A 115,343-nucleotide genomic window follows, 5' to 3' on the forward strand; every position below is an offset into this window, starting at 1 on the left:
ACTCCCCGCGCTGCCACCGGTCCCAAATCTCGGATCGCTGTGCCGCCGAGTAGTAAATCCGCTGACGCTGCTTCATCCCCACACTCCTCCTCCTCCTCAAAGAATGAAGTGTTGCGACCACCCGTTGAACCCACCGCGGTTCCCAGTCAGGAAGTTGCAGAAGCGCCCTACGGTGTCTTGCTGGCGTAAGCGCTGATCTAAGCTGGCGGTTCATGCTCTAGCCGATAGTCAACTTTCACCCGTCGCTCACGAGCCCATCGGTACGCCAATATGGGGCCGAACTTCGTCGCGACCGCAGGCATGGCCGAATAGGCCACGTCGGCTTGTGCCCGTGCGAGTGAAACGAACCCGTAGCCTGCTAACGGGAATAGGCTGATTAGCGGTCCGATCGTCGTGGCGTTCAATCGGTTGGCGTGAAGAAGGATGATCGCGGGCATCTCGCCGTCGAGAACCTTGCGGCCCAGCTCTCCATAATAGGAGATCTGAACGCGAGTATGGTCTAGATAGGCCCGCTCGATCCGCTCCGTCATGGCGCGCATCGCGTTTAGCGAGGGCGCGTTCATAGGCGCTTTTGAACAGTAATCGGATGTGTCGATTGTCAATGCGGCCAGTCTGTAGCCATGACTGGCGAGAAGCGTTTTGATCGCGAGCCGCTTGGCTTGGGTGTCGCCGACATGGTTGTAGGGAAAGCTGAACAACGGGATGGGACGGTCGCTCGATGCCGCCAGTGATCGCATGGTTGCTTCACCCTTCAACACCTAGCGATCGTGATCGAGGGGAAAGCTTTTCTGATTTCCCGCTTTGGGAAAGATAGCATCTGCCCATGTCGGCTATCGCCACCTACCTGGCCGAATGCGGACCGACCGTTTTTCTCTCCCTTTAAGCCGCCTAGCCAATGGATCAGCCGTCGAGCTCTGCCGTCCAGCCCGATAAACAAATGTAGAAGTCGGGTGGCTGGCAAGGGCAGCTAAATGTCCACTTGTGGCTCGCCTCACGAAGGCCGCTAGAGTTTTAAACAGCGTTTTCTGGTTGGCTACCGTGCTGCCCGTGACCGGTATCGTGCACTGCGTATCACGCGATAATTGCGGCTTCGAATGTCTCGTTGTGCAGCGCGGGACAGGGGCGTTCGCGTTGGACCCATTCGAGCGTATGTGCGCGCACGGATCAGCCCATTGTGGAGATCAGGTGCTTCATGCTTGGCAGTGTCCTGGACCAAACGGTCTTGGCTACATAGCGTATCGCGAACAGCAATGTTGCGTCGGCCTGAGGGAACAGCTGGGCTCCAGCCCCAGCGCATCATGCTGAGGCAAATTCCGCCTCGTCGTCCGGTCGCGCTGAACTGTTATGTCTATGCCCGCACTCTGGAGCTCTGATCCGGCCAGTTCGAGGTGCACCCATCGACACGCAGAGGTCTGGTTTTCATCGAACATCGCGTCGCATTACGGCCAGCGTGGCACGAAAGGGATCTGAACACGCTAGTCGTCGGGAAATACCTCGCGCAAACAGTTCGATTAAATTATCTTATAATAAACTAGGGAGAATGTGATGCTAGGATTTACCCGCCGCTCGGTGTTAGGCCAAAGCGCGCTCGCATTGACCGCAGTTGCCAGCCCGGCACTCGGCGCAACCGCAAGGAAATCCTCTGTGGATCCGCGACGCCCGCGATTACGCGAGCGGCTTGCGGACTGGCGTTTCGCTCTTGGTCATGCCGCGGATCTCGAGCGCGATTTCGGGTTCGGTCGTAACCAGCGGACCTTTGCAAAGGCGGGGGCGGCCACCTCGGATGCCGCCGTGGCAGCGTTCGACGACAGTAGTTGGCAACGGGTCCGCATCCCGCATGATTGGGCCGTCGCACTGCCATTCGCACCGCCCGCCGCGCCTGCCTCCAAGGATACCGAGGACGCGGTCGCTGCCCACGGGTTCAAGGCGATCGGTCGTCAGCATCCGGGGAACAGCGTCGGCTGGTATCGCTGCCCGATCGCCGTCACCGCTGCTGACCGCGGTCGACGACTATGGCTCGAGTTCGATGGCGTGTTCCGGAATTGTCTGGTGTTCGTGAACGGCCACATCGTCGGTCGCAACGACAGCGGCTACGCACCGTTTCGTGTCGAGATCGACGATTTTCTCAACTTTGACGCCCGTGAAGGAGACAGCAAAAACGTCATCACCGTGCGGGTCGATGCGACTCTTGGCGAAGGCTGGTTCTACGAAGGCGCGGGGATCTACCGCCATGTCGATCTGGTACGCGCCGATCCGGTGCACATCCCGCAATGGGGTACTGTCGTCCGCAGCGACGTTCAGGAGGACGGCGCGCAGGTCAGAGTCGCGACCGAGATCGTCAATACCGGTGACACGCCGGTCAACGGCATCCTGCGACAGCGCGTGATCGGCCCCGACCGCCGGCCGGTCGGGCAAGTGCGGGACAGCGCGTTCACGCTGGCTGCCGGCGCCCGCGTCACGCTCAACCAGCAAGCGCAAGTGGCCACGCCTGCCTTGTGGTCGGTCGAAGCCCCCAAGCTCTACACCGTCGAGGCCGAGATCGTCGTCGGCGATCATATTGTCGACCGCTACGACACGGCGTTCGGGATTCGCACGATCCACTTCGACGGCGCGCGCGGATTCCTGCTGAACGGCAAGCCCGTCAAGCTGCTTGGCAGTTGCAACCATCAGGATCACGCCGGCGTCGGCACGGGCATTCCCGATGCGTTGCACGCATGGCGTGTCGCACAGCTGAAGGACATGGGATCGAACGCCTGGCGGAGCGCGCACAACCCGCCCGCGTCCGCGCTGCTCGACGTGTGCGACGCGGCGGGCATGCTGATGATCGTCGAGGCGCGCCTCAATAGCAGCGACGACGAGGCGATGGCGCAGCTCGACCGGATCATCCGCCGCGATCGCAACCGGCCCAGCGTCATCGCCTGGTCGCTCGGCAACGAGGAGCCGCAACAGGGTTCGACCAAGGGCGCTCGCATCACCGCCGAGATGCAGGCGGTCGTGCGGACGCTGGACCCGACGCGCCCGACGACGTTCGCGTTCGACAATAGCTGGGATACCGGTGCGGCGAAGATCGTCGACGTCGTGGGCTTCAACTATCGTACCGACAAGATCGAGGCGTTCCACGAGCGCTTCCCCGACGTGCCGACGATGGGCACCGAAACCGGCAGTACCGTTTCGACGCGCGGCGCGTACGTCAACGATGCCGCGGCGCACGTCGTCCGCGCCTATGATAACGAACATCCGTGGTGGGCTTCGACCGCGGAAGCGTGGTGGTCGATCGCGGCGACTCGGCCCTACATCGCCGGCGGCTTCATCTGGACCGGTTTCGATTATCGCGGCGAGCCGACGCCGTTCGCGCAATTCCCGAGTATCTCAAGCTATTTCGGCGTGCTCGACACCTGTGGGTTCCCTAAGGACAATTATCACTACTACCGCGCGTGGTGGCGGCCGGACCTGCCGCAGGTCCATCTGCTCCCGCACTGGACCTGGCCGGGTCGCGAGGGGCAGCCGATCGAGGTCTGGGCGCACGGTAATTGCGATGAGGTCGAGCTGTTGCTGAACGGCCGCTCGCTCGGTCGCAAGCCGATGCCCCGCAACGGCCACCTTGCCTGGAGCGTGCCCTATGCACCCGGCCGGATCGAAGCGCGTGGCCTCAACAAGGGGCGGCGCGTGGCGACGTCGGTGCGCGAGACGGCGGGCGCGGCGGCAGCGGTGCACCTCACCGCGGATCGCCGGATCGTGACGGCGGATGGCGATGACGTGGTCATGCTACGGGCCGAAATCGTCGACGCGCGCGGACGTCCGGTGCCCGATGCCGATACGCAACTCACGTTCGAATGCAGCGGTGACGCAACAGTGATCGGCGTCGGCAACGGCAATCCGACCAGCCTCGAACCCGATGTCGCAAGCCGACGACGCGCATTCCACGGGTTGGCCCAGGCGATCGTTCGCGTGGGTAGCCGCGCCGGACCGTTCGATGTCGTGGTGACGGGTGAGGGGGCTAAGGGCGCATCGCTCCGGATTACGGCGATGCCGCCGGCCTAGGTCGGATGGCATTCAGTCTAAGCTGACGAACCTCGCCAATTTGGTTTGTGTCGTACGTGTTCGGGCTTCAACGGTGCCGCAAATTTGGTAAATTTGGGTTGCCCAACCGGGGAGCCTGAACCCGTTTGTCGGTTACCCCTCTTCGACACGTAGAGTCTGGTCATTCCCGCACAGACGGGACCCAGAGACTCCAACGGTCGCGATAACGTTCGGGAAGTTTGCGAGTATGGGGCCCGCCTGTGCGGCAATGACGGGCCCGCGTCATAAAGGGATGGTCGCCGAACCAAACCGGGGTGACGGAGCCGTCTTGGGAGCTGTCGCGGGACAGACGTAACGATCGATTCGGCATAGGCCGGCCGATATTTTACGGCCGGCCAGGTGATCTTTTCGGCATCACGACACCCTCTGACCGCACCCCGAATATTCCCTGTTGCGAAATGTGTCATATATATCATACAAATAATATCTGGCTCCAATGAGGGTCGATGTAGGGGAGTGATGATGCGCAACAGGTTCATGTTGCTGACTGCGGTCAGCCTTTTGTCTCTGGAAGGGGCCGCAACGGCACAGTCAAATCAAGGCGGATCGACCAGCGCATCTCCCACTGTGGACGCGGCGTCGCCGGTTCCCGCAGAGGCTGCATCGACCGATATCGTGCCGGCCATGGGCTCGGCTCCGACAAGTGTTGTTCCGCAAGCGACGACCGACGAGATAGTCGTCACCGGCTATCGCCAATCGCTGCGTACCGCGATCGCGGGTAAGCGCAACGCTGACCGTGTCCAGGAGGTGCTGTCGTCGGAGGATATCGGCAAGCTGCCCGAAGCCAGCATCGCGGAGTCGCTCGCGCGCCTGCCGGGCCTGACCACGAACCGCGATCGCGGCAACGGCACCCAGATCGGCATTCGCGGGCTCGGCCCCAATCTGGTGAGCACGCTGCTCAACGGCCGCGAGATCGTCTCCGCCGAGGGCAGCCGCAACGTCCGCTACGAGCAATATCCGGCCGAACTGATCAACGGCGCGTCGGTGTTCAAATCGCCGACCGCAGCGCAGGTCGAAGGCGCGATCGCCGGCCAGATCGATCTCCGCACGATCCGCCCGCTCGATGTCAGCGGCACTAAGATCGTCCTGAACGCGCGTGCGATCTACAGCGACCTTGCAGGCGACGTGCAGGATTCCAAGCCGTGGGGCTATATCGCCAGCGCGTCGTATATCGGACAGTTTCTCGACAATACGCTAGGCGTCGCGGTCGGCTATTCGGGACGGCGTCAGTCCGTTGCGACGGTTCGGACCAACGTGTTCCGCTACACCAACAGCTTCGCGGACCTTAACGGCGATGGCCAGGGCGACGACCAGATTCCGTTCGGTTTTGAGGCCCTCTCGCGCGGTGGCGACGACATTCGTCATGGCGCGCTGGCAGCACTGCAATGGCGGCCGAGCAGCCAGTTCGAGGTGAATGGCGACTTCTTCTACAGTCGCGTGAAGTTCGACGAGACTCAGCGCGGCCTGCGCGTCGAGAACCTGCCGTTCGGCAACACGCTGACCAATGCGACCGTCCAGAACGGCTATGTCACCGGCATCACCACCACCAATGCAAACACCAACTTCGGCCAGGTCGTGCGCGGCGTGAACGAACTGTTCTTCTTCAAGGACGATCTCTACGCGGGCGGCCTGAACGCCAAGTGGAGTCCGGAGGGGTGGGAGATCACCGGCGATGTTGGTTATTCAAAGACACATCGCGACCAGCAGTTTCTGACGCTGCGGACCGAACCGTTCGGCGTCAACGCGACTACCTCGTTCCTGACGAGCCCTGGCAAGGTGCCCACGATCGGGGTCAATGTCGATTTGACTGATCCGACGCTCAACCGGATTGCCGATTTCCAAATCCCGGCGAACGGCGGCGGCGCACCACTAATCAATGACGAGCTCTACAGCGGCAGCTTCGACGCGCGCCGCGAGATCGGCCAGGGGCCACTCGCCGCGCTGCGTTTCGGTGGCCGTTTTACCGACCGCTCGAAGGACTATACGCAGCGCACGCAGTTCGGCTTCATTGATCTCGCGGCGCGCACGACGGTTCCCGCCAGCCTGCTGAATGCGCCGTATAGCTTCTCGGGTGCCTATGCGGGCCTGCCATCGGTGCAGTCGATTGACATACTCGGCGCGGTCAACCAGCTGTTCGGGCCAATCAACCCGACCACGTCGGTGTTCGATCAGCAATCGAGCTGGAAGGTCGGCGAGAAGACCTATGCGGGCTACGCGCAGGTCGATCTCGCCGGAGATATCTTCGGGCTGCCGTTCACCGGCAATTTGGGCCTGCGCGTCATCCGTACCGAGACGCTGTCGCAGAGCACGCGCGTCGACCAGACGCAGTTGCCCGATGGCTCCGCGCCGGTGACCGTCACGCCGGTTTCAGTCGCGAACGAATTCACCGACTGGCTGCCGAACCTCAATCTAACGTTCAAGGCGACCGACAAGCTCCAGTTCCGCCTCGGTGCAAGCCAGGCTGTATCGCGGCCGCCGCTCGACGATCTGAGCGCAGGGTTCGGCGTGTTCACGTTCGGTGCGCCGGCGGCGTTCGGCGGCAACCCGCTGCTCGAACCGTTCCGAGCTAAACAGCTTGATGCCACCGTCGAATGGTATTTCGACCGCGACAGCGCGCTGACCGTCTCAGGGTTCTATAAGAAGCTCGGCACCTATATCGTTCCGCAGGTCACCAGCATCTTCGTACCCAACCCCGCCGGCGGTCCCGATCTGGAGGGTACGTTCCGCCAGCCGGTCAATGGCCAGGGCGGCGAGATCAAGGGCGTCGAAGTGTTGTTCCAGAAGGCCTTCACCTTCCTGCCGGGCGCACTCAGCGGCTTCGGCGTGTATCTCAACTACAGCTATACCGACAGCAACATCACGGTGGACGAGAGCGACAACGCGATCGGTACGATCCAGCTGCCGGGGCTGTCGAAGCATGTCGGTAACGCCACGCTCTACTACAGCAAGGCGGGCTTCGAGGCGCGGGTCGCGTACCGCTATCGCAGCAGCTATGCGACGGAACTCGGCGATACCGACCGCATCCTCTACACCGCTCCCGAAGGCGTGATGGATTTCCAGACGAGCTATGACTTCGGCAAGGATTCGAAGCTGGCGGGGCTCAAGCTGTTGTTCCAGGCGAACAACCTGACCGACGAGCCGTTCGAGACCTATTATGGCGATCGTAGCTTGCAGGGGCGGTACGAGAAGTTCGGACGACGGTTCCTGATCGGTGCGGGGTTCGAATTCTGATGCGCAACGCTCTTTTCACGCTCGCCCTGCTTTCGTCCGCCGCGAGTGCGCAGACCGCGCCGAGGCTTGTCGCGAAACCGGCAAGCGGGCTCTACCTCGGCGCCGACCTGTCCTACGTCAACGAGATGGAGGATTGCGGCGCTGTCTTTCGCGCGAAGGGCAAGCCGGTCGATCCGTTCACGCTGATGAAGGCGAAGGGCGGGAATATCGTCCGCGTTCGGATCTGGAACGATGCGAAGTGGACGAAGTACAGCGACCTCGCCGACGTGACGAAGACGATCCGGCGCGCGAAGGCGGCGGGGATGCAGGTGCTGCTCGACTTCCATTATTCGGACGATTGGGCAGACGGGGAGAAGCAGATCGTCCCCGCTGCCTGGGCGACGCTCGATACCGCGGCGCAGGCCAAGGCGCTCTATGCCTATACGCGCGACGTGTTGGGCAAGCTCGATGCGGATGGGCTGATGCCGGAGATGGTGCAGGTCGGGAACGAGACCAACCCCGAGGTTATGGGGCCGCTGCCGAAGGGCAACCTCAAGGACCACAAGATCGACTGGACGCGTAACGCGACGTTGCTCAACGCCGGGATCAAGGCGGTGCGCGACGCGGGCAAGGTGGCCAAGATCAATCCGCGGATCATGCTGCACATTGCGCAGCCCGAGCATGTCGCGGCGTGGTTCGACGATGCGACGGTGGCGGGGGTGCTCGATTACGACGTGATCGGAATCAGCTATTACCGCAAATGGTCGACGCGAACGCCTGCGCAGTTGGGCGAAACGATCGCGTATGCCAAGGATAGATACAAGGCCGACGTGATCGTGGTCGAGACGGCATACCCATTCAGCCCGGTCGGCGAGGATGCGTCGCCCGACCTGCTCGGATCGGATTCGCTGCTGCCGGAGTATCCCGCGACGCCGAAAGGGCAGCTGAAATACCTTGTCGACCTGACGCAGACCGTCGTGGACGCAGGCGGGATCGGCATAGTGTATTGGGAGCCGGCTTGGGTCTCGACGAAGTGCGGGACGCGCTGGGGCAAGGGCTCGAACTGGGAAAATGCGGCGTGGTTCGGCCTTGGGCGGCACGAAGCGTTGCCGGCGTTCGACTTCCTCGGGCGGCAATATGTGAAGCGACCGAAGTAGGGGCGGCAGTCTTCGACGTGAGTCCAATTTAACCTTTCATTGGTGCCATGAACGCGGTTGGCTTCGCGCCATATGTGCAGGCAATGACCGCGGCGGACCGAGCCTCAGCCGATGGCGGTCATCATCTGATTATGCTCTCTGCACGATACCGCCGAATGGCAAGATGCACGTATCTACGGCCCATATCGCGACCGCTTGCCCTTTCTTCTATTGCGGTGCCAATGCCCTGCGTTCCGCGCGCGGCCAGCAGGATCGAGAGCGTCGGCCCAGCGCGCAGTCGATCGACGCGAGTGCCAACAGGACTGTGCCGGACACCGGCATTCGCCTGCGGCCGTAATGGTCGCCCGCTACGCAATCCAGCAGAGGCCGCGCCTAAAGCGGCGGCAGATACGCGTTGATGATCCAGGAAAGGTCCGAAGCATGACCGCCAAGATTTTTGCCCATCGCGGGAAGCTCGACGTTGGTCACCGAGCCGTCGATAATGGCAAGGCACGAGGCCAGCATCGCCGCGGCCATCATCCAGACGGGATAGCGAACAGCTGTCGTCCGTGTGGCGTCTGCATGGGGGCGCCTGAAGCCGTGGGCGCGCACTACTTAGCGCGCCCAGGATGATCGTCACCGGCAACGGCACCGAACTGACTTCGAACGCAGTGCTCGCGTGGTCAGGCGGTACCGGCGTTGATTGGCATTACATCGTACCGAGCAAGCCGACGCAGAATGGGTTCGTCGAGAGCTTCAACGGTCGTATGCGGGACGAACTGATCAACGAGACGCTGTTTTTCACGGTCCGGCGTTCTTCACGGTCCGGCAGGCGCTCTCGATCCTCGCGCGCTGGGTCGACGATTACCGAGCGGTCGCACCCTTCGCCCCGCTACGCCTACGCCACGCCGGCAGCCTTTGCCGCCGCGCTCGAAAAGCAACGAACAGGTATAAACCCGACCGTTACTTCACCTGCACTCCCGCGCGACAACAAAGGCCGGTCTCCGCTTGCCGCTGGATGAACGGCGGGGGGCACGTCCAGGACGACGTCATGTTCGACAGCAATCTTATGCAGATAGGAACGGATCACCCCGTGCGAGGCGGACATATAAGATCACATTGTTACAAAGGATGAAATGTTACGACAGTAACAGTGCCATATTTACGACAGGCTTCTGAAAATTGCTGCAGCCGCGAGCATTCGCTTTACAGTCTAAAATGACTTGTCAATCTTACCCCATGCACGGGGCCCCTTGCTGAACGAACCGGTCTCGCCAGAGCAACATCGCTCGGCGGCAGTGAGGAATTATGCATGACGATAACGCGTGTTCGGTCCAGGTTTAATTGTAGCACAGCTTTGAAGGCCATTGCTCTAATCAGCACCGGTGTAATTGGTTTTTCATTCACCGCTAGTTCGGTAATGGCGCAGGATTTCCAGACGGTCGCGGCATCGGGGCGGATACAAGGCGCCGATGGAAAGGTCATCTCGGGCGCGACGGTAACTGTCACGTCGAATGTCCAAGGCTTTTCTCGTACAATTACTACTGGGCGCGATGGTAGTTACAGAATTCCGCAACTGCCGAGCGGGACCTATACGTTCACGATAACGGCGGCTGGGTTTGATACGTTTACCGATCCGACGGTATCGCTTTCCCAAAATTCATCTGGCAACGCGTTCACGCTTGTACCGGTTGGCGCCGCGAGCTCCGGCGATATCGTGATTGTGGCCAAACGCGTTGCAGTGGCGGACTTCGAAGGGACCACGACCGGTGCGGTCATCAATGTCGCGGACATTGCAAACCGCGTTCCGGTCGGCCGCGATCTCAACTCGATCATCCAATTAACGCCGGGCGTGTCTCAAGGCGATAGTGCGTTCGGAGCATTGCCATCGATCGGTGGCGCCTCCGTCGGTGAGAACCAGTATTTCGTGAATGGATTGAACGTCACCAATTTCCGTACTTTCCTAGGTGCGAACACGGTGCCATTCGAATTCTACGACTCGGTGGAAGTGAAAGATGGTGGATATCAAGCAGAATATGGCCGATCAACCGGTGGTTTCATCAGCGCGACGACCAGATCGGGAAGTAACGATTTTCACGCAGGCTTGGTTACTACCTATTCACCCAACGGTCTGCGCAGTAAATCACCCAACACGTTGACGGCTGACAACGATAAGGATTATTCTTCCGATCTGCGGTCGGACTTTTACATTTCAGGGCCGATCATCAAGAATCACCTGTTCTTCTACGGGCTGTATGAGGCCCGCGACGTCAAGACGGGCAATGGTGGCACGATCGACCGCAACGCGACGTACGTGACGTCGTCGACCAAGAGTCCGTTCTTCGCCGGGAAGGTCGATGCGGTCATCACCGATGGCCAGCGCCTCGAATTCACTTATTTCCGGACGAAGGGCGTCACCACCGACGTTGCCAACGTCTATGATTCCACGACCAATCGGATCGGAGATTACCTCAGCACGCAAGACAACGAGACAGGGGGGGACAATTACGTTGCCCGCTATACGGGACAGTTCACGAAGTGGTTCACCTTTTCAGCAGCGTACGGTAAAAGCCAGGATCGAACCAACGCGATCTCGGCAATCCCCGACATTTCCTATGTCGAGGACGATCGCGGCGACCCGTCGCAGGTGCCGGGGTCGAACCCGGATACGACGATCGAGACGCACAAGGATACGCGCGAGTTCTATCGCGCCGATGCCGATGTTTACGTGAATCTACTCGGCACCCATCATTTCCGTTTTGGTTATGACAGGGAAAATCTCACCACATCGGGCGAGACAAGCTACACCGGCGGCGCCTATTATCAGCTTTTTTCAACGACCAGCGCAGCAATTTGCGGAACGGCAGCGTCTTGCGATTACGTTCGCGGGCGCACTTTCGAAAGCGGCGGGACGTTCCATACCAAGAACGAAGCTTTCTACATTCAGGACAGCTGGTCGACGCTCAACGACCGGCTGACGCTGCAGGCAGGGCTTCGGAACGATCGTTTTGCCAACAACAACATCGATGACGTGACCTATTACAAATCGGGCAACCAGTGGGGCCCCCGTCTAGCGATGATCTTGGATCCGTTCGGTAACAAGCGGACGAAGGTCTACGCGTCTTTCGGACGATATTTTCTTCCGATCGCGGCAAACACCAACATCCGCCTCGGCGGTGCCGAATACGACGTCTATTCCTATTACAAGCTCGACGGGATCGGTGCGAACGGACAACCTATCCTCGGGACACCAATAACGCGTTCGGGATCGTGCATCCGTCCCGACACCACTTATGGCGTGACGAACAATTGCACGGTCGTATCGGACGGAACGACTGCAGAGACGGCGGCTACGGTGGCGCAGAACCTCAAGCCGCAGTCGGCCGACGAGTATATCCTCGGCTTCGAACAGAAGCTGGGCTCGCGCTGGACGCTTGGTCTCTACGGCACTTACCGGAAGCTTAACCGGGCGCTCGAGGACTCGGCCGTCGACGCCGCAGCACGTAGCTATTGCGTGGCGCAGGGCTTCGATATCGATGCGTGTTCCGCCATCTATGCCGGGTTCAGCCAGTATGTCCTGAACAATCCGGGCGCCGACATAACCACGCAGCTCACGCTGCCAGATGGCACGACGCCTACGGTGACGCTATCGAATATCGGCTATCCAAAGGCGAAGCGCGTATACAAGGCAGTAACCTTCAAGTTCGATCGCGCCTTCGACGGCGTTTGGAGCATCGGTGGATCTTACACATGGTCGAAGACCAAGGGAAACTACGAGGGTTCCGTGACATCCGATAACGGTCAAACCGATGCCGGCCTAACCCAGGACTTCGATCAGCCCGAACTCACCTATGGGTCGTACGGATATCTACCGAACGACCGGCGCCATAACTTCAAGGTCTACGGCAGCTACAAGATTGGCGATTGGTTGGTTTTGGGAGCGAACGGGAACATATCCTCCCCCCGTCACTTTGGCTGTTTCGGCGTTTTGCCTTCCGACCTGACGGACTTTGCGCAGACGATCAACGACGCTTACGGTGCTGCGTCACGGTACTGCCCGCTTGCGAACGGTGAAATCAGCGATGCGAACCCCATCGTGGAAGTGAGCCGCGGTACCGGCTTTCACACCGACTGGATCACGTCGCTCGATCTCACGGCCGGCTTCACGCTGCCTACCGATGCCTTTAACGCCGTGTTGCGCTTCGACGTCTTCAACGTATTCAATTCGAAGGGTGTGACCGACGCTAACGAGTTCGGCACGAACGCTGACGGTTCGGTTCGCTCTGACTATCAAGCTGCTACCGGCTATCAATCACCACGTTCGGCCAGAGTCCAGCTTCAGCTCCGCTTCTAGGAGCTATCAATCTTTGGGGAGGCATAGCTTCCCCAAAGATTAGAATAGATATAAAACGAAGCTGTCTTGTCGGGCATCGGTGCGTAAGTGGATAAGATATTGCTATCATTTCTTTCGCTAGAGACGATGTATTCACCGGCTGATGAGCCAATTTCCGCGTATGATTTGGCAATGTTCGATAAAGCGCGCCTGCTATTACGTTGAGTTGATGAGGTCTTGCCGACAACATCGCGCTTTTCGACGCACCGGTCGACATGGAGCGGACGTTCGCGGCGGCGACCGCGGCATCGATACACGACGACATCCCGCGAGTGCCGATCGCGTACGAAACGCTGGTGGGCGACGTGGGGCAGGCGTTGTCGGGGAGCTAGAAGCAACGCGTGCTGCTTGCCCGTGAGTCAAACCGCCAACCCGAATACTGGTGATGGGCGAGGGCACGGCGCATCTCGACAGCGCGTACGAGCGGGCGGTGAACGCGGCGATCTGGACGATGGGAATCACGCGGATTATCGTCCACCGCGGGGAAGCTCTCAAGGCGTTCGACCGAGTACCGATGATAGCCCATAGTAGACTACGATAAATCTGGCGAAAGTTCCCAGCGCGCTGATCAATGAGCCGATCGATCGGGATTGGGCTAACCATTAGTCTTTCGCCGAAATGTGAAATTATAATCTCTGTCGAACTTTCCCAGTATAAGATCCGCTGTTGGGCTTTAGGTCTCTTGCAGGCGGGTAGCATGAAGTGTGAGCAGACTAACGCTCTCGAAAGCTGTCCTCGCTCACCGGCCGGCGGGTTTCCACCTACACGGTCGCCTCAATTATTGGCTCCAGGACGAGTAGCTGTCTCTTAAGCCCAGGTGTTGCGGAGGCGGCGGCTTAACCCCCACCTCCGCCGCACCGCCGTCAGAACCCTACGTTCAGTGTTGCCGACACAGCACGCGGTGCGCCGATCTGGGCGTAGGTCAGCGAGTTGGTCGCGCTCGTGCCGCTGAAGCCGCCGACATAGAGCTTGTCGAACAGGTTGCTGATGTTCAGCTGCAGATACGTCTGGTCGTCGAGTCCCAGTGGCTTGAGCGAAATGCGCGCGTCGAGATTGACCAGCGTATAGGCCGGCGCCTTGGCCCCATAGACGTGGACGCCCGAGATCGTAACGGGCAGGTTCTGGTCGTTGACGTACCGCTCGCCCGTACGCTTGGCCTCTAGGCCGACCCGGATCGGTCCGGCATTGCCCTCGACACGGCCGCCGAAGGTGTAGGTGGGAGCGCCTGCCTCACGCTTGCCAGCGGTGTAGTAGGTAATCGTGGCGGACGCCGGGATGTCGTCGAGAATCTTCGACTTCAGATATGACCCGAAGGCGTAGAGCGTTACTAGGTCGATCGGACGATAGCTGATGCTGCCGTCGATCCCGTATTTGTGGACGGTGCCGAGATTGCGGTAGATCGTCGTGTTGGTCTCGAGATCGTAGGACGAGGCGAGCCGGTCATGGAACACGGTGTACCAGCCTGAAACCTGCGCCTGCATGCGGCCCATCTGGTACCGCAGCCCGGCATCGAAATTGTCGGTCGTCTCGGGCTTGGCACCCTCGGCGCCGGAAGTCCCGTCGGCATAATAGAAGCTGTTGTAAAGGTTGTCCGTGCCCGGAACCTGCATGCCCTTCGAATAATTCGCGAAGACGGCAAGTGGCGCTACGAGCTGGTACACGAGGCCCGCACTTGGCAGCACGCGGTTATACGTGAACTTGCGCTGCTGAGGCCCCTGATAGTTCGGATAGGCAGCGGCGATGATCGCATCGGTCGCCGCACTCTGACCCGAACAGATCAGCGCGCCGGTCGCACTGGTGGTGAAACAATAGTTGTGCAGGTCGCGCGTGAAGAACGGTGCGCGGATGCCGGCGTTCAAGGTCAGCTTGCTGTCGAAGAACCGCCCGCGATATTCGCCGAACGCCTGGTTCAGGATCGCCTTCGAGAATCGATCCCGCTTCTGGAGCGCGGTACCGGTCGAATCGAGCAGTGGGCTCTCGGTCGGGAACGGCGTGGTCGCCAAGCCGTAGCCATTGATCGTGGTCAACTCGCCGGTCTGGCGATGGCGGCCGTAATCGAGGCTGTAGCCGACGCGTACCGTCTGCGCGTCGTTGAAATCGTACCGCAGGCCGAGGTTGAGCAGGTAGCGGTTGGTCTCCGTGGCGCTCGGCGCGCTGACGAGCACGCTATCCTTGGTGTCGCCGTCGCCGTTCAAATCGATGCCGCCGAAATACGGCGTGCTGCCGACATAGCCTGCGACCGCTTGGCCGCCGATCGTCGCAAAGCCCTCCGAGGCGGTCGCGGTGCCGCCACCGTTCGCCAGCGTGTACGAATAGGCGGCATCGGCGGTGAAGGTCAGCTTGTCGGTCAGCGTGAAGCGCGAATTGACGCGGATGTTGGCGGTCTTCGACGGATTGTAGCGATAGTCGTAGGCGCCGAACCCGCAGGCGACCCCTGCGCTGCTGACGCAATTCGCGACGTCGTAGAACCGCTCGTCACGCGTCTGCGGGAAGCGATTGCCCGAGCCCGTACCGACGCTGGCGCCGACATTGCTCAGCGGCACCGAGCCGAAGAAGTTGTTGATGTTGCGATTGTAATGACCTGCAACGGAGATGAAATCGCCGTTGTTGCCGATCGGCTGGTAGATCTTGGCATTTATCTGCGTCTTGTCGATCTTGCCTGCGTCGGTGAACACGACGTTGTTGGTCGACTTGCTGGCGGAGAAGAACGCACGCGTCCCGAACGGCGTGAAGACGCCGGTGTCGACCGCGCCGAACACGCGGAAGAAGTCGTACTGGCCGACTGAACCCGCCATCCGAACGTGGAAATCCTCGGACGGATTGCGCGTCGTGTAGTTGATCGTCGAACCGGTCGCCGACGCGCTCGGGCTGTCGACATCGGTCGAACCGAGGCTGACCGCGACCTGGCCGATCAGTTCGGGATCGAGTTGCTGGTTCGAATAGATTGCATAGCTGCCGGTGTCGTTGAGCGGAAAGCCGTCCCACATCTCCGACACGCGGCTGGCGTCGAAGCCGCGGATGCTCAGCGTGCCGCCCGACGAGCCATAGGGATCGTTGTTCTGGAAGCTGACGCCGGGCAGCATGTTGATCGTGTCGTTGATCGACTGGCCGGGTGTCTCGTGCTGGATGAACTCCGCGTTCAGTCCGACCTTGGCCTTGGATGTCGCGGGAAGGACGACGCCGCCGATGGCTTGATCGCCCTTCTTGCCGGTGATGACGATCTCCTCGAAATCCTTGGTGCCGGTCGACTGCGCGAACGCAGGAGTCGCGATCAGACACAAGGAGCAGCCGAACAGGCCGCGCGTCAGATTGGTTTTGCCCACTTTTATACCCCGAGATGATGGCGACATGCCGTGCGCCACTCGGACAGATGCGGTATGCGCCCCGCATTTCTGAGGGATTTCCGGTTTGTTACACACCGCTCATAATTGCCGGTGCTGAGCCGGCCTCACGAACTCGACGATGGTACGGAAAGAACGCGATATGCGGCCCCATACGGGAGCGATCGCCGCGAAAGTACCGGAACGGGAGCGCTGCGCGACCATGCTCCGCCCAATGGCCAAATCTGCGCCGGGCGCCGCTTTGTCGGTCGACCGCGGTCTGCAACACATTACGGCGCGCGTTGCGCGCGGTCGCCTGCGCCGTGACCATGTCGGTATCGGTGATCAGCCGAGCCTCGTACTGGTTCGGCGGGTTCGCCTCCGCGCGGTTCGGCTCGGTTACCGCTTCGCGCGGCAAAGCCCCCTGAGGCGTTAGGATCCGCGGCGCCACGAGCTGGTCCTCGACATCCTGGAACACCGCCAGCACGGTCTGGCGATAGACGGCGACCGTGCCGTCGTACGCAGCACGTGCCTGGGCATCGCGAGCACGCCGGGCGGGAGCTGTCGGTGGCAAGATTAATACGCGAGCAGGCGCAGTCCGAGGGGCGGCCTGCTCGACCTGCATGAGCATAGCGGTCGGCGGGCGCTGCATGCGCGCGCGTTGGTCGACCATCGCGGCGATGACGAAAGCACCCTAGCCATCTACGAACATGGGCTGTTCGCGGGCAGCCAAACGGTTGCACAGCTCAGCGCCAGAAACCTGTCTCGCTTCTTCGGACCGGACACGCCAACGAGCGTGATGGATCCGTTAGAGATCAGATGGACGAATGGCCGGTTGAAGCAGGAAGTTAGGGGGCGTGAATGTCCAGAATTGGGCGTTGTCGACCCAGCGCTCCGAATGGGATCGCGTTCCGGCACTTATCGGTTGTCGATGCCAATGAAATTCACGGCGGGCAGCGAGGTGGTACTACCGCCGCCGACGAACGCTGATCCCAAAATCGCTCGAGCACCTTGGGAACGCCATGATCGAAATACGGCGACCGGAGGCTATCGTAAGTATTTGATAGCGCGCAACCTATGCGTTCTGACCTTCCGCCACAGACGGCTCTCGATCGATTTGGCCGCTACGAATGGACTATTTCGGTGGTTGAAATTGATCGAGGTTGGGTTCAGCGGGTGGCCTTCGTGCAAAGGAAACGCTTGATTTCGACAATCCTTCAGGTCGTTTGCGGGGGCTTTTTCGCCGCGGTGATGAGGCTCGGCCGGCGTTGGTACATGTACGTGGCGCATGCAGGGAGACCGTACGACGCGGTCGACATCGCACTAACTGGCTGCCGCCATCCCGGTGCCGGGCTGGAGGGACGTCATTGGCGCTCAGCCATCTGAGTATTCCGTAAAAATTCGCGCGCCGAGACAGAACCGACGGATCGCGTTCTGATCGGGCGTAATCGTTCGTCAAAGGGGAGAACGCGATGCGACGCCTGCCGCAACCATACGCCATGCTGATCAGCATCCTGCTGGTACCGCTGCTGCTTGGCGTACTCGGCGATTGGGAGCGCGTGCGGGCGCAGGGCTCGGTCGCCGAATACACCGCCATGCAGTCCTCCCTTCCGCAGCAGGTGCGCGCGATGCGCGAACTCGGCGCGCGCGACAGCACTGCCTCGGTCGACCTCGGCAATCCGGAGACCGTCTACGCCCCCGCACTCGCGGCCGACATGGTCGAGGAGCGCCTGCCGTCGGTCCGGCGCAGCCTGATCCTTGCCCGCGTGCAGGGGCCGCTCGCCTGGAGCGTGATCGGGGGCGCGCTGCTGGCGTTGATCTGCGGCGCGATCGGGCTGGCCGCAGCGCAGATTGCCGCGCGCCGGGCGATGGTGTCGCGCGATGCGCTCGTGACGAGCTTTGCCGCGCTCCAGCGCGCGCTGCCGCTGGTGCTGGGCGGCATGGTGATCGGGCTCGCGCTCGCCGTGGTCTGTGGGGTGCTGTTCGAACTGATCAGCCTGTGGTCGTCGGTGACGCTGTCGGGCGGCGGCGTGAAGCTGATGTTCGCGGGCGTGGTGCTGGCCCTGGTAGCGTTGGGGACCGCCTGGTCCGCGATCCGCGCGCTGCGCGAGGTGGTGGCGCTCTATACGCCGCAACCGGGCGAGGTCACCGGACGGGCGGTGAGCGTGGACGAAGCGCCTGCGCTATGGCGTTTCGTGCAGGACATCGCCGGCCGGCAGAAGGCGATCGCCCCCGATACGCTGGTGCTGGGGTTGGCGCAGGGTTTCTACGTCACCGAGCAGGACCTGCTGCTGTCGCCGGGCGAGCGACGTGTTTCGGGGCGTACGCTCTACCTGCCGGCGCCGTACCTGCAGTTCCTCGACGAAGGCGAGGTGGCGGCGATCGTCGGCCACGAACTGGCGCACTTCATCGGCGAGGACACTGCGTACAGCCGGCGCTTCGCACCTCTTTACGCGGGGATGGGACGCGCGCTGGCGGCAATGCATTCGGACGCCAACGGTCTGCTGCTGCTCAAGGGACCGCTGCAACTGGCCGATCACGCGATGGAGCGGTTCGATCTCGCGGTGCGCCACTGGAGCCGTCTGCGCGAGTTCGAGGCGGATCGGCTGGGCTCGCTGGTGTCCGGCGGCCGGCCAGCCGCCTCCGCGCTGATCCGGACGGCGGTGGTCGCACCGCCGGTCGACGCCGTGCTCGAGGACGCCTTCGCGAACCCACCCGAAGACGATCCGGATCTCGTCGCCATGGCGGCGCAGATGGTCGAGGAGAAGGGGTGGCCGGACATCCGCGCCTATCTGGAAGACGTGCAGTCGCACCCGACCGATACCCATCCGCGCACGCCCGAACGCATCCAGCGGCTGGACGTCGCGCTCGACGATGCCTTGCTGGAAACCGCGCTGCGTGCGCCACGCGACGGACCGCGACCCGCAGGCGAGCGCCTGATCGCCGACTGGCAGGACTGGTGCCGACGCCTGAGCACGGATTATCTTGCCGAAGCCCGCGATGCCCATGCGCGCCACCGCCAATTTCTGGAGCAAACCGCCGCGGCGGTGCCGCAGGAGGCGGTGACGCTGTACAACAATGTCGGTCCGGCGAGCTGGGTGCAGTTTGGTGCGGCGATGCTGTTCCTCGCCGCAGGCGCGGCGATCTGGATATTCCGGCAGCCGATCGGCCTCGGGCACGACACGTTCGAGCTGCGGCTGGTTATCGGTGCCTTCGTGGGTGCGGCAGTGATCTTCGTGATGGGCGGCGCCTTGATCCGCCGTGGCGCGCGGACGCCCTATCTGATCCTGCTGCCCGAAACGTTGAGTTCCCCGCAGCTTGATGCGCCGATCGCGTGGCGCGACGTAGAGGCCTGGGGGGTCGCCTTCGGCACTCGCTTCGGCCTTGATCTGGTACTGGAGGACGGCGTGGCTCTGCCCCGCGCACGGCGGTTCGCGCGAGGGACCGCGGTGCGGAAGGCCAAGCGCCTGGTCACGATCGGCGCTTACGGCGTTCGCGGCATGGTCGTCGAGGATTTCCGGCAGTTGATCGAAAGCTACTTCCAGGCGGAGCAAGCCCGGCGCGCTCTGGCGGAGCGCTGACGCGCGCGGCATGCGCTCGCGCTTTGCCGCTGCGCTGACGGTCGCGGACGTGGTTAGTCAGCGCCCCGGATCAGCCGGCCTCGTCGCCGACCTTTCCGTCAAACGAGACTATCGTCCGTCCTCGTCAGCCTTGGACGAGCGTGTCGATAAGATGGTCGTCGGCGGGCAATTGCCCATCGAGCATCAGCATCGCGAGGCCGTGGACGAGCGACCAGGAGCGTAGCGCGCCAGTCTCGACCTGGTCCGAACCGGCGTCATTCGGCGATGCCGCGGCGGCATTGGCGCGTAACATCCGCAGTGCCTCGATCTCTCCCGTCGCCTGCAACTGTGCGGACGACGTGAAGATGAGGCGGAAAATAGCCGGATTGGCGAGCGCGAACCGCACATAGGCCCGGCCGGTTGCCGCAAACGCAGCAGCGCCGTCCTTGCCGCTCGCCGCGTCGCGCTGCGCAGTGGCGAGCCGGTCCAACCCCTCGCGGGCGAGCGCGCGCATCAGCGCCGCCTTGTCGGGAAAATGCCGGTACACCGAGGTCGCACTGACCCCGACTTCGCGCGCCATTTCGCGCAGCGAGACGCCTTCCACGGCGCGTTCCGCCAGCAGCCGAAGCCCAACCTCGATCAACGCCGCGTGCAGATCGCCGTGATGATAGCGTTTTTCCATGTTGACACTGTTACCTTTGTATTTATGCTCACGGTGTAAACATTGGAGGCGGGCATGGCTAGCGTTCTGGCAAGGGTAGATGCTGACGGGGTCGGGGAGGGGACGCAGATGGCACGGCATTTTCTGTCCGGCATCCATCGGCCGATGCAGGAGGAGTTGACGCTGACCTCGCTTGAGGTTCGCGGCGCCATTCCGCCGGGACTGCGCGGTCGCTATCTGCGAACCGGGCCGAACCCCGTCGCAGCCGATCCCGCATCGTACAATTGGTTCACCGGTGACGGCATGGTGCACGGCTTGGCGATCCGGGACGGCAAGGCGATCTGGTACCGCAATCGCTGGATCGGATCGCGCAGCAACGCGGCTGCCCGTGGAACGACCCCGGCACCGGGGCCGCGCCACGGTTCCAGCGACACCGTGAACACCAACGTCGTCGATCTGGGCGGGCGCGTCTTCGCGGTTGTCGAAGGCGGTAGCTATCCCGTCGCACTGTCCGAGACGCTGGACGAGCAGCGCTACGACAATTTCGGCGGATCGCTCGCCGGTTCGTTCACCGCGCATCCTCACCGTGATCCGCCGACCGGCGAGTATCATGGCATCTGCTACGAGGGAACGAACCCCAACGAGATCCGCCACGTCGTCCTCGATCCCACGGGCAGGGTGGTACGCGAGGAGCCGATCGCGGTGGAACACGGCCCGATGATTCACGATTGCGCGATCACCGCACGCTACGTCGTCGTCCTCGATCTTCCGGTGACGTTTTCGCTGGCAACCCATCTGGCCGGTCAGTCGCTGCCTTATGCCTGGAACCCCGCGCATCGGGCCCGCGTCGGCCTGATGCCCCGCGGTGGCGATCACCATGCGATCATCTGGTGCGATGTCGATCCGGTTTATGTCTTCCACGTCGCCAACGCCTTCGACCTGCCCGATGGCCGGGTTGAGCTCGACGTGTGTGCGTATCCGACGATGTTCGCCGGCGCGCCCGGTGGGCCCGACGCGACCTCGCGCGGGCTGGAGCGCTGGACGCTCGATCCGGCTGCCCGCACCACCGTGATCCGGACCATCGATGCCGCGCCGCAGGAGTTTCCGCGCATCGACGAGCGCCGGTTCGGCCAGACCTACCGCTATGCCTATGTCGTGGCCACGCAATCGGACCGTCGGTTCCAGAGCGCGAGCCGGCTCTACAAGCATGATCTCGTCGACGCCGGGCGGGAGGTGCACGAGTTCGGGACCGGCCGTCACCCCGGCGAATTCGTGTTCGTGCCCGCGCAGGAGGGTGCGGATGAAGACGAGGGATGGCTGATCGGTCTCGTCATTGACGAACCAAGCGATACCACCGAGCTGGTAATCCTCGATGCGCGCGACTTCGAGGGCGCTCCGGTCGCCACGGTGCGCCTGCCGCACCGCATTCCGCCGGGCTTTCACGGCAACTGGATCAGCGGGGGAGATGCACAATGAACACGATCGTCACGACCATGAAGGACAGCCCTGTAATGAACCGTCGGACCGGCAGTCGCATCGGCCTCATCGCCATCGAAGCGGGCATTAATTTCGGGTTGCCGCTGCTGATCTACGATCGCGTGGCGCCGCAGTCGGGTGACGTGGTCGCGCTGATGGCGTCCTCGCTGCCACCCTTGCTCTGGTCGCTCGTCGAGTTCGCCCGCCGTCGTCGCGTCGATGCGCTGTCGATCCTGGTCCTGGCAGGCATCGCACTGTCGTTGCTCGCCATGCTCGGGGGCGGGTCCGTCCGCTTTCTCCAGTTGCGCGAGAACCTCGTCTCGGCACTGATCGGCCTGGTGTTCCTCGGCTCGGCGGCGATCGGCCGCCCGCTTATCTATCAGCTTGCCCGTGCCGGCCTGGCGCGGAAATCGCCGGACGAGGTCGCCGCGTTCGAGGCCAAGCGCGACACGCCCCGCTTCCGCCGCGTCATGACGGTCATGACGCTGGTCTGGGGCATCGGCCTGCTCATCTCGTCGGCGCTCGCCTGCGTGCTCGTCTTCACGCTCAGCATCCACGATTACATGCTGGTCAGTCCGTTCGTCGGCTACGGCTCGATGGGCGCGCTCGCGCTATGGACGGTGTGGTACCGACGTCTTGCCCAACGCCGCGCCGCACGCTGACGGTCTCGAAAGCGATCCAAGGTTGGCAAACGCCGGGCCTCCCCGCTTACTGGCGCCCCAAAGGCATCTGGCACCCGGGGCGCCTTTCGATGCCGCCGGCCCAGTCGATCCGGTAGGTCACCAGGAAGCCGTCGTGATCGGACAACGCCGGCGCAGACGGGCCTCCGTCGAACATCGCCTCGACGCGGATCGGGCGAATGGTCACCGCCTTGCCGCTCTCGAAGAATTGCAGATCCTGGGTATCGATCCACGGCTCGTCGCCGTCCCATGACATCCGCACCTCGCACCCCGAGGATCGATCGATGCAAACCCAGTGGACCAGGGTCATCGGCTGATGCCGTGTAAAATTATCCCAGCGATCCTGAGCCCTGCGCATGTTGAAATCACCGCCGAAGATCATCGGCAGGCTATCGTCGTGCGTCCTATCGATGAACTGGGATGCCTCCAGGGCCTGTCGCTCGTGCGCGGCAAGGTTGCGCGCGTGAGGCGCTTTCGAGGCACCGCGCGAGTTCATGTGGGTGTTGTACAAGTCGATCGGCACCGGGACGCCGGGGATGCTGATCCTCGCTAGCATGACGCCCTTGTTCGACAGGCAATCGATACCGGCGCAGGACTTGCGCCCATAGGGCTGGCTGCGCGAGGCGATGATCGGGTAGCGCGACGCGATGGCAAGGCCGCTGCCGGTTAGGTGGAATCCTGTCTCGCCGCGCTTGAGGCTCGCGCGGCCAGGCAGTTTTCGCGACACGGCATTAGCGGTCCTGGCCGTGCGTGCGGGCCCTGAAACGATCGCTGGATAGCCGGTTGCGAGCACGGCCTTCTTCGCGGCACCGCTGAACATCTCCTGGACCATCACGATGTCGGGGGCGGTCCCGGATGCGCGGGCGGTGGCCAGATAGCGGGCTATCTCGGCAAGGCGCGGCGCGCGCCCTTGCCGGGCAGGCCAGCCCAGGCCTTCGATATTGTACGTCAGCACCGAGAGCGTGGCAGTGCCCGATCCGCGTTCCGCCAGGTTCGGGCGCGCGGTTGCGACGGTGCAGGCGAGATGCCGGGTCGGGGGAAGGGTTCCGCACCCGGTAACTCCGAGCAACAGGCTGGCGATGACGACCGGACGCTTCATGCTTCCGCTATTCCCCCAGAACGCGCGAGCCTGCAACGATGGCATCCATCAGCGCACGACGGCGCCGGGGTAACGGACGTCCTGCGCGATACACGATGTGCAACGTGAGCCGGCGGGACGTGACGTACCTCGCCGCGGCTGACTGGAACGACGCGCGGAGCGTCGGATCGCACTGTGGTGAACCAATCACGGTTATGGACGCAGTCCTGCCGCGACCGTAAAATGTGTGCGTGCCGCCGGACAACGGAGCGGGACGAACAGGGGGAACTCACGTGCCGGCCATCAAAAGCTCGACTGCGCTCACCGTGTCGCTTCTGCTCTCGACCTTCGCGCCGGCGATCGCCGCGGCGCAGTCCACCGGCCTTGAGGACATGGTGGGGGCGCGTGCCGGTCAGGCGGAGGCGGAGCTTCAGCGTCGTGGCTACACCAGCATCCGGGCCGAGAAGGGCGACGATCGCAGCTACGCCTATTGGTGGAACGCCAGTCGTCGCCAGTGCGTGACGATCGCGACGATGGAAGGGCGCTACGACTCGATCCAGGCGACGACCCCGCCCGACTGCCGCAAGCCTGCTACGCTCAAGCCGGCGACGGGCTCTTCGCGTCCACCGTATCGGCCTGACGACAACCAACCGGGCTCTCCCGCTGGCGGCCCCGTGGTCGACGGTCGCGAGGTCGGGCTCGGCTTGGTCTGCTTCGGTGACGGATCGAAAAGCGGCATCGCGAGCGGTACCACATGGACCTGGAACCGCGACCGCGACCGTTACGAATACGGCACCTATAATCAGACCACCCGCGAAGTCTTCGACGCGTCGCTGATGGTGCAGACCTGGGACGGCGGCGGCCGCATTCGTCTGCCACGGTCGCTGATCCCGCCGATCAATTCGCGCGGCAACAGTGGCTGGTGGGACCTCTACGACGTCGTCGCCGGTCCCGATGTCATCCGCGCTCGCTACCGCCTGAATGGCCTCAACAAGCCGCGTATAGTGATCGACCGGCGCACCGGCCGGATCACCGTGCAGGGAACCGCCAGCTATGGCTTTCGCGGTTCGTGCGACGTGATCGGTCACGAGCCGCGCAAATTCTAGGCACCGTGCTCGCCGTGACCAGGGCCATCGTCCATGGTCTCGGAATGCTCACGTGACGGTGTCGGAAGGCTGTCGGTCGTTGATACCCCGAGGAACGACGTCGTTCCTCGGGGTGCGGTCAGGGCAAACGAAGGTCACCCAAGCGATCGGATGGCCGCGTTACATCCGGTACGAGAGGCGCAGATAGCCGAACTGCCCCGGCACGTCGTAGGTCGTCGGATCATAGTTCGGACCGGTGCAGGTCGTGCACGCCGGCGGATCCTGGTTGAAGACGTTGCGCACGCCTGCCGTGAAATCGAACTTCCTGTCCAGGAAGGCCGGCGAGAAGGTCAGCTGCACGTCACCGTAGAAGGTGTTGTCCAGACGGGCGCCCGTATTCTCGCGGACATGGTTGATGTAGCGGCCGGTGAACGATGCTTCGACATCGGCGATGCTCCAGCTGACGACGCCCGTTCCCTTGAACTTGGGGTAGGACTGGTCGGGTGAGCCGCGGGTCGTGCCGCGATAGCTGATCGCGCTGAACCCGGTCGAGGTCGGCGTCGTCTCGCTGTACTTCATGAGATGATTGCCGTTCAACGACAGGCCGAAGATGCCCACGCCGGTCTGCGGCGAGCGATAGTTGAGCGTCAGGTCGATGCCGCGCGTGCGGATCTCCCCGATGTTCTGCAGCAAGCCGACGATGCTCGAAATGCGGCCGCTGCTGCTGCGCACCACGTTCGAGCAGCTCAGCGCGTCACCCGCCTCGGAGCACCGCGCCAACGTCACCTGCGGGTTGGTCGAGGCGATCGCGCCCGATACCTTGATGTCGTAATAATTGGCTTCCAGCGTGAACTGGCTGGCAAGGCCGCTTGTCCGCATGAACGCCGGGCTGAGCACGCCGCCGAACAGCCAGGTCTTCGAGGTTTCCGGCGCCAGCGCCTGGTTGCCGCCCGTCGTCACGCCGAGCTGGCCGATCGGCTCCTGATAGCTGCCGTTCGTCGGAACGCCGTTGGCCGCGCAGTTGGCCCGCACCGTGGCGGACGCCTGATAGCGGGAGCCGGCAATGTTGCTGCAGGGATCGGGGATGCCGATATCGGACCGCGACTGCGCGCCGAACAGCTCGCCGATGCTGGGTGCACGGAACCCTTCGGCATAGGATGCACGGAGCAGCAGGTCCGGGATCGGCTTCCAGAGACCCGTGCCGGTATAGGTCGTGTTACTGCCGCTGATCGAATAGTTCACATGGCGGACCGCGCCCGAGGCTTCGAGCGAACTGAAGAACGGCACGTCCTTCAGCAGCGGAACGCGGATTTCGCCGTAGACCTCGTCCGAGTTGAACGCGCCGCTGGCCGCCTGCGCGGGAATGTCGGCGCCGAAACCGGCCTGGATCAACGCGTCCGGGGTGAACGATCCCTTCTGGTAGCGATGTTCGTAGCCGACCGCGAAGCCGACCGGACCGGCGGGGAGGTCGAACAGTTCACCCGTGAGGTTGGCGGTGTAGTCGCGCAGTTCCTGGCTGCTCTTGGCGCGCTCGGTAAAGCCGACAAAGGCCAGCATCTGCGGCGTGATCGAGCCTGCGCCGCCGAAGATGTTGAACGGCACGCACTCACCCGTGCACTGCGCGAGAGGACCAAGCGCCTGCGCGAGCCGCTGCGTGTTGATGTTGCCCGTGAACACCTGCTTGGCGTCGTTGAAGCCCTGGACCGCGTTCACGTCCCAGTAGAACGTCTTCCCGCCGACCTGGAACTTGCCGTCCAGCGTCGCGGTGACCGACATCGTATCGACGCTCTGGTTATAGGTGCGCTGCCCGCCCTCGACGAGGCGGCGTCCGACCAACGCATAGTTCGCCGGGGGCTGGCCCGGGCCACCAGCCGACAAGGTAACGCCAAAGGGGTTGAACGGGTTGGTCGCGTCGATCGAGATCCGATCGGTGAGCGTACCGGTCCCCGCATCGGGGCCGACGTTCAGGGGCAGGAAGGCGGCCTGGTTCTGCGAATTGCGGTGATTGTACACTGTCTTGACCCGCAGGTTGATACCCGAGCCGAGGTCACCCTTGAAGCTGACGAACGCACCGTAGCGTTCGGACGGCGTCAGGTAATAGTTGAACGGTGCGAAGTTGAACCGGTCCGCGGCGGTGAACGCGCGAAAATCGCCGCCAGCGAGCGTGGGATCGTAGACTCCGCGGCTGGTCAGGCCGTTCTGGCGAACCGTGAGCGTGCCGCCTTGCGGACGGATGGCGTTGCCGGCGTTGAAGACGATGCGACCGCCCAGGGCCGCGCCCGAGCAACCACCGCGAGGATCGAGGCAGGTCGTCTGCCCGGGATTGGGGAATTGCGACCCGGCCCGATCACTCGTGCGCACGCTGCCTTCCTTTACATAGCTGCCGCCGAAGACGAGCGATGTGTTGGGGCCCTTCACGCCGTAGCTGATGTCGCCGTTGTAGGAATGGCCATCGCCTGCGCGGTACGTACCGAACTGGCCGGACATGCGCAGCCCCTTCTGGCTGGCCTTGGTGATGATGTTGACGACGCCGGCAATGGCATCTGAACCGTACAGCGGCGACTGGCCCGATTGCAGAACCTCGATCCGCTCGATCGAACTGTTGGGAATGGTGTTCAGATCGACCGTGCCGGGAATCCCGCTCGCCGACGCACCATTGACGTAGCGAAGCCCGTCGACCAGCACGAGCGTCCGCTTGGCCAGCAGGTAGCGCAGGTCGATCTCGGCCGAGCCAGCACCGACACCGCCGCCATCCTGCGGGTTGCCGATGTTACCCGAATTGTTCGCCTTGGTGTTCAACCCACCGGCAGCGCTGGGGAGGCGCTGAAGGATATCCGCCACCGAGGTCAGGCCGGTCTGCGCAAGCGCTGCGGAATCGAGCGTGACGACAGGGGAGCGCTGTTCGAGCGGGCTCTGACGGATGCGCGACCCGGTGACGATGATGTCGTCGGGCGTGTCCGCGGCCTCGTTACTCGCAGCGCTCGCGGCCGCGGTGGGACCAACGTCGACTGCCTGCGCATGGGCGGAGGCCGCGGCGAAAAGCATCGCCGGCAGGCATATGCCCGCACGCAGCAAGGTTCGGTTCATCATGGTCGTAAGCCCCCTTATTAACCAGTCGGTACCTCCCGGAAAAAGCGGTGGGCTGCAATAGAAAGACAGTTCCGGCACCCGGATTTGTTGCGAAGTTCCAACCTAAGTTGCAAATCTGCAACATACTGTAATTTGTGCTCCTCGTGGTTGTGCGGCGGCAGCGCCGAACAACGTGCAAAAGGCTACGGTTTGGCGGGCCGTCGAAATTTGCACGGGCGATGTGACATCGAGGGCCATCCTATGGCCCGGCGGTGAGCGCCACATGGCTGCCCGAAGCCAAGCTTGTGTGTGCGGCCGCGGCGTGGGGAGTCGCGTAAGGAATTGAATGAACACGACAATCTTGTTCGTGGTTCGATGCCGCAGCGCGCCAAGCACGGCTTTCCCAGCTCATCGCGAAATCCTAGGCGGATCTTTCCGGCAATCTGCCGACGCAACGATATGAGCGGTCTCAGGGAGCTACCAACGGGTCGCTAAAAGCGCCACGCCGGCGAAGAGCAATAAGCGCTCAACCGCAATTTTCCCCCAACGTGGAACACTGGTGGATGCCGGCCTGTCGCTTACGGACAGCAATCGACGGTCAGTTGCCGTTCTTTCCGCGAGGATCCGTTCACCAGTGGCCTATCATCCAATGCGTCAAAATAGGTGGTGACCGAGGAAATCAGCATCGCTGGGGCTAACGGCCATCACGTCTAAGCAACGGCTTCAATCGGAGAGGTTCCGGCTCGGGCTGCAGCACGGTGCGGTGGAGTCGCGGATCGTCATCGACGCGGATACCGTCACCGGGGTCGTGATCGTGGAGCCGTTGACGTGATCGGCGATGACGAGCTTGACGGCCTGCGCGGTGACTTCGGCGATCGGCTGGACGATGGCGGTCAGCGGCGGATGCGCCAGGCGGATGATCGGGGTGTCGTCGAAGCTGATCAGCGAGAGATCGGCCGGAACCGCCAAACCCCGTTCGCGCGTCAGTTCGAGCGTTGCCAGCGTCATCTGATCGTTGCTCGCGATGATCGCAGTCGGCGGCTCGGATAGCGCCAGCAGCGCCTGCGCCGCGGCGCGGCCGGAGGCATGGCTGAAGTCGCCTTGCGTCATCAGTCCATCGGTCGGGAGGCCCGCCGCGAGCATCCCCGCGCGCCAGCCGTCGACGCGCCATCCGCTCAGTTCATACTCGTCGGGGCCGGCGATGAAGCCGATCCGGCGATGGCCGAGTTCGACCAGATGCTCGGTCGCGATCCGGGCGGCGCGCGTGTCGTCCATGATCAGCCGGATGCCGGGCCCTTCGGTCAGTGAGCCAATCCGCGCGAAGCTGATACCCTGCGTCTCGAGCAGGTCGATGATCAGCGGATTGCCCGAATGCGGCGGCGTCAGGATCACGCCGTCGGGTTGCAGTGCGGCGATCGCGGCCATCAATTCGCGCTCGATATGATCGCTATGCGTGTCGACCAGTTCGACGATCAGGCGATAGCCGTGCTCGGCGCAGGTCAGCATCCCGCCGAGCATCATCTGGTCGAACCAGTCGGTGCCCTGCCGCGCGCGCCAGTCCGCGATCGTCCGCTCGCGATCGTTCAGCGCGAGGATCAGGTACGAACGCGATCCGCCCATGCGTTGCGCGGCGATCGACGGGACGTAGCCGAGCTTGTCAATCGATGCCTGGACGCGTTGCATCATCTCGGGCCGGACACCCGATTCCTTGTTTACCACGCGGCTGACGGTCTGCAGCGAAACGCCTGCATCCGCCGCGACGTGCTTGATCGTTACTGCCTGACGTCGCCGTGCCATCGTCGTTGGTTCAGGCAGCGACGGCAGGGGCGGGTGCGGTGCCGCAGTAGCGCGCGACGTACTCGGCATGCTCGGGCAACCCCGCGACGGTCGCGTTGGTGCCGTCGCGCAAGCCGCCGAGCAGCCGCGCCAGTTCGTCGTCGCGCAGCTTGGTCGCGATCGGGTGATAGCTCCGCGGGACGATACCCTGGCCGAGCATCACCTGCACCCAGCTGTTCTCCGCGAACAGTTCTTCGTTCTTGCGGAACACGCGGCCCGTCTCGCGGAACAGTTCGATCTTCTGTTCGAGCGAGGCGGGGATCGGCATCGCCGCGCATTGCCGCCAGAACGCGCTGTCGCGACGGTTGGTCGCCTTGTAATGCAGGATCAGGAAATCGCGGATCTGCAGCATGTCGGTATGCTGCTGGTCGTTAAATTCGGCGACGTCGCGGGGGCTCACCGCTCCCGACGGGAACAGCCGCAGCAACCGCAGTACCGCACGCTGGATCAGGTGGATGCTGGTCGATTCCAGCGGCTCCATGAACCCGCCCGACAGGCCGATCGCGATGCAGTTGCGGTGCCATTGCTGCCGCCGCGCGCCGGTCACGAAACGGATCACGTTCGGCTCGGTCAGCGTCTTGCCTTCGATATTGCCGAGCAGCCGGTCGAGCGCGGCGTCGCGGTCGAGATAGCGGCTGCAATAGACGATGCCATTGCCGGTGCGATGCTGGAGCGGGATGCGCCACTGCCAGCCCGCATCATGCGCCATCGCCCGCGTATAGGGCAAGGCAGGCCGCACGCTCTCGGTCTGGATCGCGATCGCGGATTCGCACGGCAGGTAATGCGTCCAGTCGTCGAACCCGGCGTGCAGCGCGCCCTCGATCAGCAACGCGCGAAACCCCGTGCAGTCGAGGAACAGGTCGCCCTCGATCCGCGCGCCGGACTCGAGCACCAGCGCGGCGATGTCGCCGCTCTCGCCGTTCAGCTCGACCTGCGCGATCCTGCCTTCGAGGCGGCGCGTGCCGTCGGCCTCTGCCATCTTTCGGAGGAACTTGGCGTAGCGCGTCGAATCGAGCTGGTACGCATAGTTCATCCGGTCGTCGGGCAGATGCGCGAACTTGCCCTGCAACGCCGCGCGCAACTCAAGGCAGTAATCATCGTAGGGTTGCGCGTGACCCTTGGTCAGGCCGTGCAGCCAGAAATGCTGGAAGCCCGCTGACCAGTGATCCTTGCCGGTGATCCCGAACGAGTGGAAATAGCGCTCGCCGCGATCCTTCCAGTCGTCGAACAGGATGCCGAGTTTGAACGTCGCCTGCGTCTCGCGCATGAACTCGGCTTCGTTGATCCCGAGCAGGCGGTTGAAGGTGATCATCGGCGGGATCGTCGATTCCCCCACGCCGATCGTCCCGATCGCATCGGATTCGATCAGGGTAAGCTCGATCGTGCTGCCCATCGTGCGCGCGATCGCGGCGGCTGCCATCCAGCCTGCGGTACCGCCGCCCGCGATCACGACGCGGCGTATAGGGTGTTCGGTCATCGGCTGAGGGCTCTCAGGAGGAAGGCGCGGAGGCGACCCGCGGTGTCGGCGGTGAGCGGCGCGAGCACGCCACGCGCCGCCTCGGGAATGTGGTCCGTGACGTCGGGACCGTTGGCGAAGACATACTGGTCGAACATCTCGCGCCAATGCGCCTTCTCATCCGCGGGGAGGTCGCGGATCGCCAGCATCGCGTGGTTGAGCGCATCCTGCGGCTGGCCTAGCCACCGCGGCGTCTCGCGCCACCAGTAATTCACCAGCACGTTGAAGTCGGACAGCCCCTCGACATGATGCCACCACATCGCCGGGATGTAGAGCGCGTCGCCCGCCTTCAGCTCGGCGACCTGGCCGTGCGTCAGCGCCTCGCGGAAGCGCGGATGCGCGGCGAAGTCCGGATCGTGGAAATCGACCATGCTGACCGCGCGCCCGGCCGGCGTGTTGTCGACGGGGCCGAGGTAGAGATTGGGGAACTGGTCGCGCGGGAAGACCGTGAAGCGGCGTCGCCCGACCGCGACGCAGGCGAGGTTGTCGGGGACATCGTTGTGCGCCGCGATCCGCGTGCGGGTGCCCATCCAGATGCTGGCGAGCGGCGTCCGGTCGCCGAGGTCGACATGGTTCGCCTCGTGCAGCCCGGCGAAGAACTGGTGCAGGTCGATCGAGGCGAGATAGATGGCATGCGCGTCGGCCGCGCCTTCGTTGGCGTCGATCCGTGCGAAGATCTCGGGCAATTTCGCGCGCAGCATCTGGAAGTTCATCGCGTGCGCGGCATCGTAGAACAGCCGGCCGCCGCTGTCGGGCATCGCGACGGAGACCGCGAAGGGCTGGTCGCGGGCGTGGCGCTGGATATAGTCGCGTGCTGCTCGCGACGATTGCAGTCCCGCGCGCACCATCGGCCAATCCGCGATCAATCCGCGCACGATGAACGGCGTGGTCGCCTCGCGCAGATACGCGTCGAGGCTCGCCGCATCGCTGACCTCGATCTCGCGGATACGCGGCATGGTCGCGAAGATACCGGGATCGGCGTCAGCCACGCGTCATCCGCCGGTTCTTTCGCGCGATCAGGTCGCCGATGTTGCCGAGTGACGCGAGCGCCATGAAGATCGGCATCAGGTGCCCGGCGGCGTGGAGGTCGGCGACCGCGGCATCGTCGAGCGCGACCAGCCGATCTTCGTCGATGACGTGATAGCCGACCAGCCTGTTCTTCGCGCCATCGTCTAGCGTGACGTCCATGGTCAGCGGTTCGAGCAGCTCGTAGCGGCGCAACGCGGCGAAGAAGTCGGCGGACGCGACATAGTCGGTGTCGAGCGCGCGGAGCTGATCGGCGATCCGTTCGAGATACGGCGTCGGCCGCCCGGTATCGTCGAATACGCGTGTGCCTTCACTTGTGCCGATGCGGGGGCTGGCCATGTCGATATGAACCTGGCGGACGTCGCCCGCGCCGCGCCCCACGAGGAACGGCTGGCTGTCGATCGCGAGCGGGCGATAGCGCGCGTCCCATCCTGCGTCGCCCAGGAACAGGTTCTCGCCGGGCTCGAACCCGAACATTGCTAGCGCGGTAAAGCTGTCGCGCGTCTGGTCGAGCTGGAACAGGATCGGATAGTGCGTCTGGACGCGGCGGAACTCGCTGGGGACGGTGATGCAGGTCATCACCGCATCGCCTAGCGCGGGCGTGCGCTCGGTGCGGATGCGCAGGTCGCGGTGGGCTTCGGCGGTGAGGATGACGTGGTCGGGCATCAGGCTATAGGTTCCATCGCAGGCAATTCCATCGCAGGGGCGGTCGCATGCCGCAGGGCATCCAGATAGGCGCGGTTGGTCGGCAGTCCAGCAGCGAGCATACGCCTGCGCTGATCGACCTGCGCCAGCAAGGCTTCCGTCCGCGATCGATCCGCGGTGGCGATCGCGCCGCGCGTCGGCACGGGGAAGCCCATGCCGTACAGGACGTATTGATAGCTCGCGGCGGGGAAGATCTCGTCGATCATCGGGAAATCGGCGCGCGACGGTGGTTGATGCCGCCACAGCGCCAGCAGCTCGACGAGGCGCGGGGGGATCGAGGCGGCGTCGCGGTGATCGCGCCAATAGGGTCCGTCGCGTTCGCTGAGCACATAATGCAGCTTGAGGAACTCGACGATTCGGTCCCAGCGATAGCGGAACAGCGCGTTGAATCGGGCCGCGTGGATGTCCATCACGCCGCGGTGGCTGGGAAAATTGTCCAGCAGCGCGTCGAGCGATAGTTCGATCAGCACGATCGCCGAGGCTTCGAGCGGCTCCAGGAACCCGGCGGACAGCCCGACTGCGACGCAGTTGCGGTCCCAGAATTTCGCGCGGTGGCGCGACTGGAACTTGAGCTGGCGGAACGTCGGCAACGGCGCGTCCGGCGCGGTGGCGCGGATATGGCGCGTAAGCGTGTCCGCCGCGGCATCGTCGCTCAGATGCGCGGACGAATAGACGCAGCCGATGCCGCGCCGGGTGGGCAGACCGATGTCCCAGATCCAGCCGGCGGCGTGTGCGGTGGCGTTGGTCTGCGAGGCGATCGGGCTGCCGGCCGCGACGGGCACCTGCACGGCGAGCGCGCGGTCGTTGAACAGTTCGCGGCCGCGGTCGATCGTGGCGATGCCGTAATGGTCGCCGATCAGCAGCGCGGCGTGGCCGGTGCAGTCCAGGAAGAGATCGCCCGCGATGGCGCCCGACGCGCGCGTGCGGACCGCGGCGATGTCGCCGTCCTCGGTGCCGTCGATGCCGACGACGTGGTCGCGGACGTGACGCACGCCGAGCCGCTCGGTCGCGTGGCGCGTCAGCAGCGAGGCGAGCTTGCCAGCGTCGAGGTGGTAGGCATAGTTCAGCGTGCCGGCGTAATCGGGCATTGCCCGCTGGCGTGGTGCGAGGTCGTGGTGGCAGATCGCGCCCTGCGCGCCGACCATGTCCGCGAACCGCCCGCCATACTCCAACCACGCCGAGACGAGATCGCGCGGGTCGCCGTCGACGGGGGCGGTGAAGGGGTGAAGATAGCTGTCGTCGACCGCGCCCGTGCGCCAGCCGTCGAACCGGGAGCCCTGCTTGAACGCGGCATCGCAGGCGAGGAGGAAGTCGGTTTCGGTGATGCCGATCCGTTCGAGCGTGCGGCGCATCGTCGGCCATGTGCCTTCGCCGACGCCGATCGTCGCGACCTCGGGGGACTCGACCAGCGTGACCGTGAGAGGGCGCGCGGTGTCGCGATCGGCACGGGCGGCGATCAGGCAGGCGGCCAGCCAGCCTGCGGTGCCGCCGCCGACGATCACGATTTGGGTGATCGCGGGGTCTTCTCCGGCAAGGGTCTCGTTGGCCATCGTCTGCTGCCTGTTTCCCTGTTTCCGCATGCCAGCTTGCTCCGTCGGGTGCAGGAGCGCCATCCTTGACCGTCCTCCCGACGAAAGTAAGGGCCCGGAGTGACGAAAGACGCCCGTTTGCCACCCTGGATCCTGACTTTCGTCAGGATGACGGAGCGGTTTGGGGCGCGTCCATACCCTCCAATCCTCCCCCGCCAGTGGGCGCCGAAGGCGACGGAGGGAGGACACGGAACAGAGGTCACCTTTTTCTCCCCCCCGTCTGGCAAGAGCCAGCCACCTCCCCCTTGCGGGGGAGGGGTCCCAAACGCCCGCGTCAGAAGTTGAAGCGGAGGCCTGCCGAGTAGCGTGCATACCCAGGTTGCGCGAACGTCACGAAATTGTCCGAGCGGCGGTGGCCGCGGCGGCCCTGGCCAGTGAGGTTGATCGCTTCGGCGAACACCGCGAGCCCCTTGGTCATCTGGACGCTCGCGCTCGCATCGACCTGGCCATACGCCTCGACATAGGTCGGGTCGAACGCACCGCCGGCGTAGAACTCGCCGCGCCAGTTATACGCGACGCGCGCCTGGATGCCGTTCTTGTCGTAATAGCCGACCGCGTTGGCGCTGTCGCTGAGCCCGGTCAGCGCGAACTGGCCGACATTGGGATCGAGCGTGTTGTCGTATTTCGCGTCGCCGTTGACGATCGTGTAGTTCAGGATGACGCCGAAGCCGGTTTCCCACAACCGGTGCTGGATCGCGAATTCCCAGCCGTTGATGTTGGCGGTCTGGTCGCTGTTGAACGGCTGGCTCAGCTGGAAGTTGAACAGATCGTCCTCGGGCAGGCCGAAGATGTTGCCGTTCAACAGGCCGGCATCGCTGGTGCCCGTGACCTGCGATGAGGCCGGGAAGTTGCGCAGGATGTAATCGCGGACGCGCAGATTGTCCGTCGTCCCCAGCGCCGCCACTGCCTGTCGATAGCGCGGGCCGGAGCCCGGATTGCGCAGGTTGAACGCGGGCGTGTTGAGCTGCGTCGTGCCGATGAAGTTCTCGACGTCCTTGGTGAAGTATCCGACTGAGATGTAGCTCTCGGCGCCGTAATACCATTCCGCCGACAGATCGATGTTCTTCGATTTGAATGGCACGAGGTTCGGGTTGCCCTGGCTGCCCGTGCCGCCGCCGATCCGCGGGTTGGAGTCGATGTTCAGGCCACCCTGAAGGCTGCCGTAATCGGCGCGCGTGATGGTGTGGCTGTACGAGGCGCGCAGCTTGACGTTGCGGACCGGTTCGATGTCGAAATCGACCGCGGGCAGCCAGTTGTGATACTTGCCCTTCAGCGACGTGAACGAGTTCGCGCCATAGGTGAGGGCGAATTCGTTCGCGCCGGTCCAGCGCGTCCCGTTCGGGATCGGCACCAGCGCCGACGAGTTCACCTGCGTCTCGTCGTAGCGGACGCCGCCGATGATGTGCGCGGGTCGGCCGAACACGTCGAACTTGCCGTTGAACTGGATGAACGGCGAGATCGTCTGCTCGCGAATCCGGCGATCGTTGGTGTAGTTGGCGAGGCAGGTGCCGGGCGCGGCGACGCCGGTCTGCGGCGCGCTGCAGATGTTGTATTGCGAGCGCAGCAATTCGGCCATCTGCTCGAAATTGAACGTGTAGATCGACTGCGGGATCGCCGGATTGCCGGAGCCCGAGACGCCCTTGAACTTGTCGGGGATGCTGGTGAGGTTGAAGAAATCGTCGGGCACCGCGGCCGCGCCGAACGAGGCGCCGCGCGGATCGATGCCGCCCCAGGTCTCGTTCTGGATGAAGCCGTAGGCCGAGCGTACCTTGTTGTCGACGTACGAGAAGCCCCAGTCGATGCTGTCGAGGAACTCGCCGTCGTGGTCGTAATGACCCTTCAGCTGGAGCTGGTTGATCTCGTCCTTGAAATACGCGTTGCGGAACGCGTTGCCGGTCGGCGTGATCAGCGCGGCGTTGAGCGGATCGATCCCCGGATACATCTGGTAAGAGATGATCGGCAGGTCCTTCTCGAAGTTCACGGTCTGCGACTGGACGCCGAAGATCGCGCCGCCGATCGACGTGCTGCTGCCGTAATCGTTGGTCGGCTTCGAGACCGCGGTCGAGTGATGCGCATCGAGCGACATCGTGACGTTGCCCGGCGCTTCCCAGGTGAGATTGCCGCCGATCGACTTGTTCTCGGATTTGTTCGCGGTCAGCGAGCTGCTGTACGACAGATCCTTGCCGGGCGCGAAATTCTCCGAATAGAAGAGCGGGCCCGCCGCGGGGCCGTCGGTCCACGCGCTGCGCGTGTCGCCGAAGTTGAACCAGATCCCGACGCTGCTGTCGCGGACCTCGACCTTGTTGCTCGAATAGGTGAAATCGAGCGTCGCGGTCAGCGTGTCGGTCGGCTTGGCCTGCAACACGAGCTGGCCGTTGATGCGCTCGCGATCGATGTCGATGACGTCGTACGCGGCGCTCTGCGGGATCTCGTAGACGTCCGTCGGACCGGGGCGATTGGCGATGTTCGCGGCACCGGGCGTGCCGGGCTGTGCCAGCGTGCCCCAGTTGTTCTCCGCACCGAGGAACCCGTCGCGGAAGCCGACGCTCGCCGAGTTGTTGCTCGCCTTGCGACGCTGGTACGCGCCGCTGAACAGCACGCCGATGCGGTCGTCGGCGAAGGTGGTGGACAGGATGCCCGAGACTTCGGGCGTGATCTGGTCCTTTCCGTTGCGCGAGCTGTCGAGCACGCCCTTCGCAGCGATGCTGCCGCGCGTGCCCGGCTTGTCGAGCGGGCGCGGGGTACGGATGTTGATGCTCGAACCGATGCCGCCCGACGGTATGGCGGCGCGACCGGTCTTGTAGACCTCGACCGCGGCGACGCCTTCGGAGGCGAGGTTGGCGAAGTCGAACGAGCGCGATGCGGGCGCGCTGGCGCCATCGCCGAGCGTCGAGGTCGGCATCTGGCGGCCGTTGAGCGTGACGAGGTTGTATTCGGGGCCGAAGCCACGGACGGTGACGGTCGAGCCTTCGCCGTTCGAGCGGTCGATCGACACGCCAGTGATGCGCTGGAGCGACTCCGCGAGGTTGGTGTCGGGGAACTTGCCGATGTCCTCGGACGAGATCGCGTCGACCACGCCCTGGCCGTTGCGCTTGATGTCGATCGCCTCGCGCAGCGACGCGCGGATGCCGGTCACGACGATATCGTCGGTGGTCGCGTTGGGGTCGGTCGGGGCGGCCTGTGGCGCGATGTCCGACGGCCCTGGATTGCCGACGGTTGCGGCCGCGTCCTGCGCCATGGCGATACCGGGCGTGCCGACCAGAGCCAGCGCCGACGTGCCGATGATGAAACGCGAAAGCGAGCGAGCTGCGAAGCTACGCATGGTAATCCTCCCCTGTAGACGACGCTATGACCTGCGCCTGTCCCGTGAACGTTCACTTTCCCCTTGCATGGAACGGTGTCAAGCACGGTAGCGCTACCGTTGTGAACGTTCTCAAAATATGCTGTTGATAGTGGCTATGGCGCAACACGCCGCCGGACGACCGCCTTCGAGAACGGTCGCCGCATGAGGAAAGGACGCAAGGATGTCGAACAGGTTTTACGGGATGCTGTTGGGGGCATCGCTGCTCGCACTCGCAGGGGCGGTCGATGCTCGGGATGCGAGCAAGCCCGGCACCACGATCTCGGCTAGTGCCGATGCGCGCGCGCGTGCCCAGGCTATCGTCGCGCGGATGACGCTCGACGAGAAGATCGCGCTGGCGCACGGGCTGTTCCCGCCGATGGCCGCCGGCAAGACCACCAATGAACTGATCCCGTCGGCCGGGCATATCGACGGTATTCCGCGGCTTAGCATCCCGCTGGTGCGGGAGAGCGATGCGTCGCTCGGCGTTGCGAACCAAGTCGAACAGCGCAAGGGCGACGTCGCCACCGCGCTGCCGTCCAGCCTCGCGACCGCGGCGAGTTTCGACGTCGCGATCGCGCGTGCGGGTGGCACGATGATCGGCGCGGAGGCGCGCGCCAAGCGGTTCAACGTGCTGCTGGCGGGGGGCGTGAATTTGACGCGTGACCCGTGGAACGGTCGCAATTTCGAGTATCTGGGCGAGGACCCGTTGCTGGCGGGGGAGATGGCTGGCGCGCATATCGCCGGGGTGCAGTCGAACCACATCGTGTCGACCGTCAAGCATCTCGCGCTCAACGCGCAGGAGACCGGGCGGATGGTGGTCGACGCGCGGATCGACGAGGCGAGCTTGCGGATGAGCGACCTGCTCGCCTTCCAGATCGCGATCGAAAAGGGGCGGCCGGGATCGGTGATGTGCGCCTATAACAAGATCAACGGCGACTGGGCGTGCGAGAACCGGGACCTGATGACCGACGTGCTGAAGCGCGACTGGGGCTATCGCGGCTGGGTGATGAGCGATTGGGGCGCGGTGCATTCGACCGCCAGAGCGGCGAATGCGGGGCTCGACCAGCAATCGGGGCAGGAGCTCGACAAGGCGATGTATTTCGCCGCGCCGCTGAAGGCTGCGGTCCAGTCTGGCGCGGTACCAGTCGCGCGGCTCGACGACATGATCGCGCGCTATCTGACCGGGCTGATCGAGACCGGCGCGTACGACAACCCGGTCCCGGCCACCGCGCAGGTGCCGCCCTATGCCGCGCATGCCGAGGTCGCGCAGCGCGCCGCGGAGGCGGGCATCGTGCTGCTCAAGAACGACGGCGACCTGTTGCCGGTGGCGCGAACCGCCAAGCGCATCGTGCTGATCGGTGGGCGAGCGGACGTCGGCGTGCTGTCGGGCGGCGGATCGAGCCAGGTCCGCTCGGTCGGTGGCGCACCGATCGAGATTCCGCTGACGTCCGGCGCAGCGATGTCGTTCGCGCGCTATACCTATCACGCGTCGTCGCCGCTGAAGGCGTTGCAAGCCGTGCTGCCCGGTGCGACCGTGACGTTCGCCGACGGTAAGGACGTCGCGGCAGCGGCCGCCGCGGCGCGGGCGGCGGACATTGCGATCGTGTTCGCGACGCAGTGGACGACCGAGGCGCAGGACGTTCCCGACTTGTCGCTTCCCGATAACCAGGATGCGCTGATCGTCGCGGTCGCCAAGGTCCAGCCGAGAACGGTCGCGGTGCTCGAAACCGGCGGGCCGGTGCTGATGCCGTGGATCGGATCGGTCCCGGCGGTGCTCCAGGCTTGGTATCCGGGCCAGCGTGGCGGCGAGGCGATCGCCGATATCCTGACGGGCAAGGTTTCTCCATCGGGTCGGCTGCCGATCACCTTCCCCGCCGCGGCATCGCAGGCGCCACGCGCGGCACCGGTCGGGCTGGACCGGCTGACGTCGGTCGAGGCGCAGGCCGCTGCAAACCCCGCGAACGCATCGACCTTCCAGCTCGAGAGCTTTCCGGTCGACTATGTCGAAGGCGCGAACGTCGGCTATCGCTGGTACGAGAAACAGCGCCAGCGTCCGCTCTTCGCGTTCGGGCACGGGCTGAGCTACACCAGTTTCGCCTATCGCAACCCGGTAGTGACGGGCGGGCGATCGCTGAACGTCACGTTCGAGGTCACCAACACGGGCAAGCGGGCAGGCGCGGACGTGCCGCAGATGTACGTGGCGCGCGACGGTTCGGCCACGCCGATGCGGCTCGCGGGCTTTACGCGTGTGACGCTGAAGCCAGGCGAGACGCGACGGATCACGCTGACCGCCGAACCGCGCATCGTCGCCGATTACGACACGACGCTGCCCGGCTGGCGGATTGCGGGGGGTGCGTACCGGGTGGCGCTCGCGCATGATGCGCAGGATCGGGCGTTGGTTGTTACGACTAGGCTCGATGCGGCGACGATGAAGCCGTAACTGCAACGGCCACGATCCTCCCTCGCAAGGGGAAGGTGGCGCTGAAAGCGACGGAGGGGGAGGACACGGAACAGCGGTTCTCCCTCACCGCCCCCTCCGTCAGGCTGTGCCTGCCACCTCCCCCTGGCGGGTGAGGATTTAGAAGTCGGACGGGGCATAACGTCACGCCACCTGATAAGCGGAGTCATGTTTCCCCGCGAAGGCGGGGACCCGGCCTGGGCTCCCTCCTTCGCGGGAGAACAAGACGCGGGTGCGACCGAGACTGATCGAATGCCCGGCCGATCCGCCGATCGAACGGCCAGAGCGGTTGCCTGTCCCGCCTCCCGCAGCTTAGGAATAGGGCATGGCGCGTCTTCCCGCTTCCCGCGTTTCCGCGCCTGGCTCCGATCGTCGTTCGACCCTGTTCCTGCTTGTCTTCGCGCTCGCCTATGTCGGTGGGGTCGTCGGCTATCTCCCGCTGTTGACGCTGTTGCTGCCGATCAAGGTCGACGCGGTCGTTACCGCGATCGGGGGGGCGGGGCGGCTGGACGTTCTGACCGTGATCGTCGTCGCCGGAGCGCTGGCGGCGAGCGTGTCGAACATCGCGTTCGGGTGGCTGAGCGATCGATCGGTCGCGCGGGGCAGGGGGCGCCGGGGCTGGCTGGCCGGGGGCTTCGTGGCGACCGCGATCGCCTACGCCGCGATGGCCGTCGCGAGTACGCCGATCGCGCTGATCCTGGCAGTCGTCGCGTTCCAGGTGGCGGTGAACGCGGTGCTCGCGCCGCTGCTCGCGATCATGGCCGACGAAGTGCCCGATGCACAGAAAGGCGTGGCCGGCGGCCTGCTGGCGGTGGCGAGTCCGGTGGCGTCGGCCTTGGCGGCGCTGTTGGTGGCGACCGCGTTGCTGAGCGAAACGTTGCGGCTTGCGATCGTCCCGGTCGTGGTCGCGTGCTGCATCGTTCCGCTGTTGCTGACACCGGCGCAACCGATCGCGCGGATCGGTACGACATCGCCGATCGAGGCGGTGCGCCGGGATCTGGCGCTCGCGTGGAGCGCACGGCTGTTCGTGCAGGTCGCCGGCAGTGCGCTGTTCGTCTATCTCTTCTACTATCTCGAAAGCATCGCCCCGTCGGTGGCACCGGGCAGAATTGCGGCGCGGATGGGGATGGTGATGATCGTCGCATACACGGTGCCGCTGCCGATCGCGGTGCTGATCGGACGGCTGGCGGATCGTTCCGGGCGGACCAAGCCGTTCCTGTTCGCCGCCACCCTCGTTGCCGCGTCCGGACTATGTGGCATGGCGTTCGCCAACGACTTTACGAGAGGCGCGGTCGCGTTCTGCGTCTATACCGCGGGCGCGTCGGTGTTCCTCGCGCTGCACGCGTCGTTCGCCATGCAGTTGCTGCCGAACCCTCTGCACCGCGGACGTGACTTGGGACTGCTCAACCTGACCAACACGCTGCCGGGGCTGCTCGGGCCGACGCTGACCTGGGCGCTCGCGACGCCGACCGATTTCGATGCGGTGATGCTGGTGCTCGCGGCGCTGACGCTGTGCGGCGGCGGGATCATCCTCGCCGCGCGCGGTCGACGCTAGCGGCGCCAGTAACGGACGTAATCGACCGCCATGCGCTGCGGAAAGGCGGCGTCGTCGATCCCCTTCTGGCCACCCCAGTCGCCGCCGACCGCGAGGTTGAGGATCAGTTCGTACGGACGCGTGAACGGCCATGCCGCCTTGCCGCCGGGCTGGTCGTTGGCGACGCGCATGACCGCGCGGCCATCGACGCCGATCGTGATCGCATTCGCACGCCAGTCGAGTTGATAGCGGTGGTACGCGGTACACGCGGTGGCGACGTGCGTCTGGGCGCCGCGCTGCGTGCCCTTGACGTGGTTGAAGGCGCCGCTGTGCAGCGTCGCGTGGATCGTGCCGGCGTCCCAGCCGACCATTTCCATGATGTCGATCTCGCCCTCGTCCGGCCATGTGCCGCCGGACGGAAGCAACCAGATCGCCGGCCAGCTGCCGCGTTCGCAGGGCAGCTTCGCGCGGACTTCGTAGAAGCCGTAGCCGCGTGGTTGGCGCGAGACGAGCTTGGCGGAGGTATAGGCCTGGCCGCCCCAGTCGGCGAACTTCGACTTGTCCAGCGCCTCGCGCCGCGCCTCGATCACCAGTGCGCCGTCCTCGATTCGTGCGTTCTCGGCGCGGTCCTTGGCATAATATTGGCGTTCGTGATTGTACCAGCCCTCGGCGTTGCGCGACGTGTCGAAACGCCATTTGCTCTGGTCGATCGCCTTGCCGTCGAATTCGTCGGCAAAGCTCGGCTTGCCCTTGGGGGCGGGCATCGGCGCGGTGGCGCTATAGTTGGTCGCACCCAGCGTGGCGGCTTGCGCGGCGAGTATCAGCAGGATCATGCGGTGGTCCTCGTGTTCATGGATATCGGACCAGCGTCTGGCGGACGGCGCCGAAATGTGCGCGCTCCTGGTCGCGGAAGATGGCATCCATGCGCGCCTGCACGATGGCGGCGGGCATACTCGGATCGACGATGATGACGTTGGGACCGAAATCCGGCATCGCTTCGGGTTCGGCTGCTGCGGCCGTCGGGAACGCTCCGACGAGCCCGGTTCCGCCGAGGCCTTCGAGAAACGCCTGGCGCGTGTGGTTCAAGGCTGGCCTCCCCGATATCCGCTCCGGAACCGTCGCCGCGTGGCGCCGACGCAGTCCGGTAGCGCGACCAGGTTAGGCCAACCGAACCCCTGGCTCAACCGCCCTCATTCGATCGCGAGGAACGCAGTGACCGTCAGCCGCCCTGCCGCTGGATCGGCGGAGAGTGGCGCACCGCGTGCGATCGCGCCGCTGTGCAGCACGTAGCTTCGATACAGCAAAGCGCGATTATAGGCTGCATCGACCAGCGCCGTGCGTTCGAACAGCGCCGTATCGCCGGCGATATACCCGTCGGGCGGGGTCGCTTCCAATTCGTGGCCGAGATCCTCGAAAAATGCGGGCGCGCGCGTCTCGTCGATCGTCTCGAACCCGCTCTTTCTGTGTCGGAAAAATGCCGTGCCGTCACGGATCGTCGGCGAGAGGTAGTGGATCAGCGCAATCCGGTCGCGTCCGTACGCGTCTACATGCGGCAGGCGTTGCCGAATATCGAGCGCTTCGGGCGTGATCGTGACCATCGAGAACTGCGCATCGACGACGCGGATGCGGCGGCACGGTCCGAACTCCCGCCCCAGCGCGCGTGCGACCACGGGAAGCTGATCGCGCAGATACGTATCGGGAAGGGCCGCGCGGATGCCGGGATAATGCTGCCCCGCGGAAACGAACGCGGCCTCCGCCGCCGCTGCGCGCAACCCGTCGGGATCGCCGGCAAAGCCGTCGATGATGACGAGTGGCTCCGCCTCGGCCCCGATGCGTCGTCTGGTGATATTGTGCGTCGTCATGACCGCTCGTCGTCCATTGCCGGTTGCTGCCACAGCGCCAAAGTAAACGCATCCGATGATCGTAGTGAACTTGGTGGACTGCAACGCGGCACGCGGGTCGGGTTCACGTGAAGCTTGGCACGTGGGGAGACTCAGCCGACAAATCGTTGCGCAAGGAAATCGAAGTCCTGGACTCGCTCAGCGCGATATATAGATGCCGCACTGCCGGTTGGCGTTGAGTATCATCGAGCGCTCGACCCAGCATCGGGCGATCACTCCTCCCTTGCACGATCGTACGCCCGCGAAGCCTCCTCGATGGCGCCGCCATGGGTCAGCGCCCAGGCGTAGAGTGCTTCGAATGGTTGTCGTAGCGAGTGGCCGAGCGGCGTGATCGCATACTCGACGCCGATAGGGCTCGTCGGCAAGACGGTGCGCGTGACCAGGCCGTTGCGTTCCAGCCGCTTGAGCGTGTCGGCGAGCGCCTTGTGCGTGATGCAATCCAGGCGGCGCTTGATCTCGTTGAATCGCGCTGGCTTCGGACAGATCACGGTCAGGATCATGACCGTCCACTTGTCCGCGATCTTGTCGAGCACCGGACGCACCTGTGCTGACTCGGATACCGTCCGCTGCGCGGTCGCGCCAAGGTCGGTATCGGCGATGATATCTAGGCTATTCATGGTGCGTTATTGATAGCAGATATAATCAGTATATCTAGCCTGCCATCACGGATGAAGGATTCCACGATGGTATCGATGACGAACAAGGTGGCGCTGGTCGTAGGCGGGGCGAAGGGGATCGGGCTGGCAATCGGTCAACGGCTGGCCGCAGACGGCGCGACCGTAGTTTTCACCGGGCGCGACGCTGACGAGGTCGCGGCGTCGGCGCGTGCGATCGGCAGTGGTGCGGTCGGACTTGTCGCGGACGCGGGCATTCCTGCCGATATGGCCCGCGCGGTGGCGACGGTTCGCGACACGCATGGCCGCATCGACGCAATGGTGCTGAACGCCGGAATTTCGGAAGCTGCGTCGCTGGCCGACGAAACGCTCGACCATTTCGATCGGCATTTCGCGGTCAACGTCCGCGGCCCGGTGTTCGCCCTGCAAACAGCCGTGCGCGCGATGGGCGAGGGAGGCGCGGTGGTGCTGATCGGGTCGATCGCCGATGCGATCGGCGTGCCGACCCGCGGTGCCTATTCGGCGACCAAGGCTGCGCTGCGATCCTATGCCCGGACATGGACGGCGGAACTCGCATTGCGCGGTATCCGCGTGAACGTGGTCAGTCCAGGACCGACCGATACGGCAATGATGGCGGCCGTGTCGGATGCCGAGCGCGCGGCGCTGACCGCGCCAATCCCGCTCGGCCGCATGGGGCGGCCGGACGAGGTGGCCGCGGCGGTCGTCTTCTTGCTGAGCGATGATGCGAGTTACATCGCCGGTGCCGAACTGTGCGTCGATGGCGGGATGACTCAGGTCTGAGCCTGGGCATGCCTGCCGGGACGGTTCCGCTTAGCCACGGTCGCAAATTGAATGTCCGTCGGAAATCGGGAAGCCTGATTCTGCTCCGGGATGGCGAGTTTGGGTCGGTGGACGCGGCGAGGTCGTTCGATGTGGCGCCGCCATTGCCGCTCATAGGACCGGACTACCGCAAGCCCATGAGCTTTAGGGCGCGGACCACTGTACTGTGAGAGACTGGCCCGCCGCGGGCGGCCGACAGACGTCGTGCCGCGCACAATGTCACCAAGCTGCTTACGTGGGGCATTGCGTCGATGTCACCGGTGCGTCGACGATGGTCGCGGATCGCCTCTTCGATACAGCGGATCACCGGTTCGGCCCGCGTGTAAGCCAAGGCTCGTCGCGCACCATGGCGAAGCGCAATATTGTCGATTCCGGCCATCATCGCCCGCGGGTGCTACCACGGAATCGTGTTGGCATTCATCATCCGCAAAAGCTTTTTAAGGCTGGCGATCGAAAACCTCCCACTGCTGCGGCGCTCCTATTAAAGGCGCGGCGTGCGCGCTCTATGCGGGTGCTCTACACTCAGGGGAAGCCGGCCCAGGCTTTATTTGGGTGGGGACGACGCGGGCTTCAAAATCAGACCTTGCGCCAATTTTTCCAGCAGTATCGTCAAACCGTCGAACTCTTCTAGGCTCCAATTCTCGAACAGGGCCAGAGCCATTGTCTCACGCGCTCGGTCGACCGCGTCCGTCGCGCATTTCCCCTGCGGTGTGATTCGAGCTTCTCTGACACGGCGGTCGGTCGCGCCAGGGTGTCTCGTGACGAGGCCCAATTCCTCCAATCGGGCGATCTGGCGACTGACTGTGGTGTAGTCACGCCCGACCCTGCTCGCGAGATCGACGACGCCGATTGGTCCCAGGCGCTCGACCATCACGATCAGCGGGAACAATGCGCGCTCGAGGCTGAGCCCTGCCGCGTCGAGCATAGCCGCATCCTGCTCCGGCCGATTGATGACGCTGACGATCTCCATCAACGCACGATGCAACGACGGCAGATTTTCCCGAATATGTGCATTATGCACTTTGTTTGTTGACACGACCCGATTCTCCAAAGATGTATGCAAAATACACATAGGAGTCCGATGATGCAATCTGATCTGAACGTTGATGTCCTGATCGTGGGGGCGGGTGCTGCTGGCCTGACGCTCGCGGTTGATCTCGCGCGCCGCGGCGTGACGTTCCGTTTGATCGACGGGCTCGACGGACCGTTCCAAGGCTCGCGGGGCAAGGGGATTCAACCGCGTACGCTGGAGGTTTTCGAAGACCTGGGTGTCGTCGACCGGATCGCCGCGGCTGGTAGCCTCTATCCGCCGCAGCGCGTCTACGGGCTCGACGGAGGCTTCGAGGATACCCAAGAGTTCAGCATCGCAGCGAGCACCGATAGCGAGCCCTATCGGATGCCCCTGCTTGTTCCGCAATTCCGTACGGAGGCCGTGCTACGAGATCGGATCATCGAGCTAGGCGGCCGGGTCGAGTATGGCGTCGAACTGGTCAGCTTTGGCGACGACGGAGACGCGGCCGTGGCCAGCATCGCTGGCACGGATGGTATCCAGACGATCCGGTGTCGGTATCTTATCGGCGCGGATGGTGGTCGCTCGTTTGTCCGCCGGGCATTGTCCGTCGAGTTTCCCGGAAAGACGCTCGGTGTCCGTGCCATCGTCGCCGATATCGAGATCGACGGCCTCGACCGCGACGTGTGGCACCGTTTCAACGCAGGCGACATGGCGCGGCAGATATCGTTCTGCCCCTTGCCGCACGGTGACGTATTCCAATTGCAGGCACCGATCGCGCTCGGTGGTGAGGCCGACCTATCCGTGGCGGGCTTGCAGGCGTTTATCGACGAGCGCCTATCCATGCCAGCCATCCGCGTCCGCGCGGTTCACTGGGCATCGGCCTATGTGATGAACGCGCGGCTCGCCGAACACTACCGGGTCGGTAACGTCTTCCTGATCGGCGATGCCGCGCATATCCATCCGCCGACGGGAGGACAGGGCCTCAACACGAGCGTGCAGGATGCGTATAATCTCGGGTGGAAGCTGGCAGCGGTGCTGGCCGGCGCCCCGCCGGTGCTGCTCGATACGTACGAGGAGGAGCGTCGACCTGTCGCCGCCGGGATGCTGGGGCTAGCGGCAGGGCTGCTCGACAAGGCCAGACACGGCGACATGCGCCGCGGCCGGGAGGTGCACCAGCTCGATCTCGGGTATCGCGGCTCGTCCCTCGCACCCGGAATGTCCGAGCGCACGAACGGTATCCAGCCAGGCGACCGTATGCCCGACTCCGTGCTGCGGGGCGCCGCCGGACAGCCTCGCCGCCTGTACGATCTGCTAGCTGGTCCGCACTGGACGTTGCTGGTCGCGGGCGATGCCGGCGATGCGGACGTGCCGCCGCGTGCCGGGGTAAACGTCGTGACGATCGACGGCGATGGACAGCTTCGCCATGACAACGGCCAACTGGGCTTGGCAAAAGGCGAACGGCGTCTCGTTCGTCCGGACGGCTATGTCGGGGCATGCTTCGGACCGGGCGAGACGCACGCGATGACCGACTATCTATCGCACGTCCTGCCGCCTTATCGATCGTGAGAGGGTGGGTGGCATGCCGAAGCCTACCTGTTTCCCGTGCTGAAAATAGCCGGACCCAGCCTTCCCAGCAGAGTTGGCGCCATTTCGCCGTGAGACAATCGAGTCTCATTCACCACTGCGTGCTTAAAAAACCGACGTTGGTGACCCCTACGGGAATCGAACCCGTGCTTCAGCCGTGAAAGGGCCGCGTCCTAACCGCTAGACGAAGGGGCCTGCGTGGTGGAGGCCGACTAAGGGTAAGGGGGCGAGGCGTCAAGCGTTTCGGTACAAGAATTTAGTCTGCCCATGCGGCGTCCTCGACATGGAGTTCGGCGGACGGGCGCGAGGACCAGTCGTCGATCCTCGCGCGGCCGGCGAGCCAGAGCTTGCGGTGGGGGGCGGCGCCTAGCAGCGCCTGGCCCAGTGCGCTCTCGGCCGAGCGGAAGGCCATTGCCTTGATGCTGCGGCCGTCGTCGCCGGCGACGATCGTGCGGACGTGGCCGTTGCCGACGACGTCCGCCTTGATCACGCGGACCGGGCCCATCGCGACGCGGGGGGCTGGCCAGCCCATGCCGTAGGGGCCGCCGGCTTCCATCGATTCGACGAGGCCGGGGTTGACGCCGCCCGCTGCCAGCACCGCGTCCAGCAGGAGTGCACGGTCGCCGTTCGAGCGTTCGACCGCTGCGGCGAGGCGCTCTTCGAGGAAGTCGGTGAAGGCGGGTATCGCTGCCTCGCTGATCGTCAGGCCGGCGGCCATCGCGTGGCCTCCGCCCGCCACGAGCAGGCCGTGTTCGCGGGCTGCCATCACAGCTGCACCGAGGTCGACGCCGGGGATCGAGCGGCCCGAGCCCTTGCCGATGCCGTTCTCGTCGATCGCGATGACGATCGCGGGGCGGCCTAGCTTTTCCTTGAGGCGACCGGCGACGATGCCGATCACGCCGGGGTGCCAGCCATGGCCGGCGACTACGGCGACCGCGCGGTCTCGGCTGGAGAGGAGGTCGGCGGCTTCCTGCACGGCGGTTTCGATCGCGCGACGTTCTTCGTTGAGGCGGTCGAGTTCGGTGGCGATCTGGCGGGCTTCGTCCGGGTCCTGCGTGGTGAGCAGGCGGACGCCGAGGTCTGCGCGACCGACCCGGCCGCCAGCGTTGATGCGCGGGCCGAGTGCGAAGCCCAGGTCCGTGCAGGTCGGGTTGCGCGTCAGGCGCGACGCCTCGATCAGCGCGGCGACGCCGATGTTCTTGCGCGCACCCATGACCTTGAGGCCCTGCGACACGAACGCGCGGTTGAGGCCGCGAAGCTGCGCGACGTCGGCGACGGTGCCGAGTGCGACGATGTCGAGCAGGTCGATCAGCTTGGGTTCGGCGCGATCCTTGAAGAAGCCGCGGGTGCGGAGCGTGCGGACGAGTGCGGCAGCGGCGAGGAAGCACATGCCGACCGCGGCGAGGTGGCCGTGCGCGGCACCTTCGTCCTCGTCGAGACGGTTGGGGTTGACCAGCGCGAGCGCGTGCGGGAGCGCGGTCGAGCATTTGTGGTGGTCGATGACGATCACGTCGACTGCCGCGTCGCGGGCGGCGTCGAGCGCGTCGAACGCCTGCGCGCCGCAATCGACCGTGACGACCAGCGTGGCGCCTTCGCCAGCGAGGCGGACGAGCGCCTCGCCCGATGGGCCGTAGCCTTCGAGCAGGCGGTCGGGGATGTAGGGGCGGGCTTCGATGCCGAGATCGCGCAGGACGAGAACCATCAGCGCGGCGGAGGTGGCGCCGTCGACGTCGTAATCACCGAAGATCGCGACCTGTTCACCGGCTTGCACGGCGTCGGCGAGGCGCTCGGCGGCGCGGTCCATGTCGCGGAAGATCGACGGATCGGGCATGAATGCGCGGATCGAGGGGGTGCGGTGCGCGTCGAGCGCGTCGCGGGGGCAGCCTCGGGCGAGGAGGAGCTGGGTGACGAGGTCGTCGCCGGTAAAGCCGTCTCTCCCGTCCGCGGCGAGTGCGCGCCAGCGCCAAGGTTGGCCGAGGATGGAGGAGGTTACGCCGAGAACTGTCATGCCTCGGACGTAGTGGCTGTGAGGGGTTTGTCGAGCGGGGAGGGACGCGTGGTTAGGGCGATCTCGCAACCGCGTGCACCACGTGCGTCTTGTTCTCCCGCGAAGGCGGGAGCCCAGTCTGGGTCCCCGCCTTCGCGGGGAAACAGTTTTGCGCGGACTGGCGGAATGTAAATTCTCCCCCGTTCGTGCTGAGTAGCGACCGAGTAGCTCCGTAGAAGCGTATCGAGGGCGCGTATCCAAGCATGCGTTCCGCGCGCCAACCTGTCCTTCGATACGCCGTCTCGATACGCCGCCTTCGGCGCCTACTCGACGGCTACTCAGGATGAACGGGGGGGGCGAGATAAGGAATCCGCGCCGGGCGGATCCGCAACAGGGGAGGGGCGAGCGATGTTGGAGTGGGTTTGCGCCCCTTCACTTGATCCACGGTCGCTCGCGAAACCACTTCGTCACGATATACTTCACGCCCTCGACCACCGGCATGCCCTCGTGCAGCGTCAGCCCGTTCGGCGTCCCATCCGGGTTCATGTTGTTCCAAGCCAGCAGCATGCCGCGCTTCGGCGCGATCTTGACACCGGCCTGCGGGAACCAGGTCGCGCCGCCTTCGGGGACGTCGTTGAGGAACACCATCGCGGTCCAGGTGCGCTGGCCGCCCTGCTCCTGCATCTTCGCCCAATAGCTCTCGGACTCGTGGAAATAATCATGGTGCGCGCGGAATTGCTGGCCGGGGGCATAGCGCTGGCCCTGCATCGTCTCGCCGTGGAGCAGGTCGATCCCGAGCAAGGTCGCGATCGCCTCGTCGGTCGGCTGCACGTCCGGCGACCAGCGATCCATGTCGCAGCTCTCGCTGGTTCGGAAATTGCTGTTCGGGCGATCGGAGAGCAGCGTCGACGGCCGTCGCTTCGAATCGATCACCGCGATCAGCCGCTTGCACGTCGCGGGATCGAGGAACTTGTCCTGGTAATAGAACTGCACCGTGTCCATCGCGATGCGCTGCACCGCCGGATTGGCGTCGAGGCGCGCAGCGACCTGCGATCCGAAGGCCTGGCGGAGTGCAGCGGCCGGATCGACCTTCTTGGCTTTTGAAAAGATACCCACGCCGCAGGATTTGGCGAACTCGCCCCGAAAGGCAAGAGGGGTAAACGCAAGAGCCCCGCGGTGATCTGGACCACCGCGGGGCTCTCCCCTGTTACCTCGTGCCGGTAAGCCGGAGCCTACCAGAAGATGTCGTACACCGTGTCGACCACGCGACCGCTGTCGAGATCGACCAGCAACGCGTCGTTGTAATAGCGCACCCAGCGATACGGGCCGTACGCCTCGGGCAGGCGGTAGGTGTAGGGGTCCTGGATCCAGTAATTCTGGTTGTAGAGGATGCTGTTCAGCGAGAAGCCGACGCCGAAGCGACGATAGCCCGACCCCCAGCCGCTCGGCGCATAATAGCGCGGGAGGCGGTAGGCGCCGCTGTTCGACGCGCGGTAGTTGCTCCAGGCGTAACGGTTGTCGTTGCGCCAGCCACGGTTCCACGCGCCGCCCTGGTTGTAATGGCCCTGGTTGTAGCCGCCGCGGCCATAGCCCTGGACGTTCCCATAGGCGCGGTTGGGTTGGCGGTTCTGGTAACCGTCGCGACCACCGTTGCGCCAGTCGCCCCGGTTGTCGCCCCGTCCGTCGTTGCGCCAGTCGCCGCGTCCGTTGCGGTCGAACTGGCCGCGATCCGCCTGCTGGTTGCCGCGGTCGAAACCGGGGCGATCTTGCCCTCGGTTCCAGTCGGGACGGTTCTGCCCGGCTTGCGCGTCGGGACGAGCCTGGCCGTTCCAGTCGCGACGTCCTTGACCGTCGGGACGGTCGCTGCGGACTTGCGGCTGCGTGCCGAGATCGGCGCGCTGTGGGCGCTGGCCTTGGTCGGGCGCGGCGGGGCGATCGGGACGCTGCTGCTGGAACGCCTGCCCGTCCGCGCGCGGGCCACGATCACCGCGATCCGGACGCTGGCCACGATCCTGACGCGGGCCATCGTTGCCGCGATCACCGCTGTCACGATCGGCCTGCTGCGCGGTGGCGGTCGTTGCCATCATGGTCGCCGGCACCAACGCGGAGGCCGCCATCAAGAGTTTGAGAAACTTGCCCGTCATCGCCGTCGTCCTCGACTGCCGGCGCACGAGCCGGCTCCTATGATGTGTCGGGTCTAAGCTTTACGCTATGTGGAGAGGCTGAATGGGTTCGTCAGCGATTAGACAGGTTTAGGTCGGATACGTCGCTACGTCTTTGAAGCATCCACCCCGGCGGAGGCCGGGGTCCAATTGGGGGCGGCGAGTAACGAGGCGCGCGACCAATCACCTTGGACGTTCCAATTGGGCCCCGGCCTTCGCCGGGGTGGTGCAGGAGGGGTGCGGCGGTTATGCTGGCGACGGTTGGTTGGGCGGCCCTACCACTGCAGACATAGCGCTCCTCCTTGTTCTCCCGCGAAGGCGGGAGCCCAGACTGGACTCCCGCCTTCGCGGGAGAACAGGCTTGGTTCCGAGCGGACGCGCTACCGCGCAGGCGGCGGCACCAGCGCTGGCACCAACCGCGCCGAGTCGGCCGGATCGATCCCCGGTCGCGGCCCTGCGGGAATAACCTCTTCCCCTCGTGTCGCGCGCCCAGCCCGCTGGATCGCCTCAACCACGCGCGGATACACCCCGCACCGGCACAGGTTGGTGATCTGCTCGCGGATCAGCGCTTCGCTCGGGTCTGCATTGCGCTTCAGCAACGCGGCCGCCGCCATGATCATCCCGGGAATGCAGAACCCGCACTGCGGCACCGACTCCGCGATAAACGCCAGCTGTACAGGGTGGTTACGCTCGCGCGACAGCCCCTCGATCGTCGTGACGTACGCGCCCTCGATCGAACCGATCGGCACCCGGCAACTCCGCATCGCCCGCCCGTCGATGTCGACCGTGCACGCGCCGCACTGCCCGGTGCCGCAGCCATATTTCGTCCCCGTCAGGTTCGACGCATCGCGCAGCGCCCACAGCAGCGGCGTAGCATTGTCCAGCTTGTACTCGATCGGCTCGTTATTGACGGTGAAGCGGCTCATGCTCGTCGTCCTAGCCGGTCGGACGGGATCGCACCAAGCGGCATTGCCACGCGGCGGGCCCCCGGCTTATGTCGCAGCCAATAATACCGCGAGAGGGCGCAACACGATGCACGTCGATACCAAATCCACAGCAGCAGCAGGAGGCGACGCCAGCCACGGCTACGACGCGCCCGACCTGCGCGTCTTCGTGTTCGCGCTGTTCTTCATCTTCGGTGGCATCACCTCGCTGAACGACATCATCATCCCGAAGATGAAAGAGCTCTTCACGCTCGACCACGCGACCGCGATGCTGGTCCAGTCGGCGTTCTTCCTCGCCTATGCACTGTTCTCGATTCCCGCCGCCGCGATCGTGCGGAAAGCGGGCTATATGCGCACCGCGTCGATCGGCCTCGTGACGATGACGGCGGGCTGCCTGTTGTTCATCCCCGCCGCGGGGCAGGCAAGCTTCGGCATGTTCCTGTTCGCGCTGTTCGTGCTCGGCGCAGGCATCACCGTGGTGCAGGTCGTCGCCAACCCGCTGATCTCCGCGCTCGGCCATCCCAAGTCCGCCTCGAGCCGGCTAACGTTTGCGCAGGCGTTCAACTCGCTCGGCACCACCATCTTCCCGTATGTCGGCTCCGCGCTGATCCTCGGCGGGCTGGCGACGGTCGACTCCTCGACGCTCACCGGCGCCGCGCTCGACGCGTACCGGACTGAGTCCTCGCGAACCGTCGTGCACACCTATATCGGCCTCGCAATCGCGTTGCTGATCGTTGCCGCGGTGGTGTGGACCCGGCGCAACCGGCTCAACGAGGAGCAGGATCAGACCGGCAGCATCTTCCACGCGTTCACGCTGCTGAAGCGCCCGCGGTTCGCGATGGGGACGGCCTGCATCTTCCTGTACGTCGGTGCCGAAGTCGCGGTCGGCTCGCTGATCGTCAATTACCTGATGCAGCCGAGCGTGATGGGCCTGAGCGACGTCGCCGCGGGCAAGCACGTGCCGTTCTACTGGGGCGGCGCGCTGGTCGGCCGGTTCATCGGCGCCTATGTGCTGAACAAGGTATCGCCGGGCAAGGTTCTCGCCGGCGTCGCGACGGGCACGCTGGCGCTCATCCTGATCTCGGCGAACACCGAGGGCGCTTTGTCGGGCTGGGCGTTGCTCGCGATCGGCCTGATGAACGCGGTGATGTTCCCGACGATCTTCTCGTTGGCGTCCGAGGGTCTCGGCAAGCGCGCGGCGGAAGGCTCGGGCGTGATCGCCACGGCGATCGTCGGCGGCGCGATCATTCCGTATCTGACGGGGATGCTGGCAGACAAGTCGGGCAGCCTGCACTTCGCACTGCTCCTCCCGGCGGTCTGCTACGCGCTGATCCTGGCGTACGGGTTGTATGCCCGGAAGCCAGTGGTCGAAGCTGCCAACTAAGCTTGTTCCCCCGCGAAGGCGGGGGCCCAGACTGGGTCCCCGCCTTCGCGGGGAAACAATTCTACGTTGGTGACCCCAACATCGGCGCCGCCCGCCCGGTCGCGAGATCGGCATCGGAAAACCGGATCGGCGTGCGGAGCCCGGGTACCACCGACCCATCCGGCCGCGCGACGTCGATCGCCATCCCCCGCGCGACGACCTGCGGATCCTCGAAAGCCTGCGCCACCGTATTGATCGGCCCGGCCGGCACCCCGACCGCCTCCAGCCGCGCCAGCAAGGCCAGCTTAGGCACCAGAGACGTCGCCGCCTCGATCCCCGCGAACAACACATCCTTGAACGCCAACCGCCCGGCATTGGTCGCGAACCGCGGATCGTCGCGCATATCCGGCAAGCCCATCGCGTCGCAGAACCGCCGGAACTGCCCGTCATTCCCGACAGCCAGGATGAACCACCCATCGGCACACGGAAACACCGCATACGGACACACGTTCATATGCGCATTCCCGACCCGCGTCGGCGACACGCCGCTCGCGAACCAGTTCATCGCCTGGTTGGCGAGTACCCCAGTCATCGTGTCGAGCAGCGCCATGTCGATCTGCTGACCCTTGCCGGTCCGCTCGCGCATCGCCAGCGCCGCCTGGATCGCGATCACAGAATACAGCCCGGTCATGATGTCGGCGAACGCGACACCGATCTTCTGCGGCGCGCCATCGGGCTCGCCGGTCAGGTCCATGATCCCGCTCATCCCCTGGACGATGAAATCGTAGCCTGCACGGGGCGCGTAGGGCCCGTCCTGCCCGAACCCGGTGATCGAGCAATACACCAGACGTGGGTTGATCACGGCGAGCGTGGCGTAGTCGAGCCCGTATTTGGCCAGCCCGCCGACCTTGAAGTTCTCGATCACTATGTCCGCGTCGGCGATCAGGTCGCGGACGGTCGCCTGACCTTCGGATGTGGTGAAGTCGGCGACGATCGATCGCTTGCCGCGATTGGCGGCGTGGAAATACGCGGCATCGCGCGTGCCGTCGGGGTTGTCGATGAACGGCGGCCCCCAGGTTCGCGTATCGTCACCGGCTGGGCTCTCGATCTTGACGACGTCTGCCCCGAGATCGGCCAGCACCTGTCCCGCCCAAGGTCCCGCAAGGATCCGCGCGAGTTCGACCACCTTTAAGCCGGCGAGGGGGGAGGGTTTGCTTTCCAATTTAGAGCACCACCCCGGCGAAGGCCGGGGCCCAATTGGAAAGTTCGGAGTAACAACGCGGAGCGTCAGCCAATACGCGTTCCCCAATTGGGCCCCGGCCTTCGCCGGGGTGGTAGGACGTCGGGGTTGAACTCAAAACGCAGCGATACCCGTGATCGCGCGCCCGAGGATCAGCGCATGCACGTCATGCGCACCCTCGTACGTGTTGACCGTCTCCAGGTTCATCAGGTGACGCATCACCTGATACTCCCCCGAAATCCCGTTGCCGCCGTGCATATCGCGCGACATCCGCGCGATATCGAGCGCCTTGCCGACGTTGTTGCGCTTCACGATCGAGACCATCTCGGGCGCGAACCGGCCCTCGTCCATCAGCCGCCCGACGCGCAACGACGCCTGCAACCCGAGCGCGATCTCGGTCTCCATATCCGCCAGCTTCTTCTGGAACAGCTGCCGCCCCGCCAGAGGCGTCCCGAACTGGTTCCGGTCCAGCCCGTACTGCCGCGCCGCATGGAAACAGAACTCCGCCGCGCCCAAGGCACCCCAGGAAATCCCGTAGCGCGCGCGGTTAAGGCAGCCGAACGGCCCCTTCAGTCCTTGCACATCAGGCAGCAGCGCATCGTCGCCGACCTCGACCTCGTCCATCATCACCATGCCCGTGATCGACGCGCGCAACGACAGCTTGCCCTCGATCTTGGGCGTCTCCAGCCCCTTCATCCCGCGCTCCAGGATGAAGCCGCGGATGCCGCCACCATGCTCGTCGGACTTCGCCCAGATCACGAACACGTCGGCGATCGGCGAGTTCGAGATCCACGTCTTCGCGCCCGAGATCACATAGCCGTTGGCCGTCTTCTTCGCGCGCGTCGTCATCCCGCCGGGATCCGACCCCGCATCCGGCTCGGTCAGCCCGAAGCAGCCGATCCACTCGCCGGTCGCGAGCTTGGGCAGGTATTTGCGCTTCTGCTCTTCGGACCCGAACGCATTGATCGGGTACATCACGAGGCTCGATTGTACCGACATCATCGAGCGATACCCCGAGTCGATCCGCTCCACCTCGCGCGCGACCAGCCCGTAGGCGACATAGGACGCGCCGACGCCGCCATATTCCTCGGGGATCGTCGGCCCGAGCAATCCGAGCGCGCCCATCTCGCGGAAAATCGCGGGATCGGTATGCTCGTGCTGGAACGCGTCGATGATTCGGGGTGCGAGCTTGTCGTCGGCATAGGCCTTCGCGCTGTCGCGGATCATCCGCTCGTCTTCGCTCAACTGATCGTCGAGCAGGAACGGATCCGCCCAGTCGAACTTGCCCATCCCGGCCATCTGAATCTCCTTCGTTGACCGCCGACTTCGTGGTTCGGTCAGCGAAAGTCCACCCCTGTCGAGACGTTTACGCGTCGATCAGCGTCAGGACCGCGATCGTCACATGCTCGCGGTCGCCGATCGACTCGATGCGGTCGACCACCAGATCGGCGACGATATGCCCGCGCATCGCGAACTCCGCTTCGGGCAACGCGTCGATCCAGTCTCGAAGACCGGGTACGGGCATCGCCGCGATCGTGAGCCGGTGCAGCGTGCCGACGAACGTCGCGCTCGCCCAGGGCGTGCACGCGATGGACTCTACATGCATCGTCAGGCCTGCCGCCCCCGCATGGCCGCGAAGCGCGCGGATCAGCAGCGTGCCCGCATCGGGGCCGCGGATCGCGTCCATCCTCACGATCCGTGCCGTTCTATGAACGTCTCGATCCGCGAGACCATCGGCGCGCGCGGCTGGCGACCGAGTCGGAGATCATGGACCAGCCGCGGATCGCCGACCGCCAGCCGGCCGAACTTCGATGTCGGCATGCCGGTCTGCCGCAGATATCGGTCGATCTTGATGAGAACGGACATGGTCGCTCCTTCCTGTTCTTGGCCCCGAGTCCCTGGCCGAGCCCTGTTTGCGTTCTTGATCTGTTCCGGCAAATCCTACTTGTCTAGGAAAATTCCTACGCTACGGTTCGGGCGTGGCTAGAACCGTGTCCGATCCCGATCCAAGAACCGCGCTGGCAACGCTGGCCGCGACGCGTGGCGACAGTCTGGCGGCGCTGTCGGCGATGCTGGGGCGCAACGCGGCGTATCTGCAGCAATATGTCCGGCGCGGATCGCCGCGTGTGCTTGGCGAACGCGATCGTCGATTGCTGTCGGAATATCTGGGGGTGAGCGAGGCAACGCTGGGTGCGCCCGCCGACCGGCCGGCAGGGTTTCGCATCCGCAAGCTCGACGTCGCGGCGTCGGCGGGGCCGGGCGCGCTGGTCGATGGCGAGATCGTGCTCGGCACCGACACGCTGGACCCCGGCCTCGCGCGGAAACTTGGGCTGAGGGACGGGCAGGCGGCGATCATCCGCGTGCGCGGCACTTCGATGGAGCCGGGACTGTTCGACGGCGATCACATCGTGGTCGACACCGCCGACCGTACGCCGCGCGCAAAGGGCGGGGTGTACGTCATCCGGATCGACGACGCGGTGATGGTGAAGCGCGTTGCCCTGGTACGCGGTGCGCGAGTGGCGACGAGCGATAATCCGGACGCGGCGGTTGTGCCTAGCGGAGCGATCGCCGTCATTGGCCGCGTGGTCTGGCAAATGCGCGAGCCGCGATAAGGGCTAGCGGTTTTCCCGAACCAATCCCGTTCTCCCGCGAAAGCGGGAGCCCAGGGTTACAGGTGACAACCTTTGTCGTCCCGGGCCCCCGCTTTCGCGAGGGAACGGTAGGAAAATTCTAGCCTGCCATGTGGGGCCAGTGCTCAGCGCCCCTGCAGCTTGCTCAGGATGGTCATCGACTGTTCCGAGCCCGACTGCGGGACGATCTCGCCCGCGCGGTCGATGATCGCGTCCCAGTGCGCCGCGACACCCTCCACCGACAGATCGTCGCCGGTCAGCAACTTGCCTTGCGTCAGCGTCACGTACGCCGCCTGGAACACCCCGGCGCCCGCGCCGACGATCATATTGGTCGGCGCGTCCTCCGACACGAGGAACACCGCGGCGGGTGCGACCTTGTCGGGGGAGAACGCCTTGAACGCTTCTTCGGGGAAGATGTCCTGCGTCATCCGCGTGCCCGCGGTCGGCGCGATCGTGTTGACCTTGATGTTGTTTTTCGCGCCCTCGATCGCGAGCGTCTTGGTCAAGCCGGCGAGCCCGAGCTTGGCGGCGCCGTAGTTTGCCTGGCCGAAATTGCCGTAGAGACCGGTCGACGACGCGGTCATCAGGATGCGGCCGTAATTCTGCGCGCGCATCGTATCCCAGACCGCCTTGGTGGCGTTGGCCGAGCCGTTCAGGTGGACGTCGACGACGAACTTGAAGTCGGCGGGCTCCATCTTGGCGAAGCTCTTGTCGCGCAGCACGCCGGCGTTGTTGATGAGGATGTGGACGCCGCCCCATTTCTCCGAGGCTCGGGCGACCATCTCGACCATCTGGTCGTAGTCGGTGACGCTGCCGCCGTTCGACATCGCCTCGCCGCCGGCCGCTTCGATTTCCTCGACGACTTTCAGCGCGGCGTCGGAATGGCCAGTGCCGTCGCGCGACGCACCCAGATCGTTGACCACGACCTTCGCACCACGACGGGCGAGTTCGAGCGCGTACTCGCGGCCGAGGCCACCGCCTGCGCCAGTGACGATCGCGACCCGATCTTCAAAGCTGATCTGCCCAAAGCTTTTAGACATGGAAAAGGCGCCCCTCTCTTATAGTTGGAGCGCCTTTCCTAGAACGTAAAGCCAGCTAGGCAAGCGGCAGGATCACCCGCCGCCTGCCGCGTGACTTACTTGCCGCCGCGGTTGCGGCAGCCGTCCTTGACCGTCTTCGAGCACACCGGATACTCGGCGGGTGCCGGCGTCGGCGGGGTCACGGTCGGCTGGCCGAAAGTCACGCCACCGGCGGGTGCTGGCGGTGCCATCGGTGCGGCGGGTGCTGCTGCCGGATCGGCAGGAGCGGCCATCGCGGGATCGGCAGGCGCTGCGGGATCGGCCGGTGCCGCCTGGTCCGCGGGCGCGGTCTGCGCGGCGGGGTCTGCCGGCGGCGTCGTCTGGGCGATCACGGGCGACGCGAGAAGAGCGGCGGCAGCGAAGAGAATGGACTTCATACGAATCTCCTAAATGGGTGCACCATTTTGGTAGCGCGACGTCTGAACGCACTAAGTCGTGCTTGGGTCCTTCGTTTCGCATCCGATTCCATTCGCCCCACCGCGGGACAGTCTCGTTACCCCCCCGTATCGAGCGAATAGCCCGCCGAACGAACGGTGCGGATGATGTCCGGACGCTCGCCGACATTGATCGCCTTGCGCAGCCGACGGATGTGCACGTCGACCGTGCGGCTTTCGATATCGCTGTCATGCCCCCAGACCGCATCGAGCAGGCGTTCGCGCGAGAACACCCAGCCCGGATGCTCGAGGAAATGCTTCAATAGACGGAACTCGGTCGGTCCGAGCGACACGACTTCGCCCGAGCGACGGACCTTGTGGCCGACCGTGTCCATCTCGATGTCGGCATAGCTGAGCGCTTCGCCGGCGAGGGCAGGGCGGACCCGGCGCAGCACCGCACCCACGCGCGCGACCAGTTCGCGCGGCGAGAATGGCTTGGTCACGTAATCGTCGGCGCCCGTCTCGAGGCCCCGAACGCGATCCTCCTCCTCGCCGCGCGCGGTGAGCATGATGATCGGCACGTTCTGCGTCTCGGGTGCGCGGCGCAGGCGACGGCACACCTCGATCCCCGAAAGCCCCTCGACCATCCAGTCGAGCAGGACGATGTCGGGCACCTTCTCCTTGGCGAGCAGCAAGGCTTCCTCGCCATCGGGGGTATGCGCGATCTCGAAATCCTCGCGCTTGAAATGCCAGACCAGCAATTCGGCGAGGGCGGCGTCGTCCTCGACCAGCAGCATCTTCGCGCGTGCCATTATGCCTGCTCCTTCTTTATGCCGCGTTCGCGATCGACCATCTGCGTGCCGGTCGCGGCGAAATAGACCATCTCGGCGACGTTGGTGGCGTGATCGCCGATCCGCTCGAGGTTCTTCGCGACGAACAGCAGATGCGCGACCTGGCTGATCGTCTTCGGATTCTCGACCATGTAGGTCACCAGCGTGCGAAAAATGCTGTCGTAGAAATCGTCGAGCGCATTGTCGCTCTCGACCACGCGCACCGCTTCTTCCGCATCACGCGCGGCGAACGCGTCGAGCACGTCGTGGACCATCTCGCTCGCCATCCGGCCCATCGCGGGCAGGATCGAGATCGGCTCGATCCGGTGCTCGCTCTCGATCATCGGCACGCGCTTGGCGATGTTCTTGGCATAATCGCCGATCCGTTCGACGACGCCCGCGATCTTCAGCGCGGCGACGACTTCGCGAAGATCGACCGCCATTGGTGCGCGCAAAGCGATGATCCGCACCGCAAGCCGCTCGACCTCCGCCTCGATGACGTCGATCTGCTTGTCGGCGACGCGCACCTGCTCCGCGAGCGCGAGGTCGTTGCGTTGCAGCGCCTGCATCGCCTTGTCGATCGCGTCCTCGGCGAGCCCGCCCATCTGCGAGATCAACCCGCGGAGCTCGCCGATGTCGTTGTCGAAGGCCTTGACCGTATGCGTGTTCATGGTCGTTTCCCGACTCAGCCGTAACGGCCGGTGATGTAATCCTTGGTCCGCTCTTCGCGGGGATTGGTGAAGATGTCCGAGGTGTTGCCGTATTCGACCAGCGTGCCGAGGTGGAAGAACGCGGTCTTCTGACTGACGCGCGCCGCCTGCTGCATGTTGTGCGTGACGATCACCATCGCATAGCGCCCGCGCAGTTCGTGGATCAGCTCCTCGATCTTGGCGGTCGCGATCGGATCGAGCGCGGAACACGGCTCGTCCATCAGGATGACCTCGGGATCGACCGCGATCGCGCGCGCGATGCAGAGCCGCTGCTGTTGGCCGCCCGACAACGCCGTGCCGCTGTCCGAGAGGCGATCCTTGACCTCGTCCCACAGGCCAGCCCGTCGCAGCGACTTCTCGACGATCCGGTCGAGGTCCGCCTTGGCGCCGGCAAGTCCGTGGATGCGCGGGCCGTAGGCGACGTTCTCGTAGATCGATTTCGGGAACGGGTTGGGCTTCTGGAACACCATGCCGACGCGGGCGCGGAGCTGCACCACGTCCATGTCGGGCGAATAGATGTCCTGGCCGTCGAGCTTGATCTCGCCGGTGACGCGCGCGCTCGCGACGGTGTCGTTCATGCGGTTGAGCGTGCGCAGGAAGGTCGACTTGCCGCAGCCCGACGGGCCGATGAACGCGACCACCTCGTCCTGATCGACGTCGATCGAGACATCGTTGATCGCGATCTTGCTGCCATAGGCGACGGAGACGTTGCGCGCCGTCATCTTGAGGATGGGAGGCTTGAAAGGTTTTGGCATCACCAGCGGGTCTCGAATCGGTTGCGGAGGTAGATCGCGACGCCGTTCATCGCGAGCAGGAACACGAGCAGGACGATGATCGCGGCGGAGGTCTTCTCGACGAAGCCGCGGCTGACCTGATCGGACCAGAGGAATATCTGGACGGGCAGCACGGTCGCGGGGTCACTTAACCCGGAAGGCGGGGCGGCGATGAAGGCGCGCATGCCGATCATCAGCAGCGGCGCGGTCTCGCCCAGCGCGCGCGCCATGCCGATGATCGTGCCGGTGAGGATACCGGGCAGCGCGAGCGGCAGGACGTGGTGGAAGACGACCTGCACCGGCGATGCGCCGATGCCGAGCGCCGCGTCGCGGATCGACGGCGGCACCGCCTTGATCGCGTTGCGCCCGGCGATGACGATGACGGGCATCGTCATCAGCGCGAGCGTCAGGCCGCCCACGATCGGTGCCGAGCGCGGCATGCCGAACGTGCCGAGGAACACTGCCAACCCGAGAAGGCCGAAGATGATCGAGGGGACCGCGGCGAGGTTGTTGATCGAGACCTCGATCAGGTCGGTCCAGCGGTTCTTCGGCGCATATTCCTCGAGGTACAGTGCCGACAGCACGCCGATCGGGAACGCCAGCAGCAACGTGACGATCATCGTCAACAGCGACCCCTTGAACGCCCCCCAAATTCCGACTCGGGTGGCATCGGTCGAGTCCGCCGAGGTGAGGAAGCCCGCGTTGAATCCGCGGGTCAGCGCGCCGCTCGCCTTCAGCCGCGCGACGATCGCTTCGGCATCGCGCGTGCCGTTGCCCTTGGCCGCGACGTCGATCGGGCTGGAGACGGGGACCTCGAACACGCTCTTGCGCTGGAGCAGCGACGGGTCGGCCTTGATCGCATCGCGGACCACCGCCCAGGCGCCGTCGGAAAGCAGGTCGGTGCCGTCCTTGCCGAACGCCTTCGTGGCGGCGAGGTCGACCGTGCCTTCCAGCCCTGCACCGGCGAGCACGAGATCGGCGCCGCGACCCACAAGGCGGGCGGGCTCGATCGGCAGCTTGACGGCGGCGAGATCGATCGGGAGCGACACGCGCGTCTCGACGAACCCGCTCGCGCCCTGCATCACCATCGTGATCAGCAGATAGGCGAGGAATGCGGCGGACAGCCATACCGCGGCGAGCCCGGCGAAGCGGAAGCGACGCTCGGACGCATAGCGACGGCGGATGCGCGACTGCATCGCCTGCGTCGTCCAGTCGGTCGGCACGCGGCGCACTGGCTCCGAATTCGTCACAGGAATCTGGGGCACGAGCGTGTCACTCATAGGCTTCGCGGTACCGTTTGACGACGCGCAGCGCGACGATGTTGAGAAGGAGCGTGACCACGAACAGCGTCAGGCCGAGCGCGAACGCGGCGAGCGTCTTGGGGCTGTCGAACTCGGCCTCGCCGGTCAGCAGGTCGACGATCTGCTTGGTGACGGTGGTGGTGCTCGCGAACGGATTGAGCGTCAGCGTCGCAACGCCGGACGCGGCCATAACGACGATCATCGTCTCGCCGATCGCGCGCGACACGGCCAGCAGCACGCCACCGACGACGCCGGGTAGGGCGGCGGGGAGCAGCACGCGGCGAATAGTCTCGGACGAGGTCGCCCCCATCGCGAGGCTGCCGTCGCGCATCGACGAGGGGACCGCGGCGATCGAATCGTCCGCCATCGACGACACGAACGGGATGATCATGATGCCCATTACGAGTCCCGCAGCGAGCGCGCTTTCCGACGACGCCCAGCTGATCCCGACCGACACGGCTAGGTCACGCACCGCGGGCGCGACGGTCAGCGCGGCGAAATAGCCATAGACGACGGTCGGCACTCCCGCGAGCACCTCGAGGATCGGCTTCATCCATTTGCGCGTGTTGGGCGCTGCATATTGCGTGAGGTAGATCGCGCTCATCAGTCCGAACGGAATCGCGACGATCATCGCGATCACCGCGCCGATGAAGAACGTCCCCCAGAACAACGGCACCGCGCCGAGCGACGCACCCGGATCGCGCGCGTCGATGACCTGCGGGCTCCAGTGCGTGCCGAACAGGAAATCGGTGATCGGCACCACGTGAAAGAACCGCGCGGATTCGTACAGCAGCGACGCGACGATGCCGACCGTGGTCAGGATCGCGATCAGCGACGCACCGAGCAGCATCAGCATCACGACGCGCTCGACCTGCGTCCGCGCACCGAACCCGGGTTTGACGCGCGTGAAGGCGAACGCGCCGCCTGCGAACGCGAGCAGCAACGCGGCAGCGGTCGCGATCCAGTCGTAGCGCGATTGCGCGGCGGCGTAGGACGGGGCGAGCGTGCGAGCGAGCCCGTGGAACGCGCCGAAGCTGCGGCCGTCTGCAAGGCTGCGTGCTTCGGAGAGGATCGAGGCGCGGTCGAAGCCGGGGGGCGGAAGCTGGATCGCGGCGGGCGTGGCAAGCACGGCATCGGTGACGAGCGCGGGCGCGGTCATCGACCACACGACTAGGAAGACGAGCGGCGGGATGGCTGTCCACAGCGCGACGTACCAACCGTGATGCGACGGCAGCGAGCTGAACCGCACGGTGCTGCCGGCGCGGAAGCGCGTGGCGCGGACGCGCGCGGTTAGCCAGCCGATGAGGCCTAGACCGAGGACGAGGAACAGGAGGGCGATGGGGGACATTATAGTTCTCGCCCGTGGCGTTTGGTCGCGCGCGCACGCGCCATCCCACCAGCCACCACCCCGGCGAAGGCCGGGGCCCAGTTGGAAAGGTTGAGGTGACGCAGTGCAGCGCTCACCAATGCACCGCTGCCCAACTGGGCCCCGGCCTCCGCCGGGGTGGTTGCGGGCGTCGGGGCGGTTGCGTTCTGCCGTGACGCCGTCACTGCCACACTCTTGTTCCCCCGCGGACGCGGGGGCCCAGCTAAGCCAGGATAGCGCGTGTGGTTCTTGGGCCCCCGCTTTCGCGGGGGAACGAGGAGGGGCGTGCGATTGCGTGGGCCAAACATCACGACAACACCGCCGGATCCAGCACAGTCTCGTTCGCGATAATCGCCGCCGACCGCGCCTGAACCCCAGCCGGCGAAGCAATCAACCCTCGCTTCACCAACGGCCCCGTCGCCCCCCAGTTCGCTGCATACAGCTTCAACAAATTCCGCAGTCCCGGAATCGCGGTCAGATGCGCCTTCTTCACATAGATATAGAGCGGCCGAGACCCCGGATACGCATTGTCCGCGATCGTCGCATAGGTCGGCGCGACGCCCGAGATCGACACCCCGTTCACGTCGTCCTTGTTCTCTTCGAGATAGCTGTACCCGAACACGCCGATCGCATTGGGGTTCGACTGCAGTTTCTGGACGATCAGATTGTCGTTCTCGCCCGCATCGACATACACGCCGTCCTCGCGCACCCGCGTGCACAGCGCCTTGTGCGCCTCGGCATCCGACTTCGCGAGCGCCTTGGCAGTCGGATCGCTGGCCTCGCACCCCTTGGTCAGGATCAGCTCCGCCAGCGCATCGCGCGTGCCACTCGTCGCCGGTGGCCCGTAAACCTGGATAGGCACCGCGGGCAGCGCAGGATTGACGTCGCGCCAGACCCGAGCCGTGTTCACCTTGCCCCCCGGATTGGCGGCCAGCGCCTTGTAGAGATCGGTCGGCGTCAGCTGCATCTTCGGGCCGTTCTTCGCCTCGGCAAACGCGATCCCGTCGATCCCGACCTGGATCTCGATCACGTCGCGCACGCCGTTTTTCGCGCACGTCGCGTATTCGCTCGCCTTCATCCGCCGCGACGCGTCCTCGATATCGGGATGCGCCGCGCCGACGCCGGCACAGAACAGCTTCATCCCTGCGCCCGTCCCGGTCGATTCGATCACCGGCGCCTTCGCATCGGGATCGTTCGCGACAAGCTGCTCAGCGATCATCGTCGTGAACGGATAGACGGTGGAGGACCCGACCGCGGTGATCTGGTCACGCGAGCCCGCCCCGCCGCCGTTCGCCTGATCGACGCACGCGGCCAGAGCGCTCGTCACCGCCCCCAACACCCCTAGAAGAACGAACCGCTGCACTAGAATTCCCGTCATGCACCGGCCTTAGCGGTACTTAAGACGATCCTGTGTGACACTTGGGTTACCCTTTTATGACAGTGCCTTTGGTCGCGCCGCCGCTCGGGGGCAGGATGACCGAAACCACCGTCCCGACGCCGACCTGACTCGCGATATCGAGCCGCCCGCGGTGCCGCTCGACGATGTGCTTGACGATCGCCAGCCCGAGACCCGTGCCGCCCAGCGACCGGCTGCGCCCCGCATCCGCGCGATAGAAGCGTTCGGTCAGCCGCGGAATGTGCACCGCCGCGATGCCGTCGCCCTCGTCGCGAATCGACAGGCGGATCATCCCGGCATCGTCGCGCTTCAGGTCGATCGTCACCGGGGTCCCGGCGCGCCCGTATTTCATCGCGTTGCCGATAAGGTTGTGGAGCATCTGCGACAGCTGGACGCGGTCGCCCGACACGGCGGCGATACCCGGATCGATCGTCGCGACCAGATCCCGCCCGCGATCGCCCGCCGCATCCGCCAGTTCCTCACGCGTATCCTCGACGAGACGCGCGAGATCGACCGCCTGATCGGGCAGCCGAAACTTCTCCGCCTCGATGCGCGACAGCGAGATCAGGTCCTCGACCAGCCGCTGCATCCGCCGCGCCTCGTCGTCCATCACCTTCAGGAACCGCGCGCGAACCTCGGCATCCTCGCCGGCTTCGTCACGGAGTGTCTCGATAAATCCGAGAATAGAAGCCAGGGGCGTGCGCAGTTCGTGGCTCGCATTGGCGACGAAATCGATCCGCATCCGCTCGGCGGCGTAATTGCCGGTCTGGTCGACGAGGTGGACGATCCGCTGGCCCTCCGACGTCTCGCTGAGCAGCATCTCCCAGCGCTGGTCCCGCGTGCCGAGCCCGACCAGCTCGATCGGCCGCTCGCCGTCGATCGGCCCCGGTGTCCCCAGGCGCTCGGCGGCGGCGGGATGGCGGATCGCGACGCGCGCATCCTCACCGAGGATATGCGCGCCGAGCAACGTCCGCGCGGCACGATTGGCGACCACCACGCGGCCGTCCTCGACCAGCATCACCGGCGCGACGATCGCATCCAGCACATCGTCGAGCACCGACGGCGACACGCTCGTCGCGTCGTCGAGGGCAGGCGCCTCGTCCCCGGTGCCGGCAGCGACCAGCGCGGCGGCGATCCCCCCGACCAGTGCGACGATCGCGCCCTGCACGTCGCGCGTGATCGCGAACACAGCGACGGCGGCGACGAATACGACGACGATCGCCCAAAATGTGCGCAGGCCAAATCCGGAAAGCATCATGGTCTCCAAGGCGCGTGTACGCGGCGCCGTTGCGTCCTAGTTCGATACGATCCGCACGGCTATATTGTCAGCGCTTCAGGATTGTGAAAGGGCTTCGGTATAACTGGGGGGTATAGCAGGGGCACCATGAGCGACGATACCCGACCCGACCAGGATCAGATGCCGGATACCGACGTCCCGACACGCCGCCGCGTCCTCGCGCTCGGTGCCGTTGGCGCAGGGGCGGTCGTGTCGATCCGTCCCGCGCTCGCGCAGACCGTGGGTTCTGTGCTGACTTGCGAAATCGCGGTACCCGACCGGAGCCGCGCGGGCGGCTATATCGATCGCGACGGCAAGGTCGTGCCGGCGCGTACGAAGGGCGCGTTCCCGCCATCGAACCGCGCGTTCAAGGGCGAAGAGGTCAGGCGCGCGATGGCCAATGGCAGCACGCTGCCGGGCACCGATTCGGACCGCAGCCGCGCCTACGTCAAATACATCCGTCGGTTGCAGCGTGGCCAGGGCGGCTTCACCTGCTTCGCATCGTTGCAGATGCCGCGCGGCTGAGGCCGTGCAGGCCGTGATCGACAACGCGGCCGTGCAGCTTGCGATCTTTCGAGCGCCCGAAGAGGGTGGCCTGCTGATCGCACCGCTCGACGAATTCACCGCAGTCTATCATCGCGCGTCCGGCATCACGCACCTCCTGACCGAACCCGCACCGCAGATTCTCGCCATACTCGGCGAGGGCACGTTGTCGCTCGATGCGCTGCTCGGTCGTCTGGGCGACGACTACGACCTCGAAGACGCGGATCGGGATGCGCTGGCGGCGCGGCTCGACGAGTTGATCGACGCCGGGCTCGTCGAACGCCTGTGAGGCACGCCTTCTCCGTTCGAATCGGCCCGGTCGGTTTTCGCATCGGCTCCGACTGGCGCGCGCCGATCGACCAACTCGAAACGCTGTATCGCGACTATCCGAAGCCGGTCGATGGCGTAGCGGACTTCACCGTACGCCTGTTCGCGCGCCGGCCCTGGCGCCGGCTGATCCGCCCGTCGGTCGAGATCGGTGGCGATTACATGCTCCCCGAAGCCGCACCTTTGCCGCTCCGCCAGGGCCTGCTTGCGGCGGAGATGGCGATGAACCTCCAGATGGCGCTGGGTGCCCGCCGCTATCTTCTGCTGCACGCGTCCGCGGTCGAGCGCGACGGCCGGGCGCTGCTGATGACCGGCGAGTCGGGTGCGGGCAAGTCGACTCTCGCGACGTTGCTCGCGGCGAAGGGCTGGCGGTTCATGGGCGACGAATTCGCGCTGCTCGATCCCGCGACCGGGCTGGTGCACGCCTTCCCGCGCCTGATCAGCCTGAAAAACGCTGGCGTAGCCGCGGCCGAGGCGGCATGGCCGGACGCGCGGATGGGGCCGGTGATGCCGGCGACCCCCAAGGGCGACATCCGCCACATGGTCCCCGACGCGCGGGCGATCGGCGCGATGGACGTCCCCGCCATCCCTGCTTTGCTGCTGTTTCCGCGCTACGGTTTCGAGCCGGATACGCGGCCGGTGCCTCCTGCCGAGGCGTTCATCAGGATGACGCAGGCGTCGACCAATTACACCGCGCTCGGCGAAGCAGGGTTCCGTGCGCTGACCGGCCTGATCGCGGGTGTGCCCTCGGTGGCGATCGACTATCCCGATGGTCCGCACGCGATCGCGCAGGTCGAGGCACTGTGGGCAACATTGTGACCGACGCCCGGATCCTCGCGCGCGCCCTCGCCGATCCCGCCAGCGTCGTCGGGCTCGATGCGGACGGCTGGACCGCGTTGCTCGCGATGGCGCGGGCGGAGCAATTGATCGGCACGCTGTCGATACGCCTCGACGGTCTTCCCATGCCGGGCGCGGTAAAAAGGATACTCGCCGACGCGCGTGCCGCCGCCGAGCATGGTCGCCGCGCCGCGCTGTGGGAGGCGGAGATTGCGCGCCGCGCGCTCGCCTCGGTCGACTGTCCGGTCGTGCTGCTGAAGGGCACGGCGTTCGTCGCGGCCGGGCTGTCCGCGGGGCAGGGGCGATCGATCGGCGATCTCGACATCCTGGTGCCACGCCGCGCGCTCGATGCGGTCGAGGCGGCACTACTTGCCGCGGGCTGGGAATGGGTGAAGCCCGACCCGTATGACGACGCCTATTACCGCCGCTGGATGCACGAACTGCCGCCGCTGATCCACCGCGAGCGCGATCGGATGATCGACGTCCACCACACGATCCTGCCGCTGACCGCACGGATCACGCCGGATGCGGACGCGCTGATCGCCGACAGTGTCCCGCTCGGCAACGGCCTGCGGACGCTGTCCTCGAACGGCATGATCGTCCACGCCGCCGCGCACCTGTTCGCCGATGGCGACCTGGCGGGTGGCCTGCGTAACCTGTGGGATATCCGGTGCCTCGTCGAGGAGTTCGGCACCGAATGCCTGGATGCGGACGCTCGCAGGCACGATCTGCACCGAGAGGTCGCGCGCTCGTTACGACTGGTGGAGGCACTGTTCGGTGACGGCGAGGCACACGGTATCGATCGCCTCTACCTGCGCCGGCTTATCGCACGCGACGACTGGGGCAGGCCGACCCGCCCAGTCACGCGTCTCGTATTCTACATCCGCTCGCACTGGCTGCGCATGCCGCCGGCGATGCTCGCGCGCCACCTCTGGACCAAGTGGCGCAAGGCCTAGTGCAGCGTGCGGAGCCGCGGCGGTCGACTGCTGCGGATCAGCGCGATGATCCCGACCACCACCGCGATCGCGATCGTATCGGCGATCCAGTCGCGAATGTCGCAATCCCGGTGCAGCGACGGGATCGATTGCAGCACCTCGACCATCGCACCGAGGAACGACAGGCGTTCGAGCACCTTCAGCGCACGCGCGGCCGGGTAAGCGAACGACGCCAGCGCCGCGAGCGTCGCGAAGGCGAGCATGTGCTCGAACTTGTCGCCGAATCGATCGATCGGCATGTGCGGCGGCTTGGGCAGCAACGCCATCGTCAGCGCGAACACGATCGCGGCGGCCAGCAGCACCTGGAAAAGGCGCGTCAAATCGCGTTCCTGCCTCATCGGGCCAGTCCTTCGAGCGTCGGCAGCAATTCTTCATACCCATCGATCACCGCGTCGGCGCCGAGCTCCGCGACCGGCTGCATGAGGAAACCAAAGCTGCATGCGATCGTCGGCAATCCCGCCGCTTTCCCGGCCTGGATGTCGAAGATCGAATCGCCGACGAACGCCGCGCGTCCTTCTCCACCCCCGGACTTCCGACAGAGCCGTACCATCTCGTGGATCGGCATCGGCGACGGCTTCGATTCCGCCATCGTATCGCCGCCGAGAATACATGCGAACCGGTCGGTCAGCCCGAGTTCGCCGAGCACGGTCCGCGCGAACCGTTCGATCTTGTTGGTGACGATGCCCAGCGTGACACCCTTCGCCGCCAGGGCATCCAGCGCATTGATCACGCCCGGATAAGGCTTTGTCAGCACGCAGATATTCGCCTCGTAATAGGCGAGCAGGTCCGCGTGGAGCGTGTCGAGCATCGCCTCGTCATAGCCGCCGGTCGCGGTCAGGCCCTGCTTGAGCATGTGCCGCGCGCCGCCGCCGATCATCGGCTTGACCTGCTCGACGGTCAGGGGCGGGCGATCGACCGATGCGAGCGCGTGGTTGACCGCGGCGGCAAGGTCTCCACTGGTGTCGAGCAACGTGCCGTCGAGGTCGAACCCGACGATATCGAAAGAAAAATGCGTCATTGCGTGCGGGCCTGCCAGCGACGCTATGGAATTGGCAAGGCTTTCGTGGCAGCGATCCTTCCATGACGACGCATTCCAACGACCAACCGTTTTCGGCGCAGTCCTCCGCGCGCATCCCCGCGCACCCGATCGCGGTCGTGATCCTCGCCGCCGGCAAGGGCACGCGGATGAAATCCGACCTGCACAAGGTGCTCCACCCGATCGCCGGACGGCCGATGCTGCTGCACCTGGTCGCGAGCGCGGCGGCGCTGCATCCGGCAAAGACTGTCGTCGTGACCGGGGCAGGGCGCGAGCAGGTCGAAAAGGCGGTCGCGCCGCTCGGCATCGCCACCGCGCTTCAGGCCGAACAACTCGGTACCGGTCACGCGGTCGCGCAGGCGCGCGAGGCCTTGGCGGGGTTCGATGGCGACGTGCTGATCCTCTACGGCGATGTCCCGCTGGTCACCGCCGCGACGATGCAGCGGATGATCGACCGGTTGGAAGGCGACGATACGCCCGCCGTCGTCGTGCTCGGCTTTCGTCCCGCGAATCCCGGCGCCTATGGTCGCGTCATCGCCGACGCTGCGGGCCGGATGGACCGGATCGTCGAGTATAAGGACGCATCGGAGGCGGAACGCGCGGTGACGCTGTGCAATTCCGGGCTGATGGCGGTGCGCTCGACCGACCTGTTCGCGTTGCTCGACCGGCTCGGGAACGACAACGCGGCGGGCGAATATTACCTCACCGATATCGTCGGTCTGGCGGGCGCCGACGGCCGCTCGTCCGCCGTCATCGAAACCGGCGCGGACGAGGTCGCCGGCGTCAACAGCCGCGGCGAACTCGCTGGGGTCGAAGCCTCATGGCAGGCCGCGCGTCGCGCGCAGGCGATGGCGGACGGCGCGACGTTGATCGCTCCCGACACCGTCTGGTTCTCGCATGACACGCAGCTCGGTCGCGACGTCGTGATCGAACCCAACGTCGTCTTCGGCCCTGGCGCGCGCATCGCGGACGGCGCGACGATCCACGCGTTCAGCCACGTCGAGGGGGCCTCGGTCGGCATGGGCGCGAACGTAGGGCCTTTCGCCCGCCTCCGCCCCGGCGCGGACCTGCGTGCGGATGCCAAGGTCGGCAATTTCGTCGAGGTAAAGAAGGCGATCATCGGCGAGGGCGCGAAGGTCAGCCACCTCACCTATATCGGCGACGCGGACATCGGCTCGGGCGCGAACATCGGTGCGGGCACGATCACCTGCAATTACGACGGCTATTTCAAATACCGGACCGTCGTCGGCGAGGGCGCGTTCATCGGTTCCAACTCCGCGCTGGTCGCGCCTGTCACGATCGGCGCCGGCGCGATCGTCGCGGCGGGATCGGTCGTGACGCAGGACGTCGAGACCGACGCGCTCGCGCTGGTCCGCCCGTCTCAGATCGCCAAGCCCGGCTGGGCCAAGCGCTTTCGAGAGCGGATGCTGGCAAGGAAGCGGTCATGAAGGCGGTCGCGCTCGTTGCCGTGCTGGCGCTGGCAGGCTGTGCGACGCCGCAGGTTTCGCGCGACGCGATCCCGCCGATGCTCGCGATCGAGCGCGCGGCGGGCTTGGCACCCGGCGCCTATCCCGGCGTCTTCGTGATGACGGTTCGCGCGTCGGGCCGGCAGGGCGCCAGCCTCTATCTCAATTCGGAAAGCGATTACCGGGACCCGCGCAACCTGTCGTTCGAGGTTCGGCCGATCGCGCAGGCGCAGCTCGAAGCGCGGTTGGGCGCACCCGCAGAGACTGTGCTGCAGGGACGGACGATCCGCGTCGATGGCGAAGCGCGCCGGGTGCGGATCGACTTCACCGCGGACGGTCGCCCGACCGGCAAATATTACTACCAGACCCATGTCGTCATCGAGCGGGGCGAACAGCTCCTCTCGGTCGACTGAACGAACGGACGGACGGACTATATGTGTGGCATCGTTGGAATTCTGAGCGGCGAAGACGTCGCGGGCCGTTTGCTCGATGGCCTCAAGCGGCTCGAATATCGCGGCTATGACTCGGCCGGGATCGCCACCGACAATGACGGCGCGATCGAGCGCCGGCGCGCGTCGGGCAAGCTCGTCAATCTTGCGAACGAACTCGCCGCGCATCCGCTGCCCGGCAAGACCGGTATCGCGCATACGCGTTGGGCGACGCATGGCGGCCCGACGACCAACAATGCACACCCGCACGCGACCGGCGAGGTCGCGGTGGTCCACAACGGCATCATCGAGAACTTCAAACCGCTGCGCGACGAACTGATCGCGCGCGGCCGGACGTTCACCAGCGAGACCGACACCGAAGTCGTCGCGCATCTGATCAGCGAGAAGGTCGAGGCGGGCATGGACCCGGTATCGGCCGTCCGCGAGATACTCCCGCGCCTGCACGGTGCATTCGCGCTCGCGATCCTGTTCCGCCAGCATCCCGATCTGTTGATCGGCGCGCGCCTCGGCTCGCCACTGGTCGTCGGGCACGGCGAGGGCGAGATGTATCTCGGCTCGGACGCGCTGGCGCTCGCGCCGCTTACGCAGCGGATCGCGTATCTCGACGAGGGCGACTGGGTCGTGCTGACCCGCGACGGAGCGCAGGTCTACGACCGCGACAATGCTCCCGTCGATCGCGCGATCACGCTGTCCGGGATCACCGGCGAGGTGATCTCGAAGGGTAACCACAAGCATTACATGCTCAAGGAGATCTACGAGCAGCCGATCGTCGTCGCGCAGACGCTCCGCTCGTACCTCAAGCGGATGGAAGGCGAGGTGTCGCTGCCGATCCCCGAGTTCGACCTGTCGACGATCAAGCGCGTCACGATCGTCGCATGCGGGACGAGCTTCTACGCCGGCATGGTCGCCAAATACTGGTTCGAGCAGTTCGCGCGCGTGCCGGTTGACCTCGATGTCGCCTCCGAATTTCGCTACCGAGCGCCGGTGATGGAAGACGGCGGCCTTGCGCTCTTCATCTCGCAATCGGGCGAGACCGCGGACACGCTCGCGGCGTTGCGCCATGCGAAGGCCGAGGGGCAGAAGATCGCGGTCGTCGTCAACGTCCCGACCAGCTCGATGGCGCGCGAGGCGGATCTGTTGCTCCCGACGCATGCCGGCCCCGAGATCGGCGTCGCCTCGACCAAGGCGTTCACCTGCCAGCTTGCCGTGCTCGCCGCACTCGCCGCGAACCTGGCGCGCGCGAAGGGTTTGCTGACGAGGGACCAGGAGCGCGAGATCGTCCGCCACCTCGCCGAGGCGCCCGCCGCGCTCAACGGCGCGCTGGCGTATGACGAAGCGATCGAGGCGATGGCGCACAACATCGCCGGCGCGCGCGACGTGCTGTATCTCGGCCGCGGGACGGATTACCCGCTGGCGCTCGAGGGCGCGCTCAAGCTGAAGGAAATCAGCTACATCCATGCCGAGGGCTATGCCGCGGGCGAGATGAAGCACGGCCCGATCGCGTTGATCGACGAGCATGTCCCGGTCATCGTCATCGCGCCGTCGGGTCCGCTGTTCGACAAGACCGTCAGCAACATGCAGGAGGTGATGGCGCGCGGCGGCAAGGTCGTGCTGATCTCCGATTACGACGGCATCCAGGCGGCCGGCGAAGGCTGCATGGCGACGATCACCATGCCCAAGGTCCACCCGCTGATCGCGCCTTTGGTGTATGCGGTGCCCGTGCAGTTGCTGGCGTATCACGTCGCGGTGCTGAAGGGCACGGATGTCGACCAGCCGCGTAACCTCGCGAAGAGCGTGACGGTCGAATAACGGTCAGCTTTCCGTCGGGTCGTACACCTCGAGATAAGGCCGCCACCCCGGCGAAGGCCGGGGCCCAGTTTGGGGGACGGTAGTAACGACGGATGGTCCGCTGTTACGACGACCTTTCCAACTGGGCCCCGGCCTTCGCCGGGGTGGTGCTTTCTTCTCAGGTCGAGCTGGCGTTTTCTCCTCGAATCCCAAACCCTCGATTGACTAAAATTGTGCGCCGCGTCACAACTCGCGGCGTCGATGTCGGGCAACCGGCATGGCACCGCGCGGGAGAGCGTTTCCGGTCCTTTCAGGGCTGATGGAACCGCCGAAGGAGCAACCACCCCGGAATCTCTCAGGCACCAGAGACCGCGCGGGGCTGATCGACACTCTGGAAAGCGTCCTGGCCTCGCGCCGAGGGCCACCGAAGGGGTAAGCGCTGGACATTGTTCGCGCGAAAGCTCTCAGGTCCCGTGACAGAGGGGGTTCGGATCGTTGCACCCATTGGTGCCGCGCGCCCCTTCGACGGAGACGACCATGAGCGAACCAGAACTGCGCGATTACGCCAGCATCATCGACCAGGCCGACGATTACGTCGAGCCCGAGATCCTGCCATTGCCGCTCGACGCATGGCACCGCGCACACGGCGCGCGGATGGTCGAGTTCGCCGGCTACGAGATGCCGATCCAGTATGAAGGCATCATGGCCGAGCACGCCTGGACGCGCGACTCGGCCGGGCTGTTCGACGTCAGCCACATGGGCCAGCTCGTCTTCTCCGGTGAAGGCGTCGCGCATGCGCTCGAAACCGTCCTGCCGGGCGACATTGCGGGGCTCGGCGAAGGCAAGATGCGCTATTCGCTGCTGCTCGCGCAGGACGGCGGCATCCTCGACGACCTGATGGCTACGCGCCTGCCCGACGACCAGCCGTCGCCGTTCTCCGCGCAGGACGTCGAGCCCGAGGCGTACGACCCGCTCCACCCGTCGCCGACCGCTAGCGGCAGCTTCTACGTCGTCGTCAACGGCGCGACCAAGTACGACGACATCAGCTACCTGATCGAGCATCTGCCCGACGACGTCACGATCAACATCCTCGAAGACCAGGCGCTGCTCGCGGTGCAGGGGCCCAAGGCGGTCGAGGCAGTCGCGCGGATCGTTTCCGGCGTCGACGCGCTCGTGTTCATGACCGCCGGTGCGTTCCACTGGAACGACGTCCCGCTCTGGATCAGCCGCTCGGGCTACACCGGCGAGGACGGCGTCGAGATCTCGCTCCCCGCCGAGCACGCCGTCGCGTTCGCCGACGCGCTGCTAGCGCTCCCCGAGATCAAGCCGATCGGCCTCGGTGCGCGCGATTCGCTGCGCCTCGAAGCCGGCCTGCCGCTCTACGGCCACGACCTCGATCCCGAGATTACGCCGGTCATGGCCGACCTCGGCTTCGCGTTGTCGAAGCGTCGCCGCGAAGCCGCCGACTTCCCCGGTGCCGAGCGAATTCTGACCCAGCGCGAGCACGGCCCCGCCACCAAGCGAGTCGGCCTGATCGTCGAGGGCCGCCAGCCCGCGCGCGAAGGCGCCGAGGTTATCGACGACACCGGCGCGGCGATCGGCCGCCTCACCAGCGGAGGCTTCGCACCGACGCTCGGGAAGCCGATCGCGATGGCCTATGTGCCGCTCGCGCTCGCCGCCCCCGGCACCCGCATCGAGATCGCGCAACGCGGCAAGGTCCACACCGCCACCGTCACCGCGATGCCCTTCATTCCCCACCGCTACGTCCGCGCAGGAGCCAAGTGATATGAGCCGTTACTTCACGCAGGATCATGAATGGGTCGACGTCGACGGTGATGTCGGCACCGTCGGCATTTCGGAATACGCGCAGAGCCAGCTCGGCGACGTCGTGTTCGTCGATGTCCCCGAAGCCGGCAAGACGCTGAGCAAGGGCGACGAAGCCGCAGTCGTCGAGTCGGTCAAGGCCGCCTCGGACGTGTACTCCCCGGTCTCGGGCACCGTCACCGAGGGCAACGCGGCTTTGACCGACGACTCCAGCCTGGTGAACTCGGACGCCGAAGCGGCTGGCTGGTTCTTTAAGCTGACGCTCAGCGACCCGAGCGAACTCGACAGCCTGATGGACGAAGCCGCCTACGCAGCCTTCGTCGAGAAGCTCTGATCTAACTGCTCCCCTCCCGCTTGCGGGAGGGGTCGGGGGAGGGGCTGGTACAGTCGTTCCCCGTCTCATTCCCTCCCCCGACCCCTCCCGTGAACGGGAGGGGAGGAGACTAGAATGCGCTACCTTCCCCTGACCCAGCCCGATCGCGCAGAAATGCTCGCCGTCATCGGCGCCGCGACCATCGACGACCTCTTCGTCGACGTGCCCGAAGCCGCACGCCTCGACGGCCCGGTCCGCGACCTGCCGATGCACGTCTCCGAAATGGCGGTCGAACGCCACATGTCGGCGCTCGCCAAGAAGAACCTCACCGCGGGCGAAGCGCCGTTCTTCCTCGGCTGCGGTGCGTACAAGCACCACGTCCCCGCGTCGGTCGACCACCTGATCCAGCGCGGCGAGTTCCTCACCGCCTACACGCCGTACCAGCCCGAAATCGCGCAGGGCACGCTGCAGATGCTGTTCGAGTTCCAGACTCAGGTCGCGCGGCTGCTCGGCACCGACGTCGCCAACGCCTCGATGTACGACGGTTCGACCGCGTGCTGGGAAGCGATCGTGATGGCGCGTCGCATCACCAAGCGGGGCAAGACGATCCTGTCGTCGGGCCTCCACCCGCATTACGTCTCGGTCGCGAACACGATGGCCAAGTTCACCGGCGACGTGCTCGACACGACCGCGCCCGAACTGGTCGCCGACATGGACCTCGACCAGCTGATCGCGAAGATCGACGACGATACGTCGTGCGTCGTCGTCCAATACCCCGACATCCTCGGCCGCATCGCCGACCTGCGCCCGCTCGCCGACGCCTGCCACGCGAAGAAGGCGCTGCTGATCGCGGTCGTCACCGAGCCGGTCGCGCTGGGCGCGATCACCTCGCCCGGCGAGATGGACGCGGACATCGTCGTCGGCGAAGGCCAGTCGCTCGGCGTCGGCCTCCAGTTCGGCGGGCCTTATGTGGGCCTGTTCGGGTGCAAGGACAAATACGTCCGCCAGATGCCCGGTCGCCTCTGCGGCGAGACCGTCGACGCCGATGGCCGCCGCGGCTTCGTCCTGACCCTGTCGACCCGCGAGCAGCACATCCGCCGCGAAAAGGCGACGTCGAACATCTGCACCAACTCGGGGCTCTGCGCGCTGGCCTTCTCGATCCACATGACGCTGCTCGGCGAAGCCGGCCTGCGCCAATTGGCCGAAGTGAACCACGCAGGCGCAGTGTCCGCGGCCGAACGCCTCTCGCAGATTCCCGGCGTGGAATTGGTAAACGACAGCTTCTTCAACGAGTTCACGTTGAAGCTCCCGACCGAAGCCCGCCCCGTCGTCCGCACGCTCGCCGATCGCGGCATCCTGGCCGGCGTATCGCTTGGCCGTTTGTACCCCGGCCAGGACGCCCTCGCGAACGGCCTCGTCGTCGCCGTGACGGAAACGACCACCGCAGAGGACGTCGAAACGCTTGCGTCCGCACTCCAGGAGATACTGGCATGAGCATCAACCAGAGCGGCTGGCGCCCGACCTCGCCCGAGGCGAACACGGGTAACGTCCCCGCACCGGTAACCGGCAACAAGGCGCTGATGCTGGAAGAAGCCCTGATCTTCGAGATCGGCGACGGCGTGACGACAGGCGTCGATTTCGACACCTTTGGTTCTCCTGCGAACGCAGGAGCCCAGGGTTCCAAAGACGCCGCTCGCAACCCTGGATTCCTGCGTTCGCAGGAAAACAAACTGGGCGGGTTGCTCCGCACCGCACCCATCGGCCTCCCCGGTCTCTCCGAGCCCGAAACCGTCCGCCACTACACCCGCCTCTCACGCCAGAACTACGGCATCGACCTCGGCTTCTTCCCGCTCGGCTCGTGCACCATGAAGCACAACCCGCGCCTCAACGAGAAGATGGCGCGGCTGCCTGGGTTCTCCGACGTCCACCCGCTCCAGCCGGTCGACACCGTGCAGGGCGCACTCGAAGTCATCCACCAGCTCGCGCACTGGCTCGTCACGCTTACCGGCATGACCTCGGTCGCGATGAGCCCGAAGGCGGGCGCACACGGCGAACTCTGCGGCATCCTGGCGATCCGCGCCGCACTGGAAGCCAAGGGCGAAGGCGCGCGGAAGATCATCCTCGTCCCCGAGAGCGCGCACGGCACCAACCCCGCCACCGCAGCCTTCGCCGGCTATAGCGTCGAGGATATCCCCGCCACCGCCGAAGGCCGCGTCGACACCGCCGCGCTGAAGGCCCGGCTCGGCCCCGACGTCGCCGGCGTGATGATCACCAACCCCAACACGTGTGGACTGTTCGAGCGCGACATGCGCGAAATCTCCGACGCGGTGCACGCGGCGGGCGGCTTCGTCTATTGCGACGGCGCGAACTTCAACGCGATCGTCGGCCGCGTCCGGCCCGGCGATCTCGGCATCGACGCGATGCACATCAACCTGCACAAGACCTTCTCGACCCCGCACGGCGGCGGCGGCCCGGGCTCGGGCCCGGTGGTGTTCTCGGAGGCTTTGACTCCCTACGCACCGCTCCCGTTCGTCGAGAACCAGGACGGCCAGTTCGTCCTCGTCGAGGAAGAAACCGCAGGCGAACATCACGCGGGCAGCTTCGGCCGCATGGTCGCGTTCCACGGCCAGATGGGCATGTTCACGCGCGCGCTGACCTACATCCTCAGCCACGGTGCGGACGGTCTTCGCCAGGTGTCGGAGGATGCGGTGCTCAACGCGAACTACATCCTGCGCAGTCTCGACGACACGCTCGACGCACCGTTCGGCCCCTCGGGTCCGTGCATGCACGAGGCGCTGTTCTCGGACTCTGGCCTCGCCGCCGGTTTCTCGACGATCGACATCGCGAAGGGCCTGATCGACGAGGGCTTCCACCCGATGACGATGTACTTCCCGCTCGTCGTCCACGGCGCGATGCTGGTCGAGCCGACCGAGACCGAATCGAAGGCAGCCCTCGACCAGTTCATCGCCGCGCTCCGCTCGGTCGCCGAACGCGCGAAAGCCGGCGACCCCAGCCTCAAGACCGCCCCGCACTTCGCCCCCCGCGCGCGCCTCGACGAGACGCTTGCGGCACGGAAACCGGTCCTGGTCTGGAAGGACCCCGCTCCGCTAGCGCAGGCGGCGGAGTAGCTTCTGGGATAGTTGTTCTCCTGCGAACGCAGGAGCCCAAGGTTACGAACGCAACCGCCCGTAACCCTGGATTCCTGCAGACGAAGGAAAACGGATTGCCCAGGGCACCGCAACCGATCTAGCCTCCGCCCCAACAGGGGTGGGGGCCAGGATCGATGCAGGCGCACGAAGCACAAGGCTGGATCAGCTACGCGATCACCGCGGTCGTCATCGGCATAGTCTTCGCGATCCGCTGGCGCCGCATGAGCGTGGTGAAACCTCTAAAGCTGGAACGCCTCTGGGTCATCCCCACGCTCTACGCCGCCGTCGCGCTGTACATGTTCGTGATGTACCCGCCGCACGGCTTCGCCTGGCTGTTCTGCGCACTGGCCTTGGTCATGGGCGCAGCGCTCGGCTGGCAACGCGGCAAGCTCATGCGGATCACGATCGATCCCGACAGCCACGCACTCAACACGACGTCCTCCCCGGCCGCGGTCCTGTTCATCGTAGCAATCGTCGCAGTCCGCACCGGCGCGCGCGCCGTGATCGGCGATGGCCACGCCCTCCACCTCGACGCCTTCGCCATCACCGACATGCTGGTCGCTTTGGCGCTAGGCCTGTTCACCACCCAACGCATCGAAATGTACCTCCGCGCCAAGCGGATGCTCGAAACGGCCCGCGTCCGCTAACCCGAACCGTCATCCCCGCGAAGGCGGGGACCCATACTGGCAAGCGTCAGTAATCCAGACGAGAGGTCGGCCAGTCTGGGTTCCCGCCTCCGCGAGAATGACAAGAGTGGCCTTAAGCAATCGCCTGCTCAGTCTCTTCCCGCCGCCGCACATGCTCGCGCCAGACGATATACAACCCGCTAGCCACGATGACGGGCGCCCCGACCCAGGTCGCCTCCGCCGGCAATGTGTCGAACACCAGCCACCCCAGCAACGTCGCCCATAGCAAGCTCGAATAATCCATCGGCACCACCACCGACACCGGCCCGAGCCGCAACGACGTCGTCATCGCGATCTGCGCCAGCCCCCCGAAGATCCCGACGCTCGCCAGACACACCCACGCGACCAGATCATGCGACTGCGCCGCCCGCCCGTAAAACACGGACAACGGGATCAACGACAGCGCTGAGAACCAGAACACCGTCGTCAGCGCGCTCTCGGTCTTGCCGATCTGCCGCAACAGGATCGACACGCTCGCCGTCCCGAACGCCCCCGCCAGCGCACACCCCGCACCCCATAACGGAAAGTGATCCCCACCCGGCTGTGCGACGATCAACACACCCGCGAACCCGGTCGCGACCGCTGCCCAGCGGTGCCACCCGGTAGGCTCGCGCAACACCAGCGCCCCCAGGATCGTCGCGAACACCGGCACCGTGAACCCGATCGTCGTCGCCTCCGCGAGCGGCAACGCAACGATCCCGTTGAATGTGAACGCCATCGCCGACAGCCCCACGATCGCCCGCACGACATGCGCAGGCAACCGCTTGGTCTTGACCGAAGGCAGGCCCGGCGCCGCGACGATCACCGCCGATACCAGCAAGCACGCGCCGAACTGCCGGAAGAACAGGATTTCCGAAACGCTCGCGCCGTGCCGCTCGGCCAGCTTGATCGCGGTATTCATCAGCGCGAAGATTACGACCGACAGCAACCGCATGCCGATGGCGGGAAGGATGCGGTCGGTGGGCATGCGCGACCCCTAGCGAGGGCCGGGCGGGGATCCCACCGCAAACCGCCGTCTTCGCCACACAAACACGTCCGTCATCCTGACGAAAGTCAGGACCCAGGATACCACGCTCACCGCTCTTGGCTCTGGGTCCTGACTTTCGTCAGGATGACGGAGCGCGATGGAGGATGGGGTGACGAACCCCCGCGCACCCGCTATCCGCACCGCATGATAAAGCGCGCACTCCCCGTCACCCGCGAGGCGGATTTCTCCGCCTGGTACCAGGCCGTCATCTCCGAGGCCGATCTCGCCGAGGAGTCCGGCGTCCGCGGCTGCATGGTCATCCGCCCATGGGGCTATGGCATCTGGGAGCGCATCCAGCGCCTGCTCGACGACCGGATCAAGGCGACCGGTCACGAGAACTGCTATTTCCCGCTCTTCATCCCGCTTTCCTATTTCGAGAAGGAGGCCGAGCACGTCGACGGGTTCGCCAAGGAAATGGCCGTGGTCACGCACCACCGCCTCAAGGCCGACGGCTATGGCCGGCTGATCCCCGATCCCGACGCCAAGCTCGAGGAGCCGCTCGTCGTCCGCCCGACCTCCGAGATGGTCATCGGCGCCGCCTTCGCGCGCTGGGTCCAGTCGTGGCGCGACCTGCCCGTGCTGATCAACCAGTGGGCCAACGTCGTCCGCTGGGAAATGCGCACGCGCATGTTCCTGCGCACCAGCGAGTTCCTCTGGCAGGAAGGCCACACCGCCCACGCCACCGCTGACGAAGCGCGCGACGAGACGCTCAAGATGCTCGAAGTCTATCGCGATTTCGCGGAGGAGTGCCTCGGCGTCCACGTCATCGCCGGCGAGAAGCCCGAGAACGAGCGCTTCCCTGGCGCCGTCGCGACCTATTCGATCGAGGCGATGATGCAGGATGGCAAGGCGCTGCAAGCCGGCACCTCGCACTTCCTCGGCACCAACTTCGCCTCGGCGCAGAACATCCGCTTCCAGAATGCGGGCGGTGAGTTCGAGCTGTGCAACACCACCAGCTGGGGCGTGTCGACGCGGATGATCGGCGCGGTCATCATGGTCCACGGCGACGACGACGGCCTGCGCGTGCCGCCGATGATCGCCCCGTGGCAGGTCGTGATCGTCCCGATGCTGCGCGACGTCCCCGAGGACGCGGCGATCGTCGAATACTGCAAGTCGCTCCAGGCCGAACTGGCCAAGCAGTCCGCGCTCGGCGAACCGGTCCGTGCGTTGCTCGATCTCAAGCCCGCCAAGGCCGCAACCAAGCGCTGGGGCTGGGTCAAGAAGGGCGCGCCGATCGTGATCGAAGTCGGCGGCCGCGACATGGCGGGCGGCAACGTCACCGTGATCCGCCGCGACCGCCTGTACCGCGAGGATGGCAAGCTCGACAGCGTCGCCACGCCGCGCGACGCGTTCGTCGGGGAGGTTTCGGGTATGCTGCACGACATCCAGGCGACGCTCCACGTCGAGTCGATGAACCGCGTGAAGGGCAACATCGTCCCCGCGAACGACTTCGCTGCGGTCGAAGCGCATTTCGCCGATGGCGTGAAGAACCCCGGCTGGGTCGACGTCCGCTGGTCCAAGCCGACGGGGGCGGCACTCGACAAGGTCGTCGAACGGTTGAAGGCGCTCAAGCTCACGATCCGCAACGCGCCGATGGGCCAGACCGGGTGTGATGACGGCGCGTGCATCTTCACCGGCGAACCCGCGGTGGAACGCATCCTGATTGGCCGCGCCTACTAGGCGCACTGATCGGCCGCTGTCGGCGTCGCGTCCAAGGCTCATCATCGGGGCGATGCATGGCGACCGCTTGGATAGCTAAGGCAAGGAGCAACCAAAACCGTCCGGTCTGTCGGCTGCATCGTCGCGCTCGTCTGGTATCGTCGCATCGGCTTTGGGCGGTGCAACCTTAGGGGGCAGGCATGGGCGTGACGGGAATCGGCGGCTTCTTCTTCCGGGCAAACGACCCGGAGGCGATCCGCGCATGGTATGTCGAGCATCTCGGCGTCGGGTCGGTGCCGTATGGATCGTGGGAGACGCAGGCAGGGCCGAGCGTGTTCGCACCGTTCGCGGCCGACACCGACTATTTTCCCAAGGATCGCCAATGGATGCTCAACCTGCGTGTCGATGACCTCGACGGCCTGATCGCGACGCTCCGCGCGGCCGGGATCGCGGTAGTCACCAATCCCGAATGGGACATGCCCGGCTTTGGCCGCTTCGCCCGCATACATGATCCCGAAGACAACCCGATCGAACTCTGGCAACCCGATCCTGCGTGATGAACCCCATTGATACTTGGTCGGGTACGCTGGAGTAAGTCGCTGTCCGGACGAGGATGGGTTTCAGTCGAACCTCGCTCTATCATGCCTGTCATCGGTCGCGAGCGAACGGTAAATCCGGTCATGGCACGTCGTAGATTGCGACGCCCTCGACGCCTTCCGCCACACGCGCCGCGATCGTGCCATCGGGACGAACGATCATCGTGCAGCCATGACTCAGCCGCGCGCCGCACGATCCCGTCACGTCGGCGGACACGATCCAGCACCCCGTCTGCACGGCGCGTGCGCGTAAATTCTCGACGCTGCGCGATCGCCAGCGTGCCGCGGTATCGGGCGACAGCATGTTGTCGAGGGGATAGCAGATCACCGCCGCGCCTTGGTCGGCCAAACTTCGTGCTGCGTCGGGATGGTTGGCGTCGTTGCAGATGTTGATGCCGTACCGCACGCCGTCCCGTTCGAAGACCGGGCTTGCGCGCCCCGCGACCACGCCCGGTTCGTTCGGATGCCGCTTGGCATAGCGGCCCACGACGCGACCGCGTTCGATCACGAAGGCGCTGTTCGTCACGCCGTCCGCGCGGCGTTCGAAACTGCCGAGGATCACCGTTGTCGCGACCGGTGCGAGTGCAGCGAGGATCGCGCGCCACCGGTCGTCCTCGACATCGATGGCCCGCGCGGCGATCGTCGTCGGATCATAACTGTGCCCCAGCAGATGACATTCGGGGAACACCGCAAGGTCCATGCGCATGTCCGCTCGCGTCAGGTCGTCGACGACCCGCGCGACGACGGCGGCAGCGTCGTCCTCGACCCGCAAGCGCTGGAACGCCGCTATCCGCACGGCCGCAACGCAGGACGATCGGTCAAAACAACTCTCCCTGCGGCCCCCTCGGCGCGCGGAACAGGTCGTTGCGCAGCGCGATCCGTTCCTGGTTCAGCCCGTGTTTGGCGCAGGCGATCCGGAACCGCGTACCCAGCAGGTCGGCCCACGGTCCTTGCCCCTTCATCCGCGTGAAGAAGTTCGGATCATTGTCGCGGCCGCCTCTCAGCGAGGCTATCGTCGCCATCACCTTGCTCGCGCGATCGGGGAAATGCTCGTCGAGCCACGCACGGAACAGCGGCGCCACTTCGAACGGCAGCCGTACCGGGATGAAGAACGCCCGGCTGGCACCAGCCTCCGCCGCACGCGCGACCAGATGCTCGATCTCGTGATCGGTGATCGCCGGGATGACCGGTGCGATCGACACGTACACCGGTACGCCTGCGTCGGCGAGTTTGCGCACCGCCGCCAGCCGCCGCTCGGGATGCGGCGCACGCGGCTCGACGGTCGACGCCACCTTCGGATCCAGCGAGGTGATCGACATCGCCACCGCCGCCAAGCCTTTTGCGGCCATAGGCGCCAGCAGGTCCAGATCGCGCACCACGCGGTCAGACTTGGTCGTGATCGTCAGCGGATGATCGGTCTCGCTGAGCACTTCGATGATGCCGCGGGTGATCCGCCAGTCGGTCTCGATCGGCTGGTACGGATCGGTATTCGTGCCCAGCGCCATCGGCGCGACGACGTAGCCCGGCTTGCTCAACTCCGCCCGCAACAGCGCCGCCGCCGAGGGCTTGGCGAACAGCTTGCTTTCGAAATCGAGCCCGGGCGACAGGTCGTGAAACGCATGACTCGGCCGCGCGAAACAGTAGATGCAGCCGTGCTCGCATCCTCGATAGGGATTGATCGAACGGTCGAACGGTACGTCGGGCGACGCGTTGCGGCTGATGATCGTCCGCGGCGTCTCGACCGTCACCGTCGTCCGCAGCTTCGGCGCGATCCCGTCGATCCCTTCGCGCATGTCGAGCCAGTCGCCGTCCGCCTCGGTCTGCGGCAGGTTGAAGCGACGGCTTTCGTCGTTGCGCGTTGCTCCGCGAACCGGTCGGGCGGTCTTCATCGCACGACGATACACGCAATTCACGAACAAAAGAAGAACATAGTTGATGGCGCGGTGCTGGCGAACCCGTCGAGCCTTGATCCATATCTAGTTAAATAAACGCAGGTTTCTAAAGGCTTGACGCTGGTACGAAAGAATACTCGCCGCCTGCTGCGATAGCGCGTAGGGCAGGCACATGACGGAACAGATCACCACGGTGGAACGGGCATTCGAGTTGGCGCGATCGGGCGAATGCGAGTCGGTGAACGCGCTACGCCAGCGGTTGCGCCGCGAGGGGTATGACGCGGTTCATCTTCATCTTCACGGTGCGTCGATCAACAAGCAGCTCGTCGATCTCATCCATACCGCGAGGGGCGGCTCCGCGCTGGCGTGAGGCGGCCGCGGTTCGGTCGCGACGATCTCGAGATCGCCCGACCGAACCATCACGCGTCACTTCTGCGCCAGAGCCATCGTCTTGGGCATGTTCAGACCGGCTGCCGACCATTCCGCGTTGGTCTTGCAGGTCGTCCTACCGATCCGCGAGCCGGTCACGGCCGGATCGTTCAAGCAGTATTTCTGCGTCTTGGCATCATATTTGAGCACCGTCTTCTGGATCGAATCCCGCGGTGCCGCGAGAGCTGGAACGCCAGTGGCCAGAACGGCGACGGCAACGAGGCTCTTCAGGAAGATCGAGGTCATGGCAGCGTCCTTGTGATGGTTGGTACGAGGCGCCCGATGGGGCGACATCTCGATCAATGCATCTGGCGTGCCAGTTATATAATACAGTGCATCACTTGTCGTAAGTCATTGAGGATGCTGAAAACTTCTTGATGGGCGACCGGCCGAAAGCGGATTCTTCACTTGGTACGCCGCACTATCTAATGGTGATAACCGCAAAAAAATGGTCCGAGTTCGCGCGCTCGATCGCTAATTTAGCGAACAAACAAGCTGCGCTCAGCGCTCCAGCAGTCGCGGCATCAGCTCGACGAAGTTGCAGGGGCGATGGCGGCTGTCTAGCTGGTCGCGCAGGATGCCGTCCCAGCCGTCCTTCACCGCGCCAGTCGAGCCGGGCAGCGCGAAGATATAGGTGCCGTGCGACACGCAGGCGCAGGCGCGCGACTGGACCGTCGAGGTGCCGATCGTCTGGTAGCTCAGCATGCGGAAGAGTTCGCCGAAGCCGGGAATCATCTTCTCCGCGACCTGTTCGACCGCCTCCGGGGTCACATCGCGCCCGGTCACGCCGGTGCCGCCAGTGGTGATGATGCAGTCGACCTCGGGATCGCCGATCCACGCGTGGAGACGCGAAACGATCGTCTCGACGTCGTCCTTCTCGATCCGGCGGTCGGCGAGAACATGCCCCGCCTCGGTCAGCCGCGCGACCAAAGTATCGCCCGAGCGATCCTCGGCAAGGCCCCGCGTGTCCGACACGGTCAGCACGGCAATCCGCACCGGCAGGAAAATCCGGCTTTCATCGATCGGCATGAAACTCAGTCCGCGCGCGTAACAGTCGTGGATTGCGGTCCGACGCTGGCATTCACCGCGACGGTAGCATTCAAAGGCGCCGTGCTGGCACGATATTGCGTGTACGGCTTGGCCGCCATCCGCACCGCTGTCGCCCCCGGCAGGCCGGGGAAGCGCGGCCACATGCCTTGCGCCAGCGCGTTGCGGCTGGTCGATGCCTTCTTGCCGCCCTGCGCCTCGTACATCCAGTAATTGCGCAGCACGGTCGTCACGTAGCCGCGCGTCTCCCAATACGGGATGCTCTCGATATACATCAGCGGATCGCCGTTATCGTGGACGATTGCGTTCCAGTCGCCGACCGGGCGTGGACCCGCGTTGTACGCCGCGATCACCTTGGGCAGCAGCCCGCCGGTGACGCCAGCCATGTCGCGCAGCCGCTCGAGATGGCGCTGGCCTACATCCATGTTGGTGCTCGGCTTGGTCAGCGCCTTCACGTCGATCGAGGTGCCACGCTCACGTGCGAAGTCGGTCGCGGCGGCGGGCATGATCTGCATGAGGCCATACGCGCCGGCCGGGCTCTTGATCGTGTTGCGGAACCGCGATTCCTCGAGCGTGTGCGCGTACACCAGCGCCTTGTCGATGTGCCAGCCGCTGTCGGGCGTCCAGTTCGGCGTCGGATACCGCGCCTCGGCGGTCGACGTGACCCCCTGCGGGCAGTTGTGCGCAAGCCAAACGGTCGTCGCGGGCAGGCTCAGCGCTTCCGCCACGCGGACCAGGTTGGCGAACTCGCGCGGATCGCCGATCTTCGCCTGCTGGCGGATTACGGTATCGGCCAGGTCTGTCTCGCCGACTTCGACCAGGGCAGCGGCGACGCGGACGTTGGGACGCTTGCCGACGACCTTCCAGTCGCTCGCAACCAGTCCGCCCACGGACGTGCCCTTGTCCTTCATCGCAAGCTGCTGGCGGGCAAGCTGGCCGTAGAAGCTCTCGCCGAACTGCGCCGCCGCCTTCAGCCGGCCCTCGATTTTGTCGGGGCGCGAGCACACCATGTCCGCGCGCGACGCCCAGTACAAAGCCGCCGCCCGAAGATCGACGTCGCCGGCGCGTGCCGCGACACCCTCGAACCCGGTCTCGGCATTCGCGCAGTCATTCTGCCGCCACGCCGACAATGCGCCGACCCAGCGGCCCTGGACGGCCCAGTCGCCGACGCCGTCCTGTGCCTTCGCCGCCATCACGCGCGCGTTCACATCATCGCCTTGGAGGAAATAGATCCACGCGATCTTCTGCTGCCACTCGGTCAGCGCTTCAGGGGTGAGGCCGGGCGTACTCTCCAGCAGCGACTGCGCCTCGCGGCCCATGTCCGCCTTGACGTAGGGCTGCATCTTCATCGCGAGATCGGCAGCGATCATGTCGCCCTGCAGGCTCTTGGCGCGGACGCGACGCGGCGCGCCGTCCTGCCAGATCAACCGCTGAGCCGCGGGCAGGGGAGGCAAGTCGACCGCGCCGCGCGTCGTCGCGAGGCGCGAAATCTGCGCGGCTTCGGGCAGTTCGGGCGCTTCGTTGAGCAGCGCGACCAGCGGCTCCATCTCGACGCGGGGCGAGCCCTTCGCCGTATACATCTCGGCGCGCGCGATCGCGTGCAGCGGGCCGGGCTTCATCGTGTCGAGCCCGATCTGCGCGTCAGTCCACTTGCCGTCGCGGATTGCCGCGAACACGGTCCTGTAGGCCTCGCGCTGGCTGGCATCGAGCTGGTCGGGGATCTGTTCGATCGTCGGTGCGCCGATCAACTGCGTCGTGCCGAGCCGCGCATCGCCAGCGGGTTCACCGGCAACGGTCGCCGCGAGTGCTGGAAAGGGGAGGGCGCTGAGCCCCAGAACGATAGCTAGAGTCCGAATCATCTCACACCCTCTTGCGACGTCAGTCCGCGCATCAGCATCTGCAAATCCTTCCAGGCCTCGGCCTTGGCCGCGGGCTTTTCGATCAGAAACCGCGGATGAAAGCTCGCGACCACGCCGGTCTCGTCGGAAGCTTTGCCAGACGCCGAACCGGACCCCGTTTCTCCGGTCTTATGGTTAAACTCGTGTAAACGCCCGCGCGCCGCCTGTAATTCCGTCTCGAGGATCGCACGGCTCGCCGCATTGCCAAGCAGCAGCAACCGCTTGGGTGCAACCAACCCGATGTGATGCTTGGCGATTTCCGACAGCCGCGCCTCGACCTCGCTCTGGATCCGCCCCGCCGTCGGCCGCTTCGCGCAGACTGCCGCGAGATGCACTTCGTCGCGTGTCAGACCGATCGCCGCGAGCATCTTGTCGAGCAGCCGTCCCGATGCGCCACTCAGCAGCGCCCCCGCATCGCCATCGTCCCGGTCCGGGCAATCGACAAGCACCATGACCGTAGCGTCAGCGGGACCAACCGCGGCCAGCGAAACCCCGCTCCAGTCGGCCTCGGGAACCTCCGCACTGCTCCGCCAGGCCAGGAAATCGGCCAGCAAATGCGGCATCGCGGAGGGTGCCAAGACCGGCGCAGCAGGCACTGCGGCGGGTACGACCAGCGGCTCAGGCGCCGCAAACCAGTCGCGCGGGGCGTCGTCGACCAGCGTGTCGACGCCAGCCTCGTGCCACCAATCGAGCGCGCTCGCGGCGGCGTTTCGCCAATCGATGGTTTGATCCGCCCCCACACGGTAACCTATGCTGCATGGTTGACGTGGCGGTCAACTCGCGCAATCGCCATATTGGACAAGATGGTGCCGGCCCGAGCCCGAACGAAGGGTGGGGCGCAAAGCTATGGCAATAGGGGACATCCCCCGGGAGACGATGATGACGACACGTGAATCGATGCCGTACGACGTGGTGATCGTCGGCGCTGGCCCGGCCGGTCTCTCGGCAGCGATCCGCCTGAAACAGCTGGCCGCGGAGAAGGACGCCGAGATCAGCGTCTGCGTGCTCGAAAAGGGCTCCGAAGTCGGCGCGCATATCCTGTCGGGCGCGGTCATCGATCCCAAGAGTCTCGACGAGCTGCTGCCGAACTGGCGCGAGGACGGCTGTCCGCTTGCCGAAGTGCCGGTGACCGAGAACCATCACTGGATCCTGACCAAGACGAAGAAGAGCGAAATGCCGCACTTCGTCACGCCCTCGTTCATGCACAACAAGGGCACCTATACCGGCTCGCTCGGCAACCTGTGCCGCTGGCTCGCGGGCAAGGCGGAGGAACTCGGCGTCGAGATCTTCCCGGGCTTCGCCGCCGCGGAAATCCTGTTCAACGACGACGGCTCGGTCAAGGGCGTCGCGACCGGCGACATGGGCGTCGCGCGCGACGGCACGCACAAGGGCGACTACACCCCCGGCCTCGAACTCCACGCCAAATACACCTTCTTCTCGGAAGGCTGCCGCGGGCACCTCACCAAGGAACTGATCCGCAATTTCGCGCTCGACAAGGACAGCGATCCGCAGGTCTACGGCCTCGGTATCAAGGAGCTTTGGGACATCGATCCCGAACTCCACGTCCCCGGCCGCGTCATCCACACGCAGGGCTGGCCCTTGTCCGAAACCGACGGCTCGAACGGCGGCGGCTGGATCTATCACCAGGCGAACGGCCAGGTCTCGATCGGCTTCGTCACATGGCTGAACTACACCAACCCGTATCTCTCGCCGTTCAGCGAGATGCAGCGCTGGAAGACGCATCCCGAGATCGCCGCACTCCTCAAGGGTGCCAAGCGGGTCAGCTACGGCGCGCGCGCGATCAGCGACGGCGGGCTCCAGTCGATCCCCAAGCTCGTCATGCCCGGCGCGGCGCTGATCGGCGACAGCGCGGGCTTCCTCAACGTGCCGCGGATCAAGGGCACGCATACCGCGATGAAGTCCGGCATGATGGCCGCCGAGGCCGCGGTCGAGGCGATCGTCTCGCAGCGCGGCCATGACGAACTCGCCGCCTATCCCGAAGCGTTCGATGAGTCGTGGGTCAAGAAGGAGCTGTCGGTCGTCCGCAACGTCGTGCCGCTGGTCAAGAAGTTCGGCGACCTGGTCGGCTCGGGCCTCGCCGGCATCACGATGTGGGCGGAGCATCTGGGGATCAAAATGCCCTTCACGATGCACCACCATCCCGACAACGAGAGCCTGTGGCGCAAGGATCTCGTCAAGCCGATCGTCTATCCGAAGCCCGACGGCGTCCTGACCTTCGATCGCCTCTCGTCGGTGTTCGTCTCGAACACCAACCACGAGGAGGACCAGCCGGTCCACCTGACGCTCAAGGATGCGAGCGTGCCGATCGAATACAACCTGCCGATGTACGACGAGCCTGCGCAACGCTATTGCCCGGCCGGCGTTTACGAAGTCGTTGGCGAGGACACGTCCGATCCGAAGTTCGTCATCAACGCGCAGAACTGCGTCCACTGCAAGACCTGCGACATCAAGGACCCCACCCAGAATATCAACTGGGTCGTACCCGAGGGCGGCGGAGGCCCCAATTATCCCAACATGTAAGCGTCTGTTTTTAGCCCTAGGTCTTGCCGTGGCGGCGCCCGCCACTGCTGCGCCGGCTGATCTCTCCGCCTATCTGAAGGCCCGCGTCGCCGACGCCGCCGCCCGGCCGGACCTCGCAGCGGCCAGCTACGCCAAGGTGCTGGCGGCATCGCCCGATGATCCCGTCGTCGCGATCCGCGCCTATCGCGAGGCGCTGGAGGCCGGCGACGTGCCGCTCGCCACCCGCGCCGTCGCGGTGCTGAACAAGGCCGGGGTCGCCCCCGCCGACGCAGCACTGATCCCGCTCGCCGATGCAGCCCGCCGCAACGACGCGAAGGCCGCGAGCGCAGCGATCGCCACGTTGTCGAGCGGCCCCCTCGTGGTCCTCGCGCCCTCGCTCTACGCCTGGGTAGCGCATGCGGAAGGCCGCGACCCCGAACCCTCGCTGGCGACCGCAGCGAAGGACCCCGTCGCCAACCGCTTCGCCACCGAGACACGAGCGCTGATGGCCGCAGCACCGCGCAAGCAACCGCTATCGATCGGCGTCTCGCGCCTGCTCGCCCGCCTAGCCAGCGATCTCAGCGCAGGCGAACCCTCGCCGCTGTCGATCGCGCTAACCCAGGCAGCCCTGCGCGCCGACCCGAGTTACGACGCAGCGCGCGTGCTCCTCGCCGACGCACTCGCCCGCAACAAGCTGGTCGACCGCGCGCTCGTCGTGCTCGACGGCGTCGACGCCAAGAGCCCCTCCGCCCCGGCCGCCGCCGCCGAACGCATCGACATCCTCGCCACCGCCGACCGCAACGGCGAAGCGCTCGCCGCCGCCAAGAACCGCGTCGACCAGAAGGGGTCTGAGCCCGCCGACTGGCAACGCTACGCCGACCTGCTCCTGACCACCGGCAACCCCGCCGAAGCCGCGACTTGGTACCAGCGGATCATCGCCGCCGACACCGCAAAGGGCGGCAGCTGGGGCAACTGGCTGCAATATGGCGGCGCACTCGACCAGGCCGGCCGCTGGCCCGAAGCACGCGACGCACTGGAAAAAGCCGTCGCCCGCGGCCCCGCGCAACCGCTCGCGCTCAACTATCTCGGCTTCGCGCAAGTCGAGCACGGCGACGACATCCCCGCCTCGATCAAGCTGCTCGAACGCGCCAGCCGGATCGACCCGACCAACGCGTCGATCACCGACTCGCTTGGTTGGGCCTACCACCTCTCCGGCAACACCGCCCGAGCGCTCCCCCTGCTCGAAACCGCCGCGCAGGCCGAACCCACCAACGCCGAAATCGCCGACCACCTCGGCGACGCCTATTGGAGCGTCGGCCGAAACTACGAAGCGCGCTACGCCTGGCGCGCCGCCTTGCTGACTGCCGAACCCGCAGACACGGCGCGTATAACCACCAAGATCGCGGGCGGCCTTCCCGCCAACGCCCGCCGCTGAAACAACGACTCCCGCCCTAAAGCCGAGAGGGAAGGGGCTTGCTCGGCCAACATCCGTCACCCCAGCGAACGCTGGGGTCTCCCACGAGGTGCGCACCGCCCGCCAAACGATAAGATCCCAGCGTTCGCTGGGATGACGGTCGATTGTTGGCTAAGCGCGTGGGCAAAGCACGCACCAGGCCCGCCGCCAAACCCCGAGACCGACAATGCCCGCCATCACCGAACCCGCTCCCGCCAAGATCAACCTGGCCCTCCACGTCCGCCGCCGCCGCCCCGACGGCTACCACGACCTCGAAACCCTCTTCGCCTTCGCCACCGACGGCGACCTGATTACGGTAAAGCCCGCCCAAACCAACAGCTTCACCATAACCGGCCCCTTTGCCGCCGCACTCCTCCCCGTCGAGAGCATCGCCCCAACCCCCAACACCACCCCGGCGAAGGCCGGGGCCCAATTGGGGACGGACAACGACGACGCACCGCGCTCGTCCGGCGCCGCCCCCTGGCATTGCAACCTCGTAACCGCCGCAGCAGACGCCTTCACCACCGCCTTCGCCCCCGAAGCCCACCACGCCATAACCCTCGAAAAGCACCTCCCCATCGCCTCAGGCATAGGCGGAGGCTCAGCCGACGCCGCCGCCACCCTCCGCGCGCTGGCCCGCCTCCACGACGTACCCCCAACCGACCCCCGCCTCCACGAAATCGCCGCAAAGCTCGGCGCCGACGTCCCCGCCTGCCTCGCCAACCGCACCACGCTAGGCACCGGCAAAGGCGACACCCTCACGAACCTCGAAGGCCTGTCCGGCACCCCCCTCCTGCTCGTGAACCCGGGCGTCGCGGTCTCCACCGCCGCCGTCTTCGAGACCTGGGACGGCCACGACCGAGGCCCGATCCCCGAAGGTAATCTCCTCGATCGCGCCCTCGAAGGCCGCAACGACCTAGAACCCCCCGCGCTGGCCCTCGCCCCCGCAATCGCCGAAGTCCGCACGCTCCTCGACGCAGCCCAAGGCGTCCTCCTGTCCAGAATGTCCGGCTCCGGCGCCACCTGCTTCGCGCTGTTCGAAACCCCCGAAGCCAGAGATACCGCCGCCACCGCCGCGCAAGCCAAAGGCTGGTGGACCCTCGCAACAAACCTCGGCTGATCGACCGATATACGGCGGCACTTTCGAGGCTGGCCGCCGCCTTGCCGCCACCGCCCGTCATCCTGACGAAAGTCAGGATCCAGAGCGGCAAACGAAACCGCCCGTCACAACCAGTTCGTGACACCATCGACGAGTCGATCGCCGCCAAACCCGCGCTCGAACAACCAGAACCGTTCTCGACCAAACTCTGCCCGGCCCATCTCCCGACCCCGGACGTGTACGGCGCTTATCCCGTTCGAAAACGTGTAAGTACGCAGTCATACGGCACCACGCCCTTGCCTTGTTCTCCCGCGAAGGCGGGAGCCCAGTCTGGATCCCCGCCTTCGCGGGGAAACATGTCTTATTTGCGCGCAAGGGCAGCAGCCCACATTTTCAGGGGGCCAGCGCTCCGCGTAATCATTGATCGATGAGCGCGGAACGTTGGGTGCTGAACCAAGCCCCGCATGACTAGGCTTGGCAACCACCCGCGGCCGTTGCCAAACGTACACCTTTTTCAGGAAAACCCATCGTTCCCCACTTGTTCCAAAAGAACAAAGAGAATACATGGTGTTTGACGCGTTGAATGGCACGCGCGCTTGCTTTAGCGATGGGAGCATATTCGATGGCCGCTAATCTGAAAGTGATCGACACCGGCATGGCAACCGCAACCGCAACCAACGACCGGCAGAAGGCGCTCGACGCCGCGCTCGCGCAGATCGACCGCGCCTTCGGCAAGGGCTCGGCAATGCGCCTGGGCTCCAAGGAAACCATGCAGGTCGAGGTCATCTCGACCGGCTCGCTCGGGCTCGACATCGCGCTCGGCGTCGGCGGCCTGCCGCGCGGCCGCGTGATCGAGATCTACGGCCCGGAAAGTTCGGGCAAGACCACGCTCGCGCTCCACGTGATCGCCGAAGCGCAGAAGGGCGGCGGCACTGCGGCGTTCGTCGATGCCGAGCACGCGCTCGACCCGGTCTACGCCAAGAAGCTCGGCGTCAACATCGACGAACTGATCGTCTCGCAGCCAGACACCGGCGAGCAGGCGCTCGAGATCGTCGACACGCTCGTCCGCTCGAACGCGATCGACGTGCTCGTGGTCGACTCGGTCGCAGCGCTCGTGCCGCGCGCCGAAATCGAAGGCGAGATGGGCGACAGCCATGTCGGTCTTCAGGCGCGTCTGATGTCGCAGTCGTTGCGGAAACTGACCGGCTCGATCAGCCGCTCGCGCTGCATGGTGATCTTCATCAACCAGCTCCGCATGAAGATCGGCGTCATGTACGGTAACCCGGAGACGACGACCGGCGGTAACGCGCTGAAGTTCTACGCCTCGGTCCGCCTCGACATCCGCCGCATCGGTGCGATCAAGGCCGGCGAAGAGGTGACGGGCAACCAAACGCGCGTGAAGGTCGTCAAGAACAAGGTTGCCCCGCCGTTCAAGCAGGTCGAGTTCGACATCATGTACGGGCAGGGCGTTTCCAAGCTCGGCGAGATCCTCGATCTTGGCGTGAAGGCGGGCTTGGTCGAAAAGTCGGGCGCGTGGTTCAGCTACGACAGCGTGCGCCTCGGCCAGGGCCGCGAGAACTCGAAGACGTTCCTCAAGGACAACCCCGAAACCGCCGACCGCCTCGAAAAGCAGATCCGCGCGCGCACCGACAAGGTCGCCGAAGAAATGATGGCCGGCCCCGAAGAAGGCGACGACGCCTAACCCTACTTTCCCTCTCCCTCAGGGGAGAGGGAGGGACCCATTGCCTCCGCAATGGGTGAGGGCACGCGGGAAATGATGCGTAGTGCATGGATCATCCTGGCCGACCATATGCACGGCCGATGGTTCAAACGCGTGGTAAAATAACACCGCGCCAATCTACCCACGGCACCACCCCGGCGAAGGCCGGGGCCCAATTGGTATGACCCCGCAAATAGAGTCCTGTGCCAAGCCAAGCCTTGTCGGATGATCAACTCTGTGTTTGGCAACACGCCCATGTACGCTTGATATCTTGCGCCCCCTTGTTCTCCCCCGAAGGCGGGAGCCCAGTCTGGATCCCTGCCTTCGCGGGGAAACAAAGAAGCGAAGGGCAGGGCGCGAGCTTTGGGAATGTCCCGAAATCCCGCAATACCAAACCTGCGCGAGCGTCTATACTTCCTATACTTCACTCCAAACCACCGCCCCGACCGCAACCGAAAAAGCACCCCAGCCCATGACCACCGCCCAAGACTGGACCGGCAGAATAGGCGACGTCTGGGCCGCGGAATGGCGCCGAACCGACCGCAGCTTCACCAACCTGACCCCGCATTTGAACGCAGCGATCCTGTCCGCCGCCACCCCCCAAACCCGCAAGATCATCGACATAGGCTGCGGTGCCGGCGCAACCTCACTCGCCACCGCGCAAGCGCTCCCGACCGCGCAAATAACCGGCATAGATCTCTCACCAAACCTGATCGAGATCGCCAAACACCGCGCCACAATCCAAACCAACGCCAGCTTCGAGTGCGCGGACATCACCGCCGCCGCCCCGAACCACGCCCCAATCAACCTCTACGTCTCCCGCCACGGCGTCATGTTCTTCGCCGACCCCGTCGCCGCCTTCACGACATTAGCCGAAGCCGCCTCTCCCGACGCGGCGCTAGTCTTCTCCTGTTTCGCCGACCGCGCGGCCAACCGCTGGGCCACCGAAATCATCACCGCAACCGGTGGCAACGCAGACGCTCCAGCAACCACCGCGCCCGGCCCCTTCGCCTTCGCCGACCCGACCTACGTCGCGACGATTCTCAAGAAATCCGGCTGGCAAGTCGCATCACCCGAGCGTGTCGACTTCGCCTACCGGGCAGGGGAGGGCGCCGACCCCGTAGCCGACGCTGTCGACTATTTCCGCCGCATCGGCCCCGCAGCCTCCGCCATCCGCGACGCCGCCCCCGAGGAACGCGAGCGCCACATCGCGCGTCTCACCCAGGTCTGCGACCGGTACCGAAGCGGCGACACGGTGGAATTCCCCGCCGCCGCCTGGATCTGGATCGCGCGCAAATCGTCCAAATAAGAAACAGGGGGTTCAGCATGATCATCGTCCACCACCTCGAAAACTCGCGATCGCAGCGGATCCTCTGGATGCTCGAGGAACTCGGCCTCTCCTACGAAATCAAGCGCTACGAGCGGAACAAGGCAACTATGCTCGCGCCGCCCGAACTCAAGCAGGTCCACCCGCTCGGCAAGTCGCCCGTGATCGAAGATGACGGCGAGGTGGTCGCCGAGACCGGCGCGATCGTCGAATATCTCGTCGACAAGGCGGACGGCAAGCTCGGTGCCCCCGCCAACCGCGCCGACGCGCTGCGCTACCGTTTCTGGCTGCACTATGCGGAAGGCTCGATGATGCCGCCGCTGCTGCTGAAGCTCGTCCTCGCGCGCATCCCGATCCTGGGCAAAGCGGCGACCAAGAAGATCCAGCCGATGATCGACGTCCACCTCGACTATGTCGAATCCGAACTGTCAAAGCGCCCCTGGTTCGCCGGCGCTGAGATGACCGCAGCCGACATCATGATGAGCTTCCCCCTCGAAGCCGCCCGCAGCCGCGGCGGTCTCAACGAGTCCCGTCCCGCGACGATCGCGTGGCTGGCAAAGGTCCACGCACGGCCAGCGTATCAGGCCGGGCTCAACAAGGGCGGCCCCTACGCCTACGCTTGAGTAGCGCGAGTCGGGAAACAGATCGGAGCCAACAATACTACCTGTCCTCGAACACCACCCCGGCGAAGGCCGGGCCCAGTTGGAAAGGTCGAAATAACCAGGCGCTACGGTGATCACTGGCGTCTCCCAACTGGACCCCGGCCTTTGCCGGGGTGGTACTTCTTCAGTGGTCCGCCAGCGTAAAAGGGCAGCCTTGAGAAGTTACCGGTTCAAGATCGCCGACTAGCCTCAAACCTGCCCCGGCCCGATCTTCTCGTAGCTGTCCACGTCCACCTTCGGCCCATGCCCGGTAGGCGCATGCGGGAAATCCCGATCAGCCGGCTCGCGCTCGTCGAGCCCGCCCTCCCACTTCGCCACCACGGTCGCCGCCACCGCATTCCCGATCACGTTCGTCGCCGAGCGCCCCATGTCGAGGAAATGATCCACCGCCAGGATCAACAGGATCCCCGCCTCCGGGATCTTGAACATCGACAGCGTCCCCGCAATCACCACCAGCGACGCGCGAGGCACCCCCGCGATGCCCTTCGACGTCACCATCAGCACCAGCAGCATCGCGATCTGCTGCCCGATCGGCATGTGGATGCCGTACGCCTGCGCGATGAACAGCGACGCGAACGTCATGTACATCATCGACCCATCGAGGTTGAACGAATAGCCCAGCGGCAGCACGAAGCTCGCGATCCGCGGCGGCACGCCGAACCGGTCGAGCGCCTCCAGCGTCCGCGGATATGCCGCCTCCGAAGACGCCGCCGAGAAGGCGAGGATCAACGGATCGCGGATGTAGCGCACCAGCAACCGCGTCCGCGGCCCGATCAGCAGGAACGCGATCCCGATCAGCATCGCCCACAGCAGCGCCAGCCCGATGTAGAAGCTCAGCATGAAATACCCGAGCTGCCCGAGGATGGTCGGCCCCCGCTCGGCAAGCGTCGCGGTCACCGCTGCGAACACCGCGAACGGCGCGAATCGCATCACATAGTTGGTGATCTGGAGCATCACCGCGACCAGCGCTTCGATCGCCTTTACGAGCGGCGCGGCCTTCTCGCCGACCGCGGTGATCGCCACCCCGACGAACACCGAGAACACGACGATCTGGAGAATCTCGTTGCCCGCCATCGCCGCGATCATCGAATCGGGCACGATGTGCGTGATGAACTTGGCGAGATCGAACGCCGCGCGGTCGACACCGCTCGACGCGGTGGCCGGCGGGATCGCGAGCGCGAGGCCGACGCCCGGCTGCAACACGTTGACGAGGATCAGGCCCAGCGTGAGCGACAACAGGCTCGCGCAGATGAACCAGCCGAGACTGCGCAATCCGACCCGCCCGAGCGCACCGGTATCGCCCATATGCGCGATGCCCACGACCAGCGTCGAGAACACCAAAGGTGCGATGATCATCTTGATCAGCCGCAGGAACAGCGTCGTCACGATCGAGAAATAGCCCGCGAGGTCCTTCAGCCGTTCGGCGGACTCAGCCGTGCCGTCGTCGATCGACGCGTTCAGGATCCAGCCGACGACCATCCCCGCGACGAGGCCGAACAAGATGTAATAGGTTAGCCGCTTGGCCATTAATCGCTCCCGAGAAGTGTGGACAGGGAAGGGGATTGCGGCGCCCGGGTCAAGGACCCTATCGTCCGGCGATGTCGACCGCACTCCACAAGCCCGCCTTCAGCCCTTCGCGCCGCGACCTGCTGAGCCTCGCCATCGCGGCGCCGTTGCTGTCGACCACCGCGATCCTCCGCGCCGCCGAGCCGGACCTGTCGGCGCTGTCCGACATCACCGGCACAACCAGGCCGATAGACGCCACCGAGCGTGCAGCGCGGCTGGTCCGCGCGCAATCGCTGATGAAGGCGGCCGGCATCGGCGCGGTGCTGATCGAGCCGGGATCGTCGATGATCTACTTCACCGGCGTCCGTTGGCACACCAGCGAGCGGCTGACGCTCGCAATCCTTCCGGTCGAGGGCGAACCGTGCATCGTCACGCCGTTCTTCGAGGAACCGTCGGTGCGCGAGACGCTCGCCGTCCCCGCCGAGGTCCGCGTCTGGCAGGAGGACGAGAACCCGCTCGCCGTCGTCGCCGGTTTCCTGCGCGACCGCAAGCTCGCCGCGAGGGCGATCGGTCTGGAGGCGGAGGTGCGCTATTTCGCCTATGCCGGGCTTGCCCGCGTGCTGCCCGACGCCAAGATCGTGTCCGCCGACCCGGTCGTCCGCGCCTGCCGGATGATCAAGACCCCCGCCGAGATCGCGTTGATGCAGGCCGCGACCGAGGTCACGCTGGCCGCCTATCGCTGGACCAAGCCGCGCGTCGAGAAGGGCATGACCGGCCCCGAGATCGGCGCGCTGATGAATGCCGCGACCAAGAAACTGGGCGGCGCGCCCGAATTCGCGCTCGCGCTGATCGGCGAGGCGTCGGCCTATCCGCACGGCAGCCGCGAGATCCATCGCGTCGCCGACGGCCAGGTCGTGCTGATGGACTGCGGCTGCACCGTGCAGGGCTATCAGTCCGACATCTCTCGCACCTGGGTCCACGGCACCGCAACCGCTGACCAGCGCAAGACGTGGGATCAGGTCGCCCGAGGCCAACAGATCGCGTTCGCCGCCGCGAAGATCGGGGCGTCCGCGGGAAGCGTCGACGATGCCGTCCGCCGCCATTACGAGACGCTCGGCTACGGGCCGGGGTACAAGCTCCCCGGCCTGTCGCATCGCACCGGTCACGGCATCGGCATGGACGGCCACGAACCCGTCAACCTCGTCCGCGGCGAGACGACGAAGCTGGCGGCGGGGATGTGCTTTTCCGACGAGCCGGGCATCTACATTCCCGGGAGGTACGGCGTGCGGATCGAGGATTGTTTCCACATGACCGATGCGGGCCCGAAATGGTTCAGCGAGCCGCCTAAGTCGCTGGATGCACTTTTTGGGTAAGGGACCTTCACAATAGCGCCACCACCCCGGCGAAGGCCGGGGCCCAGTTGGAAAGGTGGCAATAATCGAGCTCAGTCCTTCGTTAGCCACGTTCCCCAACTGGGCCCCGGCCTTCGCCGGGGTGGTGGCGCTCTTGCCGAATTGCAGCACTCCCTTGTTCTCCCGCGAAGGCGGGAGCCCAGTCTGGGTCCCCGCCTTCGCGGGGAAACAAGCTATCTTCGTTTCAATGCGATGCGTGCGAGGCGAGCCCCACACCCGACTTGAGCGAACCGCCCCGCTCGCCTAAGTCCCCGCGCATGACATCGACGAACGACATCCGCCGCGGCTTCCTCGACTATTTCGGATCGCAGGGGCACCAGATCGTGCCCAGCGCGCCGCTCGTGCCGCAGAACGACCCGACGCTGATGTTCGTCAACGCCGGGATGGTGCCGTTCAAAAACGTCTTCACCGGCCTCGAATCACGCCCCTACACCACCGCCACCTCATCGCAGAAATGCGTCCGCGCCGGCGGCAAGCACAACGATCTCGACAATGTCGGCTACACCGCGCGCCACCACACCTTCTTCGAAATGCTCGGCAATTTCTCGTTCGGCGACTATTTCAAGGAACAGGCGATCGTCCACGCCTGGACGTTGCTCACGCGCGAATGGGGCCTGTCACCCGACAAGCTGACCGCCACCGTCTACCACACCGACGATGAGGCGTTCGATCTCTGGACGAAGGTCGCCGGCCTCCCCGATCACCGCATCATCCGCATCCCGACCAAGGATAATTTCTGGTCGATGGGCGACAACGGGCCGTGCGGTCCGTGCTCGGAAATCTTCTACGACCACGGCGACCACATCTTCGGCGGCCCCCCCGGCAGCCCCGACGAGGACGGCGATCGCTTCGTCGAGATCTGGAACCTCGTGTTCATGCAATACGAGCAGGAGAATGCCGAGATCGTCGGCAACCTGCCCAAGCCGTCGATCGACACCGGCATGGGGCTGGAGCGCATCGCCGCGATCATGCAGGGCGTCACCGACAATTACGACACCGACACGTTCAAGGCACTGATCGCAGCCTCGGGCGCGCTGACGCACACCGCGACCGATGGCGCCAACACCGCCAGCCACCGCGTGATCGCCGATCACCTGCGCACCGCCGGCTTCCTGATCGCCGACGGCGTGCTGCCCGCGAGCGAGGGCCGCGGCTATGTCCTGCGCCGGATCATGCGCCGCGCGATGCGCCACGCGCACATCCTCGGCGCCAAGCAGCCGTTGATGCACCGGCTCGTCCCCGCGCTCGTCACCGAGATGGGCGCCGCCTATCCCGAACTGTCGCGCGCCCGTCCGCTGATCGAAGCGACGTTGCAGCAGGAGGAGACGCGCTTCCGCCAGACGCTCGACAAGGGCCTGAAGCTGCTCGACGAGGCGACCACGGGGATGACCGACGGCACGCTGGCGGGCGACGTCGCGTTCAAGCTCTACGACACCTACGGCTTCCCGTACGACCTGACCGAGGACGCACTGCGCGAACGCAACATCGCGGTCGACCGCGCAGGCTTCGACACCGCGATGGCCGAGCAGAAGCGCGCCGCTCGCGCCGCCTGGAAGGGCTCGGGCGCGAAGGCTTCGGACGACGTCTGGTTCGACATCGTCGAGCAGACCGGCGGCACCGAATTCCTCGGCTACGCATCGGATACCGGCGAGGGCGAGGTCGTCGCACTGGTCAAGGACGGCGCCCGCGTCGACCACGCCACCACCGGCGATACGGTCGCGATCGTCGTCAACCAGACGCCCTTCTATGGCGAGAGCGGCGGCCAGGTCGGCGACGCGGGCCACATCTCCAACGACTCCGGCCTGCGCGCGAACGTCACCGAGACCTCGAAGCAGCTCGGCCGCGTGTTCGTCCACCACGCGATCGTCGACGCCGGCGAGATCAAGGTCGGCGACCCGGTCAAGCTCCAGATCGACGTCGCCCGCCGCGCGCAGATCCGCGCAAACCACTCCGCAACGCATCTCCTGCACGAGGCCTTGCGCGAACGCCTCGGCACGCACGTCGCGCAGAAGGGGAGCCTCGTCGCACCCGATCGCCTGCGCTTCGACTTCTCGCAGCCGGTCGCGATGACCCCTGCCGATATCGCGCAGGTCGAGGCGGACGTGAACGCGCAGGTCCGCGGCAACGGCGCGGTGACGACGCTGCTGATGACCCCCGACGACGCGATCGCGATGGGCGCGATGGCGCTGTTCGGCGAGAAATACGGCGACGAAGTCCGCGTCGTGTCGATGGGCTCGACCGACGAGGGGAAGACCTATTCGATCGAGCTGTGTGGCGGCACGCACGTCACTGCGTTAGGCGATATCGGCCTGTTCAAGGTGGTCGGCGAAGGCGCGGTGTCCAGCGGTATCCGTCGTGTCGAGGCGCTCACCGGCGAAGCAGCCCGCGCGTATCTGACCAGCCGCGACGACCGCCTGCGCGAGGCGGCAGCGGTACTGAAGTCGACTCCCGACGAGGTCCCGGCGCGCGTCGCATCGCTGCTCGAAGACCGCCGCCGCCTCGAACGCGAACTCGCCGACGCGAAGAAGGCGCTGGCACTCGGCGGCGGCGGCTCGGGCGAAGCGGCCGGCCCCGAACAGGTCGGCGGCGTCGCGTTCATCGGCCAGGTACTCAACGACTTCGAAGCCAAGGGCCTGCGCGGCGCGGTCGACGAAGCCAAGCAGCGCCTGAGCTCGGGAGTCGCGATGCTGGTCGCGATCAACGACGGCCGCGCCTCGGTCGCGGTCGGCGTGACGGCGGACTTGGTGGCGAGCCTCAACGCGGTCGACCTGCTCAAGATCGCGGTCTCGACGCTAGGCGGGCAGGGCGGCGGCGGCCGTCCCGACATGGCGCAGGGCGGTGGTCCCGATGGTGACAAGGCCGCGGACGCCGTCGCTGCGGTGCGCGCCGCGCTCGAGGCCATTAACGCATAATCCTGTCGTTGCGCTAACGGTCGGCGCGTAGGGTGGTGATTTCCAGGAGAGTATCATGATCTTCACGACCCTGATCCAAACGGCTTCCGCGATGCTCCCCACCGCGCCTCCGGCACCACCCGCGCCGCCCGCACCGCCGATCATGACGTCGAACCTCGTGCAGCGCGGATTTGGCGGCGCGATGGTGGCGGAACGCTACGTCGTCGATGTCGACGTTCGCGCAGACGGTGCGGTCGTTTGGACGGGATCGCTCCGGGTGGCATCGAATGCGACGGCAAGCTTCCGCCGCGATCAGACCGAAGCAGAGGAGAGTGATTGCGGCGGCCGGACTGGATATCGCAGCGGCATACAGACAGGCTTCTCGCTGCAATTGCGACCGACCAGGTTCGACGAAGCCGATAGCGGCGTCGCCGTCACGTTGCGCTGGACCCGTCCTGGAACCGGGCAATGTCCGGTCCAAGCCAGCACACGAACGGTTGAAATGAACGACGCGGTCAGACTGAAGGCCGGCGAGACGGTGACGATGAAGGGGGACGGCGGGCTGGTCGTCAAACTTCACCGCCGACCGTGACGGGCAGTGTCAGCCCCGAACCTTCGCTAGCGTCGTCCCGGCGGTGATTGCTTCGATATCCGTCACAACATGCAGCAACCGCACTCCAGACCGAGACATCGCCCGGTCCAGCGCCGCTGCGAAATTTTCGGTCCGCTCGACGGTCTCAGCCCAGCACCCATAAGCCCGCCCCAGCGCGGCAAAGTCCGGATTCCGCAACCCGGTCCCCGAAACCCGCCCCGGATACTCCCGCTCCTGATGCATCCGGATCGTCCCGTACCCGCCATTATCCACGACGATCACCAGCATGTCCGCACCGTGCGCCACCGCAGTCGCCAACTCCTGCCCGTTCATCAGGAAACACCCGTCCCCAGCCAGCGCCACAACGGTCCGCTCCGGATGCCGCAACGATGCCGCCACCGCAGCCGGCACCCCGTACCCCATAGCTCCAGCGGTCGGCGCAAGCTGGGTGCCCGGCCCGGCATACGCCCAGTACCGGTGCCACCACCCCGAGTAATTCCCCGCGCCGTTGCAGATGATCGCATCCGCCGGCAGCCGCTCGCGCATCGCCGCGACACACGGCCCAAGGTCCATCACCAGATCCCGCGGCGCCGGCGTCGACCATGCAACCCACTCCGCATGCGCCTCCCGTCCGGCAGTGCGCGGCGGCAGGTCGACCACCAGCAACGCCTCCGCAAACTCCGCCATCCCCGCACATACCGCGACATCCGCGCGGTACGCCCGATGCAACTCGTCGGGATCGGGATGCACATGGATCAGCCGCTGCTCCGGATGATCCGGCGTGATCAGCGCATACCCATCGGTCGTTGCCTCCCCCAGCCGCGGTCCGACGACCAGCAGCAGATCCGCCGCCTTAACCCGATCGACCAGCTTCGGATTGGGCCCATATCCAAGGTTCCCCGCCCAAACCGGGCAGTCGTTCGGAATAGCACCCTGCCGCCGAAACGCCGCCGCCACGGGAATGCCGTTGCGATCCGCCCACGTCGAGAACGCCCCCGACGCCGCGACATCCCAGCCCGCCCCGCCAACGATCGCCACCGGCCGCTCGGCGGTGGTTAGCAGGTCGGCCAGCAAGTCCATCGTATCGGCGTCGCAAGCCTGCGCGACCCGCTCGACCCGCGGCCGATCGACCGCGTCGACCACATCCAGCAGCATGTCCTCGGGCAACGCGAGTACCACCGGCCCCGGCCGCCCCGACATCGCCGTCGCATAGGCGCGCGCGACATATTCCGGGATCCGCCGCGCATCGTCGATCCGCGCCGCCCACTTGGCGATGGGCGCAAACATCGCTTGGAAATCGATCTCCTGGAACGCCTCGCGGTCGCGCGTGCCGCGATCGATATCGCCCACGAACAGGATCATCGGCTGTGAATCCTGCATTGCGACGTGCACGCCGATCGACGCGTTGGTCGCGCCCGGCCCGCGGGTCACGAACGCCACGCCCGGCCGGTGCGTCAGCGTCCCGTCCGCGCACGCCATGAACCCGACGCCGCCCTCTTGCCGGCACACCACGAGGTCGATCGCCGGCGTATCGTGGAGCGCGTCGAGCACGGCGAGGAAGCTCTCCCCCGGCACGGTGAAAATCCGGTCGCAGTCCTGTGCGACGAGTTGATCGACCAGGATACGGCCGCCGGTGCGTGGTGTGATCATCGCCGCATCCTGCCGTCCGTTGCGCGCGAAGTCGAGACGCGGTTACGCTGGCGCCGAAGCCGGGACCAACTCGACTCGCCCGGAGAGGATCATGACCGACTTCACCACCGTCGCCAGTGGCTTGCGCTTCCCCGAGGGCCCCGTCGCGATGCCCGACGGCAGCGTCATTCTCGTCGAGATCAAGGCAGGCCGCATCACCCGCGTCGCTCCTGACGGTACGAAAACGACGGTCGCCGAACCCGGCGGCGGCCCCAACGGGCTCGCGCTCGGCCCCGATGGCAAGCTCTATTGCTGCAACAATGGCGGCTTCGCATGGCGCGAGACAAACGGCTTCCTCACCCCGCACGGTCAGCCGGACGACTATTCGGGCGGCCGGATCGAACGGATCGACATCGCCACCGGCGCGATCGAGATTCTCTACAAGGACGGCGATTTCGGCTGCGCGCTGCGTGGACCCAACGACATCGTCTTCGATTCGCACGGCGGCTTCTGGTTCACCGATCACGGCAAATCGCGTGACCGGGAACGCGACATCACCGGCATCTTCTACGCGAAAGCCGACGGGACCCAGCTCGAAGAAGTCATCTTCCCGAACGAAAATCCAACGGCATCGGCCTCTCGCCGGACGGCACGCGGCTCTACGTGGCGGAGACGTTCACTTGCCGCCTGATGGCGTTCAACGTCGTCGCTCCCGGCAAGGTCGCCAGCACCTCGGGCACGCCGCTCTATCGCCCCGCCGGCTACAAGTTCTTCGACTCGCTTGGCGTCGAGGCGTGCGGCAACATCTGCGTCGCGACGATCGGCGAATGCGGGATCAGCGTGATCTCGCCGGCGGGGGAGTTGGTCGAGTTCGTCGCGACCGACGACGTGTTCACGACCAACATCTGCTGGGGCGGCGCGGACGGCATGGACGCCTACATCACCTGCTCGGGCAGTGGCCGGCTGGTAAGGACGCGGTGGAAGCGCCACGGCCTGAAGCTGGCGTATTGAAGCCATTGTATCCTCCCCCGCCAGGGGGAGGTGGCTGGCACTTGCCAGACGGAGGGGGGAGGAAAGGAAAACCGCCGTTTCGTGTCCTCCCCCTCCGTCACCTTCGGCGCCACCTCCCCCTGGCGGGGGAGGATCGTAAGATGTCGATCCAGTCTACGTTGCCGACCGACCGCCAGCACCTTATGCGAGGCGAAAGACCTGAGGAGGATGCATGGCGAACAAGCGCTACACCGACGCGGCAACGGCACTCGAAGGCGTGCTGTTCGACGGCATGACGATCTGCGCGGGCGGGTTCGGGTTGTGCGGCATCCCCGAGCGGCTGATCGACGCGATCGAGGCGTCTGGGGTGAAGGACCTCACGATCGCCAGCAATAACGCCGGAATCGACGGGCAGGGCCTCGGCAAACTGCTCCGCTCGCGCCAGGTGAAGAAGATGATCTCGTCCTATGTCGGCGAGAACAAGGAATTCGAGCGGCAATATCTCAGCGGCGAACTCGAGGTCGAGTTCTGCCCGCAAGGCACGCTCGCCGAACGCTGCCGGGCAGGGGGGGCGGGCATCCCCGGCTTCTACACCAAGACCGGCGTCGGCACGCAGGTCGCCGAGGGCAAGGAGGTCAAGGTCTTCGACGGCCAGGAATACATCCTCGAACGTGGCATCCGCGCCGATCTCGCGATCATCAAGGGGTGGAAGGCGGACGAAAGCGGCAACCTCATCTTCCGCAAGACCGCGCGCAACTTCAACCAGCCGATGGCGACCGCGGGGAAGATCTGCGTCGTCGAGGTCGAGGAGATCGTCCCCGTCGGCAGCCTCGATCCCGACACGATCCACCTGCCGGGGATCTACGTGAAGCGGATGATCGTCGGTGCGCCGTACGACAAACAGATCGAATTCCGCACCGTCCGCGAGCGGGTTTCCGCGTGAACCACCCTCGGTTCTCCTGCGCACGCAGGAGCCCAGGGTCGCGGGCGTTGCGCATAGTATCCTGGACCCCTGCGTTCGCAGGGGCACTGGCGATCCAAGGCTGCGTAAGTGTCTCCGCGCCGACGTCGATCGCAGCGACGCCGACTGTCTCCGCACCCGTCACCGTCGACGGCGTCCCCGCCGGGATGCAGTATCTCTACGCCTCGGGCGAAGCCGCCGCGGTCAGCATCCAGGCCTGGAACGCGCTCGTCGGCTATGTCCGCGCGCAACGCACGCCAACCTCCGTCGTCCTCGCCCCGGGCGCCTCGCTAGCCGCCCCCACCTGGACCATCTGCGGCACCAAGCCAAAAGCCGCCGTGTTCGACGTCGATGAAACCGTGCTTCTCAATCTCGGCTTCGAATACGACGCATCCTCCGGCCAACCCTGGTCCGACCCGCGCTGGCAGGACTGGGAGCGCACCGGCGTCAAGCAGGTCGCCCCCGTCCCCGGCGCGCTAGATGCGCTCACCCAACTCCGCGCGATGGGCGTCACGGTGATCTTCAACACCAACCGCTCCGCCGCGAACGCCGCACAGACTGAGGCCACGATCGAAGCCGCCGGCCTCGGCCCCGCGCGCCACGGCGAGACGCTGTTCCTCGCGGGCGACGACGCGATGGGCTCGAAGAAGGACGGCCGCCGCGCGACGATCGCGGCGCGGTACTGCGTCGTCGCGATGGGCGGCGACCAGCTCGGCGACTTCAGCGACCTGTTCAACGCCGGCCAGACCCCCGCCGCCCGTCGCGCAACAGTCCAGTTGCCCGCGATCGCAGCAAAATGGGGGGCAGGGTGGTTCGTCCTACCCAACCCCGTCTACGGCACCGCGCTCAAGGGCAACCGCGACGAGGTATTCCCGCCAGCAGTCCGCTGGGCCCCGACTGGAGGCGTACGCTAATGGCCGACCATCCAAACGCGATCGCGCTCGACAAGGGCGCGCAACTCACCAGCGAATCGGTCGAGGTCGCGCGCATCTGGATCACCAACGGCGCCGGCAGCAACGTGCTGATCGACGCCGGCATTCTCGAGGATCCGACCGTGTTCGGCTACCTCCTCGCAGACACGATCCGCCACGCCGCGCGCGCCTATGCGGGCACTTGGGGTCTCGACGAGGACGCCGCGTTGCAGGCGATCGTCGACGGCGTCGGCACCGAGCTCCGCGAACAATTCACGACCATCACCACCATCCAGGAAGGAATGCACTGATGCCCTGGGATCGTAACCAGATGGCCGCGCGCGCGGCGCAGGAACTGAAAGACGGCTATTACGTCAATCTCGGCATCGGCATCCCGACGCTGGTCGCGAACAACATCCCCGAGGGGATGACCGTCACGCTTCAGTCCGAAAACGGCATGCTCGGAATCGGCCCGTTCCCGTATGCGGGCGAGGAGGACGCAGACCTGATCAACGCCGGCAAGCAGACGATCAGCGAACTCCCTTCGTCGGTGTATTTCAGCTCGTCGGACAGCTTCGCGATGATCCGCGGCGGCCATATCGACCTCACGGTGCTGGGTGCGATGGAGGTCAGCGAAGGCGGCGACATCGCCAACTGGATGATCCCGGGCAAGATGATCAAGGGCATGGGCGGCGCGATGGACCTCGTCGCGGGCGTCAAGCAGATCATCGTCGTGATGGACCACACCGCCAAGGACGGCACGCCGAAGTTCATCCCGTCGTGCACGCTGCCGCTGACCGGCAAGAACGTCGTCGACATGATCGTCACCGACCTCGCCGTGTTCCAGCGTCCCGATCACGACAGCCCGTTCAAGCTGGTCGAGATGGCGCCGGGCGTCACCGCGGACGAGATCGCCGCGAAGACCACCGCGCGCTACACCGCCTGATGGGCTACACCCTCGTCACCGCGAACCGCAATTACTCGAGCTGGTCGCTGCGCCCCTGGGTCCTGATGAAGGCGCTCGGCATCGACTTCGAGGACCGGATCGCGCCCTTCCTGGAGCCGGTCAATTACGAGGCGTTCCGCGCCTTCTCACCGACCGGGCAAGTGCCGGTGCTGATCGACGGCGAGCGAACCGTGTGGGATTCGCTCGGCATCGTCCTCTACCTTGCCGAGCGTCACGACGGCGTGTGGCCGGTCGACGCCGAGGCACGCGCGTGGGCGATCTGCGCGACGGCGGAGATGCATGGCGGGTTCTCCGCGCTGCGCAACGAGCGGACGATGAACGTCGGCGTCCGCGTGAATGCCGCCCCTGGTAGCGACGCGCTCGACCGCGACGTCGCGCGGATCGCCGAACTCTGGAGCGAGGGACTCGACCGGTTCGGCGGCCCCTGGCTCGCTGGTGCCGAGTTCACCGCCGTCGATGCGTTCTATGCGCCGGTTGCGTTCCGCGTGCGGACCTACGGGATCGACGTTGGCTCGGCAGGTCTCGCTTGGGTCGAGCGGATCATCGCGCACCCGGCAATGCGCGAATGGGAAGCGACCGCGCTCGCCGAGACATGGCGCGAGGAAAGCCACGAGGCCGACCTCGCAACATGCGGATCGATCACCGCGGACTTCCGCCGCTGATGCGCCGCGCCGCGATCGTCATAGCGCTGATCGTGATCCTGATCGCGGGCACGGCGTTCACCGCAGGCCCCGGCACGCTCAGCGTCCTCGACGGCGTGATGGGTGGCGGACGCGGGACCGCACGCATTCGCGAAGGCGTCCCGTTCGGCACGCACGGCCAGAAGCTCGACGTCTGGCGCCCGTCCGGCGGCGTCAAGACTGGCCTGCCGGTGCTGATCTTCTGGTACGGCGGCGGCTGGGTGCACGGCTCGCGCGGCGCCTACGCGTTCGCCGCGCGCGCCTATGCGAAGGCGGGCTACGTCGTCGTCATGCCCGACTACCGCAAGGTTCCCGACGTCCGCTTCCCCGCCTTCCTCCAGGACGGCGCCGAAGCGGTGAAATGGACCCGCGACCACATCGCACAGTCCGGCGGCGACCCGAACCGGATCGCCGTCGCTGGTCATTCCGCGGGCGCCTACACCGTCGCGATGCTGACGCTCGACGAGCGCTGGCTGAAGGCGGAAGGCGTCGACCCGCACATCATCAAGGCCGCGGTCGGGCTGTGCGGGCCATACGATTTCTACCCCTTCACCGCGAAACGCGCGATCGACGCGATGCAGGGCGCCGCCGACCCGGTGATGACCCAGCCGATCCACTTCGCGCGCGCCGACGCCCCGCCGATGCTGCTAATTACGGCGGGCGACGACACGCAGGTCAAGCCGCACAACGCGATCAACCTCACCGCGCGGCTGAAGGCGCTCGGCGCGCCGGTGACGCACATCGACTATCCCGGATTGAGCCACGAGAACGTCGCGATGGCGCTCTCGAAGCCGTTCCGCGGGAAAGCGCCGGTGCTGGCCGACAGCGTCGCCTTTCTGAACAAGGCGATGCCCGCGCGGTAACCGTCCACTTCCGTCATCCTGACGAAAGTCAGGACCCAGGATACCAAGCACCGCCCGACGTAACCCTGGATCCTGACTTTCGTCAGGATGACGGTCTTCGTCCCGATACGCGGCGCACCGAAGCATTCTTACGACCGAAAATTACATACAACCTTGGCGCAGCATCCCTTTTCGGTTAACGCGCGCCGATCATGGTCACTCCACAAACGCTGTACGAAAAGATCTGGGCCGCGCACGTCGTCGAACGCCGCGACGACGGCACCTGCCTGATCTATATCGACCGCCACCTCGTCCACGAAGTCACCAGCCCGCAGGCCTTCGAAGGCCTCCGCGTGGCAGGCCGCAAGGTGCGCCGCCCCGACCTCACTCTCGCGGTGCCCGATCACAACCTCCCGACCACCGCGCGCAAGGACGCCGCCGGTCGCGTTTTGCCGATCGCCGATCCCGAAAGCGCGCAGCAGCTCGACGCACTCCGCCGCAACACGTCCGAGTTCGGCATCGACTATATCGACGCGACCGCCGCCGAGCAGGGCATCGTCCACGTCGTCGGCCCCGAACAGGGCTTCACGCTCCCCGGCACCACGCTCGTCTGCGGCGACAGCCATACGTCGGCGCACGGTGCACTCGGCGCTTTGGCGTTCGGCATCGGCACCAGCGAGGTCGAGCACGTCCTCGCCACGCAGACGCTGCTGTTGTCGCAGGCCAAGACGATGGAAGTCCGCGTCGACGGCGAACTCGGCTTCGGCGTCAGCCCGAAGGACGTCATCCTCGCGATCATCGGCAAGATCGGCGCGGCGGGCGGCACCGGCCACGTCATCGAATTCACCGGCAGCGTGATCCGCAACATGTCGATCGAAGGTCGCCTGACGATCGCCAACATGTCGATCGAGGCGGGCGCCCGCGCCGGCCTGATCGCGCCCGACGACACCACCTTCGCCTATCTCAAGGGCCGCCCGATGGCCCCGACCGGCGAGAACTGGGACCGCGCCGTCGCTTGGTGGCGCAGTCTCGCGACCGATCCCGGCGCGAAATACGACAAGTCCGTCACGCTCGACGCTGCCGATATCGCGCCCGGCCTCACTTGGGGTACCAGCCCCGAGGACGTCGTCCCGATCACCGGTTTCGTCCCCGAACCGTCGAGCTTCGCCGACCCCGCCAAGCAGGCGGCGGCGCAGAAATCGCTCGACTACATGGGCCTCACCGCCGGCACTGCGATGCGCGACGTGCCGATCCAGCACGTCTTCATCGGCAGCTGCACCAACAGCCGTATCGAGGATCTGCGCGCCGCCGCGGCGATCGCCGACGGTCGCCATGTCGCGACCGGCGTCCGCGCGCTGGTCGTTCCTGGTTCCGGCCTCGTGAAGCGTCAGGCCGAAGCCGAGGGACTCGACCGGATCTTCATCACCGCCGGCTTCGAATGGCGCGAACCGGGCTGTTCGATGTGTCTCGCGATGAACCCGGACAAAGTTCCTGCGGGGGAGCGTTGCGCTTCCACGTCGAACCGAAATTTCGTCGGCAGACAGGGTCCCGGAGCGCGCACGCATCTGGTATCGCCTGCGATGGCGGCGGCGGCGGCGGTGACCGGCAAGCTGAGCGACGTCAGAGAGTTGATGGGGGAAATAGTGTGAAGAAGGTATTCGTATTGCTGGCGGCTGGCGCGATGATCAGCGGCGTCGCGGCCTATGTCGCATCGGCGCGTGTGGTTCCGGAGCGCACGGAACAGCGATGACCCCCGTCACGACCGTCTCGGGCCGCGCCTATCCCTGGGGCGCGAAGAACATCGACACCGACGTCATCATCCCGGCGCACTGGCTGAAGACGATCACGCGCACTGGCCTCGGCCGTGGCGCGTTCGAGACGGTCCGCGCGCAACCTGGTAACATCTTCGACGACCCGCGCTATGCCGGCTCGCCGATCCTGATCGCGGGCGATAATTTCGGCTGCGGGTCCAGCCGCGAGCACGCCGCCTGGGCGCTCGCCGACATGGGCATCACCGCGGTGATCGCGCCAAGCTTCTCCGACATCTTCTCAGGCAACGCGTTCAAGAACGGCATCGTCCCCGTCGTGCTGCCCCAGGAGGCGATCAACCGCCTGCTCGAGGTCGCCAAGGACCAGACCGTCACCGTCGATCTCGAGACGATGACCGTCACCACCCCGTTCCAGGACCGCTTCACCTTCGAACTCGACGCATTCCGTCGCCAGTGTCTCATGGAAGGGCTGGACGAAGTCGGCCTGACGCTGGCAAGGGATACCCAGATTTCGAAATTCGAGGAGGCGGTCGCATCGAATCGCCCCTGGACGACGGTGGAGAGCGGGTATGCGAGCATTGGTGTCGAAGGCAGTCGGCGGACCTGAAACTCTGGAAATGGTCGAGCTGCCCGATCTGGTAGCCGGCCCCGGACAGGTGGTCGTCGCGGTCAAGGCCTGCGCGATCAACTTTCCCGACGTCCTGATCATCGAGGACAGATACCAGTTCAAGCCACAACGCCCGTTCGCACCGGGTGGCGAAATCGCCGGTACGATCGATTCGATCGGCGAGGGCGTCACCGGCTGGGAAATCGGCGACCGCGTGATCGCGATGCTCGGCCACGGCGGGCTGTGCGAGAAGGTCCTCGCGGACCCCGCCAAGCTTTACCGCCTCCCCGAAGGCCGCAGCTTCGCCGAGGGCGCGTCGCTTATCCTCACCTACGGCACGACGATCCACGCACTGCTCGACCGCGGCCATATCAAGGCGGGGCAGACCTTGCTCGTACTCGGCGCGGCTGGCGGGGTAGGGCTCGCCGCGATCGAACTCGGCAAGGCATTCGGCGCCAAGGTCGTCGCCGCGGTCTCGTCCGAAGAGAAGGCCGCCGCCGCCAAGTCCGCGGGTGCCGACGAAACGCTGATCTACGCCCGCGCGCCGTTCGACAAGGACCAGTCGAAGGCGCTCGCCGAGCAGTTCAAGGCCGCGGTCGGTCGCGACGGCGCGCACGTGATCTACGATCCGGTCGGTGGCGACTATGCCGAGCCCGCGCTGCGATCGATCGCGTGGGAGGGCAAGTATCTCGTCGTCGGCTTCCCCGCCGGCATTCCGAAACTCCCGCTCAACCTGACGCTGCTGAAGAGCTGCGACGTCTGCGGCGTCTTCTGGGGCGCGTTCGCGGCGCGTGATCCGAAAGCGAACCAGGCGCATATCGAGACGCTGTTCGACCTGTGGGAAACAGGCAAGATCGCTCCGCGCGTGACCGAGGTGTTCGCGTTCGAGGACGGCGGCAAAGCGATCGCCAAGATGGCGGCGCGCGGCGCGATCGGTAAGCTCGTCGTGGAGGTCGGCTGATTACCGCCGGCCTCCCCGAGCGCTCAGATCCACTCGTAGACCGCAGTCGCGATCGCCGCCCACATTATCAAGGATACGAGCACGGCGAGGCCTAGACCGCGGATGACATACGTATCCGGTTGTGTGGATTTCGAAGGTGCGTGTGCCGAAATGTTCATCATCGCTCTCCTGCCCGTGAGATTTGTCACGCGACTGACTTATAGATAGGTACGTTTCGGTCGTAGTTCCAGTTCTATTTTGACCGATACAGCCGATTATTGCGCAGGGGAGGTCCACGACCTATCTCGGGCCCAAGACGAGACTGAACGGGGACTTGCGCAATGACCACTTTCGACGACCGCGAACGCGCCAGCGAGGCGAACTTCGCGCGCGAAGAGGAAATGGCGTTCCGGATCACCGCACGGCGCAACCGCCTGCTCGGCGGCTGGGCGGCGCAGGAGATGGCGCTCACCCCCGAAGAAACCGATGCCTATGCGACCGCGCTCGTACATGCCGACATGGAAGGCGGCGGCGACGACGACGTCGTGCGGAAACTGGTCGGCGACCTGACCGCTGCGGGTCTCGACCATGACGAGGCCACCGTCCGCCGCGCGCTGGCGCAGCAGATGATCGAAGCGCGTCGCCAATTGCTGGAGTCCCATTGATATGCCGATGGCTGCCGACGACATCGCTACCATGATCAAGGATGCGATCCCCGATGCCCAGGTCGAGATCACCGATCTTGCCGGCGACGGCGATCACTATGC

96 protein-coding genes, 1 tRNA gene, 2 pseudogenes and 1 riboswitch (1 of these 100 running past the window's edge) are annotated in these 115,343 nt (G+C 65.5%); of the genes and pseudogenes, 52 read left to right on the forward strand and 47 right to left on the reverse strand.

What is annotated here, in order from left to right; all coding sequences use genetic code 11:
* Nucleotides 1–197: 197 nt before the first annotated feature.
* Nucleotides 198–755, reverse strand: a complete 558-nt coding sequence (locus C8J45_RS07365) for a hypothetical protein (RefSeq protein WP_146168585.1) — start codon at nt 753–755, stop codon at nt 198–200.
* An 889-nt stretch (nt 756–1,644) separates the two neighbouring features.
* On the opposite strand from C8J45_RS07365, the gene galA reads away from it, so the two are divergent.
* The 3 genes from galA (at nt 1,645) to C8J45_RS07380 (ending at nt 8,447) form a co-directional block, all read left to right on the forward strand.
* Nucleotides 1,645–4,041: a beta-galactosidase GalA gene (gene galA / locus C8J45_RS07370; protein ID WP_258191354.1), complete on the forward strand. Its 2,397-nt coding sequence runs from the start codon at nt 1,645–1,647 to the stop codon at nt 4,039–4,041.
* A 663-nt stretch (nt 4,042–4,704) separates the two neighbouring features.
* Entirely contained in the window at nt 4,705–7,311 is a 2,607-nt protein-coding gene (locus C8J45_RS07375) for a TonB-dependent receptor (protein ID WP_107962971.1), read from the forward strand.
* On the forward strand, nt 7,311–8,447 hold the full coding sequence (locus tag C8J45_RS07380) for an arabinogalactan endo-1,4-beta-galactosidase (protein ID WP_107962650.1): 1,137 nt from the start codon (nt 7,311–7,313) through the stop codon (nt 8,445–8,447). The genes C8J45_RS07375 and C8J45_RS07380 overlap by 1 nt, the downstream gene beginning before the upstream one ends.
* Before the next feature lie 372 nt (nt 8,448–8,819).
* On the opposite strand, the gene C8J45_RS18890 is transcribed toward C8J45_RS07380, so the two are convergent.
* Entirely contained in the window at nt 8,820–8,966 is a 147-nt protein-coding gene (locus tag C8J45_RS18890) for an MFS transporter (protein ID WP_146168586.1), read from the reverse strand.
* A gap of 83 nt (nt 8,967–9,049) precedes the next feature.
* On the opposite strand from C8J45_RS18890, the pseudogene C8J45_RS19730 reads away from it, so the two are divergent.
* The 3 genes and pseudogenes from C8J45_RS19730 to C8J45_RS19135 form a co-directional block, all read left to right on the forward strand.
* Nucleotides 9,050–9,448 (forward strand): annotated as a pseudogene (locus tag C8J45_RS19730) (transposase); the annotation flags it as partial.
* Between the two features lie 398 nt (nt 9,449–9,846).
* On the forward strand, nt 9,847–12,780 hold the full coding sequence (locus C8J45_RS07390; RefSeq protein ID WP_181321147.1) for a TonB-dependent receptor: 2,934 nt from the start codon (nt 9,847–9,849) through the stop codon (nt 12,778–12,780).
* Nucleotides 12,781–13,204: 424 nt separating this feature from the next.
* Entirely contained in the window at nt 13,205–13,360 is a 156-nt protein-coding gene (locus C8J45_RS19135; RefSeq protein ID WP_181321148.1) for a hypothetical protein, read from the forward strand.
* A 322-nt stretch (nt 13,361–13,682) separates the two neighbouring features.
* Here the strand turns inward: C8J45_RS19135 and C8J45_RS07395 are convergent, their stop codons facing one another.
* Together C8J45_RS07395 and C8J45_RS07400 are read right to left on the reverse strand one after the other, a co-directional pair.
* Entirely contained in the window at nt 13,683–16,142 is a 2,460-nt protein-coding gene (locus C8J45_RS07395; protein WP_374956433.1) for a TonB-dependent receptor, read from the reverse strand.
* A gap of 88 nt (nt 16,143–16,230) precedes the next feature.
* The gene (locus C8J45_RS07400) at nt 16,231–16,713 is read right to left on the reverse strand and encodes a hypothetical protein (RefSeq protein ID WP_146168587.1); all 483 of its coding nucleotides are present in this window, start codon (nt 16,711–16,713) and stop codon (nt 16,231–16,233) included.
* 898 nt (nt 16,714–17,611) lie between these two features.
* Between C8J45_RS07400 and C8J45_RS07405 the strand changes: the two genes are divergently transcribed.
* The gene (locus C8J45_RS07405; protein ID WP_107962653.1) at nt 17,612–19,720 is read left to right on the forward strand and encodes a M48 family metalloprotease; all 2,109 of its coding nucleotides are present in this window, start codon (nt 17,612–17,614) and stop codon (nt 19,718–19,720) included.
* A 124-nt stretch (nt 19,721–19,844) separates the two neighbouring features.
* Here C8J45_RS07405 and C8J45_RS07410 read toward each other — a convergent pair whose 3' ends face one another.
* Complete coding sequence (locus C8J45_RS07410; RefSeq protein ID WP_107962654.1) at nt 19,845–20,381, reverse strand: TetR/AcrR family transcriptional regulator; 537 nt, start codon at nt 20,379–20,381, stop codon at nt 19,845–19,847.
* A gap of 108 nt (nt 20,382–20,489) precedes the next feature.
* Here C8J45_RS07410 and C8J45_RS07415 point away from each other — a divergent pair, with 108 nt between their 5' ends.
* Together C8J45_RS07415 and C8J45_RS07420 are read left to right on the forward strand one after the other, a co-directional pair.
* A complete protein-coding gene (locus tag C8J45_RS07415; protein ID WP_258191355.1) occupies nt 20,490–21,836 on the forward strand; it encodes a carotenoid oxygenase family protein in 1,347 nt (448 codons plus the stop codon).
* Nucleotides 21,833–22,498: a VC0807 family protein gene (locus C8J45_RS07420; RefSeq protein WP_258191356.1), complete on the forward strand. Its 666-nt coding sequence runs from the start codon at nt 21,833–21,835 to the stop codon at nt 22,496–22,498. Before C8J45_RS07415 ends, C8J45_RS07420 begins: the two co-directional genes overlap by 4 nt.
* A gap of 46 nt (nt 22,499–22,544) precedes the next feature.
* On the opposite strand, the gene C8J45_RS07425 is transcribed toward C8J45_RS07420, so the two are convergent.
* Nucleotides 22,545–23,615, reverse strand: a complete 1,071-nt coding sequence (locus C8J45_RS07425; protein ID WP_107962656.1) for an endonuclease/exonuclease/phosphatase family protein — start codon at nt 23,613–23,615, stop codon at nt 22,545–22,547.
* 272 nt (nt 23,616–23,887) lie between these two features.
* On the opposite strand from C8J45_RS07425, the gene C8J45_RS07430 reads away from it, so the two are divergent.
* The gene (locus C8J45_RS07430; RefSeq protein ID WP_258191357.1) at nt 23,888–24,700 is read left to right on the forward strand and encodes a hypothetical protein; all 813 of its coding nucleotides are present in this window, start codon (nt 23,888–23,890) and stop codon (nt 24,698–24,700) included.
* Nucleotides 24,701–24,859: 159 nt separating this feature from the next.
* Here the strand turns inward: C8J45_RS07430 and C8J45_RS07435 are convergent, their stop codons facing one another.
* The 7 genes from C8J45_RS07435 to C8J45_RS07465 all read right to left on the reverse strand — a co-directional run bounded on the left by C8J45_RS07435 (nt 24,860) and on the right by C8J45_RS07465 (nt 37,742).
* Nucleotides 24,860–27,769 carry a TonB-dependent receptor domain-containing protein gene (locus tag C8J45_RS07435; protein ID WP_107962657.1) on the reverse strand — a complete coding sequence of 970 codons (2,910 nt, stop codon included), beginning with the start codon at nt 27,767–27,769 and terminating at the stop codon, nt 24,860–24,862.
* Between the two features lie 702 nt (nt 27,770–28,471).
* On the reverse strand, nt 28,472–29,545 hold the full coding sequence (locus C8J45_RS07440) for a LacI family DNA-binding transcriptional regulator (protein ID WP_107962658.1): 1,074 nt from the start codon (nt 29,543–29,545) through the stop codon (nt 28,472–28,474).
* A 10-nt stretch (nt 29,546–29,555) separates the two neighbouring features.
* Nucleotides 29,556–31,061: a tryptophan halogenase family protein gene (locus tag C8J45_RS07445; RefSeq protein WP_107962659.1), complete on the reverse strand. Its 1,506-nt coding sequence runs from the start codon at nt 31,059–31,061 to the stop codon at nt 29,556–29,558.
* A complete protein-coding gene (locus C8J45_RS07450; protein WP_107962660.1) occupies nt 31,058–32,089 on the reverse strand; it encodes a cupin-like domain-containing protein in 1,032 nt (343 codons plus the stop codon). The genes C8J45_RS07445 and C8J45_RS07450 overlap by 4 nt, the downstream gene beginning before the upstream one ends.
* Nucleotides 32,082–32,792 (reverse strand): SapC family protein, encoded by a 711-nt coding sequence (locus tag C8J45_RS07455; RefSeq protein ID WP_107962661.1) that lies wholly within the window; start codon nt 32,790–32,792, stop codon nt 32,082–32,084. Before C8J45_RS07455 ends, C8J45_RS07450 begins: the two co-directional genes overlap by 8 nt.
* The gene (locus tag C8J45_RS07460; protein ID WP_107962975.1) at nt 32,792–34,381 is read right to left on the reverse strand and encodes a tryptophan halogenase family protein; all 1,590 of its coding nucleotides are present in this window, start codon (nt 34,379–34,381) and stop codon (nt 32,792–32,794) included. Before C8J45_RS07460 ends, C8J45_RS07455 begins: the two co-directional genes overlap by 1 nt.
* 313 nt (nt 34,382–34,694) lie before the next feature.
* Nucleotides 34,695–37,742 (reverse strand): TonB-dependent receptor, encoded by a 3,048-nt coding sequence (locus C8J45_RS07465; protein ID WP_107962662.1) that lies wholly within the window; start codon nt 37,740–37,742, stop codon nt 34,695–34,697.
* 202 nt (nt 37,743–37,944) lie between these two features.
* Between C8J45_RS07465 and C8J45_RS07470 the strand changes: the two genes are divergently transcribed.
* Together C8J45_RS07470 and C8J45_RS07475 are read left to right on the forward strand one after the other, a co-directional pair.
* On the forward strand, nt 37,945–40,203 hold the full coding sequence (locus C8J45_RS07470; RefSeq protein ID WP_107962663.1) for a beta-glucosidase: 2,259 nt from the start codon (nt 37,945–37,947) through the stop codon (nt 40,201–40,203).
* A 343-nt stretch (nt 40,204–40,546) separates the two neighbouring features.
* Nucleotides 40,547–41,776: an MFS transporter gene (locus C8J45_RS07475; RefSeq protein ID WP_107962664.1), complete on the forward strand. Its 1,230-nt coding sequence runs from the start codon at nt 40,547–40,549 to the stop codon at nt 41,774–41,776.
* Here C8J45_RS07475 and C8J45_RS07480 read toward each other — a convergent pair.
* From C8J45_RS07480 to C8J45_RS07495, 4 genes are all read right to left on the reverse strand, one after another.
* Nucleotides 41,773–42,588, reverse strand: coding sequence for a family 16 glycosylhydrolase (locus C8J45_RS07480; protein WP_107962665.1), 816 nt, complete (start codon nt 42,586–42,588; stop codon nt 41,773–41,775). The genes C8J45_RS07475 and C8J45_RS07480 overlap by 4 nt on opposite strands.
* A 16-nt stretch (nt 42,589–42,604) precedes the next feature.
* Nucleotides 42,605–42,841 carry a hypothetical protein gene (locus C8J45_RS07485; protein ID WP_107962666.1) on the reverse strand — a complete coding sequence of 79 codons (237 nt, stop codon included), beginning with the start codon at nt 42,839–42,841 and terminating at the stop codon, nt 42,605–42,607.
* Between the two features lie 104 nt (nt 42,842–42,945).
* Nucleotides 42,946–43,617, reverse strand: coding sequence for a DUF6445 family protein (locus tag C8J45_RS07490; RefSeq protein WP_107962667.1), 672 nt, complete (start codon nt 43,615–43,617; stop codon nt 42,946–42,948).
* 251 nt (nt 43,618–43,868) lie between these two features.
* The gene (locus C8J45_RS07495; protein ID WP_219907361.1) at nt 43,869–44,273 is read right to left on the reverse strand and encodes a helix-turn-helix domain-containing protein; all 405 of its coding nucleotides are present in this window, start codon (nt 44,271–44,273) and stop codon (nt 43,869–43,871) included.
* 66 nt (nt 44,274–44,339) lie between these two features.
* On the opposite strand from C8J45_RS07495, the gene C8J45_RS07500 reads away from it, so the two are divergent.
* Nucleotides 44,340–45,071, forward strand: a complete 732-nt coding sequence (locus C8J45_RS07500) for an SDR family NAD(P)-dependent oxidoreductase (protein WP_107962977.1) — start codon at nt 44,340–44,342, stop codon at nt 45,069–45,071.
* A gap of 583 nt (nt 45,072–45,654) precedes the next feature.
* Here the strand turns inward: C8J45_RS07500 and C8J45_RS07505 are convergent.
* On the reverse strand, nt 45,655–46,080 hold the full coding sequence (locus tag C8J45_RS07505) for a MarR family winged helix-turn-helix transcriptional regulator (RefSeq protein WP_258191358.1): 426 nt from the start codon (nt 46,078–46,080) through the stop codon (nt 45,655–45,657).
* Between the two features lie 114 nt (nt 46,081–46,194).
* Here C8J45_RS07505 and C8J45_RS07510 point away from each other — a divergent pair, with 114 nt between their 5' ends.
* Nucleotides 46,195–47,688 carry an FAD-dependent oxidoreductase gene (locus C8J45_RS07510; protein WP_107962978.1) on the forward strand — a complete coding sequence of 498 codons (1,494 nt, stop codon included), beginning with the start codon at nt 46,195–46,197 and terminating at the stop codon, nt 47,686–47,688.
* A 138-nt stretch (nt 47,689–47,826) separates the two neighbouring features.
* On the opposite strand, the gene C8J45_RS07515 is transcribed toward C8J45_RS07510, so the two are convergent.
* From C8J45_RS07515 to C8J45_RS07535, 5 genes are all read right to left on the reverse strand, one after another.
* Nucleotides 47,827–47,901 (reverse strand) — tRNA-Glu (locus C8J45_RS07515).
* 61 nt (nt 47,902–47,962) lie between these two features.
* Nucleotides 47,963–49,714, reverse strand: a complete 1,752-nt coding sequence (recJ, locus tag C8J45_RS07520) for a single-stranded-DNA-specific exonuclease RecJ (RefSeq protein ID WP_107962669.1) — start codon at nt 49,712–49,714, stop codon at nt 47,963–47,965.
* Nucleotides 49,715–50,125: 411 nt separating this feature from the next.
* Nucleotides 50,126–50,809, reverse strand: a complete 684-nt coding sequence (locus tag C8J45_RS07525; RefSeq protein WP_107962670.1) for a 2OG-Fe(II) oxygenase — start codon at nt 50,807–50,809, stop codon at nt 50,126–50,128.
* Nucleotides 50,810–50,925: 116 nt separating this feature from the next.
* A complete protein-coding gene (locus C8J45_RS07530; RefSeq protein WP_107962671.1) occupies nt 50,926–51,837 on the reverse strand; it encodes an RcnB family protein in 912 nt (303 codons plus the stop codon).
* Between the two features lie 398 nt (nt 51,838–52,235).
* A complete protein-coding gene (locus tag C8J45_RS07535; RefSeq protein WP_107962672.1) occupies nt 52,236–52,781 on the reverse strand; it encodes a (2Fe-2S)-binding protein in 546 nt (181 codons plus the stop codon).
* Nucleotides 52,782–52,887: 106 nt separating this feature from the next.
* Between C8J45_RS07535 and C8J45_RS07540 the strand changes: the two genes are divergently transcribed.
* A complete protein-coding gene (locus C8J45_RS07540; protein ID WP_107962673.1) occupies nt 52,888–54,183 on the forward strand; it encodes a sugar MFS transporter in 1,296 nt (431 codons plus the stop codon).
* Nucleotides 54,184–54,244: 61 nt separating this feature from the next.
* On the opposite strand, the gene C8J45_RS07545 is transcribed toward C8J45_RS07540, so the two are convergent.
* From C8J45_RS07545 to C8J45_RS19140, 4 genes are all read right to left on the reverse strand, one after another.
* On the reverse strand, nt 54,245–55,384 hold the full coding sequence (locus tag C8J45_RS07545; RefSeq protein WP_181321149.1) for a CaiB/BaiF CoA-transferase family protein: 1,140 nt from the start codon (nt 55,382–55,384) through the stop codon (nt 54,245–54,247).
* A gap of 132 nt (nt 55,385–55,516) precedes the next feature.
* Entirely contained in the window at nt 55,517–56,701 is a 1,185-nt protein-coding gene (locus tag C8J45_RS07550; protein ID WP_056055772.1) for an acyl-CoA dehydrogenase, read from the reverse strand.
* 67 nt (nt 56,702–56,768) lie between these two features.
* A complete protein-coding gene (locus C8J45_RS07555) occupies nt 56,769–57,089 on the reverse strand; it encodes a hypothetical protein (protein WP_107962674.1) in 321 nt (106 codons plus the stop codon).
* A 2-nt stretch (nt 57,090–57,091) separates the two neighbouring features.
* The gene (locus tag C8J45_RS19140) at nt 57,092–57,268 is read right to left on the reverse strand and encodes a hypothetical protein (protein WP_181321150.1); all 177 of its coding nucleotides are present in this window, start codon (nt 57,266–57,268) and stop codon (nt 57,092–57,094) included.
* A 113-nt stretch (nt 57,269–57,381) separates the two neighbouring features.
* On the opposite strand from C8J45_RS19140, the gene C8J45_RS07560 reads away from it, so the two are divergent.
* Nucleotides 57,382–58,014: a S24 family peptidase gene (locus C8J45_RS07560; RefSeq protein WP_258191359.1), complete on the forward strand. Its 633-nt coding sequence runs from the start codon at nt 57,382–57,384 to the stop codon at nt 58,012–58,014.
* A gap of 143 nt (nt 58,015–58,157) precedes the next feature.
* On the opposite strand, the gene C8J45_RS07565 is transcribed toward C8J45_RS07560, so the two are convergent.
* From C8J45_RS07565 to C8J45_RS07605, 9 genes are all read right to left on the reverse strand, one after another.
* The gene (locus tag C8J45_RS07565; RefSeq protein WP_107962676.1) at nt 58,158–59,072 is read right to left on the reverse strand and encodes an SDR family NAD(P)-dependent oxidoreductase; all 915 of its coding nucleotides are present in this window, start codon (nt 59,070–59,072) and stop codon (nt 58,158–58,160) included.
* A 95-nt stretch (nt 59,073–59,167) separates the two neighbouring features.
* Complete coding sequence (locus C8J45_RS07570; protein WP_056057295.1) at nt 59,168–59,488, reverse strand: hypothetical protein; 321 nt, start codon at nt 59,486–59,488, stop codon at nt 59,168–59,170.
* A 116-nt stretch (nt 59,489–59,604) separates the two neighbouring features.
* Nucleotides 59,605–60,297, reverse strand: a complete 693-nt coding sequence (gene phoB / locus C8J45_RS07575; RefSeq protein ID WP_055873047.1) for a phosphate regulon transcriptional regulator PhoB — start codon at nt 60,295–60,297, stop codon at nt 59,605–59,607.
* Nucleotides 60,297–60,986 carry a phosphate signaling complex protein PhoU gene (phoU, locus tag C8J45_RS07580; RefSeq protein WP_056489018.1) on the reverse strand — a complete coding sequence of 230 codons (690 nt, stop codon included), beginning with the start codon at nt 60,984–60,986 and terminating at the stop codon, nt 60,297–60,299. Before phoU ends, phoB begins: the two co-directional genes overlap by 1 nt.
* A gap of 14 nt (nt 60,987–61,000) precedes the next feature.
* Complete coding sequence (gene pstB / locus C8J45_RS07585) at nt 61,001–61,780, reverse strand: phosphate ABC transporter ATP-binding protein PstB (protein ID WP_107962677.1); 780 nt, start codon at nt 61,778–61,780, stop codon at nt 61,001–61,003.
* The gene (gene pstA / locus C8J45_RS07590) at nt 61,780–63,078 is read right to left on the reverse strand and encodes a phosphate ABC transporter permease PstA (RefSeq protein WP_107962678.1); all 1,299 of its coding nucleotides are present in this window, start codon (nt 63,076–63,078) and stop codon (nt 61,780–61,782) included. Before pstA ends, pstB begins: the two co-directional genes overlap by 1 nt.
* Nucleotides 63,071–64,447, reverse strand: coding sequence for a phosphate ABC transporter permease subunit PstC (pstC, locus tag C8J45_RS07595; protein WP_107962679.1), 1,377 nt, complete (start codon nt 64,445–64,447; stop codon nt 63,071–63,073). The genes pstA and pstC overlap by 8 nt, the downstream gene beginning before the upstream one ends.
* Before the next feature lie 325 nt (nt 64,448–64,772).
* Nucleotides 64,773–65,843 carry a substrate-binding domain-containing protein gene (locus C8J45_RS07600; RefSeq protein WP_107962680.1) on the reverse strand — a complete coding sequence of 357 codons (1,071 nt, stop codon included), beginning with the start codon at nt 65,841–65,843 and terminating at the stop codon, nt 64,773–64,775.
* A 46-nt stretch (nt 65,844–65,889) separates the two neighbouring features.
* On the reverse strand, nt 65,890–67,116 hold the full coding sequence (locus C8J45_RS07605; RefSeq protein WP_107962980.1) for an ATP-binding protein: 1,227 nt from the start codon (nt 67,114–67,116) through the stop codon (nt 65,890–65,892).
* A 129-nt stretch (nt 67,117–67,245) separates the two neighbouring features.
* Between C8J45_RS07605 and C8J45_RS07610 the strand changes: the two genes are divergently transcribed.
* From C8J45_RS07610 to C8J45_RS07625, 4 genes are read left to right on the forward strand one after another with little or no spacing between them, the layout of a single operon-like run.
* Nucleotides 67,246–67,662 carry a hypothetical protein gene (locus C8J45_RS07610; protein ID WP_107962681.1) on the forward strand — a complete coding sequence of 139 codons (417 nt, stop codon included), beginning with the start codon at nt 67,246–67,248 and terminating at the stop codon, nt 67,660–67,662.
* A 13-nt stretch (nt 67,663–67,675) separates the two neighbouring features.
* Nucleotides 67,676–67,969, forward strand: coding sequence for an HPr-rel-A system PqqD family peptide chaperone (locus tag C8J45_RS07615; protein ID WP_258191360.1), 294 nt, complete (start codon nt 67,676–67,678; stop codon nt 67,967–67,969).
* Complete coding sequence (locus C8J45_RS19570; protein ID WP_107962682.1) at nt 67,966–68,826, forward strand: HprK-related kinase A; 861 nt, start codon at nt 67,966–67,968, stop codon at nt 68,824–68,826. Before C8J45_RS07615 ends, C8J45_RS19570 begins: the two co-directional genes overlap by 4 nt.
* A complete protein-coding gene (locus C8J45_RS07625; protein WP_107962683.1) occupies nt 68,823–69,800 on the forward strand; it encodes a nucleotidyltransferase family protein in 978 nt (325 codons plus the stop codon). Before C8J45_RS19570 ends, C8J45_RS07625 begins: the two co-directional genes overlap by 4 nt.
* On the opposite strand, the gene C8J45_RS07630 is transcribed toward C8J45_RS07625, so the two are convergent.
* Nucleotides 69,797–70,159, reverse strand: coding sequence for a hypothetical protein (locus C8J45_RS07630; RefSeq protein WP_244647412.1), 363 nt, complete (start codon nt 70,157–70,159; stop codon nt 69,797–69,799). The genes C8J45_RS07625 and C8J45_RS07630 overlap by 4 nt on opposite strands.
* A gap of 14 nt (nt 70,160–70,173) precedes the next feature.
* On the reverse strand, nt 70,174–70,857 hold the full coding sequence (locus C8J45_RS07635; protein WP_107962685.1) for an HAD family hydrolase: 684 nt from the start codon (nt 70,855–70,857) through the stop codon (nt 70,174–70,176).
* Nucleotides 70,858–70,919: 62 nt separating this feature from the next.
* Between C8J45_RS07635 and glmU the strand changes: the two genes are divergently transcribed.
* From glmU to C8J45_RS07675, 8 genes are all read left to right on the forward strand, one after another.
* Nucleotides 70,920–72,323, forward strand: coding sequence for a bifunctional UDP-N-acetylglucosamine diphosphorylase/glucosamine-1-phosphate N-acetyltransferase GlmU (gene glmU / locus C8J45_RS07640; protein ID WP_107962686.1), 1,404 nt, complete (start codon nt 70,920–70,922; stop codon nt 72,321–72,323).
* Nucleotides 72,320–72,754 carry a hypothetical protein gene (locus C8J45_RS07645; RefSeq protein ID WP_107962687.1) on the forward strand — a complete coding sequence of 145 codons (435 nt, stop codon included), beginning with the start codon at nt 72,320–72,322 and terminating at the stop codon, nt 72,752–72,754. Before glmU ends, C8J45_RS07645 begins: the two co-directional genes overlap by 4 nt.
* Nucleotides 72,755–72,775: 21 nt before the next feature.
* Nucleotides 72,776–74,599 (forward strand): glutamine--fructose-6-phosphate transaminase (isomerizing), encoded by a 1,824-nt coding sequence (gene glmS, locus C8J45_RS07650; RefSeq protein ID WP_107962688.1) that lies wholly within the window; start codon nt 72,776–72,778, stop codon nt 74,597–74,599.
* Between the two features lie 257 nt (nt 74,600–74,856).
* Nucleotides 74,857–74,960: riboswitch (glycine riboswitch) on the forward strand.
* A gap of 155 nt (nt 74,961–75,115) precedes the next feature.
* Nucleotides 75,116–76,363 (forward strand): glycine cleavage system aminomethyltransferase GcvT, encoded by a 1,248-nt coding sequence (gene gcvT / locus C8J45_RS07655; RefSeq protein ID WP_107962689.1) that lies wholly within the window; start codon nt 75,116–75,118, stop codon nt 76,361–76,363.
* A gap of 1 nt (nt 76,364) precedes the next feature.
* Nucleotides 76,365–76,736, forward strand: a complete 372-nt coding sequence (gcvH, locus tag C8J45_RS07660; RefSeq protein ID WP_107962690.1) for a glycine cleavage system protein GcvH — start codon at nt 76,365–76,367, stop codon at nt 76,734–76,736.
* A gap of 114 nt (nt 76,737–76,850) precedes the next feature.
* Nucleotides 76,851–78,209 (forward strand): aminomethyl-transferring glycine dehydrogenase subunit GcvPA, encoded by a 1,359-nt coding sequence (gene gcvPA / locus C8J45_RS07665; protein ID WP_107962691.1) that lies wholly within the window; start codon nt 76,851–76,853, stop codon nt 78,207–78,209.
* Nucleotides 78,206–79,843 (forward strand): aminomethyl-transferring glycine dehydrogenase subunit GcvPB, encoded by a 1,638-nt coding sequence (gene gcvPB / locus C8J45_RS07670; protein ID WP_107962692.1) that lies wholly within the window; start codon nt 78,206–78,208, stop codon nt 79,841–79,843. Before gcvPA ends, gcvPB begins: the two co-directional genes overlap by 4 nt.
* Before the next feature lie 155 nt (nt 79,844–79,998).
* A complete protein-coding gene (locus C8J45_RS07675; protein ID WP_107962693.1) occupies nt 79,999–80,511 on the forward strand; it encodes a CcdC protein domain-containing protein in 513 nt (170 codons plus the stop codon).
* Between the two features lie 112 nt (nt 80,512–80,623).
* Here C8J45_RS07675 and C8J45_RS07680 read toward each other — a convergent pair whose 3' ends face one another.
* Complete coding sequence (locus C8J45_RS07680) at nt 80,624–81,517, reverse strand: DMT family transporter (RefSeq protein WP_107962694.1); 894 nt, start codon at nt 81,515–81,517, stop codon at nt 80,624–80,626.
* A 204-nt stretch (nt 81,518–81,721) separates the two neighbouring features.
* Between C8J45_RS07680 and C8J45_RS07685 the strand changes: the two genes are divergently transcribed.
* Both C8J45_RS07685 and C8J45_RS07690 read left to right on the forward strand, forming a co-directional pair.
* The gene (locus tag C8J45_RS07685) at nt 81,722–83,257 is read left to right on the forward strand and encodes an aminoacyl--tRNA ligase-related protein (protein WP_107962982.1); all 1,536 of its coding nucleotides are present in this window, start codon (nt 81,722–81,724) and stop codon (nt 83,255–83,257) included.
* 179 nt (nt 83,258–83,436) lie between these two features.
* A complete protein-coding gene (locus tag C8J45_RS07690) occupies nt 83,437–83,793 on the forward strand; it encodes a VOC family protein (protein ID WP_107962695.1) in 357 nt (118 codons plus the stop codon).
* 121 nt (nt 83,794–83,914) lie between these two features.
* Here the strand turns inward: C8J45_RS07690 and C8J45_RS07695 are convergent, their stop codons facing one another.
* A complete protein-coding gene (locus tag C8J45_RS07695; RefSeq protein WP_107962696.1) occupies nt 83,915–84,628 on the reverse strand; it encodes a carbon-nitrogen hydrolase family protein in 714 nt (237 codons plus the stop codon).
* A gap of 22 nt (nt 84,629–84,650) precedes the next feature.
* Nucleotides 84,651–85,721, reverse strand: a complete 1,071-nt coding sequence (locus C8J45_RS07700) for a PA0069 family radical SAM protein (protein WP_107962983.1) — start codon at nt 85,719–85,721, stop codon at nt 84,651–84,653.
* Nucleotides 85,722–85,896: 175 nt separating this feature from the next.
* On the opposite strand from C8J45_RS07700, the gene C8J45_RS07705 reads away from it, so the two are divergent.
* Nucleotides 85,897–86,094 carry a hypothetical protein gene (locus C8J45_RS07705; RefSeq protein WP_107962697.1) on the forward strand — a complete coding sequence of 66 codons (198 nt, stop codon included), beginning with the start codon at nt 85,897–85,899 and terminating at the stop codon, nt 86,092–86,094.
* 56 nt (nt 86,095–86,150) lie between these two features.
* Here C8J45_RS07705 and C8J45_RS07710 read toward each other — a convergent pair whose 3' ends face one another.
* From C8J45_RS07710 to C8J45_RS07725, 4 genes are all read right to left on the reverse strand, one after another.
* On the reverse strand, nt 86,151–86,399 hold the full coding sequence (locus C8J45_RS07710; RefSeq protein ID WP_146168588.1) for a hypothetical protein: 249 nt from the start codon (nt 86,397–86,399) through the stop codon (nt 86,151–86,153).
* A gap of 255 nt (nt 86,400–86,654) precedes the next feature.
* Nucleotides 86,655–87,182 (reverse strand): molybdenum cofactor biosynthesis protein B, encoded by a 528-nt coding sequence (gene moaB, locus C8J45_RS07715; RefSeq protein ID WP_056047163.1) that lies wholly within the window; start codon nt 87,180–87,182, stop codon nt 86,655–86,657.
* 5 nt (nt 87,183–87,187) lie between these two features.
* A complete protein-coding gene (locus C8J45_RS07720) occupies nt 87,188–89,059 on the reverse strand; it encodes a lytic transglycosylase domain-containing protein (protein WP_107962699.1) in 1,872 nt (623 codons plus the stop codon).
* The gene (locus C8J45_RS07725) at nt 89,056–89,838 is read right to left on the reverse strand and encodes a uracil-DNA glycosylase (RefSeq protein ID WP_107962700.1); all 783 of its coding nucleotides are present in this window, start codon (nt 89,836–89,838) and stop codon (nt 89,056–89,058) included. Before C8J45_RS07725 ends, C8J45_RS07720 begins: the two co-directional genes overlap by 4 nt.
* A 139-nt stretch (nt 89,839–89,977) precedes the next feature.
* On the opposite strand from C8J45_RS07725, the gene C8J45_RS07730 reads away from it, so the two are divergent.
* The 6 genes from C8J45_RS07730 to C8J45_RS07755 all read left to right on the forward strand — a co-directional run bounded on the left by C8J45_RS07730 (nt 89,978) and on the right by C8J45_RS07755 (nt 97,840).
* Nucleotides 89,978–91,639: an electron transfer flavoprotein-ubiquinone oxidoreductase gene (locus C8J45_RS07730; RefSeq protein ID WP_107962984.1), complete on the forward strand. Its 1,662-nt coding sequence runs from the start codon at nt 89,978–89,980 to the stop codon at nt 91,637–91,639.
* A gap of 28 nt (nt 91,640–91,667) precedes the next feature.
* Nucleotides 91,668–93,053, forward strand: coding sequence for a tetratricopeptide repeat protein (locus tag C8J45_RS07735; protein ID WP_107962701.1), 1,386 nt, complete (start codon nt 91,668–91,670; stop codon nt 93,051–93,053).
* A 205-nt stretch (nt 93,054–93,258) separates the two neighbouring features.
* On the forward strand, nt 93,259–94,191 hold the full coding sequence (locus C8J45_RS07740) for a 4-(cytidine 5'-diphospho)-2-C-methyl-D-erythritol kinase (protein WP_107962702.1): 933 nt from the start codon (nt 93,259–93,261) through the stop codon (nt 94,189–94,191).
* A gap of 601 nt (nt 94,192–94,792) precedes the next feature.
* A complete protein-coding gene (recA, locus tag C8J45_RS07745; protein ID WP_107962985.1) occupies nt 94,793–95,872 on the forward strand; it encodes a recombinase RecA in 1,080 nt (359 codons plus the stop codon).
* A gap of 490 nt (nt 95,873–96,362) precedes the next feature.
* Nucleotides 96,363–97,199, forward strand: coding sequence for a trans-aconitate 2-methyltransferase (locus C8J45_RS07750; protein WP_107962703.1), 837 nt, complete (start codon nt 96,363–96,365; stop codon nt 97,197–97,199).
* Between the two features lie 17 nt (nt 97,200–97,216).
* A complete protein-coding gene (locus C8J45_RS07755) occupies nt 97,217–97,840 on the forward strand; it encodes a glutathione S-transferase family protein (protein ID WP_107962704.1) in 624 nt (207 codons plus the stop codon).
* A gap of 228 nt (nt 97,841–98,068) precedes the next feature.
* Here C8J45_RS07755 and C8J45_RS07760 read toward each other — a convergent pair whose 3' ends face one another.
* On the reverse strand, nt 98,069–99,406 hold the full coding sequence (locus C8J45_RS07760; protein ID WP_107962705.1) for a dicarboxylate/amino acid:cation symporter: 1,338 nt from the start codon (nt 99,404–99,406) through the stop codon (nt 98,069–98,071).
* A 71-nt stretch (nt 99,407–99,477) separates the two neighbouring features.
* Here C8J45_RS07760 and C8J45_RS07765 point away from each other — a divergent pair, with 71 nt between their 5' ends.
* The 3 genes from C8J45_RS07765 (at nt 99,478) to C8J45_RS07775 (ending at nt 104,280) form a co-directional block, all read left to right on the forward strand.
* Nucleotides 99,478–100,758 carry a Xaa-Pro peptidase family protein gene (locus C8J45_RS07765; RefSeq protein ID WP_107962706.1) on the forward strand — a complete coding sequence of 427 codons (1,281 nt, stop codon included), beginning with the start codon at nt 99,478–99,480 and terminating at the stop codon, nt 100,756–100,758.
* A gap of 296 nt (nt 100,759–101,054) precedes the next feature.
* Entirely contained in the window at nt 101,055–103,709 is a 2,655-nt protein-coding gene (gene alaS / locus C8J45_RS07770; protein ID WP_107962707.1) for an alanine--tRNA ligase, read from the forward strand.
* Nucleotides 103,710–103,764: 55 nt separating this feature from the next.
* Entirely contained in the window at nt 103,765–104,280 is a 516-nt protein-coding gene (locus C8J45_RS07775) for a hypothetical protein (RefSeq protein ID WP_107962708.1), read from the forward strand.
* Between the two features lie 9 nt (nt 104,281–104,289).
* Here C8J45_RS07775 and C8J45_RS07780 read toward each other — a convergent pair whose 3' ends face one another.
* A complete protein-coding gene (locus C8J45_RS07780; RefSeq protein ID WP_107962709.1) occupies nt 104,290–105,930 on the reverse strand; it encodes a thiamine pyrophosphate-binding protein in 1,641 nt (546 codons plus the stop codon).
* 91 nt (nt 105,931–106,021) lie between these two features.
* Between C8J45_RS07780 and C8J45_RS07785 the strand changes: the two are divergent.
* The 12 genes and pseudogenes from C8J45_RS07785 to C8J45_RS07840 all read left to right on the forward strand — a co-directional run.
* Nucleotides 106,022–106,920: pseudogene (locus C8J45_RS07785) on the forward strand (SMP-30/gluconolactonase/LRE family protein).
* Between the two features lie 211 nt (nt 106,921–107,131).
* Nucleotides 107,132–107,842, forward strand: coding sequence for a CoA transferase subunit A (locus tag C8J45_RS07790; RefSeq protein ID WP_107962710.1), 711 nt, complete (start codon nt 107,132–107,134; stop codon nt 107,840–107,842).
* A 47-nt stretch (nt 107,843–107,889) separates the two neighbouring features.
* A complete protein-coding gene (locus tag C8J45_RS07795) occupies nt 107,890–108,774 on the forward strand; it encodes a 5'-nucleotidase, lipoprotein e(P4) family (RefSeq protein WP_374956434.1) in 885 nt (294 codons plus the stop codon).
* Entirely contained in the window at nt 108,774–109,082 is a 309-nt protein-coding gene (locus tag C8J45_RS07800) for a DUF5076 domain-containing protein (protein ID WP_056047204.1), read from the forward strand. The genes C8J45_RS07795 and C8J45_RS07800 overlap by 1 nt, the downstream gene beginning before the upstream one ends.
* Nucleotides 109,082–109,717, forward strand: a complete 636-nt coding sequence (locus C8J45_RS07805; protein WP_107962711.1) for a 3-oxoacid CoA-transferase subunit B — start codon at nt 109,082–109,084, stop codon at nt 109,715–109,717. Before C8J45_RS07800 ends, C8J45_RS07805 begins: the two co-directional genes overlap by 1 nt.
* Nucleotides 109,717–110,400: a glutathione S-transferase family protein gene (locus C8J45_RS07810; RefSeq protein ID WP_107962712.1), complete on the forward strand. Its 684-nt coding sequence runs from the start codon at nt 109,717–109,719 to the stop codon at nt 110,398–110,400. The genes C8J45_RS07805 and C8J45_RS07810 overlap by 1 nt, the downstream gene beginning before the upstream one ends.
* A complete protein-coding gene (locus C8J45_RS07815) occupies nt 110,367–111,281 on the forward strand; it encodes an alpha/beta hydrolase (RefSeq protein ID WP_258191361.1) in 915 nt (304 codons plus the stop codon). Before C8J45_RS07810 ends, C8J45_RS07815 begins: the two co-directional genes overlap by 34 nt.
* Nucleotides 111,282–111,472: 191 nt before the next feature.
* On the forward strand, nt 111,473–112,909 hold the full coding sequence (gene leuC / locus C8J45_RS07820) for a 3-isopropylmalate dehydratase large subunit (RefSeq protein WP_107962713.1): 1,437 nt from the start codon (nt 111,473–111,475) through the stop codon (nt 112,907–112,909).
* A 97-nt stretch (nt 112,910–113,006) separates the two neighbouring features.
* Nucleotides 113,007–113,636, forward strand: a complete 630-nt coding sequence (gene leuD, locus C8J45_RS07825; protein WP_107962714.1) for a 3-isopropylmalate dehydratase small subunit — start codon at nt 113,007–113,009, stop codon at nt 113,634–113,636.
* Complete coding sequence (locus C8J45_RS07830) at nt 113,599–114,597, forward strand: NADPH:quinone oxidoreductase family protein (RefSeq protein WP_181321152.1); 999 nt, start codon at nt 113,599–113,601, stop codon at nt 114,595–114,597. The genes leuD and C8J45_RS07830 overlap by 38 nt, the downstream gene beginning before the upstream one ends.
* A gap of 320 nt (nt 114,598–114,917) precedes the next feature.
* Nucleotides 114,918–115,241 (forward strand): DUF1476 domain-containing protein, encoded by a 324-nt coding sequence (locus tag C8J45_RS07835; RefSeq protein WP_107962716.1) that lies wholly within the window; start codon nt 114,918–114,920, stop codon nt 115,239–115,241.
* A gap of 1 nt (nt 115,242) precedes the next feature.
* A protein-coding gene (locus tag C8J45_RS07840) for a BolA/IbaG family iron-sulfur metabolism protein (protein ID WP_107962717.1) crosses the window boundary here: on the forward strand, nt 115,243–115,343 show its 5' portion. Its footprint extends 130 nt past the window's final position; the window shows 101 of its 231 coding nt (coding positions 1–101); the start codon lies at nt 115,243–115,245; its stop codon lies off the right edge, out of view.

Source organism: Sphingomonas sp. PP-CE-3G-477, assembly GCF_003050745.1.
GTDB lineage: Bacteria > Pseudomonadota > Alphaproteobacteria > Sphingomonadales > Sphingomonadaceae > Sphingomonas.

Excerpts from the sequence above, each read along its gene's own strand:
- C8J45_RS07375 (WP_107962971.1), top strand. The coding sequence starts at position 4,705 with ATGGGCTCGGCTCCGACAAGTGTTGTTCCGCAAGCGACGACCGACGAG.
- C8J45_RS07380 (WP_107962650.1), top strand. The coding sequence starts at position 7,311 with ATGCGCAACGCTCTTTTCACGCTCGCCCTGCTTTCGTCCGCCGCGAGT.
- C8J45_RS18890 (WP_146168586.1), bottom strand. The coding sequence starts at position 8,966 with ATGATGGCCGCGGCGATGCTGGCCTCGTGCCTTGCCATTATCGACGGC.
- C8J45_RS07390 (WP_181321147.1), top strand. The coding sequence starts at position 9,847 with ATGGCGCAGGATTTCCAGACGGTCGCGGCATCGGGGCGGATACAAGGC.
- C8J45_RS19135 (WP_181321148.1), top strand. The coding sequence starts at position 13,205 with ATGGGCGAGGGCACGGCGCATCTCGACAGCGCGTACGAGCGGGCGGTG.
- C8J45_RS07405 (WP_107962653.1), top strand. The coding sequence starts at position 17,612 with ATGCGACGCCTGCCGCAACCATACGCCATGCTGATCAGCATCCTGCTG.
- C8J45_RS07410 (WP_107962654.1), bottom strand. The coding sequence starts at position 20,381 with ATGGAAAAACGCTATCATCACGGCGATCTGCACGCGGCGTTGATCGAG.
- C8J45_RS07415 (WP_258191355.1), top strand. The coding sequence starts at position 20,490 with ATGGCACGGCATTTTCTGTCCGGCATCCATCGGCCGATGCAGGAGGAG.
- C8J45_RS07420 (WP_258191356.1), top strand. The coding sequence starts at position 21,833 with ATGAACACGATCGTCACGACCATGAAGGACAGCCCTGTAATGAACCGT.
- C8J45_RS07425 (WP_107962656.1), bottom strand. The coding sequence starts at position 23,615 with ATGAAGCGTCCGGTCGTCATCGCCAGCCTGTTGCTCGGAGTTACCGGG.
- C8J45_RS07435 (WP_107962657.1), bottom strand. The coding sequence starts at position 27,769 with ATGATGAACCGAACCTTGCTGCGTGCGGGCATATGCCTGCCGGCGATG.
- C8J45_RS07440 (WP_107962658.1), bottom strand. The coding sequence starts at position 29,545 with ATGGCACGGCGACGTCAGGCAGTAACGATCAAGCACGTCGCGGCGGAT.
- C8J45_RS07445 (WP_107962659.1), bottom strand. The coding sequence starts at position 31,061 with ATGACCGAACACCCTATACGCCGCGTCGTGATCGCGGGCGGCGGTACC.
- C8J45_RS07455 (WP_107962661.1), bottom strand. The coding sequence starts at position 32,792 with ATGCCCGACCACGTCATCCTCACCGCCGAAGCCCACCGCGACCTGCGC.
- C8J45_RS07460 (WP_107962975.1), bottom strand. The coding sequence starts at position 34,381 with ATGGCCAACGAGACCCTTGCCGGAGAAGACCCCGCGATCACCCAAATC.
- C8J45_RS07465 (WP_107962662.1), bottom strand. The coding sequence starts at position 37,742 with ATGCGTAGCTTCGCAGCTCGCTCGCTTTCGCGTTTCATCATCGGCACG.
- C8J45_RS07470 (WP_107962663.1), top strand. The coding sequence starts at position 37,945 with ATGTCGAACAGGTTTTACGGGATGCTGTTGGGGGCATCGCTGCTCGCA.
- C8J45_RS07475 (WP_107962664.1), top strand. The coding sequence starts at position 40,547 with ATGGCGCGTCTTCCCGCTTCCCGCGTTTCCGCGCCTGGCTCCGATCGT.
- C8J45_RS07480 (WP_107962665.1), bottom strand. The coding sequence starts at position 42,588 with ATGATCCTGCTGATACTCGCCGCGCAAGCCGCCACGCTGGGTGCGACC.
- C8J45_RS07490 (WP_107962667.1), bottom strand. The coding sequence starts at position 43,617 with ATGACGACGCACAATATCACCAGACGACGCATCGGGGCCGAGGCGGAG.
- C8J45_RS07495 (WP_219907361.1), bottom strand. The coding sequence starts at position 44,273 with ATGAATAGCCTAGATATCATCGCCGATACCGACCTTGGCGCGACCGCG.
- C8J45_RS07500 (WP_107962977.1), top strand. The coding sequence starts at position 44,340 with ATGGTATCGATGACGAACAAGGTGGCGCTGGTCGTAGGCGGGGCGAAG.
- C8J45_RS07505 (WP_258191358.1), bottom strand. The coding sequence starts at position 46,080 with ATGGAGATCGTCAGCGTCATCAATCGGCCGGAGCAGGATGCGGCTATG.
- C8J45_RS07510 (WP_107962978.1), top strand. The coding sequence starts at position 46,195 with ATGCAATCTGATCTGAACGTTGATGTCCTGATCGTGGGGGCGGGTGCT.
- recJ (WP_107962669.1), bottom strand. The coding sequence starts at position 49,714 with ATGACAGTTCTCGGCGTAACCTCCTCCATCCTCGGCCAACCTTGGCGC.
- C8J45_RS07530 (WP_107962671.1), bottom strand. The coding sequence starts at position 51,837 with ATGACGGGCAAGTTTCTCAAACTCTTGATGGCGGCCTCCGCGTTGGTG.
- C8J45_RS07535 (WP_107962672.1), bottom strand. The coding sequence starts at position 52,781 with ATGAGCCGCTTCACCGTCAATAACGAGCCGATCGAGTACAAGCTGGAC.
- C8J45_RS07540 (WP_107962673.1), top strand. The coding sequence starts at position 52,888 with ATGCACGTCGATACCAAATCCACAGCAGCAGCAGGAGGCGACGCCAGC.
- C8J45_RS07550 (WP_056055772.1), bottom strand. The coding sequence starts at position 56,701 with ATGGCCGGGATGGGCAAGTTCGACTGGGCGGATCCGTTCCTGCTCGAC.
- C8J45_RS07555 (WP_107962674.1), bottom strand. The coding sequence starts at position 57,089 with ATGGACGCGATCCGCGGCCCCGATGCGGGCACGCTGCTGATCCGCGCG.
- C8J45_RS19140 (WP_181321150.1), bottom strand. The coding sequence starts at position 57,268 with ATGTCCGTTCTCATCAAGATCGACCGATATCTGCGGCAGACCGGCATG.
- C8J45_RS07565 (WP_107962676.1), bottom strand. The coding sequence starts at position 59,072 with ATGTCTAAAAGCTTTGGGCAGATCAGCTTTGAAGATCGGGTCGCGATC.
- C8J45_RS07570 (WP_056057295.1), bottom strand. The coding sequence starts at position 59,488 with ATGAAGTCCATTCTCTTCGCTGCCGCCGCTCTTCTCGCGTCGCCCGTG.
- phoB (WP_055873047.1), bottom strand. The coding sequence starts at position 60,297 with ATGGCACGCGCGAAGATGCTGCTGGTCGAGGACGACGCCGCCCTCGCC.
- phoU (WP_056489018.1), bottom strand. The coding sequence starts at position 60,986 with ATGAACACGCATACGGTCAAGGCCTTCGACAACGACATCGGCGAGCTC.
- pstB (WP_107962677.1), bottom strand. The coding sequence starts at position 61,780 with ATGCCAAAACCTTTCAAGCCTCCCATCCTCAAGATGACGGCGCGCAAC.
- pstA (WP_107962678.1), bottom strand. The coding sequence starts at position 63,078 with ATGAGTGACACGCTCGTGCCCCAGATTCCTGTGACGAATTCGGAGCCA.
- pstC (WP_107962679.1), bottom strand. The coding sequence starts at position 64,447 with ATGTCCCCCATCGCCCTCCTGTTCCTCGTCCTCGGTCTAGGCCTCATC.
- C8J45_RS07600 (WP_107962680.1), bottom strand. The coding sequence starts at position 65,843 with ATGACGGGAATTCTAGTGCAGCGGTTCGTTCTTCTAGGGGTGTTGGGG.
- C8J45_RS07605 (WP_107962980.1), bottom strand. The coding sequence starts at position 67,116 with ATGCTTTCCGGATTTGGCCTGCGCACATTTTGGGCGATCGTCGTCGTA.
- C8J45_RS07610 (WP_107962681.1), top strand. The coding sequence starts at position 67,246 with ATGAGCGACGATACCCGACCCGACCAGGATCAGATGCCGGATACCGAC.
- C8J45_RS07635 (WP_107962685.1), bottom strand. The coding sequence starts at position 70,857 with ATGACGCATTTTTCTTTCGATATCGTCGGGTTCGACCTCGACGGCACG.
- glmU (WP_107962686.1), top strand. The coding sequence starts at position 70,920 with ATGACGACGCATTCCAACGACCAACCGTTTTCGGCGCAGTCCTCCGCG.
- C8J45_RS07645 (WP_107962687.1), top strand. The coding sequence starts at position 72,320 with ATGAAGGCGGTCGCGCTCGTTGCCGTGCTGGCGCTGGCAGGCTGTGCG.
- glmS (WP_107962688.1), top strand. The coding sequence starts at position 72,776 with ATGTGTGGCATCGTTGGAATTCTGAGCGGCGAAGACGTCGCGGGCCGT.
- gcvT (WP_107962689.1), top strand. The coding sequence starts at position 75,116 with ATGAGCGAACCAGAACTGCGCGATTACGCCAGCATCATCGACCAGGCC.
- gcvH (WP_107962690.1), top strand. The coding sequence starts at position 76,365 with ATGAGCCGTTACTTCACGCAGGATCATGAATGGGTCGACGTCGACGGT.
- gcvPA (WP_107962691.1), top strand. The coding sequence starts at position 76,851 with ATGCGCTACCTTCCCCTGACCCAGCCCGATCGCGCAGAAATGCTCGCC.
- gcvPB (WP_107962692.1), top strand. The coding sequence starts at position 78,206 with ATGAGCATCAACCAGAGCGGCTGGCGCCCGACCTCGCCCGAGGCGAAC.
- C8J45_RS07675 (WP_107962693.1), top strand. The coding sequence starts at position 79,999 with ATGCAGGCGCACGAAGCACAAGGCTGGATCAGCTACGCGATCACCGCG.
- C8J45_RS07680 (WP_107962694.1), bottom strand. The coding sequence starts at position 81,517 with ATGCCCACCGACCGCATCCTTCCCGCCATCGGCATGCGGTTGCTGTCG.
- C8J45_RS07685 (WP_107962982.1), top strand. The coding sequence starts at position 81,722 with ATGATAAAGCGCGCACTCCCCGTCACCCGCGAGGCGGATTTCTCCGCC.
- C8J45_RS07690 (WP_107962695.1), top strand. The coding sequence starts at position 83,437 with ATGGGCGTGACGGGAATCGGCGGCTTCTTCTTCCGGGCAAACGACCCG.
- C8J45_RS07700 (WP_107962983.1), bottom strand. The coding sequence starts at position 85,721 with ATGAAGACCGCCCGACCGGTTCGCGGAGCAACGCGCAACGACGAAAGC.
- C8J45_RS07705 (WP_107962697.1), top strand. The coding sequence starts at position 85,897 with ATGACGGAACAGATCACCACGGTGGAACGGGCATTCGAGTTGGCGCGA.
- C8J45_RS07710 (WP_146168588.1), bottom strand. The coding sequence starts at position 86,399 with ATGACCTCGATCTTCCTGAAGAGCCTCGTTGCCGTCGCCGTTCTGGCC.
- moaB (WP_056047163.1), bottom strand. The coding sequence starts at position 87,182 with ATGCCGATCGATGAAAGCCGGATTTTCCTGCCGGTGCGGATTGCCGTG.
- C8J45_RS07720 (WP_107962699.1), bottom strand. The coding sequence starts at position 89,059 with ATGATTCGGACTCTAGCTATCGTTCTGGGGCTCAGCGCCCTCCCCTTT.
- C8J45_RS07730 (WP_107962984.1), top strand. The coding sequence starts at position 89,978 with ATGACGACACGTGAATCGATGCCGTACGACGTGGTGATCGTCGGCGCT.
- C8J45_RS07740 (WP_107962702.1), top strand. The coding sequence starts at position 93,259 with ATGCCCGCCATCACCGAACCCGCTCCCGCCAAGATCAACCTGGCCCTC.
- recA (WP_107962985.1), top strand. The coding sequence starts at position 94,793 with ATGGCCGCTAATCTGAAAGTGATCGACACCGGCATGGCAACCGCAACC.
- C8J45_RS07750 (WP_107962703.1), top strand. The coding sequence starts at position 96,363 with ATGACCACCGCCCAAGACTGGACCGGCAGAATAGGCGACGTCTGGGCC.
- C8J45_RS07755 (WP_107962704.1), top strand. The coding sequence starts at position 97,217 with ATGATCATCGTCCACCACCTCGAAAACTCGCGATCGCAGCGGATCCTC.
- C8J45_RS07760 (WP_107962705.1), bottom strand. The coding sequence starts at position 99,406 with ATGGCCAAGCGGCTAACCTATTACATCTTGTTCGGCCTCGTCGCGGGG.
- C8J45_RS07765 (WP_107962706.1), top strand. The coding sequence starts at position 99,478 with ATGTCGACCGCACTCCACAAGCCCGCCTTCAGCCCTTCGCGCCGCGAC.
- alaS (WP_107962707.1), top strand. The coding sequence starts at position 101,055 with ATGACATCGACGAACGACATCCGCCGCGGCTTCCTCGACTATTTCGGA.
- C8J45_RS07775 (WP_107962708.1), top strand. The coding sequence starts at position 103,765 with ATGATCTTCACGACCCTGATCCAAACGGCTTCCGCGATGCTCCCCACC.
- C8J45_RS07780 (WP_107962709.1), bottom strand. The coding sequence starts at position 105,930 with ATGATCACACCACGCACCGGCGGCCGTATCCTGGTCGATCAACTCGTC.
- C8J45_RS07790 (WP_107962710.1), top strand. The coding sequence starts at position 107,132 with ATGGCGAACAAGCGCTACACCGACGCGGCAACGGCACTCGAAGGCGTG.
- C8J45_RS07800 (WP_056047204.1), top strand. The coding sequence starts at position 108,774 with ATGGCCGACCATCCAAACGCGATCGCGCTCGACAAGGGCGCGCAACTC.
- C8J45_RS07805 (WP_107962711.1), top strand. The coding sequence starts at position 109,082 with ATGCCCTGGGATCGTAACCAGATGGCCGCGCGCGCGGCGCAGGAACTG.
- C8J45_RS07810 (WP_107962712.1), top strand. The coding sequence starts at position 109,717 with ATGGGCTACACCCTCGTCACCGCGAACCGCAATTACTCGAGCTGGTCG.
- C8J45_RS07815 (WP_258191361.1), top strand. The coding sequence starts at position 110,367 with ATGCGGATCGATCACCGCGGACTTCCGCCGCTGATGCGCCGCGCCGCG.
- leuC (WP_107962713.1), top strand. The coding sequence starts at position 111,473 with ATGGTCACTCCACAAACGCTGTACGAAAAGATCTGGGCCGCGCACGTC.
- leuD (WP_107962714.1), top strand. The coding sequence starts at position 113,007 with ATGACCCCCGTCACGACCGTCTCGGGCCGCGCCTATCCCTGGGGCGCG.
- C8J45_RS07830 (WP_181321152.1), top strand. The coding sequence starts at position 113,599 with ATGCGAGCATTGGTGTCGAAGGCAGTCGGCGGACCTGAAACTCTGGAA.
- C8J45_RS07835 (WP_107962716.1), top strand. The coding sequence starts at position 114,918 with ATGACCACTTTCGACGACCGCGAACGCGCCAGCGAGGCGAACTTCGCG.